Genomic DNA, 83,138 nt, shown 5'->3' on the forward strand with positions numbered 1-83,138 from the left:
GGAGATCCCTCACCCTCGCTGCGCTCGGGTTCGGGATGACGTGGGGAGTTACGTAAAATGTAACTCATTCAACAAAGTGCATATGGTTTCAGAAATTTTGAAAATTATAAAGTTTGTGTTAGGGGCTGCGGCTGATTATAGCTTCCCCCTTAAATGGGGAAGAGGCTTTGTGTTCTTGATTAGTGCCCCCTGAAATGGGGAATAGTCGGGTTCCATCGCAAAATGAAAAAAATTTAACGAAAAGGTTATGGGTTTAGAAATTTGAAAATCTCGGGAATTCACCGTAAGTGGTTGGTTCTCATGGTGGCCAGAGGCAGAATCGAACTGCCGACACGAGGATTTTCAGTCCTCTGCTCTACCGACTGAGCTATCTGGCCCCGAGGGTTGCTATTAGACTCCTATAAGCGTTTTGAGTCAAGTGTTGAATGCAATTTTTTTTAAAAAAATCATTATTTTTTGATTTTAAAGGGTTCGCCTTTTGGGTGCTATTGCATTCGCTTTTTTATATCACACTCTTTCTATAGTTAATTGGTTAATATTTGTCTTACTATTTGTTCATAATCAATGCGTTATGACCTAAATAAGATCGAAGTGTGGATTGTTAATTAGTTTGGTTTTTATTTGCTCAGATTACTTGGGTGCAGGAAGAAATTTTGAAATTTTTTTTTGTTTTTTAATTTTTTTGAGTTTAACTGAACAATCCCGCAACTAATCTGCGGGATGTTGAATGCTACAAATTAGCAAATTACAGATAAGATTATTCGTCCTCATTTAATTTGGTTTTAATATTTATTTGTTTTTTGATTTATTCAGGAGTGTAACCTGCCGGTTTATCAGAGCCTTCACCAAAAAAATATTTTTGCATTTCTTCTTTTAAAAACTCACGGGCTTTAGCTTCCATTAAGTTCAGACGGTATTCGTTGATGATCATAGTTTGATGGGATAGCCACATATTCCAAGCTTGTTTTGATACCTCATTATAAATCCGTTCTCCTAATGCGCCAGGGAAGGGTGGTTTTAATAAGCCTTCGGCTTCTTGTTTTAACTTACAGCAATATACTGTTCTGGTCATGTTTTGCCTCTTATTTCCAAACATATAAACGCTGTATAGTTTACGTGTTATTCGGCAATTGTGTACTTAAAAATATTTATTTTTAATCTGAACGATGTTTTGCCTGCGCCAATAATATATGCTGGGATAAAATTTGCTCCTGCTCGTTTGTTAATCCGTTAAAAGATACTGCTGTACGGTACGTATTTTCGTTTTGGTATTGACTATAGACTACGGTTCCTTCAACGATTATGGGTATCATTTTGGGTTTAGTATAGATTACCAATTTTAACAGGGTTTTCTCTTTAATGAGCTCAGGTGTTTTAAATGCCATTCCACCTAGACTGATATTGACTTTGCGTAGCTGAATGGTATTTGTCATCAGCATTTGTCGTGATAAATAATCTATTTTGGCATTGAGCAGGTTAAGGTAATGGGCTATTGTTGGTTCTTTAAGTGCAATGACTTGAGTTAACTCAGCCAACTCATAATCAATTTCTTGAAAGTAATGTGCTGCTTCCAGGTATCGTTGCCCATTTTTTCCCAAAAGTTGATCCACAACTGTGCGATCAGGACACAGTTCCCCTGGTTCCATTATTCGGTAGTTAAAATAAATGTGATCTTCTACCCGAAAATGTTGACGTCTTTCATGTATAGGCATATTAGCTCCATTAACTGCATTTTAGTAAACAAGTCTCCTTGACTTATCAATTACATGACATTCTTATTGGTTCTTCTTGTATCATATCCAATGTTGATGAGTTCGGTGATGATTTTGCTATCCAATCATCTTCTTTTTTCTCGTGTTTTGTTTCAGTGATATCTGTTGATTCAGGGTGATTCAACTCATTGTGCTGCAAACTTGTTGTTAAAACGTGCATCCACGGCATAAAAACCGCTTCAAATTGTGGCATTACTTTTTTCGCAGAGCTCGAGAGCATTCGACTCTGATGTTGTGCTTGAGTGTAATTTGTAGCAGTTTCTGCTCTGAGGATGCATTCGTCCAGAAAGCCTGTGAATAATTGATCCGTAATTTTATCGTGTTTTACAGCCTCTAATACTACCGAATTAAATTCAGATACTCTATCCAGCTTCAAAGCAGCAATAAATGCTCCATTTAAATTCATTGGGATTTTTAAAGGAGGCATCAGCTTTTGCAATTGTTGTTGTGCGTCAAAAAAGAATTTTTTAATGACGTGCATGCCAAAACCTCTATCATAGGCTGCGTCAATGAGTTCTTTGAGTTGTTTCTCGGTCTCTGTGATGCATTTCAATTTTTCATCAGCCGAAATCATGGAGTTCATTTTTTCACGATAGGTTCTAATCGTGTTCATCACATAAGTTCTGTTTCCGGCGTTATAAGCGTCCTTGATGATCGCCAAATCAACTGGATCCAAATAGTTTGTAGAAGATTCCAGGACTAACTGATGCTCGGGATGGAGCAAGTCTTCCCTTAAAGCTGCCAAATGATCTTTACTGAGGGTTATTGTTTTGGCGGAAGTAGTTGTAATCGAATCACCTCCACCACGTCGCTTAATAAAATCCAACATGGCCACAGAGACTTTGTCACTAAAAGTCAGTTGTATTAAGTCATCACCGAGGTCATCTATTTTCTTAATTTTATTCTGTTGTCTGTGTGTCCAGGGATATTTAAAAGGGCGGCCATCGTCACTAAATAATATGGGATTATGGAGTAACTTTTCAAAAATTAAGGCTTGTCTTATCTCAAGAAATCCGGCATTTCCTGTCGTTTGTGGCAGCATATCTTCAATAGACTGAAGGCGTTCCATTATTCTTGCTCGTAGTGTTTCTGCATCCTTCTCAAGAACGACCAAGTCGCTTAAACAGGTAGTTAATTCACTTTGTTTTTCGATGATTAGTGGTTTTTTAAATTGTCGTTTAATTCGGAGTTGTTGCTTGTGATGCTGCCATGCAATATGACTGATATATTGAATTATTTTATCGCTTATTGAGAGCAACTGTACGATGCTTTGAAATTTGGAATGCATGGATGAGTCTTCAATGATGGTACGATTGCGCCCCAAACCATGGCGAGTATGTTTTATAAGAAATTCTCCAGGTATAAGACACAAGCGTGAATCAAGAATAAATTTGTGGGTCTCCATAATCGATTGATCAAAAATAAAAAGTGATTTCGCCTTTCTTAATGCCTTGTTTTGACAGTTACCACCTATTGTATCGGTATCACTACATAGGTAAAGTAAACCGAGCACATTACCAAAATCATTAATAAAGCAATCAGCTTGAAAACCTTCGCCCAAGGGTTTAATAGTTGAGTAATGAGTATACGTTTTTCCGGCTAGCCATGCATAGAATGTTTTTCCTAAAGAAAACTCACTAAGCAAACGAATATCTTCAAAAGGAATAAATAATGCAGGATGTCCATTATGGGAAATTGTGGTTGCAGCAGTAGTATCTAATTCCAGTAATCGGGAAATATTGAGAGCCATGGCTTCATGTTGTACTTCCTTGATATCACCATGTTTGGGTAATTTTATAATTGCTTGGGTACTGAGCTTATAGTGCTCTCTTTCAGTAATATAGTCCTCAATGCTTAAACCTTCTGCTCTATTACATAGACGTGACAATTGCTGTTTTACACTCTCTAAACTGATTAACGAGATTTTCTCTGTCACACCACCTACGTTTTCATTTAAGGTACAATAGCAGCGGTCTGGTCCATTGTCCTGAGCAATATTGATTCGTTTCAATTCATTTACTTTATTGAGATCAAGGAGGATGTTTAATTTTTTTTCTGCCTCTTCTCTTTCTGAATTATCATTGGATAGCCGTTCTATCTCTTCCTCATGGCGTTGAATTAATGCTGTAATTTGTAATAAGTTGGATGCATCAAAAGGTTTTGCTTCTGGAAAGGTTTGTATCAGGGTATAAAGCTTTGCTCTACTATTGACTATTAAATCATCTAACTCAGCATCAACATCTTGAGGTATACTGGTTGGGCGTTCGTAGTAATTATCTTTGGGTAATCGAATAATGTCATGTGCGTTCAGGGTGTAGCGTATGCCTTCTTCTGCTTTCTTGAGATCAACGCTTTTTAGTAGAGGAGGTGAGCCTCCTTTTTCAAAAGTAGCAGAATATTTAATGACACCACAAAACTCCCGCCACTGATCTTGGTCTGTTTCCAGAGTTTGCAGGTTAAATAAGTCATTATTATGAAGATCAATATGATCTAATAATTTGTGCAGATCGGTATAAAGAGCCAGATCCATGTCTTGCAGCTCCACTGCAACAGGATTTTCACTTTCTTCTTTTAAAAAGCGTTTAATAATCCTGTTTTTTTGCTCCAACTCCATTGGTTATATCCTTATCAAACCAATTTGACCTATTTATAAATATAGACAACTTTTACATTTTTGGTCAAAAAGTGCATTAGGGATTTCCGTATAATAATCAATACAAATACAGATGAAAACTAGGGGCTGTCAAAAGCCCCATAGTGATTTAATTTTTTTGATTCAGTTTAAGTACCAAAAACAAGTGCTGATAAAGAGCGCTCTTCCCTGAGTTCTTAACAATTTTTATTGCTATATATGGACACCTACACTTTCTTGGTGATTTGCTGCTTGAGGCAAAGGTTGCTGAAAAATCTCCTCAATTCGAGGATGATGTGATCTTATCTCGCCACGGAAGAGGGTGGAGCCGACTCGATGAATAGACCTTCTTTTAGCATGTGGGTCGTCTATGTCCTTGAAGCCTTTTGCAAGCGCTGCAAAAAAACTATAGTTTTCTGCAAGAGTAACGGATGTGTTTCTCTTATGTTGGGGTTTTTCTTCAGTTTGAGATGTAGATTTTTGGGGCTCGGTGGCAGGTACATCAGCCGATCTTTCCAAAGAAGAAGCGGTTTTTTCTGATTGTTTAGTATCTTTTTTCTTTACAATCATTGTTCCAGAGGGTAGTAGATCCTCGTCTAATTCTTCTTCTTTTTCTTTTTTTAGCGAGGGGGATTGCGAATTTTTTGGTGCTTCTGTTGCATCAAAAGCTTCCTCTTCCTCACGGATTGTTAATGCTCTTATCTCATCAAAATGTGCTTGAAAGTAGTCTTTAAAGTGATTTGCTTCAGTAACGCCCAAACTGTCAAGTTCATCTGCAGGCAAGAACTCAAAATGAACAAAATGAGTGCGAAAGTTTTCATCATTATAGTCCAGTGGAATCTTTATCTTGTCTGCTGTGGTTACTCGTGCAACTCTGAAATAACCAAAGGAGAGCTTATGGACCATTTTTCTCCACCAGCTTGCAGCGTTCCAATCATTGATTAAAAGGGCTGCTTCAATATGTTGAGATATTCCGGAAAAATATTGTTTTGAATAATTTTGATAGCATTTTGCCGCTAACTTTTCAGCGATATGGTTTAAACGAGGTTCTCCAGGATTGCGATCTGAAATGGCAGAAAAAACTACGTTTGCTCGTTTCAAATAGTTTATGCCTTCGAACTCATTGGAATTCAGGAGTTTTTTAACCTCAATTAATTCACGCTCTATACCCAAGGTTTCTGAAGATAATTCCAGTTCAAGATGTTGATAGAACAGTTCGGTGTTATGATTGAGGAAGGGTAGTAATCTCTTGAATTGTTCTATTGTAAGCCTTTTTCCTTCTTCAAAGCGCGTTAGTTCGTCAATAAGTATGGACAAGTTAGTAATGGCACGATTGGGCTTGTGAAAATGAGCAAGTACACTACTTTGTACCTCACCAGCCATTTTGGGTTTTTTACCAAGTTGGGCCACAATCAGAAATTCTTTGAGGGCTTTACCCATTTGATATGACATCAATTGTTCCATGTCGATGCGAGTCGTGCGCGCTTTAGGGGTGTAATTTTCACACTCCTCATCGAGACAAGCCAGATATTGCGGCGGCGCATAACGCGGAGAACAGCGTAAGTTATTTGCAAGAGGGTTAGCGGAACGGACAAAAGCTTTGCGATCACTGACCAGTAGTTTGTTATTGTGTACCAAAAAATTACTTAATTTAATATCAGGATGATAGGCACCTGCTTCTTTGAGTTGGAGGCAAAAATCATTAATCTGATTAAAATAATATTTAGCTGTTGCCGCGATTATTTGTTGTGAGGCGCCTTTTAGTTTTTTTGCGACGTGAATTAAACTTCCTTGCTCAGCAAATTGGCTTATCACCACGGGTTTGTATTCAATTTCTTGATGATCTTCCGTTTTGAATTGCATCATAAAAAGCGCCGCATCATTAACGAAATATTTTGCTACTGGAAACGAGTGAAGATCTTGTTCAAAACTTAAATCATTTCGATCTTCTACGCGTAAAACAAGATATTTCTTCCAACGTTTCATTTTGAATTTATAGTTGTGATTATTGACTTGTTTTTTACCTAGAGGTTCTGTCGTATATTCAGAACTTTTGAGATCACTTTCCCCTTTAATGGCACTGATTTTTTCTTTGGCCAGGTGTAAAATTTGCGCATGCTCATCCAGATTCGCTTTCAGAACGGGATCACGCTCTGCCAATCGATTCAGACGATAACTTATGTTCAAAAATTGTTCTTTTACATGGTTATCAAAAGGCTCATTGCTTTTTAGTAATGCATCACGTTTTTGCATGAGCTGATAGATGTCTTCGTCTTCCTTTACTTTTAATTCAGGCGTTGCTCTTTGCTTTGCTACTGCTTTTGCAAATTGGAACCCTTTGAAAAGGAATGAGCCGTCAGGATTTATTCCATGAGCTTTAAGATGGGTTTGCCAACTTTCATTATCGCTTGCTGCTAGCCACTTATATTCTCCCTCAGATATGGGGGTTGCATTGATGGCATAATTGATTTTTTGTAACTGGAATAAGCGCTGGATTTCATCTTCGGCGGGTATTTTATTAAATTCCTGTATCAGTCTTCTTAGCTTTCGATGTTTCGCACTAATTGGTTCTATTTTTAATCTCACGGGTACTCCAACGTCAAAAATCAGAAAAAATGGAGTTAATATTTATTTTCACTATGAGATTCCATTTCCTTGTGACAAGTTAAGAAAAAATTAGTGAGAATTAAAATATCACTCGCATCAGTATTTTTAAAAAATGCGTAAAATTACAACATAGTCCTGTTGATGTTTCAAGAATTAAAATTGAGCAGAAGGTGAATAATTGCATCATATTGATTTTTATAAATTTATAACATATTCATTAAGGCATTTCAGTTTATTAAGACTCCTTTAGATGATGCAATTACTAAGAAAATTACTATCTTAAATAGTCTGTTTTATGATTTAATATTTACTATTTCCAGTATAAGAAAGGTTTCTCATGACTTTTGTAGTAACAGAAAGTTGTATTAAGTGTAAGTACACTGATTGCGTTGAAGTATGTCCCGTTGATTGTTTTTATGAGGGACCGAATTTTTTGGTGATTCATCCCGATGAATGCATCGATTGTGCTTTGTGTGAGCCTGAATGTCCGGTCAATGCGATTGTTTCGGAAGATGATTTAACCCCCGAGCAGCAGCAATTTAAAGAATTAAATGCGGAGCTTGCTAAAACATGGCCTAATATTACTGCTAAAAAAGATGCGCCTGCTGATGCCAAAGATTGGGACGAGGTTAAGGATAAACTTCAATATTTACAAAAAGAGTGGTAGAAATCACTTCGCTTGCTGAATCATGTCAGCGCTTTCTTGGTGAGAAAGGACGACTTTCCACTGCCATTCCCGGATTTGTGGCGCGTAAGCCACAGTCCGATTTGGCGGTGGCAATCGCAACGGCAATTGAAGAGAAATCAATTTTAATTGCTGAAGCAGGCACAGGGACCGGTAAGACGTTTGCCTATTTGCTCCCTTGTTTGTTAAGTGGAAAAAAAGCCCTCATTTCTACAGCAACCAAAACCTTACAAGATCAACTCTATCAAAAAGACTTACCCACTTTAGTAAGGGCCATGGGGCTATCTGCGCGAATCCAAAATCTCAAGGGCCGATCGAATTATATCTGTCAATATCGCGTTGAATTGCACTCCGAAGAAGGGCAATTTCAAACCCCGCAATGTGCCCATGAAGTCGCACATGTTCGCAGTAAGTTATCACAAATGATAAACGGTGATCGATCTGAATTGCCTGAGTTGAGTGAAGATTCCCCGGTTTGGCATTATGTGACTTCAACAGTGGATAATTGCCTGGGTATTGAATGCCCGAATCACGAAACATGCTTTTTACTTAAGGCTCGTAAACGTGCACTGGATGCGGATATAGTCGTGATTAATCATCATCTTTTTTTCGCTGATTCACGGTTGAAAGAAGAAGGATTTGGCGAGTTATTACCTGGTGTTGATGTAGTTATTTTTGATGAGGCGCATCAACTTGCTGAAATAGCCACGCATTTTAATGGAGAGCGAATCGGAACACGTCAATTTGGCGATCTCCTGGATGATCTTATCAAAGAATGGCCTGCTGTAGATCTTGCAAATCAACCTTTGAAAGCATTAAGCCATAAAGCAGATAGATTAATGGATGAGTTGGTGAGTAGTTTGCCCGGGATGGATGACCGAATCAGTTGGGAAGAACTAAAATACAACAAATCCTTTATGAGTGCCTGGAGTGAGTGGTTGGCATTAAAAGACGAGGTGATGGAATGTTTCAGCGATCTTTCACTGTCTGAATTTCCTGGTCTTGCGCGATGTAAAGAGCGCTTGATAGAGCTGACTCGGGTCTTATTATTTTTTGCTCAAGAAAATAACAATCAAATACGTTGGCTCGAACGTTTTAAACATACTTTAGTTTTTCACGTCACTCCATATGATGTTGCTGAGCCATTCAGCAATTTACTCAAGCGCCAAGATAGTACATATGTGTTTACCTCAGCCACTTTAACGATAGCAGACTCTTTTGATTGCTTTTGTAAACCATTAGGATTGCTTGAAGCGAAGACTTTATTATTACCGAGTCCTTTTGATTATCGACAACAAGCATTGTTGTATTTGCCCAGGGGATTACCCGATCCTAAGGATTCAACTTATTATGAATTATTAGTATCTCGGGCCATTCCTCTCATCGATGCTTTGGGGGGCCGTTGCTTTATTCTCTTTACCAGTCATAAAGCGTTAAAACAAGTTGCTCAAATGATGGGCAATATTTTAAACTATCCCTTATTAATTCAGGGAACAGAAGCGAAACCCATTTTACTGGAGCGTTTTAGGCAATTAGGTAATGCTGTTTTATTGGGTACAGCAACTTTTTGGGAAGGGGTGGATGTGAAAGGTGAGGCCCTTTCTTGTGTTATTATTGATAAACTCCCTTTTTCTAGCCCGGCTGATCCGGTGGTTCGCGGGAGAATGGCTTATTTAAAAGAAAAAGGTTTGTCCGGTTTTGATGAATTATCTTTACCTGGAGCTGTGATTGCTTTAAAGCAAGGGGTAGGGCGTTTAATTCGCGATAATACCGATAAGGGTGTTTTAATGATTGCAGATCCCCGCCTGACCAGCAGAGACTATGGTGGCCGTATCCTGGCCAGCTTGCCGCAATTGCCAAAAACTCGCGATGAGCAAAAAGTGCTTAACTTTATTAAAGAATTAGAGCTGGATTATGAAACTGTTAGCGATTGATACATCTACAGAAACAGCCAGTGTGGCTTTGTCAACTGGAGAAGAATTACTCTGTGAGGAACAAAGTAATCAAAGAACACATGCACAATTTATTTTACCGATGATCGATAAATTGATGGTGACTGCCGGTTTACAAATGAACCAGCTGGATGCCATAGTATTTGGTCGAGGCCCCGGTAGCTTTACCGGTTTACGTATTGCATGCAGCATTGCAAAAGGCTTGGCTTATGCGAATGATTTGCAACTGATTCCAGTCAGTAGCCTTGTTGCGATTGCTTGGTCAGTGCGTCAGCAAAAGCAAATGCACCATGCACCCATATTAGCAGTGTTAGATGCGCGTATGCACGAGATGTACTGGGCCTATTTTGCCGAGAATCAGTGGGAAGCAGAGGAGCACGTTACTCCAGTGCGCGAAATTAGCCTCCCTGAGAAGCATCCTGTACTCCTTGCGGGAGCGGGAATAGATCTGTATTGGAATGATTTTACCCCAGAAATTAAATCACAAATAAGTGATAAAATAACAATGAATCCTTCTGCGGCAGCGATGATTCAGTTTGCTCTGCGTTCTTCGCAAAAACCTGTTTCTGCGGCTCAAGCGCAACCTGTATATGTACGAAATAAAGTGACTTAGTCTCATAGGAGAATTTTGTGGATAAAAAACTATTGGAAATATTAGTGTGTCCTTTATGCAAGGGAAAATTATTACTGAAGAAACAAGAGCTTATTTGTAAATTCGATCGGTTGGCCTTTCCCATTCATGATGATATTCCAGTTATGTTGGAACATGAAGCTCGAGTTATTTCATTAGAAGAAAAGGATGAGTTATAACAGATAGGGCTTGAATTTGAAGCCTGGGTTTTGTTGTGCCCAGGCTACGAATCTTATCGAGATCTTGTAATATATTTCTTACGCCAGTACAGTAAAAATGCAGGGATCATCATGAGCACGATTCCCACAGAAAAAACCAGGCGAAAATGTGACGCACTGCCAAAGTTCATAAATTCAACTGGCGGGATGAAACCTACAATTAAGGTCATAGTACATCCACATAAGCCTAAAACACAGGTCAAATAGTAACCGATTTTTTTCCCTGGAATGGCAAACGGTCTCTCAAGGTGGGAATATTTGCTTTTTAATTTCCAGGCTGCGATAAACATCAGAACATACATCATGATGTAGAGCTCGGTGCTTAGGGCGGTAAATAACCAATAGATGGCGTTCACACTGGGAAATAACAGAAAACCACTGCATAAAAGTGTCACTAGAATAGCTTGGGTGATTAATATTCGTGAAGGCATGCCGCGTTTGTTTAATTGGCACATAAACTTGGGAAGGAAGTTATGATTGGCTGCCATGAGCAGGCCTTTAGCTGGGGAAATTATCCAGTTGATCATACCACCTAAACTCCCCAACAGAAGTAATGCGATCAGGATAGGCAAAAGCCATTCCAGATTATAGGCCTGGAAAAAGTTATTAAAAGCCTGGAGTACTCCATCAATAAGACTAATTTTCTCTTTTGGCAGTACAAACGCGATGGCTAAAGAACCAAAAATCATGGTGGTTAAGATAAGCAATACTGAAAAAAACATTGCCCGAGGAAAATTGGTTTGTGGCTTATGTACGTTACGAACATGCACTGCGGCGAGCTCCATTCCTAAAAATGAAGTCATTATCGCAGTGAGTGATACCCAGGATTGGCTGTCTTTCCAGTGCGGCACTAAATGCGAGAGGCTCATATCAATTGCTATAGGATTACCTTTAATGACCCAAATCACTGCAAGCAGAATAATAAATCCCATGGGGAGTATCATTCCCAATATGGCGCAAAGACCTGCAAAGTGCGCTGAGGCACGCAATCCAGATAAGGCGATCAGTGTTAATGACCAAAATATAACCAGGATTACTGAGATTAAATAATATTTATTTTGGGCAAGTTCAGGATTGATTAAATAGGCCATCACGCCTGCAATGAAGGATAAAATAGTTGGATACCAGACTAAGGTATTGATCCATTGCAGCCAAATAGTAAAAAAGGCTAAATTTTCACCATACGCATGTTTTACCCAGCTATAAATCCCACCTTCTTCATCAGACCAGGTTGAGGATAGTTCGGCTGCTACTAAAGCTACAGGGATTAAGAAAACAATTGCGGAAAAGATAAAGAAAAAAATCAACGAGGAACCGAATAGGGCGGTACCGGGAAGATTTCTAATGCTATCAATTGCACCGGTAATCAGTAAGACCAAAGCGAATACAGATATTTTTTCAGAAGACCAATTGTTCATTAATTAAAACGACTCATTAAAAATGCAAGGCATTATATAGGAAGTTGCGGAAGGACGTTACTGTTTATTTTATCATAAAGGGTTAACCTTTGTTACTTTTATGTAAATCAAGAGGGTCTAGAGCATTAATAATCTCTTTAGATTACAAGCCACACACTTATTTTATATTGCTATTGACAGGTTTTTGACAGTTAGAATGAAATTTAATGCCTATTTTGTAATTAAAAAAAACTGTCAATAATATTTTAAAATCATAGGGTTATTGAATTTTCCAAACTGGATACCGTCTCATAGGAGTCAGATTGTTTTATTTGCTTTGGACTTGCAAAAATAGATTTTCCTTTATCTTGTGATTGAAATAATAAATCGCGTTTTATGGTTTTTAAGAAGTTATCGAATTCGAGAAAGATGTCAATTTTTAATTGATAATCAGATTCCCTGTGATCGCTGTTCTTCTTATAAAACTCTACTGCCTGGCCACTCAGCCTCGTTACCTTTTGTTGTAAATCAGAATTTGATTTGAACTTGTCGCTGAGTTTCATCGCTTGTTTGGTAAATTCGAGGAATTGCGCTTTGTATTCTTCTATTTTCATTATGAATCCTTTTTAAATTATAAAGAGGGATATCCTAACCTCATGAATAAAAAAGCAAAAAACATGCCGTTTCATGTGGATTTGCATTAAAAGGATAGCCTGGATGAAGTACATACCTATCACTTGATTACACCCAGTCATACAACTCACTCAGGATTGAAATTACGTATTTCGGTGTTCTTTATTAAAACCACCTTTACATGCCGGAGAGTTCAAAACAGTGTTGCCTCTGCGCTCCCATTCATCAGGAGCAAATAAATGCATGCTTAATGCATGTAATCCAAGCTCAAATTCTTCTTTGAATAATTGATTTAACAGTCTATGTCGTGCAATTTTCGATAAATCAGTAAATCGTGACGAAACAACGGTGAGCTTAAAATGAGTTTGTGCCCCTTCAGGAACATGATGATTGCCTGATTCATCTTCAACATTTAAATAAACAGGAACCAATTCTTGATTTACTAAATTTTCGATTCGATTTTTACGTGACATATTTTAACTCTTGGTTAATTTAAACTTACAATAAAAAAGCCGCCATAAAGCGGCTTTTTAAAAAAGATACGCTTAACTTCTGCAGTTTGCAGGAACGTATCGATCATTGGTTGTAGGATTATTTACCGAACAAGTCCAGGTTATTGGATCGGTTGGCGGTGTTCCAGGAACCAGCGCTGCATTATTTGATTTTGGAGTTAAGGTTAAGATTATATCTTTTGCAGGCGCATCATAAGTAATGGTTATTGCACCAGTAGTTCCTTCAACAGTTACGCTTTTTACATTAGTAGTTGGATTTGTAAAATTCCAACCCAAGCTTAAATCGGAAGCACCAGTCGATGCATTTTCAGACACAGTAGTTTTTGCTGAAGAGGCAATACTTAACCCTTCGGTAACACGTGCTCTAACGACGTAATCCTGATAGGCCGGGATAGCAATTGCTGCAAGAATACCAACGATTGCCACTACGATCATTAATTCAATTAAAGTAAAGCCTTTTTGTTTCATTATCTGCTCCTAATGATTGGTACAACGATAAATATGCAAATAAAGTGCCATTTATCAATAATTTACAACTCAAATAGGCCAAATACAACCTGCCCTGGCTAGAAAAGGAAGTCCTCTTTACTTGCCTTTGTTCTAATTGTAGCAGATGAAGTGATGGGTTGCTTAATTTATAAATGGGATAATTTTCAATATATTGTGTACTGTAGCCTGGATGACGGCGCTTCATCCAAGCTACGATTAGAATCTATTTAAGAACTTTGGGAACTAATTGATTCTTCAAACGAACATAATCAGGTAATCCATTAATGTAGTCTGGGTAGGCCTCGCCTTGAATCAGTGGTGACAAGTACCTTCTGCAGGCATCGGTAATGCTCATTCCATCGGCACCGATATATTCCGCGGGCATCGCTTTTTCCTGATTGGCAACCTCGGCTAATGGCACATGTCCAATGGACCATTGATAGGGTTCATCTTGCTCACGAATAATGATGGGCATGATGGCATTTTGACCTTTTATGGCATATTCGACTGCAGCTTTACCAAGAGCATAAGCTTGTTCCAGATCCACTTTGGAGGCGATATGGCGCGCGGCACGTTGTAAATAATCTGCGACGGCCCAGTGGTATTTATAATTCAGTTCGGTTTTGATGAGCTGGGCAATGACTGGGGCAACCCCGCCTAATTGAGCATGGCCAAAAGCATCACGAAGTCCTGCATCACTTAAGAATTTACCTTCTGTATTACGAATTCCTTCTGATACGACAACCACACAGTAACCATAGGTTTTAACGCACTCATCAACCTTGCTCAGAAATTTTGCCTGTTGAAAAGGGACTTCAGGTAATAAGATAATGTGGGGCGGCTCATCAGGTTGTTGACTGGCCAATCCGCTTGCTGCTGCAATCCATCCGGCATGACGTCCCATTACTTCAAGAATAAAGACTTTTGTTGAAGATGCAGCCATAGATGCAACGTCAAAACCTGCTTCTTTGGTAGAAACCGCTACATATTTAGCAACGGAGCCGAATCCCGGGCAGGCATCTGTAAAGGGAAGATCATTATCTACAGTTTTGGGTATTCCAATACACGTAATTGGGTATCCCATTTTAGTCCCTAATTGCGATATCTTATGGGCCGTATCTTGAGAATCACCCCCACCATTATAGAAAAAATAACCTATATTATGTGCTTTAAATACTTCAATCAGACGTTCATATTCAGCCCCATCATCTTTGAGTTTGTAGCGGCATGAACCAAATGCTCCAGAAGGAGTTTGCAATAATTTGGCAATATCGGCATCACTTTCAAGCGATGTATCAATAAGCTCTTCGTGTAATGCACCGATAATTCCATTTTTGGCTGCGTATACTTTGCCAATGTGTTGTGGATATAACCTGGCGGTTTGCAGCACACCGCACGCGGAAGCATTAATTACGGCAGTTACACCACCTGATTGAGCATATATTGCATTTTTTATAGTCATTCTTTCTCCTGGTTAAAGGTCATTGCTCATCTCCATCGATCTCCTGAAGGAATTACAATAATGGGAATAGGCAAACACTTAAATTCTAATTTTTTGACTCTCGTACTCACTAATTACTGCATCAATGCTTTGAATTAATTCTGCAAAAGGAGTCGCTAATTCTTCGATTGAGGCGGCATGAGCAGCCAGTTTTTCTACATGAACTACTTTTTTCTGTAACGTAGGTACTCCGGAAAAACAGCATGCGCCATGAAGCTTATGTGCCGCTTCCCCTAACTTTTTAATATTTTTGTCATGCATTAATTGAATGAATTCCTCACGGTTTTTATGTAACTCCTCGACAAATCGGGCAAGGAATTCTTCTGCAAGTACTTGATTTCCTGATACTTTTTGCACGCACAATTGCCAGTCAATCGCAGCATGTTTTGCTTTATCGGCAATACGGATGATTTGAGTTAGTAATTGTTTTTCATCAATAGGTTTTTGTAAGCAAAAATCGACCCCGGATTTTTTTAGATCAATACTATTCACATCATTACCATTCGCACTAATTAAAACGATGGGTGTATGGCGATTGAGTTGTGATTTTTGACGAATGAGTCGGGATGCTTCTAATCCATTTATTTTAGGCATCTGTAAGTCAAGTAAAATGAGATCATACTTTTTGTCATTGCACGCGGATACAGCCATCTCCCCATCATCAACGGCAGTCATGTTTGCATGAGTACCTAATAAAGAGTTAAGCAGCATCTTGTTCACCGGATTGTCTTCGGCAATAAGCAAATCAGGCCGCATAAAACGCAATTGTTCCCTTAAACTATCCAACTCATGATTTGCTGGTTTTTCAACCTGTTCCAGGCTGGTAAGTGATTCAATAACGTCTTGAAGTTTTTGGATACTAATTGGTTTATATAAAAAGCCTTGGGCACCAAGCGCGGTATAATCATTAAGGAGCCATTTGGAAATCAATACATAGGGGAAATAATTGTGCTCTGAGATGAGTTTACTAATTTTTTGCTCATAGCCTTTATTGATGTTGAGAAATGCAATTTGACAATCTTTGTTATTCTCCAAAGCCTTCGCCAGGTGGTTAAATGAATGTACCGGGACACATTGTATTCCCCAATAACCCAATCCATTGCATAGAGCCTCCAAGTGCAGTGAATTATCGTCAAAGCACAACATTTTAAAATGAGCGAAGGGGTGTATTTGATTTTTTTCTATTTCATAGGCAGCCAGCTTTTCAACTTTGATATGAGCAGTAAAGGTAGAGCCTTTATTGAGTTCACTGGTAAAGGAAATGCGACCATGCATTTCTTCACAAAGCTTTTTGCAGATAACCAAACCAAGTCCCGAGCCGCCATAACGACGAGTAATGCTGGTATCTGCCTGGTTAAACGCAGTAAATAGTTTACTTTGATCCTCAGGGGAAATACCCAGGCCTGTATCGGTAATCGTGATACATAAAGTGTAATCTTTGTCCGTTTCCTGTTCTACTTTAGTGCGGACCAACACATAACCATGATCGGTAAATTTAACCGCATTAGTTACCAAATTGGTGATAAATTGTTTTATTCTGAAGGGGTCACCTAACACAATTTTGGGTACAGTGACGTCGGTTATAGGGATTAAATCAATTCCTTTTTTATGGGCATTAGGTGCTGCAAGGGTAAGAACTTCATCAATACAATGACGAATATTTAACGGGATGCAATCCAGGTGAAGCTTTCCTGCATCGATTTTGGAAAAATCGAGAATGTCGTTAATAATGCCTAATAAATCTTGTGCGGAGGCTTTAATCGTTTTTACATAATCCAATTGTAATGGATCCAGTTTGCTTTCCAATAAAACATTCGTGAAGCCGATCACTCCGTTCATCGGGGTACGGATTTCATGGCTCATATTGGCAATAAATTCAGATTTTTGTCGGCTTTTTTCTTCTATTTTTTTCTTCTCGAGTGAGAGCTCGATATTTTTTTCTTCGAGTAGTTCCAGGCTTTGTTGCAGGTCTTCAGTCGCTACTTCAATATGTTGATTCAAATCACGGATTGTTTCGAGATATTTTTTTTGCAAATGCGAACAGCCTTGTTCAATAAGGCCTAATTCACCCGGGCTACTTGTTTTTATTTCTGTTTCAAATTCATTCCGCAAAATTTGTTTCATGCTTCGACGTAAACGAGAAATAGGCAAATAAATACGCTTGGAGAGAAAATAGTGAATGGTTAATCCCATCAGCAAACCAAATAGAGTAATAAAAATGGTTACAATGAGCATTTGATAGCGTTTTATTATCATCGAACGTATATCAATATCAATGGATAACCACCCTAAAATATCATCTGCCCGAGTGGACATGGGGCTTAGGAGCTTCTTGAATGCTGAATTTGAATAAAGATTAAATTTGGGAATAGTAACGGGTGCGATGAAATTGATCGTAAAAGGATTAATTTGTTTGCTTTCAATGTAATCCCCGGTAAATTTAGGCGGATCAAATGGTTTACTCAACGAGTGTTTTCCACCGCGATAGGCAAGTAATTGTCCATCACTGCTGTAAAAAGCAAGGGCTATGACTTCCGGATTAATTGTGGATGCATTAATTAAACCCTGTAAGGTACGATCATCACGCCGGAGCATTGCATACTGTGCTGCAGGGAGTAACTGGCGGATATACGCTTCTCCCAAGCGAGACATATGTTGTTTTAAGTCATTACCAAACAGTCCATTATAGAAAATAGCGAGAAGCAGGGCGACTAGAAAGGCTGGAATGAGGGTGGTAATTCTTAGTTGATACTTAATACCAATGCTTTTCAAAATAACTCACCAAATAGTTCGGATAATACTTTTATTTTAGCCGGAGTAGGGCGCAGTGTAACCTGAAACGATTTGCACAATATCTCAAGTGACTTGCTTCACCCAGGCTGCAAAGTCAGTTATTATAGCTTGATTATTTTATTCCTTACAATGTGGAACAGATTATGACAGTTAGAACCCGATTTGCACCAAGCCCTACTGGATTTTTACATGTGGGTGGCGTGAGAACTGCTTTATTTTCATGGCTGTATGCAAAACGCCATCAAGGTGAGTTTATTTTGCGTATAGAGGACACAGATCAGGAACGTTCTACCAAAGAATCAGTACAAGCTATTCTGGATGGTATGGCTTGGCTCGGTATGGATTATGCTGAAGGCCCTTATTATCAAACGGAGCGTTATGAGCGATATAATCAGGTAGCGCAACAATTTTTGGATGAAGGGAAGGCGTATCGTTGTGAATGCAGCAAAGAGCGATTAGAAGCGTTACGAACCGAACAATTAGCAGCCAAAGAAAAACCTCGTTATGATGGTCATTGCCGAGATAAAAACTTGCCTTTATCGGATAAACCTTTTGTAATCCGGTTCAAAAACCCCGATCAAGGAACAGTATCGTTTCACGATGAAGTTTATGGAGAAATCCATGTTGCAAACAGTGAATTGGATGATTTGATATTGGTGCGTTCTGATGGCCACCCAACCTATAATTTTGCTGTGGTTATCGATGACATAGACATGAACATTACCCATGTAATTCGAGGGGATGATCACATTAATAACACACCACGACAAATTAATCTGTTTAAGGCGCTGAATGCTTCTGTTCCAGTATTCGCTCATTTGCCTATGATTTTAGGTGAAGATGGTAAGCGTTTGTCTAAAAGACACGGTGCTGTGAGCGTATTGCAATTTAAAGAGCTCGGTGTTTTACCCCATGCTTTATTAAATTATTTAGTGCGTTTGGGCTGGTCTTATGGGGATCAGGAAATCTTCAGTATCAATGAAATGATTGAACGCTTTGATTTAAAGAATGTAAGTCGAGGTGTTTCAAGTTTTAACTATGAGAAATTGTATTGGTTAAATCAACATTATCAAAAAAATGATCCTGTGGAGGCGGTTGCTGAATCGTTACGTTGGCACTTCGAACTGGCTGGCATTGATTTATCCAACGGACCCAAGTTAGCTGACTTGGTATCTATACAGGCTGAGCGCTGCAAAACTTTGGCTGAAATGTGCCAAATGAGTTTATACTTTTTCACGGATTCGATTGAATACGATGAAGCTGCGGTTAAAAAACATTTACGTCCTGTGATTTTGGAGCCATTAACTGCACTTTATGAACAGTTGCAAAAGGTAGGTTCTTGGGAAAAAGATCATTTGCAAGAATGTATTAATGATATCAGTGCTCAATTTGATATCAATATGGGGAAAATCGCACAACCTTTACGGGTCGCTGTAACAGGGTCGAGCATGTCTCCATCTATTGATATGACATTAACTTTATTAGGTAGAGAAAGAGTATTAACTCGCCTTAAAAATGCTTTGGAACAGTTAAAACTTAGAGCTCAAGCAAGTAGCTGATATTCTCCTCATGAACTGCAGGTTGATTCAGAATAACCAACCTGCAGATGTATGCTCGTGTTGTATCTATGTCCTGATTGATATGACAAAAATTTTTATATAACAAGGATGGTATCTTATGAAATTAAAATCAAAATTTTTGGGATTAGCCTTAATCACTTCTTTGATTTCGCCAATATTGTCTGCTGCTTCAGAGACCTCTTCTAATATTACAAGTCAATTGCAGAAGGAGATTGATGATTATTATACGAAGTACAATAAAAAGGAAAAATTCACTGCTATTGCCGCCTCAGTCCTGATTCCTCAAAATCAGGAAAATTACCAAAAAGAAATTAAAACTGTCGTGCATGGAACCATGGGATATCCTCCTTTATCCGAAGCGATTACTCCTGGAAATTTATTTGATATTGGCAGTATTACCAAATCATTTACTGCATTAATTATTTTGCAATTGCAAACAGAAGATAAATTGTCTCTGGACGATCCTTTGGGAAAATGGTTACCGCAATATCCTAATTGGAAAAATGTTACTTTAAGACAGTTACTGAATATGACCAGCGGAATTCCAAATTATTCCGCAGATGATGAATTCTCGAAAAAAATGGAGTCTCAATTAGACACTGTTTGGACTGATGATGAGCTACTAAAGTATGCTCATCCTGAAAAAAAACTCGAAAAGAAAAAGGGTAATCTTTATGAATACTCGAATTCGAATTATATTCTGGCTGCCATGGTTATAGAAAAAGTAACCAATGATACGTTTGCCAACCAGTTAAAATTGCGAATCATTAATGCTGAAAATGGTTTAAACGATATGTTTTATCTCGCAGGTCCTGATGGTCAATCTCTAGGAAAATCGATTGAGGATCGAAGGGTTCATGGATATTTTTATGATGAAGAAAAGAATAAATTAATTGATACTTTAAGCAATGATTTATCTTGGGCGGGAGCTGCTGGGGCGATTGTTGGTACTACCGAAGATGTCGCACGCTGGGTCCAACTGCTTTATCATGGCACCTTAATTAAGCCAATTTTCAGAGAACGAATTTTAGCTGAATTAGAGTCAGTTGTATCGATGAAAACAGGACAAACTATTCCTACCGTGACGGAAGAAGATCCTTATGGATTTGGTTTGGGGGTTGGATATCTTTACGATAAGGAACTCAAGCAGCGTTTTTGGGTATATAAAGGCAGTACATTAGGGTTTCGCGTAATGTATTTTTGGCAACCCTGTAATAATGTCACTACCGTGGTCGCTTTAAATGGTAAGGGTGGTGAAGGAAATCCTCAATCTAAATTGGGTGATGAGATTATTAAAGCAAACCAAACTTTATATAAAGTAATTTTGAAAAACCACCCTGAATTACAGTGTATGTCTTAAATCCTTTTCTTTACCCCTTCTCCTGTTCCATCGGGAAGGGGCTATCTACCTCTAATAAAAACAAATGAACTTCATTTTGAACTAGATGATATTCGATTGTAGTATCTGTACATTTCGTGTGATACAATTTGTGCTCTAAGTCCAAAAGATGATGCTTATGTCGAAAAGTGGAACATTCCCTGAGTTTCTAACAGTTAACAAAAAAACGGATAATTTTTTTATTTCAATTAATAAACAAGGACCACATTCTTTTGTAATGCTGGGAGTGTATGACCAAAATAAAGTCCGTCATTTACTTTGTCGCGTAGGTAAATTTGGCAATGTTGGCGCTATAGCATCTGACCTCCATTTAGTGGAGCATCTACCTGATGATCTTACAAAATATAAAAAGAGCTATGTATATTGCAACGACGTTGCAGAGAAAAAAATGTATTATATTAAAGAAGGATGTGACCTTCATTCGTGGTCTGAATTACCTGTTGATCTAGAAAAATTCAAAGAGAGTTATATTTACTGTAATAATAAAGAAGGTAAAAAATTATATTATATCAAGTCAGACGGGACATCTGAAGAAGTAACAATTAATGATTTTATACTATTTGATAACAATCTTAAAAAGATTAAGAAAAATAAATCTAACTTATGGCATCTTACTACGGAGCAAGTGAACTCGTTAATCACAGCAGACGGAGGCCATAATCTGGGGATAGCTGAAGAAGTAAAAATAGCTGATTTCGATAAATTTGATAGAAATATAAATAAAATTAATCCGAAAAAGGCTTCCCGGTTGCATCTTAGCGGTGCTCAATTTTATGAAATGATTACCTTAAATGGCGGTTATACGCAGGATGTGGATTCAGATTATTTCATGCAAATGGAGTTTATCTGCAACGCTCTTTTTTTTGCGAACAAGGGAGTGTTGATGGATGAAGGAATCTCTCGTAAGAAAAGGCACAGGAGTAAAATTTCTTATCAAGCCTACGACATCACATATGAGCAATATGTAGAGTTTTTGAGAGTTTTAGAAGCCTCGCAGTCATTTTATAACCAATTTAAATGTTACAAACCACATACCACAACTGATGAGGAAGTCACATTAAAATTTGGTGGAGAGAAAATTTTACCTCCTCTTGACGTCAATCAAATAAATCCAAATGACATCGATGTAAATAGAATAAAAGCCAGCGTTAGTGAGTTGCACGTTGGCAATACATGCAGACACTCCGCAATAGCACTTATTGAAGCAACCCAGCATGCACCAGTTTCTTCTTTGGTTTCCTCCACTTTTTTTATGGAATTACCTTATGAAACGGAGTTGGAATTTGGCAGCCCTAGTGAAAATATTCCATTCTATGTTCTTCCACAGCCACCAATAGCATTTTTTGTATCAAATAATACAAAAAAGAACCTAATTACAAAGCTATACGAGCGAATGGAGAATATGCTACTTCTTGAGCCTTGCTCTTCGTCTACTCAGAAGAAATTCCTGAGATTGAAAGAGTTATATTTGGATATCGTTGGACCAAGTCAAAATTTTTCGCTTGACGAATTACTCACGCATATTCAGAACTGGAAAAAAGAAAATAAGACTACTTTAGAAACTTTAAGGAAAACATATTTTTGGGATACTCTTCCTTTTATCAAAAGACAATCCTCTACGATGAAGCTAATTACTGAAGTAGAAGAAGAGCTTCAAAGAAATAGAACACTGAAACCTGATTCCTAGTGCATATAATTTCTGGTGTTCTCTTGTGAGTCCAAAAAGCATATCATAGATAATTCCAGGGGTTTTCCTACTAAAGCCTAATGATCAATTACAACCCTGATAATTGATCATTAATCAAAGGAGTGGATATGAAACTTTATTATACTAAATCAGCATGCTCATTAGCTGTACGTATTGTTCTTAATGAATTAGGTCTTGATTTTCAAGATGAAGAAGTCGATTTAAAAGCAAAGAAAACGAGCTCAGACGAAAATTATCTATTGATTAATCCTAAAGGTGCTGTACCTGCGCTTTCTCTTGATAATGGAGAATTACTGACTGAAAATCAGGTCATCTTACAATATTTGGCGGATATCACACCTGGTCAAAAGCTTTTACCATCAGTTGGTGATTTAAGAAGATACCATACTCTGGAATGGGTTAATTATGTTGCTACGGAATTGCATAAGACGTTAGGCATGTTTTTTAATCCTAATCTCAATGAAGAAACAAAAAACATTTTTATGTCGGTAATTAATATGAGGTTGAAGTATGTTAACGAGCACCTTGCAACAGGGCCTTATTTAATGGGCAAGGATTTTACATTGCCGGATGCTTATTTGTTTGTCATACTACGTTGGGCTCATTATTTTAAAATGGATCTTTCTGCATATAAACATTTGGAACAATTCATGAACGTTGTTGCAGAACGTCCAGCTGTTGTGACCTCGTTGCAACAGGAAAAATTATAATAAGTACTTATCCCATATTAAGAACGTTCGAATTTTTTTATTGACCATTTCATCTGTATTTAAATCCGATCGTTCTTCAATTTTTTTGCTTCGAGAGTAAGAAAATTACTCTCTCTAATTATTTTGGAAGATAAATATGCCTATAAAACCTACATTTCAGGGTGGAATAGATCTAAATTTTTCCTCGCAAAGTAAATTTGAGACCATTGAGGGAGTGGCGCAAGAAATGCAGGCTCCCATTATTGCTCGCAATGCAGTACGATTTTTAATGATGGGATGGACAGAGCAGTGGACTGAGTTTTTAACCCCGGCAGTGGCGCATGCCATTTTTGTAAAACGTGATCATGAGTTATTAAGAGAATTACGTTTTGCTTTTCAACAAGGTTTTTTAGAGCTTTTTGAGCAATTAAGAAATAAACAGTTAACTGAAGAACAAGAGGAACAGGTCCATCTATATTTGAGTAATTGCTTAACCTTACTCCCTTATGGTGATTTAACTCGTTATGAATCAATCAAAATTCCTCAATATATTGATGGAAATTGGGAGCTTGTCGAGTACCTAGTTAAACCAATCGAATTAACAGAACGTTCAGGATGGAAGCGTTTTTTTATCCAAGATACTGATCGCGTTTTTGCTTATGGACTTGAACCTCTTTTTCATAGAAAAGCTGAATCTCATTTAATTTTTATGGGGACAACTTACCCAGCTGGACAAGGTTTTCTACCCCAAGTTAATACTGATTCCAATGGTTTTGAAACAGTCGGCGAATCGCTTTATATAATGGGTCGAAAAAGAATTCACGAATGGCTAAATACACAAAACAATAAAATACATGTATGTGGGGTAAGTTTAGGAGGTTCTTTAAGTTTATTGCTCGCCATTGATAAAGGGGATTATAAACTTTCACGTGTTGATGCATTGAATCCCGCGGGGCTTCATGACTCCAAAAGAACCTATGATTATTGGGATGAATTGCTTGATAAGCCGATAGTTGTCGTGCAAAAGCAAGGCGATGATCCGGTTTCAGCGTTCGGGAGCTGGAAAGATGATTGGTACATTATTCAAGTAACCCCGCCAAATGAAAAAAAGGGGCCTAATTGTTTTTGCGATCATTTTTTAAATTATGCCGGTTTTGCTGGTACAAAGTTCGATTACATTGAAGCAGAACAGGATAATATCAAACGAAAAACACGTAATTTTTGGCTTTATACACTCGGGAGAAGCCTAATTTACGGTTTTATCTTGCTTCCTTATACTTATGCAGTGCGTCCACTTTTTTATTTCCTTGCCCAAAACTGGAGGATTACAGTACCCGTTTTGGGAATTTTAGTCAGTGCATCCCTTGCTGTTGCCGGTGTTTTACCACTTCTTGCGTTTTTGGGCATCGTTGGCGGTTTATTTGCCAGCATTTTTATCTCCTCCTGTTGTTTCCCTAAAAATAAAGTTTCAAAAGTGGCCCCTGTCCAAGCTGAGCACTTAGAAAAAGAAGGACTTGCGCAATTACATGATCCATCTCTTGCCCGTAATCCAACTATGGATATTTATAGTAATCATAATGCTGTAGAAGTAGATTTGACTTATCAACAAATACATACTTATTATGATGTAATGCGTCGTCTTGTAAAAAATAAGCCTTCTTTGCCGAGCGAAGAAAAGAAAAGCAAACATATTGATGGAGTTACCAAAAAATCCTTACTCCAAGAATGCTCAGAGCCTAAGAAACATGATTTTGTAGTGCCGTTCAGAGTTACCCCAGCCAAAGCAGCTCATATACGACATACTTTAACTTTGGTGCAACAATTGGGAATTGAGAATGAAAATTTAAAGCCTAGTTTAGAAGAATGCTACACTGAATATTGCATTGGCAAGCATAGATAATTGAATTCGAACTCGATTTAGGCTTCTTTCTACTAGGTATATCATTCAATGATAATTGGGAATAGGGAGATAAATTTTGTCTGGAGGAACTGTATTTAAAGGGGGATTAGAACTAAAATTTTTTGAACAACAAGAGTTTGAATCTCTTGATGGCATTGATGTGTCTGCACAAGCCCCTATTTTAGCGCGTAATATATTGCGTTTCTTCACTATGGGATGGACAGGATCCTGGACTCAATTTTTAACCCCGACTGTTTTATATTCTTTTTTTCTTCAACGTGACACCGATTTATTAAGAGAAATTCGTTTTGCCATGCAACAAGGATTTTTGGAGCTCTTTAAGCAATTGCAAGGCAAAGACTTGTGTACGGAAGAGGGAGAACAGGTACAACTTTATTTGAGTAATTGTTTGTCTATGCTTCCTTATGGTGATTTAACTCCTTATGAGTCCGTTACCATCCCTCAATGTATTGACGGGCATTGGGAGTTGGTTGAATATCAGGTTACTCCGATTGAATTAACAGAACGGCATTGGTGGAAGAGTTTTTTTACCTATGATAATGATCGTGTTTTTGCTTATGGTCTTAAGCCAATTTTTCATGAGAACGCAGAGTCTCATTTAATCTTTATGGGAACTACTTATCCTGCAGGCCAAGGTTTTCTTACTCAAATAAAGACTGACTCCAAGGGATTTGAATCGGTTGGTTTGTCTTTATATCGTAGTGGTCGAGAGCGAATAAGAGCCTGGCTAAACCAACAGAAAAATACAATTCATGTATGCGGGGTAAGTTTGGGTGGCGCTTTAAGTTTATTGCTTGCTATCGATAAAGGAAATTATAAGTTATCACGTGTTGATGCTTTGAATCCTCCTGGACTTTATGATCCTTTATTTAAAAGTGGCTTTGATTATTGGGATGAATTAAATGACAAGCCCAAAGTTGTAGTGCAAAAACAAGGTAATGATCCGGTTTCAGCTTTCGGAGTTTGGAAAAAAGGTTGGGATATTCTTCAGGTTGTACCCCCGCAAGACAAGCAAGGACCCAATGCTTTTTGCGATCATTGCTTAAATTATGCAGGATTTGCAGATACCGAGTTTAGATATATTTCTGTAGAAGAGGACAATTCTCAACGTAAAACGCACCATCTTATAATTAATGCGGCTGTGAGATCGTTTATTTATTATTATGTATTAGTTCCTTTTACATATGCAGTTCGTCCATTTGGATATTATGTGTTGAATAAATTGCTTCCTCAAAGCACTGGGAGTCCATCATCTCAGAGCATCGCTGGATTAGCTAAAATACATCATCCTTCTCTTCTTAGAAATTCATCAATGGATATGTATGATGAAAACAATACCGTTGAAATCGACCTTACCTACCAACAAATAAATACTTATTATCAAATAACACGCTGTCTAATAAAGGGGAAACATTTTTTACCTGCAAAAGAACAGGAAAGCAAACACACTCAAGGAATTACAAAAAAAACTTTATTGGCAGACAGTGATGATTTTAAGAATGCTCATTTGCAGGTCTCTTTTAAAGCAACCAAGGCCAAGCTGTCTCACATACTACATACTTTAAGTTTGGTTCGCCAATTGGGGTTGGATAATAAGGAGAAACTAAAATCTATATTAGAAAAACATTACGAAACATATCGGTTAGGCAAGTAGTAATTATTTTGGAAGATATTTATGCTGTATGAATGAAGGCGATATTCATATTAAGTCCATGCTCACGCCATCCTGAGCAGACTGTGGATCCCCTGCTTTAGCATTAGCGCTAATGCCCTAGCGCCTGACTGTAGATCCCTCACTACATTGGGGATGGCGTATCAGTAGATGTCCGGAATCGGGTAACTACAATCAGCAAAGACATACTTCCATTAGTCGTGATAAAAACTAATTAAAAACGAAAAATCAGATGTGCGGCTACTGAATAAAGAAACGGATAATACGTGTCTGCCGGGTTAAGTTGCGATTCTCCATAACCAGCAGTAAAATTACCGGCAATTTCACCCATGATGTGCTCAGTGAAATTATAATTTACGCCAACGCTAAAAGCCGGTCCGGGACGCCAATCATCAACAACAATATCTTTACGATGTACGCCTGCCACTCCTGCGCCAGAAAAAATTTTCATTTGGGAATGAGGAATAGGGACCATAAGTTTTCCCATTAAAGTTAGAGTTTCCGTTTGCGATGATAAATTTTCCAAGCCATCATGCTCAAAACTGAATAAACTTATGGAATCAAAAAGAACATTTGCCTCAGGAAAGTGGGTGTAGTTTACTTCAATTGCAAAAAAACGAGTAAATTCATATCCCGCCATTATACCCCAAACACTTCCGCCTTCCTCAACACTGGTCGGTGTAGATAGCATCAAGGCAACATTTTGGTTTTCTTTGGTGGGAACCAAACCTTTCCACGTAGTTGAACCAAACCCGCCAATTGCACCTACGTAAAAAGGATGATGTGGTTTATTCTCTGTCTCTGCCAAACAAGGAGTAGAAAGAAATAAAAATGATAATAAGAATAATTTCGATTTTTTATTATGCACAATAATTACTCTATCAAGATTGCTTTGCTCATTAGCATTGTGTTGGGCCGAAGCCCAACCTTAATCCATTTTTTGACTTTAATTTGCTTTAAGTTACTGACATGGCTTTTTAGTAGCGCTACATATTCTGCCGCGAGAATCAACTCCTCCCTGACGATAACAATTCCAGTTATCAAGGCAATCTTGTTTTGTAGTATAAGGTTGAGCCGCACATGCTTTATCCAATGAGCCATAGACACTTACCATACGCGCGTAAAGCATATTCATATCTTGGCACATACCAGAAGGCAAGCCTGAAGAAGTACAATAGCAGGTTGCAACTTTCTTAAATGAGGAACAAAAATTTACATCATTAGTCGGTACAGCATTACCGCAAGTACTACCGTATGAAAAAGCAGAGAAACTGAGTAAGCACATTAAACCAGCAAAAAATCCTCGTATCATTTTAACATCCTCTAGTTAACTCGAAAATTTATCCAAGTTACTCTATCAGAAAATTAATCGGGCTGCAAAAGGCATCGGTATTAATATGTGATTTTAATATTGTGAAGAACAATAAAGTATTCTTAATTTAGCACTTATCAAAGCGGTTGTTCCTCATGTTCATATTTTATAGCGGCTTCGGGCGAACTCTTTACAAATGCTACGGAGTTCATAATCTGAATTGCTTCCAAAGCAATTCGCTTGCGAAACTCGGGTTTTAAATTTGCTGAAATAACCAAGTAGTGAGCATTTTGATTGTCATTCCGAACAAAGCTGGCTTCAAAAATATAATCTATTGCCAGTAAATCATCATTATTGTTTTTAATCTGTTTCGTATTCAAACCAAATAAATCAAAATTTTTATTAGGCCGGTCTATAAAATTACTTCTGATGTTTAGGTTAATGACAAATTTGGTATTACGTTTAAATGAAATCAAGCGACTGCCACATCGTTTTAAGATCTTGCGATAAATGGAAGGTATTTTGAGGAGTTTTATATAAAGTGGGGTAATTAAATGGTTAAACAGATTTTCAAACATATTGGGTTTAAAAGAACTTATGGAACAAAGTTTTATTAAATTGGAGCAGTGCTGATAACTACTGGTGTCAATAATCGCATTGCGTATTTGTTTGGATAAGCCAGTCAAAGTTGCTTTGTCATCAAGAATAATTTTAGCGGGCTCGACTCTTAGAAAACAACCAATTGTATTATCATAAATGGGGTTGTCGCGTGTTGATTGAATGATATTTATATAAGTATAAGGTATTTCGTTTTTATAGCTACCACAGCAATTCCGTAAAGCTAATGCAATGACTGCACATAGTGCGTTATTAATACTGATGTGGTTTAGCTCACAAAAAAGCTTGAGGCGATCTAATGAGTCTTCTGGTATCACTGAGTATGTTGAATAAGGAACATGTTCAGCTTGCATATCACGGACTATGTATTCTTCGGGAAAAGTAAATAAATGAGTATCGCTGAGATACTTTTCCCAAAATTGAATGTCTTCATCCATATGCATTTTCATTGCGTTTCGTTCACTAAAAATATGCTCTTTAAAGTGTGAGTCCGGTTCAATTTGATCAAGCGTCAAGCGCGAATATTGATCATAAAATTGAGATAATTCAGAGAATAAAATATCAGTACAGTGATCATCGGAAACTAGATGCGGTATACAAATTTGTAGTTCCGACTCGTTCTCATGCAAGTAAAATAATTTGCCAATAATTAAAGGAGTATTTTTCGGCCATGGATAAAAATCAATTAATTGAGTCATTGAGTCTTGCAATTCATTTTCGCACTTTTGTGAAGAAAGCATTGTAAGATCGGTAGTTTCCAGTTTGAACGACCAGTTTTTCTGTGTTTTTTGAGCGGGTTTTAATTTGAATATTTGATAAGTTAATGCTTCATGCTTTTTTAAAATCGCTTGAAAAGCAAAATCTAAAGCCTTTTCATTTAAACGACCGCTGAAACGTTTTCTGGCGACAATATTTAATTTTTGGGCTCTGGGTTCAAATGTGTTGGATATCCAGAGTAAAAATTGGAAATCACTAAGAGGAAGATTAACTACTTTATGATAATTAGGAACTCTTATTGTGCGTTTTTTCTTGTTTTTCTTTGTATTCTTAATGATGAGGACTAATGTTGCAATGTTTGTGGCTTTATAAAAATCATGCAGGCTAATGTTTCTATTTAATTCATCATTTATTTTTGAAATGATCCGCGCTGCTGACAAAGAGTGCCCCCCTAAATCAAAAAAATCATCATGCACGCCGATGATCTGAACTCCTAATTCATCTGACCAAATTTGCGCAAGTTTTTTTTCCAAAGCAGTAACAGGCTCAACATAGTTATGGCTAGCAGTTAGTAAAGGAACAGGTAGTGCTGACTTGTCCAACTTACCATTCATGGTCAGAGGAAACGCATCCACTTTTACAAAAACTGTAGGGACCATATATTCCGGTAAATATTTGTGTAAATACTCACGTATTTGATTCGTATTTAAAGTGCCATTATGGTCTCTTAAAATGTAATAGGCTACTAGCCGTTGTTCTCCAAATGCGTCTTTTTGAGCAAGTAACGCAACCTCTTTAATACAGGGATGGTTCATCATGTATTTTTCTATTTCGCTAGGCTCAATACGATATCCACGTATTTTGACTTGCTCGTCAATTCTTCCCAGATATTCAATTGTTCCATCAGGACGCTTTTTGCATAAATCACCTGATTTATATAAACGAGTTTTATTCTCAGTAATAAACCGTTCTTGTGTTAATTGAGGTTGATTTAAGTAACCGCGAGCCAGACATGTTCCACCAATAAATAGCTCACCTACTTCTCCATCAGGAACAGGTTGATTATTGGCATCGAGAATAACGCAACTCATATTAGTACCTGCTATGCCAATAGGAACATTAATATCCAGATGGTTGCAGTTTAAATGAGTTACTTTATAAGTTGAGACGGCAACCGTTGCTTCAGTTGGCCCATATTCGTTAAATAGAACATGTTTAGGATACGATGCAAGCCAGGATTGGCATTCAGCAGCGGATAAATTTTCCCCTCCGAGAATAATGGAATGCAGCTGTGACAATGTAATGAAATTATTTTTTACTTCGTGCAAAAGGACTTTAAAGTAACTTGGAGTTAATTTTATGATGTTGACGCGTGATTTTGCCAGATATTGCAAATACGAGCGAACTTCCTTCTTGGTAGTTTCTTCGCAAAGAACAACAGTTAACCCGAGCATTAAGGGTACTATGGTAGTCGTCACTGACATATCAAAAATAGGATTTGCAGAAAAATCGATACGCTGTTGCGGTTTGCATTGTGTATAGTTGGCAAACCAGTGACAGTAATTGATGACTGAACGGTGTTCAATAAGCACACCTTTCGGAGTTCCAGTAGAGCCCGATGTATAGATTATATATGCTAAATGCTCTGCAGTATTTGTTGGAGATGGATTGTCAATTACCTGTCTGCTGATATCCTTATCATTTATGTCCAGTACTATTACTGTTCCCTGGTACGGTTTAAACTTATCTTTGAACGTCGATTTAGTAATTAAAATCGATGCTTGGCTATCATGAAGTAAAAACAATAAACGCTCTTCGGGTTGGGATGCATCTATAGGCAAATAAGCAGCGCCTGCTTTTAAAATGGCTATCATTGTAATGAGAAAATCAAAGGAACGCTCCAAACAGAGCGCAACAGGGGTATCCGGCTTTAAACCTGAGCTTTGTAAGTAATGGGCGAGTTGATTGGCTCTTTGATTAAGCTCACTGTAAGTCAGTTTTTCATTCCCTTTTAGAGCGGCAACATGATTAGGGTAATGATGCGCATGCTCTTCGAATAAGGCTTGTATTATTTTTTTATTCGCCATTTTTTATCCTAAATTCGGCAGTTAAGGAGTAGCGTAAAACTAAAAACTTATGCTGAATTTAAAAGTCTTGTAGTTATTTTTTATGAACTATTCATGGCTTCAATATTCTTGAATTCGTTCGTCTACTATAAAAAATAACTAAAAAACCTTTAAATTCAGTATAGTAGACGGTTTGAGTATATTCAAATTTGCATTTGGGGCTATAGCTTCGGTAGAAGTCGATCCAGCCATTTGGGTAGATACCAGACCCAATTTTTAAAGATTGCCATGGTTGCTGGTACTAAAAAGCTTCGGATCAAAAAGGCATCAACGAAGATAGCGACTGCAATGCCTAGTCCAAATGCTTTGACCATTAAGACATCAGCGATCAAAAAGGAACAGCTAATCACAATAACAATAAGAGCAGCACTGGTAATGATGCGACTGCTTTTTTCAATGCCAAAAATAATGCTGCTGTTGTTATCATGAGTTAATTGATGCGCTTCTTTGATTCGAGAAAGCAAAAATACTTCATAGTCCATCGAAAAACCAAACAGGGCACAAAATATAATTACCAATAAGCTGATGTCGAGCATTTCTTGCGGTTGAAAGTTAAGGATGCTGGAGAAGTATCCCTGTTGAAATACAAAAACAAGGGCACCATATGCGGCACATAGACTTATTAAGGTCATTATAATTGCCTTCAGAGGCAAGAACAGTGATCTTAATAATAGAAGCAATATCAGATAGGAGAATACAATAATCCATATGATGGCATAAGGTAGATAACGATAAATACTGTGTAGCACATCAACGTTACTCACCGTTACACCAGTAAGTTGAACTTTTAATCCTGAGCCTAATTTTATATTTTGTAATTCACTCACCAGTTTCTTCGTTTCCTCTGAGTTCACGGGATACTTGCTAATGACATTAAGGATCGCCATATGTTTGGTTGTTGTCGTATCCAATAATTGCTTAACCTGGGGATCAAGCAGTTTTTTATTCAAATGATAAAGTGTGTAATATTGATTCTTTTTTAGCTCGGAATTGCTACTGATAATACCATTAACCTCTTTGACACTTGGATTCTCTTTCAATTTATGGACCAATTTATATATTTTCGACAGGTTATGACGTGATAAAATTGATGAAGAGGGCGCTTCAATCACCAGGATTACAGGGCTTAATTGTTCAATCTCAAATTTCTTTGCATAGGTGTCATAAAAGGCACGGTTCGCTGATTTCTCCGGGAAAATACGATAGTCTGATATACCAAATTTCGCCTCTAAAAATGGATATCCAAGCACTAATAGAAAAATGAGAATGGGAAAGAAAAAAAGATAGGGATGATGAACAACTCGCTCAGCGAGCCAACGCCACGAACTAGAACGATTTTTGTTTTTAAATATTATGTGGACTGATAAAAAATTAATTTTTGATTTCAATACGGCAAGAATCGCAGGTAAGAATATAGTAGAGATTAATACCGCAAAAAATACAGCAGCCAAACCACCAACTGCAACTGAAAAAAGAATGTTGACCGGGAATAAAAATAAAGCACTGAGGCTTACAAAAACGGCTAAACCACTAAAAAAAATGGCTTTTCCCGCGGTTTCCTGTGTGGTTGCTATCGCTTCTTCAATATTTAATCCGTTCTTTAATTCATCTCTAAATCGATTAATAAAAAACAATGAATAGTCAAGACAGAGACACAGGCCGAGCAATAAAGCGATGTTAATGGTGAAAATAGAAAGGGTGAACAGATGCCCAAAGAAATAAAGTGTTGTTAGGATGATTATGGCACATCCGCCACCCAGAATAATTGGAAGGGTGGCCGCGACTACTGATCCAAATACAAGAATCAAGGTGATAATCGCTACGGGTGTGGCGACAATATCCGCTTTATAAAGGTCGGTTTGGGTTTGTTGGTTCACATTTTCTACGAAAAGCGGTTCACCTCCAATCCACATCGTCATCTGGCTCGGTGTCTTTATGGATTGTTTAAACTGATTTAATAAGTCATTGCTAAGTGGTTTATTACTTTTGATGATCACTGCAACATAAGCTGTATGTTTATCTTTGGAAATTTGATGCGTATCATCAGGGTAAATGATTGTGTGTTTAATCGGAAAATCTTTTAAATCAGACAAAGATTTCTTAATTTTTTCTTTAAATTTATCCTTTGTAGCCAAGAGCTGTTTGCTGTGATACATGATAAGAAATTTATTTTTATCATTATATCCCAATTGTTGATTCACATACTCTTCGGCACGAGCACTGGCAGAACTCTCATCAATAAATCCAGTTGTTTTAAATGGAGAAATTATGTGTGGCAAAAAGGGCATGCAGAGTGAAATGGCAAGCAACCATAAAACTATAATTGGCCATCGAAGTTTATTTATAAATCTTCCCAATCGGTACGACAGTGCTTTTTTTTTCATATTATCGTCGAAACTCCAAATTTCGTAAACTCATAAAAAATAATGACTCTTTAATTATATTAGTATAAATTAGACATTATGTGTAAATAAATGAGTGAAAAGCTATTTGTGCATCAATATCAAGATTTAATAACTCTTTTTAACCATTGCTTCGGCAAAGAATTTAATACCAGGCTCATTAAAGGTGATGATGAGCCAATCTATTTACCTGCTAATGAAGAGCGTTCGTATCACGCGATATATTTTGCTCATGGTTTTTTTAGCAGTGCCTTACATGAGTGTGCTCATTGGCTCATTGCAGGGGAAGAGCGCAGAAAGCAAGTAGATTTTGGGTATTGGTATATGCCTGATGGGCGTACTGCAGAACAACAAGCTTTATTTCAACATGTTGAAGTAAAGCCGCAAGCGTTGGAATGGATTCTTTCCAAAGCTGCCAGACATAAATTTCATATTAGTATTGATAATTTAAATGGCGCGGAGGCAGACACTGTTGCTTTTAAGAAGGCGGTTTATGAACAAGTAGTCCGTTATTGTCAGCATGGATTATCTCCACGTGCACAAAAATTTCGTGAGGCTCTAAGTTCTTTTTATGGTCAATCAACTGTTTTAAGGGCTGAAGATTTTTCTTTAGAAGAGTTGTGAGTTCCAAATAGAAACCATATAGCCAGGGTGCTGCCCCCTGGCTATATATCGATACATCAATGATGCAATACCACACCTAAAGTCCAATCCAGATTTTGTGCTGAAGGAACATAATTTACCTGTTGATTGGCTGTTAAACCATAACCTTCAACCATCAATGCATAATAAAAAGCAGGTAAGAGACAATATGACTCAATGTATTCATTGTTGGGGAATTGATTACTAAGAGTATCCCATTGTTGATGGCAAATCAGATTATTTGCTTGTTGCAACAAATCTTGAATAGTCAATTGATTGTTTTTAAATTGGAATGGTTTGCTTTCTGCAAGATTTGGAAAACCTCCGATGGCATACCATGAATTAATATGACTCGCAGAAAGAATAGGTTGTACTTCTTTTTTGACCTTATGCATTTTAATTAAGGGGGATACTTCTTGCTCACAAATTAAGGCATCACCTTGTCCAGAACGTCCGTCAGAAAGTGGGTACCCATCTGAAAAGCAGGAGGCTGTATCTAGAAGTTGATGTGCCATCTCGTTTTGTCCAAGTCCCAGGAAACTGTGGACGGATAAATTAATATGTTGACCGTAAAGGTCCAATTCAACTTGTGTCCCTTTCTGTTCAGTATTTTTTTGTATTGGGAAAACAATTTGTACTGAAGCCCCACCAATATCCATGACTCCTACGGCGTTACTAGAATACGACTTGAGTGCATCTATATGATAATTTACCGCAAGCCAGTCGTATAATGCTTCATCATGCCCTGTAATGGTTTTGGCTTCTATAAGTTGCCATGCAGATTGCTGATTAAACCATTTTTGTACTTCCTGATAATAAATTTTTTGTTTGGTTTGGGGTACAAGACGCATGCCTGCTGTTGCATAAAAATAAACAGGGATCTGTTGTGCTGGAGCCCCAGAGAACAGGGTAGTCAGATATGCATCTATAGTATTTTGATTTGCTTCAATCGTTGCAAATCCTGGTTTGATCTTTTTGGACCATATTTCAGCAATATGAGATGGAGTGTTGGTTTCATCAAGATCATAAGCAAAAATATGAAGCCTTGAACCGGTACTTCCTGCATCGACAACGGCAATGCATTGATGTTCAGAACATGCGGAAGAATCAGCATAAACATCATTAACTACTACAAAAAGGCAGGAGATAAGGAGCAAAAAACGCAACATAGTTAAAATTCCAATAAAAAAGTAAACAAATGATACATTATGTATTTTTTATTTTCAATATGGTATTATGTGGAAAAAATGATACACTATTTTTTTATATTTTTATGCAGGTTGAAAGTACCTTCATTTTTTCTGGTTGGATTAAGAGTCTAACCTGCTTTTATTTAGATCAGTTTTTTCAGGCAGTATCATAATGATAAATCAAGAGTATCGCGGTTCTATTTACGCCATTTTATCCGGATTTCTTTACGGTTTTATTGGTTATTTTGGTTTAAGTGCGATTAATGGCAATCTATCCGCGAGCACAATGTTGTTTTGGCGCTTTTTAATTTCCAGCATGATTATTTTAATTATCATGCTGCCTAAAATAAGAAAAACGAACGATTCTTATAAAAATATGGCTGTTGCCTTTTTAACCGGTGCTTTTTTTTACGGTATCTCAACCTGGCTTTATTTTTTAGCATCTCAATATATAGGTTCTGGATTGGCGATGGTTATCTTTTTTACCTATCCGGTACTGATTATGTTGCTCAATTATTTCTTTTATGAGCAGTCTATTCCCTACGTTTATTATTTCGCTATTCTGGTTATTTTAATTGGCATGGTGCTTATGGTGGACTTCGATGCATTGTCTTTTAACTTATGGGGGATTTTGTTAGGCATTGCCTCTGCATTTTTTTATGCATGTTACGTAATTGGCAGTAAAAGAAATGAGCTCTCTCCAAATATGTCTACTTTTATGGTTTGTTTGGGATGCATGGTAACCAGTTTATTTGTTTCTCTTTTTAATCATTCTTTTTCAACCCCGTCTTCAATGGATGTTTGGTATCATCTTTTTGGAATTTCAATTATTGCAACTGTCACTCCAATTATTTTGTTGCTGTATAGCTTGAAATATATTAGCTCAGAAAAGGCTTCTATTTTATCTGTTTTAGAGCCAGTATTTGTGGTTATTTTCGGAGTATTCCTCTTGGGTGAAGAAGTGAGTCTCTGGGGCCTGGTGGGAATTGTGTTAGTATTAGCCGGTGCGCTGATCACTTTATTCAGTCATAAAATCAATCTTGGCCAATTGAAATTTCAATTTATGCGGCGCAGTGAAGATATTGGCTAATAGGGTGGTTCAGGATTAGTTCAATTTTTTTCATCACCGACATCTGAGTTGTAGCCTGGATGAAGATTTAAGCTGCAACGCGGGAGATCCCCGCGTTACAGCAGTGAGCGGATATTATTAATACCAACTTCCATTACAACCGCCACAGCCACCACAATCACTTGCACAAGTCCCGCAACATGGATTGCCACTAGAACAGTTGACTAAGAAAGCAGTTGAACACACTAGGATTACAGCCAGTATTATTTTTTTCATTACCTATCCTTGTTATAGTATGTATATTAACTATACTCTACGATTTTTAGTTTAACCAATCTATATTCAAGTTTTCCAACTTTCTATCTACTCTAAATTGAGAAGATAGTAAATAAATAAACTTTAATTTTCTGCAATTTGTAGCCATTGCAATTTCCATAAATTATAAATAAATATTTGATTTTGTGTAGTATTTAAATAAGCTGCAAGAAATTGATGAGATAGGTAACGATTATTGGCCACATAGCTTAGTAAATCATGAGACACATCAACGGTATCCCATTCACAGCCGTTAATATAAAGTTGATATTCGGATTGCTCATCCGGACTTTGATAAGCGAAACGACATGATGCATCTCTGATGAGATTTAATCCGGCTTTTATTTCTTCAATAAAACTTGATCTGTCGATTAACTCATCGTCTTCTAGTGGCAATGGTAATTCATGCGCTGCTTGTTGATCCAGCTGTGTTGCAAAGCATCCAAACCAGGATTTCATTATTTTTTCATCACTAATTAATTGCTGTAACAGTTTTTGCGCATTTTGCCAGGCTGGGCGAGTGATTTCAGAAGTATTGCGCAAATGAGACCAGTCTGGATCGTGATATAATGTTTTGAATGTATCTTTTTCAGCTAAATACTCACCAAGACTATCGAGTAATTCTTGCCCTTGATAACTACGGTAACCAAAGGAATAAGTCATACAGTCCTGTGTAAGAGAAATGCCATGGTGTCCTACATGTGGAGGAAGATACAACATATCTCCTTCTTCAAGAATTATGCGTTCTTCAACATCAAATTGTTCCATGATACGAAGTTCGAGATCTTTGATGTAATTTTCATTATTGCACCTTTTAGTGGTAAGAGACCATTCACGTCGCCCCAAACCCTGATATAAGAAAACATCATAATTATCGTAATGAGGTCCAACGCTACCATGAAGTGCTGCATAACTAATCATGATATCGTCGACTCGCCATTGGGGAATAAAATTAAAATGTTCAAGCAACGCATAAACTTCAGGAATTAATCTATCTACTCCCTGGACGAGTAAGGTCCAATGTGTTGAGGGTAGGGTATTAAAGTCATGTTCAGAAAATGGGCCGCGTTTTAAATGCCATTGGGGGACGGCATGGGGTGTTTCCAAGACAAGACGACTTTCAATATCCTCTTCAAGAGCAAGACCAGCCAATTCATCGGGAGATAATGGATTAATAAAATCTGGCAATGCATCGCGAATTACTAGAGGCTTTTTTTGCCAAAATTCACTGAGAAAAGTTTCTAAAGAAATTTGCTGAAGATTAATCATGCGTAGTTAATACTCCTCATAGCCGTGTAATTTATTTTTTTGACCAGTCCAGTGCAGCTGGACCCGGGTGCATTTTTAATTTGATTGTAGAATGCGTTCTAACTCACCTTTTGCTTGTCGAGAGAAATTGATTAAATCACTTTCTTTTTCAAAAAAATCAAAGGATTGAATTAATGTTGCCTCATCGTGTTTTTTGAACGCTGTTGCTTTTCGCAGAATTTCCTCATGCGTGTATCCTAGAAATTTCATAACCTCTTTGGTCATGCTCAAAGAGGAATCAAATAATTCTCTAATGAAATAATCTACACCTGCGCGATATAATTCATAAGCATGGCGACGATTACGAGCTCTGGCATAAATTTTTAAATGGGGAAAATGTTGTTTGGCTAACTTCACAATCTTTAAATTAGCTTCTACATTTCCCACCGCGACTATGAGCAGTTTTGCGTGTTCGGCTCCAGCGCTTTTTAACATATCCAATCGGCTTGCATCTCCGAAATATCCGATATAACCAAATTTTCTGAGCAGTTCGATTTGTTCTGGATTTTTTTCCAATACTGTAATTTTTATATGTTCACCGTTAAGTAAGCGCCCTATAATTTGGCCAAAACGTCCATAACCTGCCAGAATTATTCCATTTTTTTCATTAAATGAATCATATTCTCGCTCAGGTAAAAAACTCATGAATTTAGGTATGACAAATCGATGATAGAAAAGCATTAAAAAGGGAGTTGCCAGCATGGATAATGCAACAACCAGAGTAAAAAAGGCTGCAATTTCCTGATTGATTACTTTGGTTACACCCGCATATTCAAAGAGTACGAAAGCAAACTCACTCCCTTGCGATAGAGCAAATGCAAAACCTAGACTTTGCAATTTAGTTAAATCAAAGAAGCGTCCTAACAGATACAAAATAATGGCTTTGAAGGTAATTAAAGAAAGTACAGCAACAATAATTAAAAGGGCTTTGTTGGAAAAGAGAGAGAAATTCATTCCCATTCCTACAGAGATAAAGAACAATCCAAGCAAAATGCCCTTAAAAGGTTGAATATCAGCATCAACTGCATGTTTGTATTGGGAGTTAGCTAATACAACACCAGCAATAAAAGCCCCTAAAGCAGGAGAGACGCCTATAGACTCCATTAATAAAGTAACACCAACTACTAAAGCAAGAGAAAAGGCGGTAAATACTTCGCGCAAATTGGTTTTGGCAATAATTGAAAATAAATGCCTTGATAAGTAATGGCCAACTAAAATAACGGCACCGATCACTCCGGTTACCAAAATTGCATGTAGCCATCGAGGAAGATTCATGAGAAATGCTGTTTCGTGGATATTGATTTTTATATTTGCATGTTGTTCGAGTAATGGAATAATGATTAAGATAGGGATTACTGCAATATCTTGAAATAATAATACAGCGAATGAGGTTTCACCTTCGGCTGTTTTGAGTAAATTCTTTTCTTGAAGCATCTGCAAAACAAGAGCCGTGGATGAGAGGGACAACGCCATACTTATCGCTAAAGTTGCTCGCCAATCAAAACCAATGAGGAGTCCAACGGCTGTTAAGATACTTGTAGTTAAGAGTACTTGTAAACCACCCAAGCCCACTATGAGTTTGCGTAGTTTCCATAACATGGCTGGTTCCAGTTCCAAACCAATAAGAAACAACATCATGATCACGCCAAATTCACCAAAATTCATAATTTGTTGTGAGTTTCCTATCAGTTTTAACCCAAAAGGGCCAATAAGGATGCCAACGGTAAGATAGCCGAGTACGGAGCCCAATTTGAAACGACTGGCAATAGGGACCATAATGCTGGCGGCGGCAAGAAAGATGAAAATATTAAGCATTAAGTGACCATTCATAGTTTAAACTCTAATTGTTATTTAGCATGACAATTCTTAAATTTTTTGCCACTACCACAAGGGCAGGGCGCATTGCGTGCAATTTTGGGTTTATTGGTTTTCTCTAACCCTTGTTTGTGTACACCGCTGACATAGAACCATTGATCATGTTCCTTGTGAAATTCACTTAACTCATGAATAATTTTTACCCGGTTATCCTCGAAATAACGTGCTGCAAATTCCACAAAACCTTTATCAGGAGCAGGTGTATTTGAATTCAAAACGTCTAGACTGATCCAGGTTACACTTTTAGCCCACTGTTCTGCCTCCAACTCATTAAAACCCATTAAGGCTTTGCCTTTCATTGTATTTTTGATGTAATCAATATTACCCATACTGTAAGCAGTATATCGGGATCGCATCAATTGCTCTGGAGTTTCGGGCTGTTGTTTTTTCTCAAGGAATAAACCACAACACAGTTCATATTTATTTTGTGATCCACAAGGGCAAAGTGACATGGTATGATCCAGCTAAAAGTCAAAATTGGATTTTTGAATTATATTCGATGTAGCATTAAATTTTTACTAAATTACACATTATTTAAGGTAAAATAATGAATTCTTATTTATTTACGCAAAACATAGAGCAAATCGATCACCAAAAGAGTGTCAATCTATTGGAAGCAGGCAAAGTGTTGTTTTTTCCAGAATATTTTTATGCTCCTGTAGACTCTCTTTTATTGTCTGAAAATGTCCTGGATGGTAGCCGTAAAAATGTAAGTTATGATATTCGAAATAAAAAGTTGAGCGCTTATAAAAAAGATATTGATAATTTGGATGTCAAACTTAGGCATATGATGCATGGTTATGCAGAATTTGCACATCAATTAATTCAAACAGCTCTTCCTTCTTATGCACCTCATTTACAATGGGGAAGGACCAGTTTCCGACCTGCGCAAATTAATGGACGTGTTTCTTCAAAACGTAAAGATGATACCCGTTTGCATGTGGATTCTTTTTCGGCAAGCCCTGTCCATGGTTTAAGAATTTTAAGAGTTTTTTGTAATATCAATCCTACAGAACCGCGAGTCTGGAATCTTGGTGAGCCATTTGAGGATGTTCTCAATCGCTTTGCACCTAAAATTGCTCCTTACAGTAAAATGAAAGCAAAAATGCTGAAATGGGTCAAAGCAACAAAAACTTTAAGACCTCCCTATGATCATTACATGCTGCATTTACATGATACGATGAAGTTGGATGATACGTACCAGACAAATGTTGAGAAAGTGCAAATTGATTTTCCTGCCAAAAGTACCTGGATAGTTTTTACTGATCATGTATCACATGCAGCTTTAAGTGGCCAGCATCTGTTAGAACAAACGTTCTACCTCCCAGTTGATAAGATGACAACACCAGATTACTCTCCCTTAAATCAATGGCAGAAAATTAAGCCCGAGTTGAGTTCTGTAAGCGTATAGCTGATTCGTTGTAGCTTGAGTTAATGAGCTGTAATTCAAGCTACAACTAAGCAGCATCAGAAAAGTTAACCACGATACTTTAAAAACTGCTCAATCTCAGCGGATGTTAGCGGTTTGCTGAAAAAAAATCCCTGTACTTCATCACAATGTTGTTGTTTTAAAAAATCCAGTTGTTTTTGACTCTCTACCCCTTCAGCAATAACTTTAAAGTTAAAACTACGCGCCATAGAAATGATTGCTTCAATAATGACTTCATCACTACGCGAAGCGGATATATTTTGTATAAAAGATTGGTCGATTTTTAAGCAATCAATATGAAGTTGTTTCAGATAATTGATACTGGAGTTTCCAGTTCCAAAATCATCTAATGCAATTTTAATTCCAAGTTGCTTAAGTTGATTGAGCGTTTTTACGATATCTCTGTGGGTTATAATCACATTTTCGGAAATTTCAAACTCTACATATTGAGGGTCAAGTAGATACTCCTTTAGCGTTTTTTCTACAAAATAAATAAAATTCGGTTGTTGTAATTGGCGAGTGGTAATATTAATTGCGACTCGAATATAAGGTAAACCTTTTTGGTGCCAAGCTTTTATTTGTTGGCACGCTTCGCTGATAATCCACTCACCCATAGGTATAATTATGCCTGTTTCTTCTGCAATAGGAATAAAATCTAAAGGTAGTAATAACCCTTTTTCTGGATGATTCCAACGAATTAATGCCTCTACGGATAATAGGTTTTCTTTATCAAGATTAAATTGCGGTTGATATAATAAAAAAAACTCTTTATTTTTAAGGGCATTACGTAAATCAGATTCGAATTTAAAACACTGGTCAGAATACTCATGTAATTGGGTAGCATAAAAATAGTACTGATTTCCGCCACGTTCTTTAGCCTGATACATCGCTAAATCAGCACTTTTTAACAGGTCACTAGGTGTTTTTCCATCTTTAGGGTAGATACATATTCCAACTGCAGGAGTAATTGTTATATCCCGATTTGCGATTTTGAATGGTTTTTTCATTGAGTCTAAAATTTTGTTGCCAATGGCGCTAATATCCTCATTTTTAGCTACATGACAAATCATGACAAACTCATCACCACCAAGCCGAGCTAAAGTATCTTCTTTACGAATTAAAGAAGACCATCGTTGCCCAACCATACGCAATAATTGATCACCAACTTCATGCGATAAACTATCATTGATTAATTTGAATCGGTCTAAGTCAAAATACAGAATGGCGAATTTTTGTTCGTTTTTTTGTGCGTAATCAATGCTGGCTTGTATTCTATCGATTAATAGGGCCCGATTGGGTAATTGGGTTAATGGATCATGCAGAGCTTGATATTTAAGTTGTTTCTCAAGATTTGCCTGCTCCGTTATATCACGAAAACTCCAAACACGACCAATGGTTTTCTCATTCAGCCGATGTGGAAGAGTATAGCATTCAAGTATTTTGCCGCTCTTAAAAGTCACAATATTCCTACCAATCTCATCCATGTTTTTGCGAAGACGAACAACATCCGCTAAATACTCTCTGGGTTTAATGAGCTGATTCAGCATATAATATAAAAAGATGCTTCCATCATCAGTTTCCAACATGGATTGAGGAATATTCCACATGGAGATAAACTTTGAATTACAATCGATTAACTTGTTATTTAAATCGATAACTAAAATTCCATCTGCGGATGATTCAAATGTGGACCTTAAGAGTGATAATGATTGTTGTAAGGATTCCGTACGTTCCTTAACCGTCTGCTGCAGTATTTTTTCATGATGTTTGGCATCATTGGCCAAAATCCATTTCCTCGTTAATGCACAGGCAAGTTGTCTTACTGCAACTACATCAAAAGGCTTTTTCAAGATAAGATAATTATCTCCAATGCCTAATTCTTTGACCGTGTCTTCCCAACTGTAATCAGAGTAGGCGGTACAAATCACGACCTGAATATCAGGGTCTACCTCCCACATGTGTTTAATTGTTTCAATTCCGTCCCAGCCAGGAGGCATTCTTATATCTACAAATGCAAGCGCATAATGTATCCCTTTTTTCAAGTTTTCCTTAATTTTTATAATTGCTTCTTGGCCTTGACACGCTGTAGTAAAAATAAATTTTGGCAAAAAACATTCTATATCGGGATCGCTGGAGTCATTTAAAAAAGAATCATCATCGAATAATTGTTTGTCTAAATGATTCAGTTCTGATTTTGTATTCGAGGCAGTCAAAACCTTAATAAAATCCTGATGTATCGAAGGATTATCATCAATAATCATAATGTGTAGTGGTATATCACTCATCAGGTTCTCCCTAGTTTATCTAATCTGTCGATAAACGGTAAAGTCAATGTAAATTGAGCGCCACATCCTTCACCCTTGCTGTCTGCCAAAAGAGAGCCACCCATTTCACGAGCTGATAGTGCAGAACTGTGTAAACCAAAGCCATGACCATTTTTTTTTGTAGTAAATCCAAAAGCAAAGATACGCTGCAAATTATCTGCATTTATTCCAACTCCATTATCTTCGACAATGACTTGTACTGAATTCTTTTCTTTTTTTTGTACTATTAGTTTGATTTCTTTAATGGGAACAGCAGTATTTTCTAGTAAAGACTCTTTAGCATTTTGAATTAGATTGATTAACACTTGCAGTAACTTGGATTTATCTACAATAACTAAAGGTGCGGAGTGAAACTCTTTAATTATCTTGATAGTACCATTTTTTGAGGTACTCATAGTGATATTTAATGCGGTCTCAATCAATTCTGGAAGATAGACTTTTTCATTTACACTGGATAGGCCACTAATCGATTTTTGCGTATCTACGATTTCATTAATATGCTGTAAATCATTCTGGAGATTGTTTACTTCAATATTATTTTTTTTATTTTCTTCCAAAATAATTTTGGCTAGGGTTAATAGGTATTTCGGAATAATTTTCCCTTTGGGATCATCGGATAAATAATCAGCTAAATCGTGTTGATTTTCCTCCATCATCTCCATAATTTTTAATAATTTTTTATCATAATCTTGGTTGAAACTATTTTTTAATAAAGTGATGGAAACATTGGAACTATTTAAAATATTCCCGATGTTGTGCAATATAGTCGTTGCTACCTCTGCCATTCCCGCCCGACGAGCCGTCGTTGATATTTGTTGATTTAATTCTTTGATTTTTTCTTCGGAAATTTTACTTTTATGAATATCAATAACAACACCTGCTAGCTGCTTATTCCCGTTTTGACATTGACCAATCGTTCTATACCAGTGGTAATTTCCATCAGGATTTCTTACTCGAATTTCACATTCATAATCTATTTTATCGTTTAAAGCACTCTCTACTTTTTGGACTAACTCAAACCTGTCTTGCTCATGAACTAACTCTAGAAACTCTTGCAGCGAAGGGGGTCTATTAATCGGATTTAAATGAAAGAGATTGAATAACTCATTAGACCAGATGGTGTGTCCTGTGTTGCCATCAAAAGACCAATAGCCTAATCCTGCAATGTGTTGAGCAAATTCAAGCTTTTCATTCAAACTCATCATTTCACGAGAAGAAATTCTCATTGAACGTTCATGTAAATAACGTTCTTGATCTGCTTCTATATACGTATTATTGATGCGCTGGATAAAAATTTCCCATTGCTCGTCAGTTTCTGGTTTTTTATCTTGAGCAATGTTTGAGTGTTCGAGTTGTCGTTTTAATAATTTATGAATTTCCATATTGTCTTACTTTAACCTTATGTTTTTATGTCTCATAAATTGTTGTAATTGTCATGGTTTGGTTATGTAATTCACAATTCCCCACAGAAAAAGGAGATAATTCCCCATACGAATAAAAACCCACTTGAGTTGAGCCTTTTGGCAAAGCGGACATAGTGGACTCAATTTCTTCTTCTGTTCGTTCGCCCAAAAGCAGTCTCCTGCCCACACAACTGATATCAATGGCCAAAACAGGCCCTAATTTTTCGAGTTTATCATTGAGCATCAATTTATTTGCGAGCAGACCTGCTTCATGAGCACTTTCAATTAATCGATCAAAATTTGCTCTCATTAATTGCGCATGCCATCCCATTGGAATATCACCTGCGAATGTCAGGGATTGTTCTTTCTCATTAATTGCAAGGATGGTACGAACCAATTGGGTTTCATCATGTATCTGAGGATTATTAATAGCCAATGGATAAAGTAATCCTGAAGAAGGTAATTCAGCGGCTTTTTCACCTAAATACTCTTTATAAAGTTGTAAAGCTGGTTGATAATCAAGTTCATATAATACATTAGATTCCGAGCGGGTAATTCGACGAACCGGACCAAAAATATCCCATCCTCCCATAGAAGCATGACCGATATGAATATCAGAACCATAAAAACCTACCGCAACCGCATAATGATCGAGAACTTTATTATTTAAAATGGTCCATGTTTTTTCGAAGTGACTGCCATCACCTGCTAAACCACCAGTTATAATGATATTGTGGTTTCCTTTGACTTTATTTAATCCTTGCACTAATTCCGAACCATTTAAATTAAGTCCATCGGATAAAATAAAAATGCTGCGCAGATCATCTGCCTTTAATTGTTCGGCAATTAGCTTGCCAGCATTCTCAGAGTCTTTACTGTTATTTACCTCTGCCTTTGCAATTTTTAATGTTGTTTTCGCAAATTTGATTACGGCAACTGTAATACTATGGTCAAAAAGATAATTGCCAAAAATTTCTCCCGCAGTGGAGCAACCGATGATGTTTGATTTGGAATAAAAGTTAGCCAATTGCATTATTGGATCTTGAAAATCCATGAACTCTGGTGCTGCAAAAATAAGAATTAATGTATTCTCTGAGTCAAGATTTGGAAATTCTTTCAGATTCCAACCTTTATTCTTAACGAATTGAAAGGCCTTTATTTCCATATATCACTCCTGTGTCGCTCATTTAATCTTGATACTGAAAAAAATGTTTTTTATTAGTATAGTGTTAATTTGGGGTATTTACTTGAGCAATTGATTTATTTTGTGCCGTCAAAATCAAGGCTAATCTTCTTTAATCTAGATTTTTTTGCTACCCAAACGAAAATTCGTTATGATAAATTTCAATATTTTGCTTAAGGGACGTAGTTTTTATGGAAGGAGAAAAATCACCTGTCAAGAATAAAAAAATGGTGATTCCTGAGCATTGGCGAAAACATTTCCCAGCAGAAAATTCGTTAGGCGTACTCATCATTTTAGTTACTCTAGTAGCTGTATTGTGGTTCTATATCTCGAGTAAAAAAACGCAAAGTGTCAGCCCTAAACCTGTCCCGGTTGTTGCGGGGATTTCTACAACTCGTGATGTTCCTATTTATGTTGCGGCACTGGGCACAGTAACGCCGGTTTATACCGTTACAGTACAAACCCAAATAAATGGTTTGTTAATGAATGTCTTATTCAAGGAAGGTCAATTGGTTAAAAAAGGTCAGTTACTGGCTGAAATTGATAAGCGTCCTTATGAAGCATTACTTACTCAGTATGAAGGGGATCTAAAACGAGATTCAGCGCTGTTAGCGAATGCAAAAATTGACTTAAAACGATATCAAAAGCTATGGAAAGAAGACTCCATTTCCCAACAAACCTTAGCAACGCAGCAATCACTTGTAGAACAATATGAAGGTAATGTTAAAGCGGATCTGGGTCTCATTCAGAGTACTAAAGTCAATCTTATTTATTGTAATATTATTTCTCCTATTGATGGACGAATCGGTTTGCGTTTGGTAGATCCAGGAAATTTTGTGCAAACCTCAAATACCCAAGGTATTGCAGTGATTACTACCCATGATCCCGTTACTGTAATTTTCCCTGTAGCAGAAGATTATGTACCGCTTATTGCACCGCAAGCCTATTCCGGCAAAGAGATGCAAGTGAATGTTTATGATCGACAACAAAACCATTTACTTGCAACAGGAACATTAATTGCTTTGGATAACCAAATTAGTACTACTACAGGAACCGTAAAACTCAGAGCGATCTTTAATAATAAAAAGAACAAATTGTTCCCCAATCAATTTGTGAATGTGAAGATATTAGTTGAAACATTGCACCAGGCGACGGTTGTGCCAACGGCTGCGCTACAGCATACAACAACTGAAGACTTTATTTATGTTATTAACGAAGATAATACAGTAAAAATCCAAACAGTAGTAATGGGACCTGCCATTGGTGATGATACCGTAATCAAAAGAGGCTTATTACCCGGTCAAAAAGTGGTAGTAAACGGTGCTGATAAATTAATGAATGGTTCCAAAGTTCTTGTCCATAATATGCACTCAAGTGTTGCAGTCCAAAAAAGCGAAAATGGCTTAGAGGTGAACAGTCTCACATGAGTATTTCAGGCCCATTTATTGCAAGAGCTATAGCAACTTCGTTATTGATGTTTGCGATTTTTCTGAGTGGGGTCCTTTCATACCAGCTATTACCTGTTTCAGCGCTTCCGGACGTCGAATATCCCACGATTCAAGTATCTACATTTTATCCTGGAGCAAGTCCAGACGTAATGAGCACTACAGTTACGGCCCCACTTGAACGTCAATTTGGACAAATGCCGGGTTTGGATCAAATGACCTCAAACAGTTCAGGTGGTTCATCCATTATTACCCTGCAATTTAATTTGGATATGAGTTTGGATGTGGCGGAGCAAGAAGTTCAACAAGCAATTAACGCGGCAAGTAATTATTTGCCAATGGATCTTCCCAATCCTCCTGTCTACAGTAAAGTGAATCCTGCAGATGTACCTATCCTAACCCTGGCCTTGACTACAAGTACTTTACCTTTAACTCAAGTAGAAGATTATGCTGAGACACGTCTTGTTCCGAAAATCTCTCAATTATCTGGTGTTGGTTTGGTCAGTATCGGTGGTGGACATCGCCCTGCGGTACGTATTCAGGCTAATCCTAATGCATTATCTGCATATGGATTAACTATGGAAGACATACGCTCCATCGTTATGGCTTCAAATGTGAATGCTGCTAAAGGAAACTTTGATGGCCCACGCTTGGCTTATACGATCAATTCCAATGATCAGCTCTTGTCTGCTGCAGATTATCGTCCATTAATTGTTTCGTATCAGAATGGAGCTCCAGTTCGTCTATCTGATGTAGCCCATGTCATTGATGGATCAGAAAATACGATGCAAGCTGCATGGATGGACACAGAGCCAGCGATTATTCTCAATATTCAACGTCAACCCCAAGCGAATGTGATTGAGGTTGCAGAGCGAGTTAAAAACCTGTTGAAGCAAATGGAATTGGCAATTCCTGCAGGGATGCATATCAAAGTACTTACAGATCGCACGACCAGTATTCGTTCTTCCGTAGAAAATGTCCAGTTTGAGTTACTTTTGTCAGTAGCATTAGTCGTGATGGTGATTTTTCTATTCTTACGTAAGTTATCCGCAACAATAATTCCTAGCATTTCAGTACCATTGGCACTTGTTGGCACATTAGGTCTAATGTACTTGCTCGGGTTTAGCCTTAATAATCTTACTTTGATGGGATTAACTGTTGCTGCGGGTTTTGTGGTTGATGATGCGATCGTCATGATTGAAAACATCATACGCTATATTGAGATGGGCGAAAAACCCTTGGATGCCGCTCATAAAGGAGCCGCTCAAATTGGATTTACTATTGTTTCTTTGTCTATTTCTCTTATCGCGGTATTGATTCCTTTATTGTTTATGGGAGATATAGTAGGTCGATTATTTCGTGAATTTGCTCTGACCTTAACCATAACCATTGCAATTTCAGCATTCGTTTCGTTAACGCTAACGCCTATGCTGTGTTCTCAGCTTCTTAAGTCACAAAGTGAAAGTAAAGTCACTGATTTAGAGCGTTTTCTGGAGCGTCAATTAGATTATCTTATTCAGCGATATAAAAGCTCCCTGCATTGGGTTCTTTCGCGACAATCTTTTATATTACTGATTTTCTTGATTACCGTATTAATAACCTGCATTTTATTATATCTCATTCCTAAAGGTTTTTTTCCCATTCAGGATACTGGAATTATTCAAGGAATATCAGTAGCCTCTGAATCGGTTTCATTTAAAGAAATGGCTAATCGACAGCAAGCTTTAGTTCGTGAAGTTCTCTCTGATCCTGCCGTTGAAAATGTATCGTCATTTATAGGTATTGATGGTACAAATATAACGCTCAATAGCGGGCGTATTTTGATCAACTTAAAACCTTTAGAACAACGTCCAGGTGTTATCGAGGTTATGAATCGTTTGCAATCTAAAATCAGTCAGGTTGTTGGGGCTTCTTTATACATGCAACCGGTGCAAGATTTAACGATTGATACATTAACCAGTCGCACTCAATATCAATACAGTATTAGCGCCCCTGATCGGGATGACGTTACTAAATGGTCACAGCTAATGTTAGAGAAAATGCGCCAATTATCCATTTTGAAAGACGTTAATACCGATCAACAAAATATGGGTTTGGTTACCTTTGTGGATATAGATCGCGATACAGCATACCGATTGGGTATTACTATGCAGATGATTGACAATACTTTATACGATTCGTTTGGTCAGCGGCAAATATCCATTATGTTTACGCAACGAAACCAATACCGAGTTGTATTGGAAGTATCGCCTCCATTGCAAAGAGAGTCGATTGCTTTTGACAATATTTATATAAATTCCTCCGTAATTAATTCTTCTAAAAACTCTTCAATGAGCTCTTCGGGAACAATTAATAATGGGATAAATTACTTGTCGAGTAATTCATTGACAGGCAATTCACAGGCTCTTAATTCGTCATCCGGGGTAATATCAAGCGGCTCTGTACCAATTAAAACGTTTGCTCGTTTGAAGCAGTCGCTTGGCCCCTTGGTTATCACCCATAAGGATCAATTTCCCTCTGCTACGCTTTCCTTCAATCTTGCAAATAATGCATCCCTAGGTGATGCAGTGACTCAGATTGAATCTGTAAAAAATAGTCTTAATATGCCGTTCAATATAGAGGCTGGTTTCCAGGGAACGACAAAGAACTTTCAAAAATCACTCGCTAATGAAGTGTGGTTGGTGGTTGCTGCAGTGTTTGTTGTTTACATCATATTAGGTGTGCTTTATGAAAGTTACATACATCCGCTGACTATTTTATCTACCTTACCGTCTGCATCAATGGGGGCTTTGCTTGCATTGTATATAACAAAAAATGAACTGAGTATCATTGCTTTGATTGCGATTATTTTATTGATTGGCATTGTATTAAAAAATGCCATTATGATGATCGATTTTGCTCTTGAACAAGAACGTGAATACAAACTCAAACCTAAACATGCAATTTATAAAGCGGCTGTATTGCGTTTTAGACCTATTTTGATGACCACTATGGCTTCTATGCTTGGTGCAATTCCTTTGGCATTCAGTAATGGTATCGGTGGTGAATTACGACGTCCATTAGGGATTGCGATTATTGGGGGGCTGATAGTGAGTCAGTTGGTGACTTTATATACGACTCCTGTTATTTATCTGACATTTGATCGTATATCACGTAAGGTAATGAGTTATGGCAAGCGCAATCCAGGTACTGCGGAGGCTGGATTGTGAATTTAGCATCCTTATTTATTAAGAAACCTATTGCCACAATCCTGTTAGCGTTTGGATTAAGTTGTGCAGGAATTCTTGCATTTGATTTACTACCTGTAGCACCGTTGCCCCAGATTGATTTTCCAACTATTATGGTACAAGCTCAGTTACCGGGAGGTAGCCCAGAGGTTATGGCAACTTCAGTCGCAGCGCCTTTGGAACGACAGATAGGGCGAATTGCGGGTGTTACTCAACTTACTTCATCAAGTACTTTAGGACAAGCCAGCATCACCGTACAATTTGATTTATCGCGTAATATTGATGGAGCTGCACGAGACATCCAGGCAGCAATTAATGCATCATTAAGTCAATTGCCGACTAACTTAACTAATAATCCTACTTATCGCAAAGTAAATCCTGCTGATGCGCCTATTATGATAATTGCATTGACTTCGGATAAATATACACCAGGACAGATGTATGATGTCGCCTCAACTATATTGCAACAAAAGATTTTGCGTATTGAAGGTGTAGGGCAGGTGGGTGTTGGTGGAGGTTCATTACCCGCAGTTCGTGTTGAAATTAATCCTACCGCTTTAAATAAATATGGAATTGGATTAAATCAGCTTGCCACAACAATTAACAATGCCAATGTGAAAGGGGCTAAGGGGCAGTTGATACATGATGATACTGTTTCAGAAATTGGTACTAATGATCAGATGCATAAGGCAAGTGAATATGCACCACTTATTATTAGCTATTTCAATAATCAGCCTGTACGTCTTTCTGATGTAGCTCATGTATTTGATTCAGTTGCTGACGTTCATACCGCCGGTTTGGCAAACGGGAAACCCGCTGTGCTTTTGGTTTTATTTAAGCAGCCCGGGGCCAATGTCATAAAAACAGTGGAGCATGTAAAACAAATCCTACCCCAACTTGAAACTTCTATATCCAAGGATATTAAATTAAATATTTTGCTGGATAGAACAACTTCAATTCGTACGTCATTACATGATGTGGAGCTTACTCTGCTTATCGCCATGTTTTTGGTAATTTTGGTTACTTATCTTTTTCTTGGAAGTTTTAGGGCGATGATGATTCCGGGCATTGCCGTTCCACTATCTTTGCTTGGGACTTTTGCGGTAATGAAATTATTAAATTACAGCCTGGATAATTTATCGCTTATGGCTTTAACCATTTCTACGGGATTTGTGGTGGATGATGCAGTTGTTGTATTGGAGAATATTTCTCGTCATATTGCTATGGGGAAAAAACCACTGCAGGCTGCTTTTGATGGATCAAAAGAAATAGGTTTTACGGTGGTATCGATTAGCATTTCATTAATCGCGGTATTTATTCCTATTTTTCTTATGAATGGCATTGTAGGACGTCTATTTCGAGAATTTGTGGTGACACTTTCTTTAGCAATTCTGATTTCACTTGTTGTCTCCCTAACACTGACACCAATGATGTGTTCTCAAATGCTGCATGAGAATGAAGGAGAAAAAAGCAATTTTTTTATGCGGTTTATGGAAAAAGTACGTTTGCGATATGCAAAAGGCTTGCATTGGGCATTGTTTCACCCACGGGTCATGTTAATTCTTACCTTTGCAACTGTGTTACTTACTACAAGTTTATTTGTGGTTATACCTAGAGGATTTTTTCCTCTACAGAATACGGATCGGATTGCCGGTTCGTTACGGGCAGATCAAAATATTTCGTTTCAAGCGATGAAAAAAAAATTAATTCAATTTGTTTCGGAAATTCGCAACGATCCAGCTGTTGCTAATGTAGGAGCGTTTATTGGCAGTGGCCCGGGCAATAATACAGCCAATACAGGCTCTATGTTCATTACGTTGAAGCCTAGTCAAAATAATAGTCCAACAACCCCTCAGGTTATAGAAAGATTGCGTAGTAAATTATCTTTAATAACTGGTGCTACTTTGTATATGCAGGCAGCTCAAGATCTAACCATAGGTGGTCGACAAACGGCAGCTCAATTTCAATATACGATAACTTCTGATAATTTAAATGATCTCGCTACCTGGACGCCACGAATTATGGAGCAATTGTCAAAGATTCATGGTATTACCGATTTAAATAATGACCAGCTCAATCATGGTTTGCAAACTTATGTGAATGTTGATCATGACACTGCAATGCGTTTTGGGATTACTCCAGAACAGATTGACCAAGTGTTATACCATGCTTTTGGCCAAAGTCAGATCTCGGTTATGTATATGCCTATGAATCAATATTATGTAGTCATGAATGTTGCTCAGAAATATTGGCAATATCCTGCTGTGCTGGATGAAATTTACGTCAAATCTTCATTAGGTGATGAAGTGCCTTTATCTGCGTTTGCCAGTTTTAAGACGGGTTCTACCTTATTATCAGTAAATCATCTAGGTCAGGCTCCTGCGGCAACTTTTTCATTTAATTTGATCCCTGGAGTATCGCTGGGTGGTGTAGTGAAACAAATTACTTCTGCAATTAAAAAAATGAATTTACCACCAACCATGCGAGGTACGTTTCAGGGAACAGCACAAGCGTTTCAAGAATCATTTGCAAATGAAAAATATTTGATAATTACTGCTATTTTAGCAGTTTATATTGTACTGGGAATGCTTTATGAAAGCTTGATTCATCCAATAACTATTTTGTCTACTTTACCATCGGCTGGAGTCGGCGCATTATTGGCATTATTGTTGTTTAAGGCAGATTTGAGCATCATCGCTTTGATTGGAATGATTCTTCTGATTGGTATTGTGAAAAAAAATGCCATTATGATGATTGATTTTGCCTTAGAAGCCGAGCGATTAGAAAATAAATCGCCACGTGAAGCAATTTATGAAGCCGCATTATTACGCTTTCGCCCAATAATGATGACTACAATGGCCGCTATACTAGGTGCCATGCCTTTGGTTATTGGTTTTGGAGTGGGTTCAGAACTGCGTCGCCCATTAGGTATTACTATTGTTGGTGGGTTGATTATGAGTCAATTATTAACACTATACACAACACCAGTGATTTATTTGGCAATGGACAATGCTGGAATACGTTTCCGCAATTTTATGAAACGATTTAAGTTACGAGGTGCCTATGGCCACTCATAATCGATTTAAATTTTTAAGCCTAGGTGTTGTGAAGCGAAACCCAGTGGTTAAGTGGTACTTTATTTCCGGGTTTCGCTTCGCTGTACCCAGGCTACAATTTCTAATTCTATCTTCTCTTTTACTGTGTTCTTGCATGGTTGGACCCAATTATGTGCCTCCGAAAATTGTAGTTCCAACGCAATTCAAAGAGGCCAAAGGTAAAGAAATAACAGGGACTAAGCGTAAAAATTGGAAACCCATCCAGCCCCAAGATGATATGGACCGTGGCGAGTGGTGGAAGATGTTCAATGATCCAGTATTGAATGATTTGGAAGATCAGTTGAATCATTTCAACCAAAATATTGCGAATGCAGAGGCAAATTTCAGGCAGTCACTTGCAATTGTCGACCAGGCACGCGCTAATTTATATCCAACAGTAGTAGGTGCATTTAGTTTGTTCCGACAACGACAGGCTGGAGGAACTACATCGATTATCGGTTCTTCTGGTACTGCGGGCACGGCTACGACAGGTATTGCACCTGCAGCAACAACAACTACAATTTATACTTCATTTTTGAATGCAAGTTGGGAGCCTGATCTTTGGGGACTTGTTCGTCGAACCATTGAGTCCGATCTCGCTTTAGCGCAATCCAATGAAGCATTGATTGGTGTGACGCGTTTATCAGCCCAAGGTGCTTTGGCGCAATATTATTTTGAATTACGCACACTGGATAAAGTTCAAAAATATTTGGATGACATAGTAACCGCTTACAAAAAAGTATTACAATTTACACGAAATCAATATGCATCAGGAGTTGTATCGCGCGCTGATGTAGTTCAGGCACAAATTCAACTTGAATCAGCTCAGTCATCAGCAATCAATAATGGAATCTTACGAGGTCAATATGAGCATGCGATTGCTGTATTAATGGGACGTCCGCCAGCCTATTTTTCATTAAAGCCAGCAATTATACAATTGAAACCACCAGTGATTCCCTTGGAGATACCCTCAACTTGGCTGGAACGTAGGCCGGATATTGCCCAAGCGGAACGGCTCGTGCAACAAGCGAGTGCTCTAATTGGGGTGGCTATTGCTGCATATTTCCCCAACTTAACCTTAAATGGAACTGTCAGTGCGGCGGGACATAGTTTTCATCAATTAATTCATAAACCCACAATCAGTTGGTCTACAGGTATGCAATTGGCAGAAACTATTTTTGATGGAGGATATCGTGCAGCAGGGGTAAGGGCTTCAAAAGAACAATATATGGCCCAAGTTGCCAATTATCGTCAAGTAGTCCTGATTGCATTTCAAGATGTTGAGGACAATCTGGTTGCATTACGTCTTTTAGAAAAGCAAAGTGTAGTCCAGGATAAGGAGGCAACAGATGCCCTTTTTGCACTCAAAATTGTTAAGAATCAATATAAAGCCGGTACAGTTCCTTATTACAATGTACTTTTGGCGCAAATCAGTGCGCTTACAACGGAACAGGCGGCAGCACAAATTGACGGTCTACAAATGACTTCTGCTGTTGGTTTGGTTAAAGCATTAGGTGGCGGTTGGGTCGCCCATCTATCACCAAAGCATAAAAGTTAATCTCGATTTGAGCTGGAAATTTTCAGATATTAAATAGATTGACATCCATACATCATCTCTTTAGCATGGGCAAAAACTAAGCGCAATGAGGGATATATGTTTGGATTGATAAGCTTTGATGATATCTGGTATGTATTAAATGATGAGGATGATCCGAATGATTCCTCATTTTTTTCTTATGAACGAGCACGATTTATTGAGCTTTATAAAAAACGTCCTGGATTTTTTCAACCCTACCAAGACGGTAAAGAGTTTCTTGGTGGTGCCCTGGCACCTGTTGTGCATCCCTTGGAGTTTGCTGCTTTGGGTATACTGGGGGTAGTTGTAGGTGTTATTTCTCCACTGGTAAGCGTTGGAGGATTGATTGTTGGGCTGGGGGCTGCTGCGTTTGGAAATACAAAGCTTTATGATATAGGGCTTGAGACTGCCTCTACTTTTTTGTATTTAACCGGCTATTCGCTTGTAGTCACCGCGGCGAGTCTTTTACTTGCTGCTCTTAGCATTCCATGCGCTTTATTTACTCTTGGTACTCGTGGTTTTGCTTCTGTCGGTGCTGAAGTACTTGAATGTATGAATGATATGCAAACTACTAGTGAAGTTCAAGCAAGTATGCTGAAATAAGAATTTCTTTGTTATAGAGTGATGGGCCACTGAAATGCGGAAGAATTTATGCTTTATTTAATTGGCGAAAAAGAAGTAAATTTCATTCTCGAAGGAGAAACCATTGAGGAGCTCGCTCGTAGAGCAATAAACACATACAGGAACCGTCCTGGTTTTTTCACTCCCTATAAAAATAATTATGAATTTATAGGTGAATTAATTGCTCCGGGCATATATCCATTCGCTGGCATTGTTACGGCTGGATTCTCTGTATATGCTTCAGCTATTGCAGCTGTTATTAGCATTGGAGCATTGCTTGTTGCCGCTGGCAGTGCTTTATTCAGAGCTCCAAAGCTCCGCGATGAGGCGCTGGAATTTGCTTGTTTTATGTTATGTTTTACGGGAGTTGCGCTGCTTACAGCGGCGGTGAGTGCTTTATTGGCGATTATTAGCGTTCCTCACAGCTTAGTTTCAGTTGTTACTCGTTCGGTTGCTTCAATCGATGCATTAACCTCAGGAAAAGCCATTGAATTATCGGTACTACATGATGAGGTCGAAACGGATGCCAATACTGATGAGTGTGTTTTTCGATGCTTTTAGATAAAACTGCATAAGGTTCGGGCATACTATTTTTCGTGATTAAATAAGATGTCGTTCTGAAGAGCATTTCATCTGATTGGTTTGCTGTCGTTCCAAATAATTCGCTAACATTTTTAACTCCATTTTAATGCGTTTGATTTTATCTTTTAATTTATTTTCTATATCTTGAAGGTTTTTAAGATCCAGAGTTATCGCTTCTATTTTTTCTTGCTGTTGAGTAATAAAGTTAAGCCAATTGATTTCAGTTACTGGATTAATGGTAAGAGAATTGGTGCTCTTTTGATTAATATGTTCTTTAATTTGTTGGATTTGCTGTTCCAACTCATGTTGCTTAAATTGCGTTGCAAATAAATTCAAGTCCAGCTCCTGGAGCTGTCTGTTTAATTTATCAATTAGAGAAGTTAGTGACTGATTCATTATGGGATTGTAGTCCAATTTCGATTAATTTCGTGTTCATATATTCTGTTTGCACTAATTGGAAGATTAATTATTTTTCATAGATCGCATTTAAAATACAAATGCTGATTAAATCAAACTTAAAAAATTAATACAACTGGATGAAAAAAGTTATTGGTTTGATTGTTAATTGCTCATCATAGTTGATGTTGTTAGAATTCGCGTACTTACACAATCTGTATTTATAAAAGGTTTTACTTAATGAAAGAGATTACTCTAACTGCAATATTTGAAGGAACAATCTACAGTATTGAACAACCGAATACGCATTTGCACCAGGTTTTATTTAAAGATTGTGAGGGTGTGCGTATTACTTCAGCTGAGCAGGTTGACCTATATAAAGGGGCTACTCACTTCAAAATCGGTTTTAATGGATGCGGCGTTGACTATGGCGTAAAAGGACTTTTATTCGGAGCTGGTGTAAAAAAGCAAAGCGACCAAGTGGTCGAGGTGGTTAAAAAGTTAATTAAGGAAGGGCATAAGGTAAAGTTAAATTGTATTGGTTTAAGTCGAGGTGGGATTGCGGCAATCATGGCGGCTATAAAGTTAGCTCATGTTGATGGTTTTCACTTGGAAACAAATTTACTTCTTTTAGATCCTGTGCCGGGTAATTTATTTTATGTTCCCTTTTTAGATTTCTTCAATTATACCTTGACCAATAATGCAATTGATTTATCCGGATCTAAAAATTTAAATTACGTTGAGACGCTCTATCCTTATCTTGAAGTTGGTGATGATACTGAAGAATGGGTGGATCAGGTTCTTGCAAAATTTCATATACCTATAAGACCTACTTATCCGAAACATTGTCAGGTTAGAGAAGAAGTTATTTTAGGAGCACATTTAAAAGCGTTCCAGGATGTTAATAAAGAGAATGATGCGGTTCATTTACGCTATGGAGTTGATGTAATTCCTATAATCAGAAAGCTGAGCAAAGCAATTATGTATCAGTTTCTGGATAGGGTAGGTAGCTTGGTAGAAGCAGAAGAGAATATAGAGCAATCTGAGATCATCAATGAATTTCAACGTGAAGGAGCAAAATGGAAGCGCATTTTAGCTGAAATTATCGCCAGTATTATTCCAAAAAGTAGAGTATTGCATTCTCAGGATCAGTCTAGGATTACGGTCTCGAATTCAGCAAAATATTTAAATAAAACACATCGTGAATTGATTGATATGGACTCTCATGATCCAGAAGAACTTTGCTTAAAAGTAGAACCAGAGCGAAATTATTTGGAAAAGCAGAACACTCCATTAACAAAAATGCTATTGCTGGATTTGATTGAATTTATCCACAGTAAAATGACTAATACAAGTAGACAAAGTTCAAAAGGCAGGGTATTAACTAAGATTAAAAATGGTATGGAAGTTGAAAACGATGATTTCTTTACTGAGGAGCGCTTGAGTTTTATACTCAGAGATATTCTCGCAGTTGCATTACAACGCGATCGATATAGCTATAGTTTTTACAGCACAACCACTTCTGGACTCGCATTGGTCAATGCATTAAATCAAAGCAAATTTAGTGCAATTAAAGAGCTACTACAATTTGATGATAAACCAATTGAATACTCGGATTTGACTGCTTATGTTTTGGGTCGAAATGATCCTTCACATTTTAATAGTCAAGATTTGAGTATAAATTTTGCTCGAGTAGAGGAACATTCGCTAGGAGAAGATGGATATAGAATGTTAGTTTAGGTTAATCCTTGCGTAGCACGGTGATCCATTGTGACAGAAAGAATAAAAACAACCAGGGAAGAAAGATTATGAAACAAGAAACAACGAAAAAAGATAGAGTAAAATTTCATTCCTATGAGGACCAACGACCAATTGATAGTTCTGTAAAAGGTATTTTTATTTCTTTAGTAACAGCAAGGTACCAATAATGTTTCACTGGCTAAAGGAATGGAGGTACAAACGCATAATACGTCATTCACCTATAACCGATGACCAATGGAATGGCCTGTTTCAAAATTTGCATTTGCTTAAACGCTTGAGCGAAGAGGAAAAAATAAAGCTTAAGCGCTTAGCCATTTTATTTCTTTACTATAAGTCATTGGAAGGGGTTGGAGGTCTTCAAATAAGAACTACCATGCAATTAAATATTGCACTACAAGCATGCCTTCCAATTTTGAATCTTGGTCTCGATTGGTATGATGATTGGATTTCAGTTGTCATATATCCCGATGCATACTCACATGAGAGCAAGATAATCGACGAGTTCGGTATAGAACATTTAGGACGATCCAACTTGAGTGGTGAGTCGTGGCAGCACGGACCTGTCATTATTTCTTGGAGTGATGCATTACATCATGGTGAAGCAAATGGGCGTAATGTGATAATTCATGAGTTTGCTCATAAATTGGATATGCAAAATGGTAGGGCAAATGGATTTCCTCCACTTCATAAAGGAATGTCAGCGAAACATTGGGCTCAAGCATTTAACAATGGATATGACGATTTGATAAGCCGTATCCAGAAAAATGATCTCATTCCAATTGATCCTTATGCGGCTACATCCCCAGCTGAATTCTTTGCGGTATTTTCTGAATTATTTTTTGAAAAGCCGCAAGTAATCAGACAATACTATCCTGATATTTATGAATTACTTACTCAATTTTATCGTCAGGATCCACTTAAAACCAGTGTTTTGTAGCCTGAGTTGAGACAAGCGAGTCAGGTTAATAATTGAAAAAAATACCGGGTTTCACTTTGTTTCGAACAGGCTACAAATTTGATAATTACCAACTGAATGTGTATCGTGTTTCTTTCGAGCTCCATCCATCAGTAATGTGTACTTCGAGTTGTCGTTCAGAGATCAGATTAAATTCGATCAATGACCCCCAATAAGGATTATGAAATTCAAAACCTTGTTTTGTCTGTCCCGTTGTTAGCTTGCAAGAAACTTGTCGAGGTTCAGGAGCTCCAAGACCGTCACCATAACTTAAATCCAATTGGGTTGAACCCTGAGACTTGCCAGCAGAAGCCACTTCATTCAACCAGTTACACTCGATTTTAGCGGATTGAGCGTGTTGATTTTTGAGCTTTAAACAACTTCTATGTGTACTGATGCATGGTTTTGCAAAACACGAACCAGCTACTAAACCCATTAAAAGAAAAGTATATAATTTTATCATTTTTTATGCCTATCAGTTTGGGTGTGATGTTTTTAACATCGTTATCAAAGTGTTGTCAATGGTTTAAAAAGTTACTATTTATTGAAAAACCAGAAAATAAGCATAATGATTAGACTAATTAAAATGCATGTACTAACAGGAAAATAAAAGGTAAAGTTACCTTTCTGAATGATGATATCACCAGGTAATTTACCCAAACCTAATTTCTTAATAAGCGGCCAAAAGATACCAATTATTAGCAAAATAATGCCTATGATAATTAGGATTTTTTGGATCATATTTTTTACTCGCGTGAGATTATTTAATATTAGCAATGTATTATGTATTTCACAAAGGCATTATCCGTTGTTGAGCAAAACTTGTTACCTTAATTTTCGGTTGTTATTTTTACTAATATACCCATTAAACTCGAGAAAAACTGATCTTTACTTACACATGCTTGACTGGATTACAATGAATGTTATGCAACCAAGCACCTAATCAAATGCATTGACTACTCTTAACTTTGGTTAGTTCTGTATGCGTTCCTCCATCCATGTTCTGCACACATTTTTGTAATGGAGTCTCAGCTTTATAATCTAGCTGTGCAGAAGGAGCCTCGCAAGAAAAAAAACTATTTCCATTTTGCATAGGAGGCACTGACGAACGCTCAACATGAACCTCCAGAGATGGAGGCATGTATCCTATCAATAATCGAGAACTGGAGTTAGGTTCTGTTTCCTGAACAGGTTTCCCTGTCTTGAAGCACGCTTTTAATTCACGTGCTGCGAATCTAATAAGGTCTAATCCATATATAGGTGCATTGATAATGGCCAGGGAAGCTAATTTAATACCCAGGAGAGTGAATGAGGCTGCAAGGAAAAAGATCACATTGGCAATATTTGCTAATTTAGCGGCAGCTGAGATTATCAAAAATAAAGGTGCGAAAAGAACCGTCAGCGGACGTGTGATAAAAATTGCTCTCAGCTTATTAAAAATGCCTTCCGGCAATGGACTGCTAATGCTCTTTACAATGGCCTTAGCCTGTAATTGCATTTTAGTAAAAATACCGATGTATCCTTCTTCAGCGTTTCTCGAATGTTTGGGATCTTTTTTATAATTCTCAATTTCTTTTGCAAGCGGTTCTCCGGCAAAAAGATTGAATCCCCAATCACTAAAACCAACAGCTAAAGAAGTAAGACTAAAGATTATAATGCTACTGATCATCAAGCCGATTTCAGCGAGAATCAAACCGATATTAATTACCCATGATACGGTATTAGTGAGCGAGCGAAAGGGCTGATAATACCGTCGGTAAAGTAAAAAATGATACGAAAAAAGTTCATAAATTTTCTGCCATAATGCTTCGCCTGCCTCAAAAGGATCAGATTCAAAATTGGCAAATAAATTATCCTTCTGATTACGATTGGATATTATTTTAAAAATCTCATCAGTTATATTATGTTTCTTTAGAAGTTCGTGTAGCTTTGGCTGTGATTGTTGCAATTTATCAGGATGAAAGGCTAAAGCTAACTTTTTATATAAAGCCTTTTGCTTTTCTTTTTCGACCGAACTAAATGCTTTATCAACGCGTCTTTTTATCTGATTTAACAAAGATCGATTATCAGATGTATCAAGAGTTTTATCTTCTAAGTCTGCTGTGATTTCTTTAATCAAATCTGAAGTAATTTGATTTAGATTACTCATAATCCTCTACTTATAAAAGAAATAATCAAATTGAACTATGAAAAATCATAGTGACCGGGTGTGGGCGGTATTATGGCAAATAAGGGAGATCCAAATCCAGTGCTATTTTATCAGAATTTTTGATAGCCGCTCTTGATGAAGGATTAGGTTAAATGCTAGTTTTAACCAATTCTGGCTGCAAGCACAGCCAGGATTTGAAAATTATTGATATAAGAAATGATCACCTGGATGGACAAAAATTTGGCAACGATCTGTTCAAGAGACAGTTGCCTGTAACCAGGATTTGTTAATGTGTTGCTTAAAGAAGCAATTAATAAACAAGAGCCGCTGCGTTTTGAACATCTTCCTCTTGTTCCGAGAGCAGTATCTTGGCTTCTTCCCGAGCTAAACTTGCCTCATAGCGTAACAACTCACTTGTTTTAAAGAATCGACGTGTTTGATAACACGTCTTTTGACGTTCTTCTTTTTCAAGCCTCTCAATGACAGGTTCAGTTTCTCGGAACTCTTGTTCTGTTAAAGCAACTTGTTTTTTTGATGTTTCATCCAGGTAGGATGCAAGATCGAGCTTAGTCTGGTTCAGAAGTTGTGTTATGAGTTCTTTTCTGTTTATATCCAGTTTTTCATTATGATCATTTAAAGCATCCAGACACTCAGTTTCTTCTTCTTGAATAGAAGTCAGAGTTTCTGCTAACTGCTCGATTTGAGTGTTAATAAAGTTAATAGATCTTTGGTTGAGTAGGTTTTTGGCAGTCAATTGGCCACTCTCCCAATAGGAACAATCGGCTTCTTTTTTGCGCTTTGATGCAGCCTTAATGGTCTTATCTATATTTTCAATTTCTTTTTCATGCGCACTTATTTGTTCTGAAATATCATGCATTCTTTTGCGAGTCTCAATCAGCTCATCGTTTATCCTGGATTGCTCGCGGATAAGAACCGAATAGCGTTCATTAGGTATTTTGCCAAAAATCACTTGCAGTCGATTTTGATCTACAGGATTTAATTTCCAATTCCATCGTTTCATTTCATCGACATATTCCATTTTTTGTCGAATTAAATCAGGTAACTCATGCCGATCAATATTTAAGTTATTCCAATCAAGAGTTAAAAGCGCTTTTAATCTGAATAGTTTTTTAAACTCGGCATGTTTACGTTCTGGAAGCGCTTCAATTGCTTTTTCATCAGCTAATTGGAGCAGGGCGTCCTTATTCTTATCAAGAGTAGATTGAGCAGTTTTGAGTTTGCCTCGTTCTGAATCTAGTCGTGTTAGAAATGAAGATTGATATCCAGTAAATCCTTCTTGTAAAGGGGCATCTTCAACTTGAATTTCTATATAAGATTGAATGCCATCAGTACCATTTTGAATACGTATTTTTTTGGGGTCTACTTTTAGTAAAGCAGCAAATTGGGACTGTTTTTGAGAAAATAGACTTTCTTGAACATCTTGATTAAGCCCATCATCTTTACCCAATTCTTCTATGGAGCGTGCAAGTTGTTTTTGTAAAGCATTAAGTTGATTTAAGTAGGGCTGATACGCTTTATATGTGCTAAAGCGAGTTGTTGCTTCATATAGCTCATGAATAATATGACTTGGATTCTCTTTGCTTTGATTGCTTATTTTGAGTAGCGCCTTTTTCATATGTTCCCAAGTAGGATCATTGGTTTTAAAAAAATAAGGCGATGTTCTGGTCAACAGTTTACGAAAGGCGGCAATCTGATGTTCTGAAATCACTTTATCGTGACAATTTTGTCTAAAATGAATATCACAATTCGGGGCATTATTTAATGAGTCAATAGCATCAAGTGCATCATTAATTACCTTTCGAGGTGATGAGTGACTTATTGAAAACAAATATTTATCTTTTAAAATGACTTTATGTTGTTGAAGCGCTGTATAAAGATCACGAATTGCATCTTGATCTTGAGGCGAATTAATTAAGTTATTAGCCAAGTTATAAATAGCCAATGCTGCGTTCTTGGCGTCAGTTCGTTCAAAAAACGCATGCAAGGGAACTGGATTTTCTTTTACCCAAGCAAATTCATTAAGTAAATATTCGGCCAGTTTTTTCATAATTTCTGCATCGTAGCCTATTCGCAGCTCATTTAAATTGGCATCTTCAGGTAAATCTAAATTTCGATAAAGGGTTGAAAAACTAAGGATTAAGCCTTGCATTTTAAATTGTTCAACCAGCGAAAATTTTTTGAAATCAGAGCAATGATTTAGAATTAAAGGTTTCATTTTAGCCAATAATTCCTGAATTTGTTTACTGTCCGCGTCTTTTAATTTCTTTTGATAAAAGTTAATGATGCTGTCAGTAACTTCTTTTTGCTCATCTCCGTGCAGTACTTTATTTTTTTGTTCGATGAGTTTGTCAATTCCTTTTCTGACTATTTCGGGTATAAAGTATGAATTTTGTGATGTATTTTTAGGGAAAAATATTTTTATCGCGTTTGGACAAACAGCACAAAACTCTCCAATCAAATTGGGTAGAATTTGTTTGGTTTGCGCCAATTCCAGTTCTTTTCTTGCTTGTTCTGAAGGCTTAGTATATTCAAGAACCGCTCCTGCTTTATCAGCAATCACGGTTTCAAGATTTTGATGCATTAATGCCTTTTTTGCCGCAGTAAATTGTTTTCCTTTTTGTTGCAGCCTCGCCTGAATATTTAATTCCTGAAGGAAGTCTAATTCTTTTAGATACTTGAATCTTAGAGATTGCTCACTGCTCATATTCGCTTTTGCGGCTTTTGCTGCCCATTTTTCTTCGCGAGCAGACTCCCAAAATTTGCACGCTGATTTTTTAAACTGAGCAATACTTTCATATAGAGAATGTTCAGATACATTTGTATCCTGCGAACGAGTCAATTCACTCAAAAGCATTTCACGCCATTGATAGAGCTCATATAGCATTTTAGGATCATCAGGATAGAGCTCGAGGAGCAGGCTTTCCCACGCTTCAATTTGAAGCATCAAAATTTGTTGCGCTTCATCAATAGATTGAGTGTATGTTCTGTCAACAGTCGCCTGTAACTTGATTTTATCTCTTACTACTTCAATTGTATGTTCATTAATACGTTGACGAGTCCAAGGGAACACGTAGTAAAAGAACTTATTGAGTAAATCTTCTGGTGCTTTTACTTGATATATTGGCAACCATTCACCAGGCTTTCCATTACGCGCAGCACGACCAGCAATTTGGGTTGTCATTCTTTCGGTATCAGGATAAGTCTGAATTACAAATAAACCTTTAGGATGGTCTCCTGTATTGATATCTATCCCTTTTGCAAGCATTGCGGTACCTACAGTTATAGTATTGGCTTGACCTGCTTGCTTAATAATTTTATCCAACTCAGCAGAGGATTCCTTACCAGTAATAATCTGGATTTTGAACCCTTGCTCTTCATAGAGTTTTAAGCTGTTACCAATGGCTTGAGCTTCATCAAAATCTTCATTAACGATAAGGATGGGCTGAGTTTGCGTGTGACTCCATTTTTCAATGGCGTTTTTTCTTTGCACAATGAGCGTTTCATCATAGGGAAGAATCGTTTCATCAGGATTAATTTCCATTGTAGGCTTTGTGACAGGGCGCTTAATCTTTTTAAACGTTTCATGTATTGCCTTAATGGTTTCTCCCCGATTAAGGGTAAAGATCGGAGGATGATTTATCCGTTTGTCTCCTGCATAAGGTGCTACACTGATTGCCTGAGTTCCCACAGACGTAGCTAAACTTTCCAGCTCATTTTTATCTCCTGGAGTAGCTGAAATTCCAAGTAGACGTCCTAATGTCTTTTGGAAAAATTTGATTAATCCTCGTGCAGATTGGCTACCAAGTACTGAGGGAACTGTATCAATACAAATATACTGGGCTTGATCTTTTCGCTCTGCTTTTAAGCGAGCTTGTAATGCCTGTTGTACTGATTCAGTAAAAATTGAACCTGTTTTAGGAGTGCTACGAATTAAAGGGACACAGGCAATTTTCTTGGTAATTTCGTGGCCGGCTTCATTTTTCTCCTTGATAGGTTGCATGATGAAATGTTTGTTTTCAACCAATGTTGCGGCGACACAGCTCGCATGAATCCATTGTTTCAGTTGCGTATTACTCGATGCCATCAAATAGTTTTGTTTTTCGACATCACCGTTAAATTGCTCATTAATTTGCTTGTTGAGAAATAGTCGGAATTGGTCTAGATCTTCATCTTCATCCCAGGCTGGGTTAAGGTTGCGAAATCCTGGAAGATTAATGAATTGATATGCAAGCGGATAAATCCACTGTGCAGGATTGTTCATATTAGCAGCTTCGACTTCTGCAACGAGTTTATAAAGTGTTACTTGATCTAAAAGTGCATCGTCACATTCATCCAAAACAATATGGACTGGACCTTCAGTTTCAAGTTGTTTTTCCACTTGAGCTATTTTTGCTGCCAAGTGGAAACTGGCCATATCCTCAACTGTAGAACAGTTAATACCATTTGGTATGAATGATTCGATAGGGCTGTTACTTTGGATTAGCGCTGACTTAATTCCCAGAAAATTAAAAAAAGGCTCACAGCTGTTTTCATAATCTCGAATCAGTAGGGTTGGGTTGGCCGTCCATTGAACCACTGTACCACCTTGTGCCCATTGTAGAACAGAAAGCATAGGTGTATTGATACTCTTTCCTTCGCCCGTTTTGATACGCATTAATAAATTAGATGATGGATCCTCTAGGGCGAGCAATAGAACAAGCATTTGTGTTGTATTTGGAAATAAACCAGTGGTTCGGAAATAGATTTCTCTTAAATGCCCTAAGAGTTCCAAATGAGTTACTTCGCGTTGTTCTGGGCTTAGTTTTTGCGAACGCAATTGTTGCAGTAAGGTGCTGGCTTTTTCTTTTAAATCATGACGCGAGCACGCCGTTAATCCTTTTAAGCGGGTAAAATCACCAGGATTTAGCGGATCAGTATAGCCTAATGTTTCTATATAAGTTAGCTGTCTTGCAAGCTTCATTAGTAATGATTGAGGTAAATCTTCTTCATGAATCAAATCTTGCAAATTAAGTAAGGCATCTTTTATTCGATCCGTTGCAAATTGGCTAGGCAAATCTCTTTTTTCACCAGTTTTAGCAAAAGGGTTCGTGTCAAAGCTTAGATAATAGGCATTAATTTTTTCGGAATCATGCGCCAGCAGAGCAGAGTTGAGACTTTGTGCATTAGGGTAGGGAGGAGTAGTAAATAATTTAAGGACTTGATCCACATCAGCAGGTAAACGCCGTCTTAATCCCTTGGTGATTTCCAATAGCGCAGGTAAATTAACGGTAGAGTCTTTTTTGTTTTTAGCTAAGCCAGTCAAAATCGTAGCTACTTTTGCTCTATTCTCTGCTGGATTTATTTCTGCTAATTGTTCGAGAATATGAGGGTATGTACTCAGATTTTGGCTGTTATCCTGTGAGACTCTATTGAGTAATGCAATACAAAGTTCAGGTTGATCTATATTATTGAGCAAGAATAATTGAGTCTTTTCAACTAATTCTTGAATGAGTCCTGAATCGGTCGTCGATAGTCCCACTAAAATTTGAATAATTTGCTTGATGATTAATGATTTGATCTGTTCTGGAAGATCGGAGTTCTTGAATTTATTTAATGCAGCAAGTGGGAACGGCGTCGTGCTTTTCAAATTATGAGCTATGCTCATTTTGAAAAACATAATTTGAGTGTCTGGCTCAAGGTCCGGTAAATTAAATAGCTCAACCAAGCCATCGATTGCCCGTTCAATTGCAGCACCATCCGCATTCGGATGTTCCTCTAAAATTTCGGTTGTCAGTTTTAGATAAAGATCCAGTTTCTCCAAATCGCTTTTAATTAGCTTATTAACTAGAGTATGTTTTTGTTTATAATTTAAGCGAGCAAGAGTTCCCGTGCTAAGTTGTTTGTAGATTTTAATGAATTGTTGAGGAAGTCGATCATTGATCTCAATCAGTAAATTGAGATAATTTGCTATCGACTCAATTTTGTTTTTATAACTTTGCAGTGCCTGGTCAGCCGGAGCATTTTCATCGATTAAAGCCGCTTCATCAAGGATGCTTTTTTCAAATTCAGGATCTTGGGTATTTAACTGTTGTAATGTTTTTTTCAAAGCAGGTAATACTTTTTTCTGAATTAGTTCCTCTTTGAAGAAGAATGTTAAAGAATGGGTTTCATTAAAAGAAGCCATCCAGGATAGGCAGGTATCCAAATCCAAGTCTTTGACAATCTTTTTATTCAGGGGATTGTCAAAGAATGATTTCATTTGAGACAAAAACAGGTTATGTACCGGGCCTAACACAGCGGCAAACGCTTTATTTGTGGTCTGATCGGTAGCTTTTCTTTTTCCGGTGAGCAGAAAACTTAGAATATATTCCCCCTTTGTCTCACCAAGGATGAGGCTGTACATTCCCTCAAGTAACGCAGGTTTTTTTTCTTCAAAAAATCGAAGTTTTTCAATCACCTCTGGAAACTGAGGATTGGGGCTTTGTAGCAGATTAACTAACTCTTCAACAGCATCAAAAAGTGGTATGAGTTCCCTATTCAGTTGATCGCGTAATTGCTGAGGAACAATGAAATTTTGTAGGTTTTGTTGTAATGCGGCTTTAAGTATATCTATTTTAAATACAGCACTTCTTTTTTTAATTGCATCAACCAAAGCATCAACGATTAAATCATCGAGCTTTGAAATATCTCCATTACCTAGGACACAGCCAGGAAAAGGATTTTTTTCAATGATAAGTGCTTTTAACCATGTTTCTTGTTTTTCTAAAGTTTTACACTCAGGAGGGATTACATCTGCAGAATTTGCAAGTGCCTCCAGCAGTGCTTGAATTTGTTCTGCCTTAGGTAATGCTTGTGACTTTGATATATTGATTTGACTTAAAGTACTTAATACGGTGCTATGAAAGAGCTCGCCCTTTCTATCTTTTATGTTTTGAATTGTTAATAATAATTGTCCAATATTATCCTGACTTAAATCAGACTCATTGAGTTTTGCGAATAACTTGATGATCTCTGGGGATAAGTCCTGACGATTTTTTTGCAGCATCGCAGTAAAAGACGCAGTAACTGCCAGAGAGAATTGCTCTATTTCGGCTGGAGCAGTTTTTTGAATACGTTCTTGCAGTGTATTGAGCAATTCAAACCCTTCATTTTCCAAACACGAAACCAGTGGGGAAATGAAATCATCCTTGAGGCTTTTATTAGGAAATTCTCTTTTAAAATCAATACATTGCTTTATTAGTGTATTAATTTGCATCAATGAAGGGCTGGGTTTGAATTTAAAACACCGAGAGAATGCTTGCAGTAAATCAGTACGATCGTTTGAATCGAGCCCTTGTAATGAATGAATACAATTATTTAAAGCTTCTTTCCATTGTGCTGGATTTAGGGCGGTATTATTTGCAAAAGCACATGTTAAAATAAACGTTAATTGATTTTTCTGAACGGAAGTCCAGGAAGCAAGTTTTTCAATTTCACGAAGTTGATCCTGGATGTCCGTTAATCTTATTTCTGATTTCCAATGCTGCCCCATATATCGAAATAGCCAGGGTTTTAGTTCATAGGGTTCTTTGTCGATTTGCTGATAAATGAGTTCGGGATCGGTAATGGTATCTTCTGGGTTTTCAATGTGCATACACGCAGCAACTTGCTTAAATTGCTCAGAAGCAGGTTTTTGCAACATGGCATAATGTACGCCTGTTGCTCCCCAATTAAGTTCTGATAAGGAGAGACACTGTTCTTGTGGATTCTTAGCATGTTCTATTACATCCAATACCCGATTTAATGTAATGAGAAAATGTCCCTTATGACGAATCGGACATGGATTAGGCAGTGTAAGACTTTTTTCTGCAATCCGTGGTAGAAGTATTTGGGTATAGGCATCAAAAAAGGTATTAAAATCAAAACTGTTCCTGTCATACGCGAGATGTGCATTAACCAGCGTATTCCACCATTCTTTTTGTTCTGAAGGGAGTTGGGTTAGTTTTTGCAGATTTTTAATCCCTCGCGTACTCAAAAGTGAACTTTGTACCTCAGGATTTTTAAGAAACGCAAGGTCAATTTTTTTATTCAAACAGGCATTAAGCAGTCTGACCAATAAATTAGTGTGTGCTTCACCACCAAGTACATATTGTTTACAAAGTAATGGAATAATGAACTCATCATGTTGCTTAGGGGATAGTGCTCGCGATCCACTTGATTTAGACAATTGAAGTAAAAACGATTTGATTTCATTTTCATATGTAGGGACAAGGCTAAGCAGTGTATTTTTTTGATCAGATGAATACTTGGTTTTCAAAAGCATAGAAAGAGTATTTTGTGGAAGATGAGGGAATAGCGCTGTTGCTTCCTCAACTGAAGGTAAAGTTAACGTTTCTTGCTTTTTGAGTACAGGAGCTAAAGCAGAGGGGAGCTTTCTTGGTGTATCAGTATAACAAAGCGCTTTTTTGTCTTTGTTAATATAAAATCCTTTAGGAAGATTGCCAGGGATAATACCATCACCAAAGGCATAAAGATGCTCCTTTATTAAGGGCAGCGCAGATTCTTGCAGGTTATCAATGCCTAATGCCTTGAGTTGTTTAATTAATTCAGGAAGTTCGGTTGATTCAATCGGTATCGTGATGAAGTCATGGCTTCCTACATGTTCACTCTGATCCAGATGAATCACTTCCTGGACACTTGGAAGGGTGGGCAAAAGAATACTTTTTTGAATTTGAATGCGTGCACGGACAGCAGGGGAGTTAGAATTTAACGCATACTTTAATGGGTTAATTTTCGGTTCGCTGGATGTATTTTTAAGTAACGCTTCTGCTGTTTTATTTAATGCTGTGCGACGTGCTTGAAGTGCGAGTCGATTTGATGCCTGTTGGTTTTCTGCAATTTTAAAAATAAAGAGGCGTTTACGATCATCGTTAATAAAGTTGATCAGGCTATCAATATCATTTTCAGCGAATTGTTTTGAATCAAGCTCAATTTCTAAGGGAGTGTAGTTTATTTCCGTTTCGTATGAAGTAATTAGATTTTCTAGTAAGGATTGAATGTATTTATTTTGTGAATATTGTCGCACAGCAAAACTCCCAGAATCATAAAGAAATAAAAGAATACATGGATATTATTAACAGGAGATTAAGCGTTAAAGATGCAATGAATATTTTTTTATTTCGTCAGTAGCAAAGCGTATTATAATGAGGAAAAAAGAATATATACAATGCGCTATGTAAATATATTACTCATCGGATCATTTTATAATATGCATTTTTTTCTTTGATTGCTGCATGATCTTTATGCTTCCTTTCTTCTAATTCTGTAGTGCTCATATACTTCATATAAGCTTCTCTCATCGAAATAGAAACAGTTTGCACGAAAACAAAAATTTACAGATTGTCAGACCTTCAATCCAATGAGTGATTTTTGAAGAATTATATTGCAACAGTAATTCGCTTTGTTATTCGTTCATTACTAGCTAAGAGCATTGATTTTTTGTTAATTAGGCTGCTTTAAAAATGCATTCGTTATTTTTTTCGATTACAAAATAAACTTATTTAGAAAAATTGAAAAATTTACTTGACAGATCTTGGGCGGCTCATTAAACTGCGAACCTAATTTTGGGGTTATAGCTCAGCTGGGAGAGCGCTTGCATGGCATGCAAGAGGTCGGCGGTTCGATCCCGCCTAGCTCCACCATCAACATCTTTGATGTTGATGGAGAAAACGTTCAAGGTCCCCATCGTCTAGCGGCCTAGGACACTGCCCTTTCACGGCGGTAACAGGGGTTCGAACCCCCTTGGGGACGCCATTATTGGTGTTGAAGTTTTGTAGTAAAAAGTTTAAAATAAAAGATCCAGGTCCCCATCGTCTAGCGGCCTAGGACACTGCCCTTTCACGGCGGTAACAGGGGTTCGAACCCCCTTGGGGACGCCATATAATTGATATGGCCGATTATTTATCCTTCTATGTAATATTTCTTGTAGCCAGAAAATACCCCCCCCAAATAAGAAAGAACAGAATGATTTTATCTTGATCTTTTATTAATTAAAAAAAGTATATTCTCCTGCGAATATTTATGATGTTATGAGGTAATGAAATGAAATATAAATTAGACGGCTTTTTTAATAAAAAAAATGCTTCCTGTGTTAAAACACCAAAAATTAATACAGGAGACATTAATATAAACTACGGCGGATGTTTTGATAATTCCAGCATAAGTATTACAGTACCGCATATTACGACCGATGATGAAAATGTATCTCAGCGTATCGCTAAGGAACATACCTATACTTTAAAATTTTAAAGTGATTGGTCATGCTTTTTAGATCTTTTCGGCTCTATTCTTCAGTACAATATGAAGGGTAGAGCCGCGGTTGCTTATTTTTGCTCTCTAACATAGACCTATATTTTATACCAGGAAATAAGTCAGGTATTAAACAGCGGTTATCCTTGGCTCTGATGCACTGTGTTTATCAAATGACAGGAGTTACTCTTATAACTCTTAAAGTCGCTCAAAAATTGTTCTAGTATTAAACCCAAATAATCGTTCATGCATTCTGTATGCATACTCATCTGTCATATTGGCTAGGTAATCGCATACGATTCGATAAGCAGTCGTCTCATCCTCGGCTTGTTTAAACAAAACCCGGTTTTTATTATCTAATAAACTCCCAGGATTTGAGCTGATAGCATCGAAGAGCCTTAATACAACCGTTTGGCCCCCATACTCAAAGGTACGGGCTTCTTGAGAATCAATGACATTATCATAGATGCATTGTTTTAAATAATTCAAAAGCGCGTTCGCTTCTGGAGTGAGTGCTAGATTGTATTTGAGTAAATTATTATCGAATTGTTCATTGGTTGTTATAATTTGGGTTGAAGTAATAAAATAATTAACCATTTCTCCAATCGTTTGTTTTCTTGAATAAAGATCTGAAGAAAATAGCGAGTCGATTAATTGATTTTGACGCTTGGTTAATGATGTATTATTTAATAACTGTCGAAATTCGGGTGTATCCAGATGAGACGGACTGATGAGACGTAAATGAATCGCATCTTCAAGATCATGAACCCCATAAGCAATATCATCTGCAATATCCATAATCGAACAGTCAAAACTATGATAAGCAGATTTTCCTGTTTTTGTACCGCGAGGCATTTGTAACAGGGATTGAAATAATTCTTTATCACTATCGGAAAAAGGAGATAACAACCAATCGATTTCGGGTTGTTCGCAATCAAAATAAGCTTTGGGCGGTAACCAATCATTAATTTTAATGGTTTTATGGATGGATTCATGAACGGGCGCTTGTTTGGGAGCAACAACAGCAGAGCGTTTTACTGGATATTTTAAAATACCTAGCAATGCACGTCGTGTTAAATCAAGACCATAAACGCCATAGCTGCTCTCCACTTTGGTTAATAATCGTAGCGTTTGGCCATTTGCTTCAAATCCACCATAATCACGCATCATATAATTTAACGCTACTTCACCACCATGTCCAAACGGTGGATGACCAATGTCATGAAGCAAACAAATAACAGAAATCAGATCATCATTTGGTAATAAGCCAGCTAGTGCAATGTGTTTTTCTTGATTCATCAAGAGATTGTGTACAATGCTGCGGCCTATTGAATCGACTTCCAGAGAATGAGTCAAACGAGTTCGATGAAAATCACCTTCGTCAGTTCCTAAAATTTGTGTTTTTCTTTGTAGTCGTCTGAAGGCCGGACAGTGAATTACCCGTGTTCGATCTCGTTCATAAGGATCCCGATGATCCAGGTTTCCTCTTTGATTTGTTTGTCCCGAACGTCGATGTGTCCACATAAGTTTTTGCCGTAGAGATAAAAAAATAATTACTGTAAGACAAAATTTGTCCTTTAACAACTCAATTTTCTAAAGTTTTTTCTAATTATGTAGATATAGTAATCAAGAAGTGAATAATAAGAACTATAAATAGGGGAATGACAATGGATAAGAAAATAAACCTAGCACTCATGGTAGTTTGTGCTTTCATTATGTCTTCTTGTACTAAGGACAGTGAATACCTCACATATCCAGCTTATTCATATACTGATATTACAGAACCATATGCTATGAATAGTAATCGTATGCTTAATTATGATTATAGATATCAACCAGCGCGGGCAGTTAATGTCCCGGATTCTTATCATGTTGGCGAATTACATTCTCCAGTTTCTTTTAAGGATAGAGATCAGACCTGGGTAAATAGTCAAAATCCACAAGGTTACACTATTGAATTGGCAGAAGGTGATAAGGCATCTCAAGTGGCACAAGTTCTTTATAAAGCACCTAAAAAAGATCGGATGGCTCAGATTAAATATGAGCGCGATGGCAAAACACGTTATAAGGGCGTATACGGAACTTATGGCACTGCAGAGGAAGCACAAAAGGCATTAAATTCGTTACCACCTGAAATCAAAAGCAGTGCTTCAGTGATTAACTGGGGGAATGTGCAACAATAGACTGAAGAATTTTCCCCGAATTAGGCGATATCTTAGTTCGGGGATGGTTTGTAATTTTGATCAAGGAGTCACGACAATCTTTCCGATTTGTTCATTTGACTCCATGTATCTATGTGCATTTACTATATCTCTTAAGGCGAAAGTTTGAGCAATTCGGGGTTGAAATGAACCATCTTGCAGGTGATCAAAAACATATTTTTCAGCTTTTACACGTACCTCTGGTTGAGCTACAATTTCAAAAAGCGTATAACCGCGTACTGAAATTCCTTTACTTAAAGCGGTAAAAAGAGGGAATGGAGTGATTGGCTCCAGCGATAGATTACCATAAATAAAAAGTATTCCTCCGTGGCTCAATGTTTCTGCAAGAACCTCGACACCTTTACCTGCAATGGGATCGAATACGATTTTTACACCTTTGCCATGAGTTATTTCTTGGACACGGGTAGGTATATTTTCATCGTTTGTTACAATCACATGATCTGCCCCTAGGGCGAGTAACTCTGTTTTTTTCTTAGCAGTTCGTGTGGTGACGATGCTAATAGCTCCTTGAGCACGTGTCATTTGAATAGCAGCTAGTCCTACACTGCTACTGGCAGCAGTAATTAAAACAAAGTCATTTTTAGTAAGTTTTCCATAATGAATCAAGGCACCATATGCGGTTAAGTATTGCATCCAAATAGACGTTCCTTCCACATAAGAGAGTTTCTCGGGATATGCTGCGAGTGCGTATGCAGGAACTATAGCAACTTCTCCATATACACCATACTTACCGAGATCAAAACAAGGCACTGTGCTGTATGTCTTGCCGATCAGTTTTTTATCTACATCAGGGCCTACTGCTTCAACTATCCCAGAAGCTTCATAGCCAATTTTTGATGGAAAATGTGGTTCTATCAGATAGGCTCCAGTACGAAACATAATCTCAGCGCGATTAAGACCAATTGCATGTACACGCAAGCGAACTTCACCTTTTTCAGGTTCTGGTAATGTCGACTCTTCAAGTTTTAATACTTCCGGGCCTCCAGTTTCATGAAAACGCACAATTTTAACCATTGAATTTGACATAAAATTTCCTTATTTTTGTAAAATACTTAATTAGGGTAATTGGAGCTATGTTGCTTTAGAATCTGAACTAATGAGGATCATTAAACGAGTTACGCCTGGTGTTTTTGAGCGATCTGCTTCAAACTGCTTCACTGTAATCGCATAATGTTGATTTAATTTTTCAAGCCATGCAATAAATAAGTTGAAGGCTACGGCGTCAAAGGTAAGTTGAATATCACCTAGGCCAGTTTGTTGTAATTGATAAGGAAATTTTAGTGTCGGATCATTTTTTAGTTTTGTAGCGATCGTGGTCAGGAGTTGGCTGTTATCCACTGATTGTTTCTTTGTTTGTTTTACTTGACTTTGTTGTCTTATTTTTTGCATCCAAGTCAATGTGGCAGTTTTTTCAACGAGCTGAGCTGATTTTTGGGTTACCTTTTGGCTCAAAGGGTTATATAAAAATAAGTAATAAACGTAGAGCAAAAGGCACAGTGTTCCTCCAATCAGCATCCATTTTTCCCTTTCATTAAGACTGCTTATATAAGCTTTCACATTAACTCCAAAGTGGCTGCTACTTGTTGTTCACGTGTTGATGCTTGTGTTTGTTTTACTTTGAGTTGCAGTTTTTTTAATTCATTTTCGAGCTCTTCTAAACTGGCGAAATCCATGCTTATTATAGTTACAGATAAAGTTTTGTTTTGATATCGCAATTGTTCTACAGTATTACGATCGTTCTTCATTACTTTAGCCAATTGATTGAGTAAAAACCAAAAACGATTTTGTTCTTCTGGATTATTACTTTTTAAAAGTTGTGTAATGCGAAACTTAGGGCTAATAATTTGTTTGGCATCAGGGAAAAACTCATGATAGATCACCGCGGTTTGTTCATCAATTTTTTCGGTCTGCTTATTTAATAAATGCAACTTGATCCCATTTACTACGAGTAAGGAGATTAACCAGATACAAAAAAGGAGACTGGCTAGTTGATATCCTTTTTTGATCAAATCACTTTTATTTCCATGTTGCATTTCTCCTTGGCAGAGATTCATTATTTTCGCACTAAATATTCTTTGAGCAATCCAGGTATACGATGTTTCCTGATTTTTAGGAGACGAAGTATCAACTTGAATCGCGCTGTCTGCAAAAAGCAATGGATGGTATTGTGGATGATTTTTTAGATAGATATCAGCTAACTCCCCTGAAAGAGCACCTTTGAAGTCCTCTGTATAGATGAGTAAAGATGTCTCACTGACGCATAATTCTTGTGGCTCCAGAGCAAACCAATCAACAGTAATTGCGAAAAATTCAATGCTTTGTTCATTGAATAATTGCATCAGGTATCGAATTCGTTGTTTGCTTATTACGGTAACTAGGTATTGATTGTTTTGATACCTTTCTTTATCAAAAGCGAAATGAAGCTCATCTACAGGTTGAGCTAACTTTTCTTCCAAGGCATAAGGAATTGCGACTCGTGCTTTTCTTTCAGGAAGCCATGAAAGTTCCAGATCAAGAAGACTAACATGTTCGCATGTTTCAATCACTAAAGTTTTACATTCTATTTGTAATGATTTAATTTCTGCAAAACTGCGTTGAGCAGGTGGCGCAATTAATGCGCCACCTTCACTTAATTTAAGGCAAAAACATCCTGCTTCATCAAGATGTTTTGTAAAGAGAAAAAGAATATCCATTCCTAAGCATATGCTCTATGTTTATTTGCATTCATTGCAGTCCACTGCTGTTTCAGTTGTTGCGCTAATAGATAAACTACCAGTGCATACTGAGGGCTTGAGTTGTATCGGGTTATAACAAAGAAATTGGGATAAGCTATCCAATATTCATTTCCTTTAGCAGTGACCAGTTCAATCAACGCAGCGCGTGAAGGATGATTATGTGCTGCGGTCACTGGCTTAACTCCATGTGCAACGAGCTGTGAATAGTAATAATTTGGCTTTTTAGGATTCATTTGAATACGTTTATGGAGTGTGCCTACCAATTTGGCATTTTGAGCAACTCCATCATTCGGTTTCCAGCCATGCTGGTAGAAGTAATTCGCGATACTTCCTATAGAATCGGCATTATTTGTTACCAAGTCGCGTTTACCTGTATTATTAAAATCAACAGCAAAATTTCGGTAACTGCTGGGCATAAATTGTGGTTGACCTATAGCGCCAGCATAGGAGCCTTTGTATTGAGTAGCGGGAACACCATGTTCACGACAAAGTAGAAGATACTCTTTTAGTTCTTTAGTGAAGTAGGGGGAGCGTTTGGGATAGTTAAATGCCAATGTTGCCAATGCATCTAGAACTCGATGATCTCCTTGACGTTCTCCGTATAACGTTTCTACACCTAGAATTGCAATAATAATTTCTGGTGGAACGCCATATTTTTTCTGTGCTCGGTCTAAGGCTTCTCTGTTAGCAACCCAATAGTCCAATCCACCTTTTAAACGTGCAGGAGTGAGAAATAAATCTCTGTAAACATCCCAGTTTTTCTTTTCGTAGGGTTTTTCCATTGATTCAATAATATCAGGCTGAATAACTACTTGATTCATTATTGCTGTAAGTTCTTTGGCATTAAAGTGGTACTCTTTGACCATACTTTTGATAAAAAGCTGCACATCTTTTCTTTTCGTAAATGCGGTATCTGAATATGTTGAGAATGAAAGAAGTAGCAATATTATTGCAATAAACCCCAAACTTGGTATTCGTCGCATAGCGCATCCTAATAAACATCAAATGATAAATCTTATTAAAAAAGGACTATATTAGCAAATACTTTAAGGCCGCGCATATTTAAGCTAGAATGCGCTATTTGCAAAATAGGTATTTCAGTTGAGTGATTTAAAGCGAATTCGTAATTTTTCAATTATTGCCCATATTGATCATGGTAAATCTACCTTAGCAGATCGATTTATCCAAATTTGTGGCGGTTTATCCGAGCGTGAAATGAGTGCTCAAGTACTTGACTCAATGGATATAGAACGAGAGCGAGGCATCACGATTAAAGCACAGTGTGTTTCTCTGAATTACACTGCGAAAGACGGTAAAACTTACCTCTTGAATTTCATTGATACACCAGGCCATGTCGATTTCAGCTACGAGGTATCGCGTTCCCTGGCCGCATGTGAAGGTGCAATTCTTGTTGTTGATGCAGCCCAGGGTGTTGAAGCACAAACTGTTGCTGTCTGTTACACAGCGATTGACCAATCATTATCGGTTTTGCCGGTACTTAACAAAATTGATTTACCGCAAGCGGAACCCGAACGTGTTATTTCAGAAATTGAAGATATTATTGGTGTTGATGCTCATGATGCAATTCGAGTAAGTGCTAAAAGTGGTTTAGGTGTAGAAGATGTACTTGAGGCTTTAGTGACTCGTATTCCTTCACCAGAAGGGGATATTAACCAACCCTTACAAGCATTGATTATCGATTCATGGTTTGATAGCTATCTTGGTGTTGTTTCTTTAGTACGTATTGTAAATGGCTCAATACGTAAAGGGGATAAGATGAGAGTTATGTCCACAGGACGCTCATATGAAGTCGACCAGGTAGGTATATTTACTCCTAAACGGACAAAGCTGGATGTATTAAATGCCGGTGAGGTAGGTTATTTGGTAGCCGGAATTAAAGAAATTCAAGGTGCGCCAGTAGGTGATACGCTCACTCTGGAAAAAAATCAGGCAGTTAAACCACTTCCTGGGTTCCAACGCGTGAAACCTCAAGTTTATGCTGGTTTATTTCCTATCAGTTCTGATGATTTTGAAGCATTCCGTGAAGCCCTGGCTAAGTTAAGCTTGAATGATGCTTCATTATTTTACGAACCTGAGTCTTCTGAAGCGTTGGGTTTTGGTTTCCGATGTGGATTCTTAGGTATGCTTCATATGGAAATCGTCCAAGAACGCCTGGAAAGAGAGTACAATCTCGATTTAATATCGACTGCGCCTACAGTTGTTTATCAAATTTTGACACAAAAAGGCGAGACGATGCTGATTGATAATCCTTCTCTTTTGCCGCCACTTCCGCAAATTAAAGAAATGTATGAGCCTATTGTGAGGGCAAATATACTTGTACCCCAAGATTTTCTCGGTTCAATCATTAATTTGTGTGTTGAACGACGTGGTATCCAGGTCAATATGACCTACAGTGGTCGCCAAGTTTCTGTAACCTATGATATTCCTATGAGTGAAGTGGTTTCTGATTTTTTTGATCGATTAAAATCAGTAAGCCGTGGCTATGCATCACTTGATTATAATTTTTTACGGTTTCAAGAAGCTGATTTAGTTAAAATGGACATTTTGATTAATAGTGAGCGTGTGGATGCGCTTTCAGTTATTGTTCATCGCGCTTCAGCTCAAACGCGTGGAAAATTAATCGCTGAAAAAATGCGTGATTTAATTCCACGACAAATGTTTGATGTTGCAATTCAAGCTGCTTTAGGTAGCCATATTATTGCCAGACAAACAGTAAAAGCATTACGTAAGAACGTCACTGCAAAATGTTATGGTGGTGATGTGACCCGAAAACGAAAATTATTGGAAAAACAAAAAGCAGGTAAAAAGCGCATGAAGCAAGTAGGGCATGTGGAAATACCGCAAGAAGCGTTCATGGCTGTTTTCCAAACTGATAAAAAGAAATAGTACAAGGTATTAATGATACGTTGGATGTATTATTCGAAACTAAGTTTGATTAGGATATAAATTTATGAATTTTGCTTTAATATTGGTTGTACTATCGTTCATCAGCGGTTTTATCTACTTATTAGATGTTCTTTTTTGGGCAAGAAAACGCGCTGAGGATCAAAAACCAAATCGTATTATTGAATATTCACGATCTTTTTTTCCTGTATTTTTTATTGTATTAATCTTACGCTCGTTTTTAATTGAACCCTTCCGTATTCCTTCTGGGTCGTTGGAGCCAACATTGCTTGTTGGTGATTTTGTCGCTGTAAATAAATTTATTTATGGATTAAGACTTCCTGTGTGGGAAAAGAAAGTGGTTTCAATTTCTGACCCTAAAACAGGGCAGGTTGCTGTATTCCGCTGGCCGCCCGATCCTTCCTATGATTACATCAAAAGGGTTATTGGAGTACCTGGAGATAAAATTAGTTATCACAATAAGGTGTTAACGATTAATGGAAGAAAAGCAAAACAGACTTTTGTTGAGTACACTATTGATGAAAGTTCGGGGAAAGCTGTAGCTAAATATCAAGAAGATTTAAATGGTACAGTACATAATATTTTTGTTAGAACTGATGTTCCAGCTGTAGATTTTGATATTGTGGTACCCGAAGGGAATTATTTCATGATGGGTGATAATCGCGACGACAGCGCGGACAGTCGGTTCTGGGGCTTTGTACCCGAATCTTATTTGCGAGGTAGAGCATTTTTAGTTTGGATGAGTTGGAATAGCAAAAAAGATAACGTTCGTTGGTCTAGAATAGGAAAATTGATCCCTTAAGGATGCGATATCGTTTATGATTCTCTGATTAAAGAACTTACTTTAAGTTGAAACAGAAAAGGAATAGCAAATGCACAAACAAAAGGGAATGACTTTTATAGGGATGATATTTACAGTCGTTGTGATTGTTATGGCTGCAATCGTTGTAATGCGTGTTATTCCTGTTTACTTGCAGTATTACTCCATAATCAAATCGGTAAAGGGATTGAATACAGTCCCCGTATCCACATTAAGTGGTGATCCCATGGCAGATGTTAATCTTCTAAAGAGCACCATGGATAAGCGCCTAGATATTAATGGAGTGGAAAGTTTAAAGGATAATCAGTTAATGATTGAACCTATAGGTTCCAATAAATTTAGAGTGAAAGTGAAATATCAAGTTATTAAGCCCTTAGTATATAATATAAGCTTATTATTTGATTTTGATCATACTGAAGAGGTTGTAGCAGGCAGTGAAAGTTGATTTAGAAAGATTATGCAGGCGATTAAATTATCAATTCAATAATATTGCCTATCTCAAGCAAGCCTTAACACATTGTAGCGTTGGTAGTGAAAACTATGAGCGTTTCGAGTTTCTTGGCGATTCAATTTTAAGTTTTGTAATTGCCAATGAATTGTTTCATCGCTTTCCCTTGCAAAGCGAGGGCCAATTAAGTCGTTTACGTTCATTTTTAGTTCGAGGCGAGATGTTGGTTGAATTGGCTAAAGAAATTAATCTGGGTGACTTCCTGTTTTTAGGACAGGGTGAGTTGAAAAGTGGTGGTTTTCGACGTGCCTCAATTCTTGCTGATGCTATGGAGGCGGTTTTTGCAGCAATTTTTCTTGATGGGGGGATCGAGGCTGCGAAAGAAGTTATTTTAAAGATATTTCAATCCAGGCTTGAAGATTCTAATCTAAATGATTGTCTAAAAGATGCCAAAACTCAATTACAGGAATATTTACAAGCTGAAAAAATGGCTCTTCCAGAGTACACTTTGACTAAGGTGGAAGGGGATGAACACAATCAGATATTTTACATAACATGTATGGTAATAGGTGTAAAACAACAAACTTTTGGCCAAGGCTCAAATCGTAGAAAAGCAGAACAATTAGCTGCGAAGTTGATGTTAGAACTATTACGTTCACCAAAATCTCTTTAGTACATTAGGTTGTTTATTTTATAGGCTTCATTTACGATTAAGCGCCAAGATCGCATAAGTGAAACCTGATAGCCTCTATTTTAAAATCTAGGGAAGAATTCACTATATTCCCTCCCGCCCCCCCGAACTTTCGGCAAGTCTGCGTAACTGAAGACAGGTCTGTTGTTTAGCAGACCTATTGTCTCAATGAAAGGCAATGCGTTTACCTATTGCCTCAATGAAAGGTGTTGCCGAAGGACAAAAAATATACTGAGTCGTTGCCTCAAAATAGGTGTTGCTTTTGAGAGGTTTTGTTGCAGTTAATAAATAGTTGCTATTGAGCCTGGTGGATATGTGGACGAGAAGCCTGTGAGTGTGAGCAATAGCTGTGGGTAACGTCTTTTTGTTATCCATGGCTTTGTTCACACGTCCCATAGGGCACAGGCAGGTCCGAAGGACTCGTCCATCATATCCCCAGGGTTTATCCCCAAACAGGTCTAATGCACTGTTTAATCTTTTCATTAAATAGCCTTTCTCT

At 37.5% G+C, this 83,138-nt stretch carries 59 protein-coding genes and 4 tRNA genes; 30 read left to right on the forward strand and 33 right to left on the reverse strand.

Features of this window, described 5'->3' with window-relative positions; genetic code table 11:
• Positions 1-301: 301 nt before the first annotated feature.
• The 5 genes from BW930_RS13075 to legK7 all read right to left on the reverse strand — a co-directional run bounded on the left by BW930_RS13075 (position 302) and on the right by legK7 (position 6,990).
• Positions 302-377 (reverse strand) — tRNA-Phe (locus tag BW930_RS13075).
• A 428-nt stretch (positions 378-805) separates the two neighbouring features.
• Complete coding sequence (locus tag BW930_RS13080; protein ID WP_058467585.1) at positions 806-1,072, reverse strand: oxidative damage protection protein; 267 nt, start codon at positions 1,070-1,072, stop codon at positions 806-808.
• An 82-nt stretch (positions 1,073-1,154) separates the two neighbouring features.
• Positions 1,155-1,712 carry a PilZ domain-containing protein gene (locus BW930_RS13085; protein WP_058467584.1) on the reverse strand — a complete coding sequence of 186 codons (558 nt, stop codon included), beginning with the start codon at positions 1,710-1,712 and terminating at the stop codon, positions 1,155-1,157.
• A 46-nt stretch (positions 1,713-1,758) separates the two neighbouring features.
• Positions 1,759-4,386, reverse strand: coding sequence for a hypothetical protein (locus tag BW930_RS13090; RefSeq protein WP_058467583.1), 2,628 nt, complete (start codon positions 4,384-4,386; stop codon positions 1,759-1,761).
• Positions 4,387-4,617: 231 nt separating this feature from the next.
• Positions 4,618-6,990, reverse strand: coding sequence for a LegK7 family Dot/Icm T4SS effector kinase (gene legK7, locus BW930_RS13095; RefSeq protein ID WP_058467582.1), 2,373 nt, complete (start codon positions 6,988-6,990; stop codon positions 4,618-4,620).
• Between the two features lie 358 nt (positions 6,991-7,348).
• Here legK7 and fdxA point away from each other — a divergent pair, with 358 nt between their 5' ends.
• From fdxA to BW930_RS13115, 4 genes are read left to right on the forward strand one after another with little or no spacing between them, the layout of a single operon-like run.
• The gene (gene fdxA, locus BW930_RS13100; RefSeq protein ID WP_058467581.1) at positions 7,349-7,678 is read left to right on the forward strand and encodes a ferredoxin FdxA; all 330 of its coding nucleotides are present in this window, start codon (positions 7,349-7,351) and stop codon (positions 7,676-7,678) included.
• Complete coding sequence (gene yoaA, locus BW930_RS13105) at positions 7,672-9,630, forward strand: DNA repair helicase YoaA (protein WP_058467580.1); 1,959 nt, start codon at positions 7,672-7,674, stop codon at positions 9,628-9,630. The genes fdxA and yoaA overlap by 7 nt, the downstream gene beginning before the upstream one ends.
• Positions 9,611-10,261, forward strand: coding sequence for a tRNA (adenosine(37)-N6)-threonylcarbamoyltransferase complex dimerization subunit type 1 TsaB (tsaB, locus tag BW930_RS13110; RefSeq protein WP_058467579.1), 651 nt, complete (start codon positions 9,611-9,613; stop codon positions 10,259-10,261). The genes yoaA and tsaB overlap by 20 nt, the downstream gene beginning before the upstream one ends.
• A gap of 17 nt (positions 10,262-10,278) precedes the next feature.
• On the forward strand, positions 10,279-10,458 hold the full coding sequence (locus tag BW930_RS13115; RefSeq protein WP_058467578.1) for a Trm112 family protein: 180 nt from the start codon (positions 10,279-10,281) through the stop codon (positions 10,456-10,458).
• 53 nt (positions 10,459-10,511) lie between these two features.
• On the opposite strand, the gene BW930_RS13120 is transcribed toward BW930_RS13115, so the two are convergent.
• From BW930_RS13120 to letS, 6 genes are all read right to left on the reverse strand, one after another.
• On the reverse strand, positions 10,512-11,915 hold the full coding sequence (locus BW930_RS13120) for an APC family permease (RefSeq protein WP_058467577.1): 1,404 nt from the start codon (positions 11,913-11,915) through the stop codon (positions 10,512-10,514).
• Between the two features lie 251 nt (positions 11,916-12,166).
• Positions 12,167-12,508, reverse strand: a complete 342-nt coding sequence (locus tag BW930_RS13125; RefSeq protein WP_058467576.1) for a hypothetical protein — start codon at positions 12,506-12,508, stop codon at positions 12,167-12,169.
• Between the two features lie 162 nt (positions 12,509-12,670).
• Positions 12,671-13,000 carry a BolA family protein gene (locus tag BW930_RS13130; protein WP_058467575.1) on the reverse strand — a complete coding sequence of 110 codons (330 nt, stop codon included), beginning with the start codon at positions 12,998-13,000 and terminating at the stop codon, positions 12,671-12,673.
• A 72-nt stretch (positions 13,001-13,072) separates the two neighbouring features.
• On the reverse strand, positions 13,073-13,507 hold the full coding sequence (locus tag BW930_RS13135) for a pilin (protein ID WP_058467574.1): 435 nt from the start codon (positions 13,505-13,507) through the stop codon (positions 13,073-13,075).
• 244 nt (positions 13,508-13,751) lie between these two features.
• Complete coding sequence (locus BW930_RS13140) at positions 13,752-14,990, reverse strand: 6-phosphofructokinase (protein ID WP_058467573.1); 1,239 nt, start codon at positions 14,988-14,990, stop codon at positions 13,752-13,754.
• A 78-nt stretch (positions 14,991-15,068) separates the two neighbouring features.
• Positions 15,069-17,804 carry a two-component system sensor histidine kinase LetS gene (gene letS, locus BW930_RS13145; protein WP_115266202.1) on the reverse strand — a complete coding sequence of 912 codons (2,736 nt, stop codon included), beginning with the start codon at positions 17,802-17,804 and terminating at the stop codon, positions 15,069-15,071.
• Positions 17,805-17,965: 161 nt separating this feature from the next.
• Between letS and gltX the strand changes: the two genes are divergently transcribed.
• The 6 genes from gltX (at position 17,966) to BW930_RS13175 (ending at position 26,773) form a co-directional block, all read left to right on the forward strand.
• Entirely contained in the window at positions 17,966-19,381 is a 1,416-nt protein-coding gene (gene gltX, locus BW930_RS13150; protein ID WP_058467571.1) for a glutamate--tRNA ligase, read from the forward strand.
• A 118-nt stretch (positions 19,382-19,499) separates the two neighbouring features.
• Positions 19,500-20,762 (forward strand): serine hydrolase domain-containing protein, encoded by a 1,263-nt coding sequence (locus BW930_RS13155; RefSeq protein WP_058467570.1) that lies wholly within the window; start codon positions 19,500-19,502, stop codon positions 20,760-20,762.
• Between the two features lie 427 nt (positions 20,763-21,189).
• On the forward strand, positions 21,190-22,488 hold the full coding sequence (locus BW930_RS13160) for a hypothetical protein (RefSeq protein WP_432416319.1): 1,299 nt from the start codon (positions 21,190-21,192) through the stop codon (positions 22,486-22,488).
• Between the two features lie 128 nt (positions 22,489-22,616).
• Positions 22,617-23,219: a glutathione transferase GstA gene (gstA, locus tag BW930_RS13165; RefSeq protein ID WP_058467568.1), complete on the forward strand. Its 603-nt coding sequence runs from the start codon at positions 22,617-22,619 to the stop codon at positions 23,217-23,219.
• Positions 23,220-23,355: 136 nt separating this feature from the next.
• Positions 23,356-25,098: a hypothetical protein gene (locus tag BW930_RS13170; protein WP_058467567.1), complete on the forward strand. Its 1,743-nt coding sequence runs from the start codon at positions 23,356-23,358 to the stop codon at positions 25,096-25,098.
• A 76-nt stretch (positions 25,099-25,174) separates the two neighbouring features.
• A complete protein-coding gene (locus BW930_RS13175; RefSeq protein ID WP_058467566.1) occupies positions 25,175-26,773 on the forward strand; it encodes a hypothetical protein in 1,599 nt (532 codons plus the stop codon).
• A 232-nt stretch (positions 26,774-27,005) separates the two neighbouring features.
• Here the strand turns inward: BW930_RS13175 and BW930_RS13180 are convergent, their stop codons facing one another.
• From BW930_RS13180 to BW930_RS13195, 4 genes are all read right to left on the reverse strand, one after another.
• Complete coding sequence (locus tag BW930_RS13180; protein WP_058467565.1) at positions 27,006-27,659, reverse strand: outer membrane beta-barrel protein; 654 nt, start codon at positions 27,657-27,659, stop codon at positions 27,006-27,008.
• Positions 27,660-27,752: 93 nt separating this feature from the next.
• Positions 27,753-28,103, reverse strand: a complete 351-nt coding sequence (locus BW930_RS13185) for a hypothetical protein (RefSeq protein WP_076547548.1) — start codon at positions 28,101-28,103, stop codon at positions 27,753-27,755.
• Between the two features lie 137 nt (positions 28,104-28,240).
• A complete protein-coding gene (locus BW930_RS13190) occupies positions 28,241-31,525 on the reverse strand; it encodes a non-ribosomal peptide synthetase (protein WP_058467563.1) in 3,285 nt (1,094 codons plus the stop codon).
• 200 nt (positions 31,526-31,725) lie between these two features.
• Positions 31,726-33,948: an MMPL family transporter gene (locus tag BW930_RS13195; RefSeq protein ID WP_058467562.1), complete on the reverse strand. Its 2,223-nt coding sequence runs from the start codon at positions 33,946-33,948 to the stop codon at positions 31,726-31,728.
• 108 nt (positions 33,949-34,056) lie between these two features.
• On the opposite strand from BW930_RS13195, the gene BW930_RS13200 reads away from it, so the two are divergent.
• Positions 34,057-34,590: an elongation factor P hydroxylase gene (locus tag BW930_RS13200; RefSeq protein WP_058467587.1), complete on the forward strand. Its 534-nt coding sequence runs from the start codon at positions 34,057-34,059 to the stop codon at positions 34,588-34,590.
• Positions 34,591-34,646: 56 nt separating this feature from the next.
• On the opposite strand, the gene BW930_RS13205 is transcribed toward BW930_RS13200, so the two are convergent.
• On the reverse strand, positions 34,647-35,777 hold the full coding sequence (locus tag BW930_RS13205; RefSeq protein WP_058467561.1) for an acetate and sugar kinases/Hsc70/actin family protein: 1,131 nt from the start codon (positions 35,775-35,777) through the stop codon (positions 34,647-34,649).
• Positions 35,778-35,970: 193 nt separating this feature from the next.
• Between BW930_RS13205 and BW930_RS13210 the strand changes: the two genes are divergently transcribed.
• Complete coding sequence (locus BW930_RS13210; protein ID WP_172461589.1) at positions 35,971-36,888, forward strand: DMT family transporter; 918 nt, start codon at positions 35,971-35,973, stop codon at positions 36,886-36,888.
• A gap of 378 nt (positions 36,889-37,266) precedes the next feature.
• On the opposite strand, the gene BW930_RS13215 is transcribed toward BW930_RS13210, so the two are convergent.
• From BW930_RS13215 to BW930_RS13225, 3 genes are all read right to left on the reverse strand, one after another.
• Positions 37,267-38,451 carry a JmjC domain-containing protein gene (locus tag BW930_RS13215; protein WP_058467559.1) on the reverse strand — a complete coding sequence of 395 codons (1,185 nt, stop codon included), beginning with the start codon at positions 38,449-38,451 and terminating at the stop codon, positions 37,267-37,269.
• Positions 38,452-38,526: 75 nt separating this feature from the next.
• The gene (locus BW930_RS13220; RefSeq protein ID WP_058467558.1) at positions 38,527-40,320 is read right to left on the reverse strand and encodes a monovalent cation:proton antiporter-2 (CPA2) family protein; all 1,794 of its coding nucleotides are present in this window, start codon (positions 40,318-40,320) and stop codon (positions 38,527-38,529) included.
• Positions 40,321-40,337: 17 nt separating this feature from the next.
• The gene (locus BW930_RS13225) at positions 40,338-40,817 is read right to left on the reverse strand and encodes a YchJ family protein (RefSeq protein WP_058467557.1); all 480 of its coding nucleotides are present in this window, start codon (positions 40,815-40,817) and stop codon (positions 40,338-40,340) included.
• Between the two features lie 95 nt (positions 40,818-40,912).
• Between BW930_RS13225 and kdoO the strand changes: the two genes are divergently transcribed.
• Positions 40,913-41,776, forward strand: coding sequence for a Kdo hydroxylase KdoO (gene kdoO / locus BW930_RS13230; RefSeq protein WP_058467556.1), 864 nt, complete (start codon positions 40,913-40,915; stop codon positions 41,774-41,776).
• 65 nt (positions 41,777-41,841) lie between these two features.
• Here the strand turns inward: kdoO and BW930_RS13235 are convergent, their stop codons facing one another.
• Genes BW930_RS13235 through BW930_RS13245 form a run of 3 tightly spaced genes read right to left on the reverse strand, consistent with a single transcriptional unit; the run spans position 41,842 to position 46,686 of the window.
• A complete protein-coding gene (locus BW930_RS13235) occupies positions 41,842-44,079 on the reverse strand; it encodes an EAL domain-containing protein (RefSeq protein WP_058467555.1) in 2,238 nt (745 codons plus the stop codon).
• Positions 44,079-45,500, reverse strand: coding sequence for an ATP-binding protein (locus tag BW930_RS13240; protein ID WP_058467554.1), 1,422 nt, complete (start codon positions 45,498-45,500; stop codon positions 44,079-44,081). The genes BW930_RS13235 and BW930_RS13240 overlap by 1 nt, the downstream gene beginning before the upstream one ends.
• Before the next feature lie 25 nt (positions 45,501-45,525).
• On the reverse strand, positions 45,526-46,686 hold the full coding sequence (locus tag BW930_RS13245; protein WP_058467553.1) for an FIST signal transduction protein: 1,161 nt from the start codon (positions 46,684-46,686) through the stop codon (positions 45,526-45,528).
• Between the two features lie 209 nt (positions 46,687-46,895).
• Between BW930_RS13245 and BW930_RS13250 the strand changes: the two genes are divergently transcribed.
• From BW930_RS13250 to BW930_RS13275, 6 genes are all read left to right on the forward strand, one after another.
• On the forward strand, positions 46,896-48,131 hold the full coding sequence (locus BW930_RS13250) for an efflux RND transporter periplasmic adaptor subunit (protein WP_058467552.1): 1,236 nt from the start codon (positions 46,896-46,898) through the stop codon (positions 48,129-48,131).
• Positions 48,128-51,358 carry an efflux RND transporter permease subunit gene (locus tag BW930_RS13255; protein WP_058467551.1) on the forward strand — a complete coding sequence of 1,077 codons (3,231 nt, stop codon included), beginning with the start codon at positions 48,128-48,130 and terminating at the stop codon, positions 51,356-51,358. The genes BW930_RS13250 and BW930_RS13255 overlap by 4 nt, the downstream gene beginning before the upstream one ends.
• Positions 51,355-54,453, forward strand: coding sequence for an efflux RND transporter permease subunit (locus BW930_RS13260; protein ID WP_058467550.1), 3,099 nt, complete (start codon positions 51,355-51,357; stop codon positions 54,451-54,453). The genes BW930_RS13255 and BW930_RS13260 overlap by 4 nt, the downstream gene beginning before the upstream one ends.
• On the forward strand, positions 54,440-56,029 hold the full coding sequence (locus BW930_RS13265; RefSeq protein WP_058467549.1) for an efflux transporter outer membrane subunit: 1,590 nt from the start codon (positions 54,440-54,442) through the stop codon (positions 56,027-56,029). Before BW930_RS13260 ends, BW930_RS13265 begins: the two co-directional genes overlap by 14 nt.
• A gap of 96 nt (positions 56,030-56,125) precedes the next feature.
• Positions 56,126-56,650 carry a hypothetical protein gene (locus tag BW930_RS13270; RefSeq protein WP_058467548.1) on the forward strand — a complete coding sequence of 175 codons (525 nt, stop codon included), beginning with the start codon at positions 56,126-56,128 and terminating at the stop codon, positions 56,648-56,650.
• A 48-nt stretch (positions 56,651-56,698) separates the two neighbouring features.
• Entirely contained in the window at positions 56,699-57,229 is a 531-nt protein-coding gene (locus BW930_RS13275) for a hypothetical protein (RefSeq protein WP_058467547.1), read from the forward strand.
• Between the two features lie 39 nt (positions 57,230-57,268).
• Here BW930_RS13275 and BW930_RS13280 read toward each other — a convergent pair whose 3' ends face one another.
• Positions 57,269-57,646, reverse strand: a complete 378-nt coding sequence (locus BW930_RS13280; RefSeq protein WP_064276679.1) for a hypothetical protein — start codon at positions 57,644-57,646, stop codon at positions 57,269-57,271.
• Positions 57,647-57,886: 240 nt separating this feature from the next.
• Here BW930_RS13280 and BW930_RS13285 point away from each other — a divergent pair, with 240 nt between their 5' ends.
• On the forward strand, positions 57,887-59,386 hold the full coding sequence (locus BW930_RS13285) for a hypothetical protein (protein ID WP_058467545.1): 1,500 nt from the start codon (positions 57,887-57,889) through the stop codon (positions 59,384-59,386).
• A gap of 187 nt (positions 59,387-59,573) precedes the next feature.
• Complete coding sequence (locus tag BW930_RS13290; protein ID WP_058467544.1) at positions 59,574-60,344, forward strand: M90 family metallopeptidase; 771 nt, start codon at positions 59,574-59,576, stop codon at positions 60,342-60,344.
• A gap of 85 nt (positions 60,345-60,429) precedes the next feature.
• Here the strand turns inward: BW930_RS13290 and BW930_RS13295 are convergent, their stop codons facing one another.
• The 4 genes from BW930_RS13295 to BW930_RS13310 all read right to left on the reverse strand — a co-directional run bounded on the left by BW930_RS13295 (position 60,430) and on the right by BW930_RS13310 (position 71,575).
• Complete coding sequence (locus BW930_RS13295; RefSeq protein ID WP_058467543.1) at positions 60,430-60,825, reverse strand: hypothetical protein; 396 nt, start codon at positions 60,823-60,825, stop codon at positions 60,430-60,432.
• 74 nt (positions 60,826-60,899) lie between these two features.
• Entirely contained in the window at positions 60,900-61,103 is a 204-nt protein-coding gene (locus tag BW930_RS13300; protein ID WP_172461588.1) for a DUF2905 domain-containing protein, read from the reverse strand.
• A gap of 202 nt (positions 61,104-61,305) precedes the next feature.
• A complete protein-coding gene (locus BW930_RS13305) occupies positions 61,306-62,511 on the reverse strand; it encodes a J domain-containing protein (protein ID WP_058467542.1) in 1,206 nt (401 codons plus the stop codon).
• Positions 62,512-62,821: 310 nt separating this feature from the next.
• Complete coding sequence (locus BW930_RS13310; protein ID WP_058467541.1) at positions 62,822-71,575, reverse strand: helicase-related protein; 8,754 nt, start codon at positions 71,573-71,575, stop codon at positions 62,822-62,824.
• A 540-nt stretch (positions 71,576-72,115) separates the two neighbouring features.
• Between BW930_RS13310 and BW930_RS13315 the strand changes: the two genes are divergently transcribed.
• The 4 genes from BW930_RS13315 to BW930_RS13330 all read left to right on the forward strand — a co-directional run bounded on the left by BW930_RS13315 (position 72,116) and on the right by BW930_RS13330 (position 72,798).
• Positions 72,116-72,191, forward strand: a tRNA-Ala gene (locus tag BW930_RS13315).
• 36 nt (positions 72,192-72,227) lie between these two features.
• Positions 72,228-72,303, forward strand: a tRNA-Glu gene (locus BW930_RS13320).
• Positions 72,304-72,352: 49 nt separating this feature from the next.
• Positions 72,353-72,428 (forward strand) — tRNA-Glu (locus BW930_RS13325).
• Positions 72,429-72,591: 163 nt separating this feature from the next.
• Positions 72,592-72,798: a hypothetical protein gene (locus BW930_RS13330; protein ID WP_058467540.1), complete on the forward strand. Its 207-nt coding sequence runs from the start codon at positions 72,592-72,594 to the stop codon at positions 72,796-72,798.
• 198 nt (positions 72,799-72,996) lie between these two features.
• On the opposite strand, the gene BW930_RS13335 is transcribed toward BW930_RS13330, so the two are convergent.
• A complete protein-coding gene (locus BW930_RS13335) occupies positions 72,997-74,322 on the reverse strand; it encodes an anti-phage deoxyguanosine triphosphatase (RefSeq protein WP_058467539.1) in 1,326 nt (441 codons plus the stop codon).
• 143 nt (positions 74,323-74,465) lie between these two features.
• Here BW930_RS13335 and BW930_RS13340 point away from each other — a divergent pair, with 143 nt between their 5' ends.
• Entirely contained in the window at positions 74,466-74,981 is a 516-nt protein-coding gene (locus tag BW930_RS13340) for an SPOR domain-containing protein (RefSeq protein WP_058467538.1), read from the forward strand.
• Between the two features lie 60 nt (positions 74,982-75,041).
• Here the strand turns inward: BW930_RS13340 and BW930_RS13345 are convergent, their stop codons facing one another.
• Genes BW930_RS13345 through mltB form a run of 4 tightly spaced genes read right to left on the reverse strand, consistent with a single transcriptional unit; the run spans position 75,042 to position 78,738 of the window.
• Complete coding sequence (locus BW930_RS13345; protein ID WP_058467537.1) at positions 75,042-76,046, reverse strand: zinc-dependent alcohol dehydrogenase family protein; 1,005 nt, start codon at positions 76,044-76,046, stop codon at positions 75,042-75,044.
• A gap of 45 nt (positions 76,047-76,091) precedes the next feature.
• Entirely contained in the window at positions 76,092-76,577 is a 486-nt protein-coding gene (locus BW930_RS13350; protein WP_058467536.1) for a type II secretion system protein M, read from the reverse strand.
• A complete protein-coding gene (gspL, locus tag BW930_RS13355; RefSeq protein WP_058467535.1) occupies positions 76,574-77,713 on the reverse strand; it encodes a type II secretion system protein GspL in 1,140 nt (379 codons plus the stop codon). Before gspL ends, BW930_RS13350 begins: the two co-directional genes overlap by 4 nt.
• 2 nt (positions 77,714-77,715) lie before the next feature.
• A complete protein-coding gene (gene mltB / locus BW930_RS13360; protein ID WP_058467534.1) occupies positions 77,716-78,738 on the reverse strand; it encodes a lytic murein transglycosylase B in 1,023 nt (340 codons plus the stop codon).
• A gap of 118 nt (positions 78,739-78,856) precedes the next feature.
• On the opposite strand from mltB, the gene lepA reads away from it, so the two are divergent.
• From lepA to rnc, 4 genes are all read left to right on the forward strand, one after another.
• The gene (gene lepA, locus BW930_RS13365) at positions 78,857-80,662 is read left to right on the forward strand and encodes a translation elongation factor 4 (protein ID WP_058467533.1); all 1,806 of its coding nucleotides are present in this window, start codon (positions 78,857-78,859) and stop codon (positions 80,660-80,662) included.
• 64 nt (positions 80,663-80,726) lie between these two features.
• Positions 80,727-81,482, forward strand: coding sequence for a signal peptidase I (lepB, locus tag BW930_RS13370; protein WP_058467532.1), 756 nt, complete (start codon positions 80,727-80,729; stop codon positions 81,480-81,482).
• Between the two features lie 70 nt (positions 81,483-81,552).
• On the forward strand, positions 81,553-81,945 hold the full coding sequence (locus BW930_RS13375) for a DUF4845 domain-containing protein (RefSeq protein WP_058467531.1): 393 nt from the start codon (positions 81,553-81,555) through the stop codon (positions 81,943-81,945).
• Positions 81,935-82,621: a ribonuclease III gene (rnc, locus tag BW930_RS13380; protein WP_058467530.1), complete on the forward strand. Its 687-nt coding sequence runs from the start codon at positions 81,935-81,937 to the stop codon at positions 82,619-82,621. Before BW930_RS13375 ends, rnc begins: the two co-directional genes overlap by 11 nt.
• Before the next feature lie 183 nt (positions 82,622-82,804).
• Here rnc and BW930_RS13385 read toward each other — a convergent pair.
• Positions 82,805-83,138, reverse strand: a 334-nt coding sequence (locus BW930_RS13385; RefSeq protein WP_217697073.1) for a hypothetical protein, incomplete at its 5' end; no start/stop codon positions are given.

The sequence above is a fragment of the Fluoribacter gormanii genome, from assembly GCF_900156395.1.
In the GTDB taxonomy this organism is placed as follows: domain Bacteria; phylum Pseudomonadota; class Gammaproteobacteria; order Legionellales; family Legionellaceae; genus Legionella; species Legionella gormanii.

Coding starts and splice junctions, on each gene's coding strand:
- BW930_RS13080 (WP_058467585.1), bottom strand. CDS start 1,072: ATGACCAGAACAGTATATTGCTGTAAGTTAAAACAAGAAGCCGAAGGC.
- BW930_RS13085 (WP_058467584.1), bottom strand. CDS start 1,712: ATGCCTATACATGAAAGACGTCAACATTTTCGGGTAGAAGATCACATT.
- BW930_RS13090 (WP_058467583.1), bottom strand. CDS start 4,386: ATGGAGTTGGAGCAAAAAAACAGGATTATTAAACGCTTTTTAAAAGAA.
- fdxA (WP_058467581.1), top strand. CDS start 7,349: ATGACTTTTGTAGTAACAGAAAGTTGTATTAAGTGTAAGTACACTGAT.
- tsaB (WP_058467579.1), top strand. CDS start 9,611: ATGAAACTGTTAGCGATTGATACATCTACAGAAACAGCCAGTGTGGCT.
- BW930_RS13120 (WP_058467577.1), bottom strand. CDS start 11,915: ATGAACAATTGGTCTTCTGAAAAAATATCTGTATTCGCTTTGGTCTTA.
- BW930_RS13125 (WP_058467576.1), bottom strand. CDS start 12,508: ATGAAAATAGAAGAATACAAAGCGCAATTCCTCGAATTTACCAAACAA.
- BW930_RS13130 (WP_058467575.1), bottom strand. CDS start 13,000: ATGTCACGTAAAAATCGAATCGAAAATTTAGTAAATCAAGAATTGGTT.
- BW930_RS13135 (WP_058467574.1), bottom strand. CDS start 13,507: ATGAAACAAAAAGGCTTTACTTTAATTGAATTAATGATCGTAGTGGCA.
- BW930_RS13140 (WP_058467573.1), bottom strand. CDS start 14,990: ATGACTATAAAAAATGCAATATATGCTCAATCAGGTGGTGTAACTGCC.
- gltX (WP_058467571.1), top strand. CDS start 17,966: ATGACAGTTAGAACCCGATTTGCACCAAGCCCTACTGGATTTTTACAT.
- BW930_RS13155 (WP_058467570.1), top strand. CDS start 19,500: ATGAAATTAAAATCAAAATTTTTGGGATTAGCCTTAATCACTTCTTTG.
- BW930_RS13160 (WP_432416319.1), top strand. CDS start 21,190: ATGTATTATATTAAAGAAGGATGTGACCTTCATTCGTGGTCTGAATTA.
- gstA (WP_058467568.1), top strand. CDS start 22,617: ATGAAACTTTATTATACTAAATCAGCATGCTCATTAGCTGTACGTATT.
- BW930_RS13170 (WP_058467567.1), top strand. CDS start 23,356: ATGCCTATAAAACCTACATTTCAGGGTGGAATAGATCTAAATTTTTCC.
- BW930_RS13185 (WP_076547548.1), bottom strand. CDS start 28,103: ATGATACGAGGATTTTTTGCTGGTTTAATGTGCTTACTCAGTTTCTCT.
- BW930_RS13190 (WP_058467563.1), bottom strand. CDS start 31,525: ATGGCGAATAAAAAAATAATACAAGCCTTATTCGAAGAGCATGCGCAT.
- BW930_RS13195 (WP_058467562.1), bottom strand. CDS start 33,948: ATGAAAAAAAAAGCACTGTCGTACCGATTGGGAAGATTTATAAATAAA.
- BW930_RS13205 (WP_058467561.1), bottom strand. CDS start 35,777: ATGTTGCGTTTTTTGCTCCTTATCTCCTGCCTTTTTGTAGTAGTTAAT.
- BW930_RS13210 (WP_172461589.1), top strand. CDS start 35,971: ATGATAAATCAAGAGTATCGCGGTTCTATTTACGCCATTTTATCCGGA.
- BW930_RS13215 (WP_058467559.1), bottom strand. CDS start 38,451: ATGATTAATCTTCAGCAAATTTCTTTAGAAACTTTTCTCAGTGAATTT.
- BW930_RS13220 (WP_058467558.1), bottom strand. CDS start 40,320: ATGAATGGTCACTTAATGCTTAATATTTTCATCTTTCTTGCCGCCGCC.
- BW930_RS13225 (WP_058467557.1), bottom strand. CDS start 40,817: ATGTCACTTTGCCCTTGTGGATCACAAAATAAATATGAACTGTGTTGT.
- kdoO (WP_058467556.1), top strand. CDS start 40,913: ATGAATTCTTATTTATTTACGCAAAACATAGAGCAAATCGATCACCAA.
- BW930_RS13235 (WP_058467555.1), bottom strand. CDS start 44,079: ATGAGTGATATACCACTACACATTATGATTATTGATGATAATCCTTCG.
- BW930_RS13240 (WP_058467554.1), bottom strand. CDS start 45,500: ATGGAAATTCATAAATTATTAAAACGACAACTCGAACACTCAAACATT.
- BW930_RS13245 (WP_058467553.1), bottom strand. CDS start 46,686: ATGGAAATAAAGGCCTTTCAATTCGTTAAGAATAAAGGTTGGAATCTG.
- BW930_RS13250 (WP_058467552.1), top strand. CDS start 46,896: ATGGAAGGAGAAAAATCACCTGTCAAGAATAAAAAAATGGTGATTCCT.
- BW930_RS13255 (WP_058467551.1), top strand. CDS start 48,128: ATGAGTATTTCAGGCCCATTTATTGCAAGAGCTATAGCAACTTCGTTA.
- BW930_RS13265 (WP_058467549.1), top strand. CDS start 54,440: ATGGCCACTCATAATCGATTTAAATTTTTAAGCCTAGGTGTTGTGAAG.
- BW930_RS13270 (WP_058467548.1), top strand. CDS start 56,126: ATGTTTGGATTGATAAGCTTTGATGATATCTGGTATGTATTAAATGAT.
- BW930_RS13275 (WP_058467547.1), top strand. CDS start 56,699: ATGCTTTATTTAATTGGCGAAAAAGAAGTAAATTTCATTCTCGAAGGA.
- BW930_RS13280 (WP_064276679.1), bottom strand. CDS start 57,646: ATGAATCAGTCACTAACTTCTCTAATTGATAAATTAAACAGACAGCTC.
- BW930_RS13285 (WP_058467545.1), top strand. CDS start 57,887: ATGAAAGAGATTACTCTAACTGCAATATTTGAAGGAACAATCTACAGT.
- BW930_RS13290 (WP_058467544.1), top strand. CDS start 59,574: ATGTTTCACTGGCTAAAGGAATGGAGGTACAAACGCATAATACGTCAT.
- BW930_RS13295 (WP_058467543.1), bottom strand. CDS start 60,825: ATGATAAAATTATATACTTTTCTTTTAATGGGTTTAGTAGCTGGTTCG.
- BW930_RS13300 (WP_172461588.1), bottom strand. CDS start 61,103: ATGATCCAAAAAATCCTAATTATCATAGGCATTATTTTGCTAATAATT.
- BW930_RS13305 (WP_058467542.1), bottom strand. CDS start 62,511: ATGAGTAATCTAAATCAAATTACTTCAGATTTGATTAAAGAAATCACA.
- BW930_RS13330 (WP_058467540.1), top strand. CDS start 72,592: ATGAAATATAAATTAGACGGCTTTTTTAATAAAAAAAATGCTTCCTGT.
- BW930_RS13335 (WP_058467539.1), bottom strand. CDS start 74,322: ATGTGGACACATCGACGTTCGGGACAAACAAATCAAAGAGGAAACCTG.
- BW930_RS13340 (WP_058467538.1), top strand. CDS start 74,466: ATGGATAAGAAAATAAACCTAGCACTCATGGTAGTTTGTGCTTTCATT.
- BW930_RS13345 (WP_058467537.1), bottom strand. CDS start 76,046: ATGTCAAATTCAATGGTTAAAATTGTGCGTTTTCATGAAACTGGAGGC.
- gspL (WP_058467535.1), bottom strand. CDS start 77,713: ATGGATATTCTTTTTCTCTTTACAAAACATCTTGATGAAGCAGGATGT.
- mltB (WP_058467534.1), bottom strand. CDS start 78,738: ATGCGACGAATACCAAGTTTGGGGTTTATTGCAATAATATTGCTACTT.
- lepB (WP_058467532.1), top strand. CDS start 80,727: ATGAATTTTGCTTTAATATTGGTTGTACTATCGTTCATCAGCGGTTTT.
- BW930_RS13375 (WP_058467531.1), top strand. CDS start 81,553: ATGCACAAACAAAAGGGAATGACTTTTATAGGGATGATATTTACAGTC.